Genomic DNA, 115343 nt, shown 5'->3' with positions numbered 1-115343 from the left:
TTTTTCAGACCGCCATCCACCAAATAAGAATCTCTTAAAGTGCTCGCAATCTGAATATTGGTCATTTTTACTTTATTTTTACCATCCACGGTAAAAACATACGTTTTATCCTGAATGGAGAACGTAGATTTTTGTGGAATTAAAATAGCATCCGGTTGATTTTCAGAAATAATCAATTTTCCGGACGTTCCGTGCTTTATTAAATGTTTCGGATTCGGAAAAGCTACTTTATATTGAATGGAACCGGTGGCTCTGTCGATATCTCCGTCAGCAGTTTTCAACGTTCCGTTGTACTGGTAGTGGGCGCCGTTCGGAAGAGTAAGTGTGATACTCTGCTGTTTTCCTAATTTGTCATTCGCCAACATTTCGAAATATAAGTTTTCAGGAATTGAAAAGTAAGCATACACTTCATCCAATTGAGAAAGCGTAGTTAAAAGCGAACCGTTTTCCACCAGACTTCCATCTTTAAAAGGTATAACATCGATTACTCCGTCAAAAGGGGCTACTAGATTGGTAAAACTGATCTTTTGTAAAACCGTTTTCTTCTCAGCATCTGCATAAGCGCGCTTTGCTTTTGCTGAAGAAAGTCTTGCTTTCACCATCTCAAGCTCGTTATTGGCAACAAATTTTTTCGCGTGTAAACTTTCGATCTGTTTCAATTCTACTTCTGCAATTCGAACATCGGCATCGGCCTGTTTTAGAGCTGCATTTGCCTTTAAAAGATCCATTTGAAGTTCAGAATCATTGATTTTAAATAAAGGCTGTCCTTTCTTCACAAACTGACCTTCATTCACATACATTTTTTGAATAATTCCCGCAATTCGGGAACGGATCTCTACATTTTTCTTTGCCTGAATATCAGTTACAAACTGATTGCTCACCAGCGTATCTTTCACTTTTACTTTAAGGACAGGAACATCCTTTATTTGCTTATCATTTGTTTTTTTCGCTTTACTGCATGACACAGCGAATAATATTGCCGTACAGCAAATTATTATATTTTTTAAATACATCTTAGGTATATTAAGTTATAAAATTTGGTTGAAATAAACTGATTTTTAATAACTTAACTAATAGAGCTGGAGGAGATGCAGAAAAGATTTAACCCCACAAACGATAGTCACGGAAATAACAGGAAGCGTAATCTTCTGAACAACTTTAATCGTTTTGAAAGTAGCTTCTGTGTAATATTCTTCTCTTTTTTGTGCTAGATATTTTACAACTTTTGAAGTGGCAGGCACTGCCTTGGCATTCATATCTGCCTGTTCGTAGACATCAAGAACGCAAATATTGGTGATCGGCGGTATGCAAGGAAGTTTATTTAATGATTTTTCTGCCCATCTCGAGTTGAAAAGGGTGAAAACCAACATAAAATAAAAAAATATATACGACCTCAGACTTGCCATGCCAAATCAGAACATTTCGTTTTTTTCGAATAAAAACTGTGAATAGGGCAAAAATAGGGATTTTTTGAGGAGAAGGGAGAAAGATTTATGTTAAAAAAACTTAAACTTGGTATATATTATTGGTTGATAGTTTCTAGTTAATGGATATAATTTCGTTTTGCAATCTATCAACTAAAAACCATCAACTATAATTTAGCTTAATTTTCCTTTACAGCTTTTCCATATACTTTCAGCGCCCTTTTTCTTGCGAAAGTATGTTCAACGATTGGATTAGGATTATTAATTTCATCCTGAGAGAGCCAAGTTTTGATGTATTTTAAATCTTTATCAAATTTTTTAGTTTGCTCTGAAGGATTAAAAACCCTGAAATAAGGAGCAGCATCACATCCACAACCTGCCGCCCATTGCCAGTTTCCGTTGTTTGATGACAATTCGTAATCGAGTAATTTTTCGGCAAAATAAGCTTCACCCCAACGCCAGTCGATCAAAAGATGCTTGGTTAAAAAACTGGCGACAACCATTCGTACTCTGTTGTGCATAAATCCGGTTTCGTTCAGTTGACGCATTCCGGCATCTACAATGGGATATCCCGTTTTTCCTTCACACCAGCGTTTGAATTCCTTTTCATCATTTCGCCAGGCGATATTTTCATATTTTTCTTTAAAAGAATGATAAACCACTTTCGGGAAGTGATATAAAATCTGTATGAAAAACTCTCTCCAAATCAATTCTTTCAGCCATGTTTGATTATGCTGAGCTGCAAATTCCACACATTCACGAATGGAAATTGTTCCGAATCGCAGCGCAACTCCTAAATGCGTCGTGTGATCCAATGCAGGAAAATCTCTGTATTGATCATAATCATTAATAATTTTCTTTTCTAATGTTGGCTTTTTGAATTCAATTTCAGTTTTTTCAAAGCCAATATTTTTAAGTGAGAGTAATTTTGGTGCAGAATACTGTAGAAATTGAGAAAAATCTATTGTAAAGGTTTCAATTTTATTTTGGTGAAAATTTTCAAGCCATTTTTTAGAATAAGGTGTAAAGACGGTATAAGGATTTCCGTTATTTTTTACCACCTCTTCTTTTTCAAAGATTACCTGATCTTTACAATCATTAAACTCAATATTATTTTTAATCAACAAATCTTTGATCTCCTGATCTCGATTTATTGCTTGTGGTTCATAATCTCGGTTACAGAAAACAGCTTCCACATCATACTCTTTCATCAATTTTTTAAAAACATCTAAAGGTTTTCCTTTAAAAGTTGAAAGTCCGCTTTTGTGAGATTTTAACTCATGATGGATTTTCTCCAAAGCCTGGTGAAAATAATCAACTCTCCTATCCGATTTATTTTCAAGCTGATCTAAAATTTCTGTATCAAATATAAAAATTGGCAACACTTTCAGTCCGGATTTCAACGCATGATGCAAACCTGCATTATCATTCAATCTTACATCTCTGCGAAACCAAAAAATAACAATTTTTTCCATATTAATGATTAAAACGTTCTTCTAGGATTTTGTACCGATAATTAAAAATATCTTCCAGTTTCTTTTTCACCAAAATAGTATGCGCAATTTCTCCTAAAAAGCCTAAAGGGAGTTCATAATCAACCGTATCTTTCATTAAAACGCCATTTTCATTTTCAATAAATTCATGATGATGATGCCAAAGCTTATAAGGTCCTTTTTTCTGGAAATCAATAAAACTTTTCTGAAAATCAACTTTGAGAATCTCCGTCTGCCATTTCATTTTAATTCCAAACAAAGGCGAAACAAAATAATCGATAATCATTCCTTCATAAATCTTATCGTTTTCAAACTTCGTTAAAACGATGAATTTCATATCTTTTGGAGTAATTTCTGAAAGATTATTGGCAGAAGAAAAAAATTTCCAGGCCGTTTGGATGTCGCAATTTAATTGCTGCTCGCGATACAGTTGATGCTTCATTGATAAAATATTATTTTTCTTTAACAACAAAAATAAAACCGCTTCTCACGAAACGGTTTTTAAAATTATTATTTTTTAATGAATTTAAACGTTTTGCCGTTACTCAGTTTTAAAATATAACCACCGTTATTTAATTTTTCAATATTAATAACCTCATTTTGAGAAATATTTCCTGACAACACATTCCTGCCTTCAACATTATAAATTTCAAATTTTTCTTTTGTAGAAAGTCCTGAAAGTTTTATAAAATCTTGTGAAGGATTAGTATATAATGAGATTTTTTTTGCTGCTTTACGAGTTTCTCCCGTAGAAAGTGTAGAGGTAAAAGTAATTGGAGCACTGAAATTCTGTATAGCAGCTCCGCTTCCCTGTGCTGTTCTCCAAGAAAAATTATATGTTCCGATCGTAGAAGGATTTTTGATTAACCCTGAAACAATGATCTGAATTTGTGCTCCTGCAGGAATTGCTACTCCTGAAGTTCCACCGCTTGTCGAAAGCTGGATACCGGAAGCCCACGCTCCTCCTACACTTCCAAATGAAGTATTACAAGGATATGTCACCCCATTTACCTTAAAAGTGACATACGGATTTAGGTTTGCTCCTCCGGAAACGATTTGCGATATTGACGGATAGCCAGAAGGAAGCCCTAAAAAGAATACATTTGGCGTATTGGTTCCTGTTCCGATCGCCTGAGATGTTGTATACGTAAAAGTATACACTGCCGGCTGACCCAGGTCGTTATTACTTACCGAAAGAGTTTGTGCAATAGAAAAATTAAAGTTTAATAATAATCCTAAAATTAGCAAATAAAAATGCTTGTTCATAAAGTATATTTAAATATTTTTTTTGAGACACATACCACAAAAATCCTTTATTCATAGTATTTACAAAAGATTTAAGGGTCGCAAAAGTAGTATTTAAATAACAATATTTAAACATTTAAGATTATAAAGAAATAACAAAAATCGTAACTCTCACAAACCTATAAATTTAGAGAGTATTAAATTTTCATGAAAGATTTTAAAATTTAAATTATTTATAATGTAAAAATATCCCAGAATCAGTTGGTGTCCAAAATGCTGCTTTTTGTCCGGCAGCTTTCAGAGCATCATTAGCCCAGGTATTACAAGTATTGAGAAAGCTATATTTTCCTTTGGCATCATAAAATGCGTCGTTATCGCTGTAAACCGCATTGGTAGGAATCAAAATAAAATTTCCGTTTTGATCTTTATCGAATTTATCATCCACAAACGTTACCAATTTTTTGTACTCATCACGGCTGATCATAATCTTCTTGCAATCATCACCTTCCTTCATAACTTTATAATAGGTACAATGCATCGCAGATTCGCTTAACCAGAATGCCGCTTTAAATGCTGTTGAAAATTTCAGATCTGCCCAAGTTGGTGTATCAAGATAAAAACCTTTATCGCCCCAACCGACGCCGACATAATTGTAATCTGTTCTTTTAGAAAGTGTATTAGTAAAAGGAATTTTCGTACTCCAGTCTTCCAGATCATTTTTCACGGGCATCACAATATCCGTATGAACCCCGTTGGTATAAATATAAATCGGAATTTCTTTTTTCTGTCCATCATCTTTTGCCGAAACTTCAATGAAAGGTAAAAGGTAGCCCAGAGCAACATACAGAACAACAATTCCTAAAATAATTCCTATTGTTTTTATTAAAAGGATGAACATTTTTCTCACCGTGAGATTTAATTTAAGATTAATAAAACTTAATTTGTAATTTTTAGTAAAAGTATTTGTTTTAATCGAAAAAATCACTACATTTAGTTACGAAATATTCACAAATATGCGTAAAAATACCAAATCCCAGAAAAGATTTAAAGTAAGAGTAAAAGTAGCTCCAAAAAGAGTACAAAAAAGACGTTGATTTTCAGGAGAAATACTCTCATGAAAGTCAATTTTTCTTTTTAGGAAAGGCTTTTACAGAAATTTATTTAGTTAAATCTTAACCTCCTTACAACGAAAAATGTAAGGAATGGTCGATTATCCTCTTTAACTTTGGAAAGACAAAATTCCAAACGAGGATTTATCACCAAAAATTTGAACTATTTTTTAAATGAAGATTTTTCCAGGAACTCAATATTTCTTTTCAAACCTGCAAATTTGGTTCTTTTAACTGGAGATTTTCTGAAAATCTCTGAGAAAAGTTCCTGCGTAAGTTCCTTCCATTCTCCCTTTTTGAAATTTTTCAATGATTCGTTGGGCTGAAATTTACTTTGTTTATTAGGCGCTGAAAATCGATTCCACGGGCATACATCTTGGCAAACATCACATCCAAACATCCAGTCATCCATTTTATCGTGAAAATAATCCGGAATTTCATTTTTTAGCTCAATCGTTGCGTAAGAAATACATTTGCTTCCGTCTACAATTTTTTCAGAAATAATGGCATTCGTCGGGCAAGCGTCAATACATTTCCGGCAGGAACCGCAATGATCTGTTGTTGGATGATCGGGAATAAGTTCTAAATCACAAATAATTTCTGCCAAAAAATAAAACGATCCGCTCTGTTTGGTAATCAGGTTTGCATTTTTGCCCACCCATCCGATTCCTGATTTTTTAGCCCAACTTCTTTCGAGAATGGGCGCCGAATCTACAAAAACCCGAAATCCAAATTCGCCGATTTCATTCTGCAGTTCGGAAACCATTTCGCGGAGAATATCCTTTATCACTTCATGATAATCTTCAGCATAAGCGTATTTTGAGATCTTAAAATTCTCTAAAGTGGAAATTTTCTCCTCGGGAAAGTAATTATAAGAAAGCGAAATAACAGATTTTGAACCTTCTACCAATAATCTGGGATCTAATCTTTTATCGAAATGATTTTCCATGTATTTCATTTCTCCATGAAAATTATTCTTCAGCCATTGTTCGAGTTTAGGAGCTTCTTCTTCCAAAAAATCAGCTTTTGAAATGCCGCAGTTCTGAAACCCAAAACTTTTCGCTTTGGTTTTAATAAGCTGTGAATATTTTTCGGCACTTGAATTCATAATTCGCCTTGCAAAACTAAGATTATTTTATAAATTTGTTTAGACTTTGGAATATTAAACAAAGGTATGCATCTTTGGAATACTCCATTTAATATTTTTTTTAACTCTAAATAGTAACAATTATGTCTTTAGCAGAAGTAATAAAATCAGGAAATTATGAATTAATTGATGTTCGTGAGCCAATGGAATTGGAAATGGACGGAAATATTGAAGGGGCTAAAAATATCCCGCTAGGTGAAGTAGAAGACAGACAGGAAGAAATTTTATCTATCGAAAAACCTGTTATTTTGTTCTGCAGAAGCGGAAACAGAAGCGGAAAAGCATTGGAATATCTTAATTCGCAAGGTTTAAAAGATGGCTATAACGGCGGTGGCTGGGCTGAACTTAAAGCGAATCTGGAAGCAAATCAAGGAACTTTTTAAAAGTTCCTTTTTTTATCTAAAATACTCAATGATGGAACTGAAAGAAAGATTTACACAAACCTGCTTTCCATTTACACAAGATCAAAATTTGATTGACTCTTTATGGCAGGAAATCGAAAAGAAATATTCTGGGAAAAGCAGACATTATCATAATTTGGAGCATCTGGAAAATATGTTTGCTGAGCTTGATACAGCAAAAGATCAAATTTCAAACTTCATCAATATTTCATTTTCTGTATTTTATCATGATGTTATTTATGATGCTTCATCCAAAACCAATGAAGAGAAAAGTGCCGATTTTACAAGAAAAAGGCTTCAGCAATTAAACGTAAACACGGCTGATATTTCTGAAATCCATTTTCAAATCTTAGCCACAAAATCTCATCAGAAATCGGAAAACAAAGACACGAATTATCTTTTGGATGCAGATCTTTCGATTCTTGGAAAAGATTGGGAAACCTATTTAGATTACACCAAAAAGATTCGAAAAGAATATTCTATCTATCCTGATTTATTATACAAACCTGGAAGAAAAAAAGTTTTGAAACATTTTTCAGAACTGGAGAATATTTTTAAAACGGATGTTTTTAAAGAAAAATATGAAAATAGGGCAAGAGAGAATATTTTATTTGAAATTGAGACTTTATAGATGAATTTTAAGCTTTGGCTAAAGCCAATTACTATCTGTTTTAAAAAAGTAAAGCGGACTAAAGTCCGCTCCTATTGATGCTTTAAGAATTCAAAACTGTAGTGATAAATTCTTTTGACCTTTCTAAAACTACCTCCGGCTTTTCCTTGTGCGGTGTATGCCCGATGTTTGGAATGATAAATTTTTCTGCGTTTCCACTTACTTGAGAAATTGTTTTTTCAACCTGATCCAAAGTGCCGTATTCGTCATCTTCGCCTTGAATGAATAATAAAGGAGACGTTATGTTTTTCAGCAAATATTCAATATTCCAGGTTCTGAATCGATCGCTTAACCAGATTTCAGTCCAAGCTTTGACAATCATTTCCACTTTATCACCATGGTATTTTTGTAAACGCTCAGGAAGATTAGTTGTTTTGTAAGCTTCCAACGCATCTTTTACGCCTTTTACCGTTACATCTTCCACGAAAATATGTCCGGCTTCGCAGATAGTTGCTTTTATTTTTTCAGGGTATTTTGAAGCTGTAATTAATGCGATCGTTCCACCGTCGCTGTGACCGAAGAGAATGACATCATTTATATTTAATTCCTCCAAAAGATCATTCAGTAAATCGGCTTCTGATTCCATGTAATTATTTTCTCGTTCATGAGTTGGCATCGGGGAAGATTTTCCGTAGCCTATACGATCATAAACCAAAGTATTACATTGCGTAGCTTCTGCCAATTTTGCAGGAAAATCTCTCCAAAGCTGAGTTGAACCTAAAGAATCATGTAAAAAGACAATTGTTGGTTTATTTTTAAATGAATTATTATATTCTGTATAAAGTTTTTTACCATTTACATCGATAATCCTTCCTTCCATTACTTTAAAATTTAATTATAAACTCGGATTGTTTGTTTCGTTAAATTCTTTCAATAAATTTTGGAAAACAGTTTCCACAGGGAGAACATCATCAATCAAAGCAGAAACCTGCCCTATTTCTAATTCACCATCTTCCATATCCCCTTCGAACATTCCTTTCTTGGCTCTTGCACGACCTAAAGAAGCGATCAGAGATTCTTTATTTCTTCCAACGTTATAAATTTCTTCAAGCTCGTTAAAGAAATTATTCTTGACCATTCTTACAGGCGCCAATTCTTTCAAAGTTAAATGCGTATCGCCTTCCTGAAGTTCTGTAATTTTTTGTTTCCAATTTTCATGAGCACTGGCTTCTACTGTTGCTGCAAAACGGGAACCGATCTGAACGCCGTCTGCTCCAAGAATCATTGCTGCTTTCATTTGGGAACCTAAAGCAATTCCACCAGCTGCTATCAGGGGTTTTGAAATATGTTTTCTGACGTTTGGAATCAAACAAAAAGTTGTTGTTTCGTCTCTTCCGTTGTGACCGCCTGCTTCGAAACCTTCCGCAACAATAGCATCAACTCCTGCATCTTCACATTTCACTGCAAATTTCGTCGAAGAAACTACGTGAGCTACTTTTACACCTTCCTTCTGAAGTGTTTCAGTATACGCTTTCGGGCTTCCGGCAGATGTGAAAACGATTTTCACTCCTTCTTCCAAAATAATATTAATGATTTCTTCTAAATTCGGGTAAAGCAAAGCGACATTCACCCCGAAAGGCTTATCTGTAGCTTTCTTACATTTTTGAATATTTTCACGCAAAATATCAGGATACATACTTGCTGAGCCAATCAATCCCAAACCACCACAATTGGAAACCGCCGAAGCCAGTCTCCAGCCTGAATGCCAAATCATCCCAGCCTGAATGATAGGATATTGAATATTAAACAATTGTGTAATTCTATTTTGATTCTGATGCATATCGTGAAGTTTTTTAGCTGAATTGAAATCTATAAATTGGCTCATATTGTAAAAATAATAAAAACCACGCTTCCACAAAGTGTTTCAGCACTTTTTTGCATAAAAAAACCTCCAGAACTTCTGAAGGTTTTTTGTTTATTTTTTGATGGCGTCTTTATTCCAGTTGCCTTTCAGCTGACAAGTATCGTAACGCTTGTCGATGGAAATAAAGGTAGTGGGCAGTTTTGAATTCACAAACTTTTCAACCATTTCACTTTTCTTTTTATTAAGCGCCATTTGCTTTATTCTGTCATAGTCAGTTTCAAGCTTAATCTGGTGCGCAGGAATTACGTCTTCCACTTTAATGATCTTTACCACTTTTCTTTCTCTGTCATCAACGTCATCAAAAGCTGTTGTAATATCATCTTTGTTAAGACCAGCTAATTCGTAGCTGATTGTTCCCGGAATACTTTCTCTTTCCAGTTTGTTTGAACCGTCAGATCCTGGAATTACCCCTCCGTTGAACTTCGTTCTTTTATCATCCGAGAATTTAAACGCGGCATCTTTAAAGGTAATTTTACCGTCAAGAATTAACGTTCTGATACTATCAAGTTTCTTTTTAGCCGTTGTAATTTCCTCGTCTGTAGGAGTCGCTTTTAAAAGAATATGTCTTGCATCATACTGCTTTCCTGATTTTTTTATCAACTGAATTAAATGATAACCAAATTCAGATTCTACAGGATCAGAGATTTCTCCTTCCTGAAGGTTCAAAGCAGTTGCTTCAAACGCTTTTACCATCTGCCCTTTGTTGATGTTTTTATACAAACCACCGTTAGACGCAGATCCTGTATCTTCAGAATAAATTCTTGCCTGGCTTTCAAAAGTTTCACCTCCCTGAATATCTGCTTTTACTTTCTTCAGTCTGTTGATAATCTCCTGTTTGTGAGCTTCGGTAAGCTTCGGAGCCATCTCGATCTGAGCTAAAGAAACCTCATCCTTAATCTCAGGAAGCTGGCTTTTATATAAGTTATAGAAATCTGTTACCTCGTTTGGTGTAACGTCTGCCTTTTCAGTAACTCTCTGGTATTTAGCCTGTCCGTAATATTGGTCGGTATCAATTTTTTCAATGGCATTTTTCATTTCATAGCCATTTCTGAATTTATACGCTGCCAACATTGTTTTCTCGTCCGGAAACTGAGAAAGCATCTGCTGATACTTAGCATTTGCCTGATCTTTGATAGCCGCAGAACGGTTTTCAATTAAGGTATCTTTTTTAGCTTCATATACCAAAAGCTTATTGTTAAGAAGATTTTCAAGGAAATCACACTTATCAACATTACTGGATGCCCCCTGTTGTTTTGCGTAATTTATCTGCTCGTTGATATCAGACTCCAAAACAATTTCATCACCAATTACAGCAGCAATACCATCCACTAATTCTCCTTGTTTTAACTGAGCTTTCATGGTATTTGTAGCAAATAACATGATGAAAACTCCAAAAAGAAAAGTGATTTTTAGTTTATTTATCATTTTACTATTTTAAACAAGTTGCAAATTTAGAATTCTTAATGAATTACACTAAATTTTTTATTATAAATATTTCTTAAAAAGATTTATTTATTGCAGTTCTACATCAAAAGTCGTCAATTCTTTAAATTGTCTCAATCTGCTGAACATATCTGCTTCGTTTACTTCCTGAATTCTTTCTGTTCCGAATTTTTCAACCGTGAAAGAAGCCATTGCAGAACCTACGATTAAAGCAGACTTCATGGTTTCGAAATCAATCTTTTCTTTTTTAGCTAAATACGCTGCAAAACCTCCCGCGAAAGTATCTCCCGCTCCGGTTGGATCGAATACATCTTCTAACGGCAACGCAGGAATCGCAAATACTTTGTTATCATGGAAAAGTAAAGCTCCGTGCTCTCCTTTTTTAATGATCACATATTCAGGTCCCATTGTATGGATTTTCTTCGCCGCTTTTACCAAAGAATATTCTCCTGAAAGTTGTCTTGCTTCTTCGTCATTGATTGTGATCACATCTGTTTTAGCAATCATATCCATTAAGATATCCAAAGCAGAATCCATCCAGAAATTCATAGTATCAAGAATAACCAGCTTCGGACGGGTATTCATCTTTTCAAGAACTGAAAGTTGTACTCCTGGGTGAAGGTTTCCTAATAATAAGATCTCTGCATCCTGCATAGAATCTGGGATTTTCGGGTCGAAGTTCTCTAAAACATTTACTTCTGTAGCCAACGTATCTCTCGTATTCAAATCGTTGTGGTATTTACCAGCCCAGAAGAAAGTTTTACCTTCTTTTACGATCTCAATACCTTCGATGTTTACGTCTCTGTCGGTAAACATATCAAGGTGTGCTTGTGGGAAATCTCCTCCTACTACAGAAACGATTCCGGATTTTACGCCTAAAATAGACGAAGTAATACCAATATAAGTAGCGGCACCTCCTAAAATTTTATCTGTTTTCCCAAATGGCGTTTCGATTGCGTCAAATGCAACACTTCCTACAACTAAAAGTTTCATATTTTTTTCAAAGTATATTTTAAAGACTAAATTATTTTTTCCATTCAAATGTATCGAGCAGATGTTTCATATCTTTTTTGATATAATCTACTGCCGGCGCGAGAGAATCCGGTTTCGGTCTCGTGTTAAAGTATAGATAAGCAGTTACGAAATGTTTCGTACTGTCTGTAATGTAAAATTGAAGATTAGAAGCCGTTTGCCCTTTCAATTCATAAAAATTTCCGTAGACCTTTTTTTCAGGATATTCGAAAGATTTCGTATCGATTGCACTTGCTTTAATGGTATGTTCGTACACCATTTTTTCAGCTTCTTTGATGTGTGCATCAAAATCATTTTGTATAGGATAATACGTCACAAAAACCTTCGCCTTCATTTTCGGATAGTTCAGATAATACCAGCAAGGTCTTTTGGCATCCGCAATCTTGGCAAAATCTGAATATTCAAAAGTATAAGCACAGTTGTTTTCAAATTTCTGATATTTCGGAGCCGGATATTCTAAACGAAGTTCTCCGTACGGCTTGGGAATAGGATCTTTTACACAAGACAGCAGCAGTAACGACGCGAAAATAAAAATGACTTTTTTAATCATTTTGCAAAAGTACAAATTAGATTTCAGATTTTGGGAGACAAATTTCAGCATTTCAATGCGTTTTGAATTTGAAAATTGAATTTTATTAGGATGGCTTTGTTTTTAACGCAAAGGACACTAAGATTTTTTGACTACTATTCGTTTCTAAGTTCGCAAAGGCGTTTCACTCAGCGAAGATCTTAAAGCATCTATTTTCTATAAATAACCCGACTGAACGGAGCGAAGACGAAGTGAAAAATTTATTCCCAATAAGATAAACCTTCAGCATCCATCACCCCACTTCCAGCCTCCTAAAGAATCCTGTACGCCTTATCATAACTCTGGATATAATTTTCCAACGGTTTTGGAAAAGACATTTCGTGAGAGCCTTCAACATTGGTTATTTTATATTCATTTTCAATTACAAATTTATTCCAAGCTTCTTCTGAATCTACCTCAACATTAAAGATTTCTATGCTTAAATTCTTGTGTGTAAGTTTATGATTAACCGTTTTTATGCTTTTAATAAAAGGAATTAAATCATCCGAAATCGTCGGCGGAAATTCAAACAGTTTCTTCCAGATAAAATCATCTTTTCTCTGTTGAATTAAAAACTGTCCGTTTCTATGAACGAAATAATATTTCAGATCTAAATCTTCTGCTTTTACTTTTTTCTTCTTAACAGGAAATTCTGAAATTTTATGTAATGAAAAAGCTAAACAATCATTATTTAAAGGGCATTCTCCGCAAAGAGGATTTTTAGGCTTGCAGACTTCCGAACCTAAATCCATCATTGCCTGATTAAAATCGCCAACATTTTCAGGCAAAATTAAATGGGCAAGCTCAGAAAAATAATTGAATGCTCTGGAATTGGAAATATCAAAATCATCAGCAAACAATCGACTTAAAACACGATAAAAATTACCGTCAACCGCAGGAATCTTTTCATCAAAACAAATACTGGAAACCGCAGCAGCCGTATATTTCCCTACTCCTTTCAATTTTAAAATTTCATCATATTCATCAGGAAAAACACCTCCAAATTCGTTCATAATCTGCTGAGCCGCTTTATGAACATTGATCGCTCTTGAATAATAACCCAAACCTTTCCAATACAATAAAACTTCATTTTCATCGGCTTCTGCCAACGTTTTTGCATCGGGAAATCTTTTGATGAAATTATTATAATGATTCAGCCCTTGTTGGATTCTCGTCTGCTGAAAAACAATCTCACAAATCCAGATTTTATAGGGATCTTTAGTCTGTCTGAATGGTAAATCACGGCCATTTTTTTTGTACCATATCAGAAGTTGATTTCCGATATGTTTGAAGTCTGCGTTTTCTATCTTTTCCAAAAGTTTTTGTCTTCTTCATTTTAGATGCTTCGACAAGCTCAGCATGACCACGCTACAAATTTGCTGCTATAAAACAGCTAGTATTCAAAATGTCATGCTGAAGCCTGTCGAAGCATCTATTTATTAATGCAAAGATAATTTAATTATTTTTCACAGGATAAACAGGAGCGCCCGTAACCCATTGATATTTTATTTTCTTCTCTTCCGCAATAAATTTAAAGCCTTTTAATTTTTGAAGGAAAATATAAGAAGAATCTTTTTTAAACTTTAATTTTTGCGTCGAAAGAATTTCAATCGGAAAAGTCACTATAGAATCGCGTGTGGTTTTCTTTACGCTTCCAGCATTAATTTTATAAATGAAAAAAGATTTTCCGCGTCCTGCAGAGCTGTCGATGAGTTGAGTATTTGAGCTGGAAAGCACCATGTCACTTTTGTCATAAGCTTCATCTTCACTCATAACATAAGCTTGATTTTCGGATCTTTCGTCTTTAAAAAGATCAACCTTATATTCGTCAGGTCTTTGATATTTTTTTTCACAGCTGAATAAAAAACCCATAAAAAGTACAGGCAAAAAATGATTCAGCCTTAATTTCATATTCAATTTCATAAGGTTTGGTAGAAAAAAACCGATGTTTGAAAGCATCGGTTTAGTATTTATAATTCGGTTATATTTAATCCTGAATGTATTCAGCGTCCCATTCGTTACCATCATCTCCTTTATGTCCGTCTAATTTAATAACGAAACTTTTTGTAGGGAAATAAGGCGTTAAACGAATATCCAGCCAAACTCTGTCTTTGTTCACTTTATCCTGCTCGAAACGAACAATTTTGAATTTTTCAATCAATTTATCAGCACCTTTGATACCGTCTAAGAAAGTAACAATTTGTCTTCTCAAATCGTCCTCGTTTCTCGCATTCCAGTTTTCGAAAGCTCTTCTGTTCAGGAAATCAAGCAAAACTTTGGTTACGTAATCGAATACACGAACCACGGAATAGGTCTGAAGCCCGATATTGTCTCCTGTAAACAATGTTTTTGCCGAGAAAGCCATGATCTTCCCATATTCGTTGACCATAGGAACCAGTCCCATTTTTTCCAACTGAGAAATTTCACTTTTCTTCAATTCAAATTTCACGGCATCTACTTCATTGATATTACCATGCTTTTTACCTGCCGCAACCTGAGACATCAATGTTTTATGAATCTTTCCAGCCAATGAAGTTGAAGGCGGAAGCTCTACATTTTCCTCTTCTCCTACTTCTTCAGCTTTTCCACGACCTACAAGCCAGTTACACGTCATGATGACATTACTTCTATGCAACTCACCACCAGTCAAATTAGCAGAATGGAATAAATCTACCACGTCATCCGGCTTATCAAGATTAGCAAAATCCGTAACCATCATTACTTTGTTTTCGTTACAGATTTTAGCCCATTTTTCAATGACTTTATTCGATCCTAAATACCCTGGAATTGCCAAGATAGAATAGTTATCTCGAAGATCTAGACGGTCATAATAATTTTTAAATTCTTCGGAAATCGCATCGATAAACAAAGGATTGTCTAAATCTGAAACCTGCTCTAGACTTGCATTCACAATACTTACGTTATCAACCTTATCAAGCTCGGTATTTTTGTAGAATTGCGCTACCGTTCTGTAGTTGGTTTCCAACAGACGTACGGCATCTAAAGCGTTTTTTAAGTTTGATTTTAAATTCTGATCTGCAGCCTGTGCTTTAGATTTGCAGGTATCTGCCATTTTATCAGCCGATTCATTTTTTTCCAAAAGATCTATCCAAAGGTTAATTTTTTGAAGCAATTCTTTTCTTTCGTCTGATTTATTATTATCGTTAAGGAAGATTTCTTTCCTCGCCTTTCTCGTAGGGTTCATATTGGCGATTCCGTCTACAACAGATTCCACAAAACCAAATCCTCCTATTTTATTGAGTTCGGCAAGCGGATTACCTTTCGGTTGCCCCGCATGTTGCTGCTGTTGTCCTTGTTGTTGGTTCTCAGCTGCCTGTAATTTACTATCCATGATTAATGTAAAGTCTTTAGATTATTTTTCAAGTTCTTGTGCCACTTCTTTCAATACTTCCACAAACGCAGCTCTTGTCTGATCGTTTTCCAGCATATTACGCAGAATTTTATTCGTTTTCAGCTGGCGAACAATTTTGTTGTATTGCTCCTGCTCCATGCTGAGTTGCTGTAAATAGTCAGATTTTTGCGTAAGATTTTTTGGGGTGAAGTCCGCAAGATTTTGAAAACGGAACTCCTCTTCCACCACATTACCGTCCTCCGTTTCGTGTTGTACGCTTACAGAAGGTTGGAAATGTTTGAAGACGTCGTCCACAGTTTTTAATCCTGTTACAATTTCAGGAACGTATGTCTCGTCTGTTGTAAGCTGGCTCACAATCAGCGACTTATTTTCCTGGATTTCCTGGATAGCTTCATTAGCGTCTACTTTTACTTCGTTTCCGCCAACGCCATAATTAAACATTGCCATATTATTGTTATTTTGAGATTTGCTGTTTTGGTATGAATTGGTTTTATCTGCATCAAATAACTGACCAATCCAATGTTTAAATTTAAAAAAAAACTGTAACATACAAAATATTGTTAAGATTTTTCTTGAAATATTTAATATAATTAACTAAATATCGGTTTAAAATTAATATTTTTATGGATTACTAAGCTAAGGAAAAATAAATAAAAAAACGCACCATTTCTGATGCGTTTTTCTTTTCTAACAATTTTTGGCTTGTCTTACCAAATTTTTATTCTGTCTGCCGGAGCTTTATACATTTTATCCCCAGGCTTGATATCAAATGCTTTGATGAAGGCATCCTGATTCACCAGCGGGCCGAATGCTCTGTAAATTCCCGGCGAGTGCGGATCTGTCTTCACCTGATTCGTCATATACTGATCGGTAGCTTTTGTTCTCCAAACCGTTGCCCAGCTCATGAAAAATCTCTGATCTTGTGTGAAACCACTGATTAATCCTGGATTTCCTTTATCTTTAAGATACATTTGAAGGGCATCGTAAGCAACTGCTACACCACCAAGGTCTCCGATATTTTCTCCACTTGTAAATTTACCGTTTACAAAACTTCCTTTTACCGGTTCGTAAGCGCTGTATTGAGCAGCGAGCTGACCAACTTTAGCATCAAAGTTTTTACGGTCTGCATCCGTCCACCAGTTATTCAGGTTACCGTCTCCATCGAATCTTGAACCGCTGTCGTCAAATCCGTGAGAAATTTCGTGACCGATAACTGCACCTATTCCTCCGAAATTAACTGCCGCATCTGCTTTTGGATTGTAGAAAGGAGGCTGAAGAATAGCCGCAGGGAATACAATTTCGTTGTTTGAACCGCTATAATAAGCATTTACCGTTTGCGGAGTCATTCCCCATTCTGTTTTGTCAACAGGCTTTCCAACTTTGTCTAAACTTCTCTGATACTGCCATGCAGCAACATTTTGAAGATTAGAATATAATGTAGCTCCTTCTTTTGGCGCATCCACTTTCAATTGAGTATAATCTTTCCACTTATCCGGATAAGCGATCTTCACTGTGAATTTTGATAATTTTTCCTGAGCTTTAACTTTGGTTTCAGGAGACATCCAATCCATATCATTGATATGTGTTTTGAATGATTTTAAAATATACTGAATATACATCTCCATCTGCGCTTTTGCTTCAGGTGTGAAATATTTTTCAACATATAATTTACCGAAAGCCTCACCCAAAACGCCATTCACTAAAGAAAGACCTCTTTTGTTCATCGGGCGCTGCTCTTTTTGTCCCTGAAGATATTTAGAATAGAAATCAAATCGTATTTGCTCTAATTTTTCGTCCAAATTGCTTGCGTTTCCGTTAATCAGATGATATTTAAGATAATCTTTCAACAACGGAAGATTCTTTTGAGTAATGAACTGATCCATATTCTGGTAATATTTCAGTTCACCAATAATTACTCTGTTGGTGTCTACACCCGCATCTTTAAGATATTTGGCAAGGTTTACATTTTTCACCAAACCTCCCAACTCAGATACATTTTTAGGATTATATCTTAAATTGGCATCTCTGTTTTGCTCAAGCGTCAATAAATAATTCCCTAATTGCTTTTCGAAATCAACTACATTTTTTGCAGAAGCTTCAGCATTTTTATATCCTAAAACACCAAATAGCTTTCCTACATACGATTGATATTCTGCTAAAGTTTTGGTGTTGGCTTCATTTACTTTTTGGTAATAATCTCTTCCCAATCCCAAATCTGGACCGCCAAGATATACGGCATTCATTTTAGAATCTTTCAAATCTGCACCAACTCTCCATCCGTAGAAAGAATTGTCACCTAATTTTGTAGCATCTAAAAGATATTTCTGTAAATCGTTAAGATTTTTAATGGCATCGATTTTTGCTAAATCAGCTTTGATAGGTGATAATCCGTCTGCATTTCTTTTATTAGTATCCATAAAAGAAGCGTATAAATTCTGAATTTTCTGACCTTCAGAACCAGCAGGATAAGATTCGGATAAAATTCCGCTTAAAATTTCCAATGAAGCATCGTCTACATTTTCTCTCAACGCATTGAAAGATCCCCAGCTCGCTTTATCAGAAGGAATTTGAGTAGTTTTTACCCAATTTCCGTTTACGTAGCTAAAAAAGTCATCTTGCGGACGCACGCTTTTATCCATATAAGATAAATTGATCCCCTCCTCTTTTACTTCTTCTTGTCTCACCGGTTCTACAGATATTGTTGATTCAGTTTTTTGAGCTGCATCTGCGGTTTTGGTAGTACCACATGAATTTAAAAATACCAAACCCGAAAAGGCAAGTATTCCAATATTTAGCTTTTTCATTAAAGATAATTTTTGATTTTACACAAACTTACCAAATATACGAATTAGTTTATAAATGATAAGGGATAAATAGTAATTGATGAAAAGGATAAAGTCTAATTCTTTATATGGTTTAAAATTAATGAAATAAGTTTATGCTTTCCATGCTTCAATAGGCAACTGTTTTTATAATGACAACCTCCCTAGCCCCGATTGACACGACATCCTTTTTGGTTGCGGGCGCAGCGAAGCGGAGCCCGTAACCAAAAAGATAAAGTAGAAAGCGGGAAAAAGCTTCTAAAAAAAATTAGAACATCTTCCAACAAAAAAACCGCTCATTGCTGAACGGTTTTCAATATTATTAATCTGATGATTACCAGATTTTAATTCTGTCTGCAGGAGCTTTGTATAATTTATCTCCTTGCTTCACGTCGAATGCTTTGTAGAAAGCATCAACATTGATGATAGGTCCGAAACTTCTGAAATATCCAGGAGAGTGTGGATCTGTTTTTACCTGGTTTACCATGTATTTTTCGCTAGATAAAGTTCTCCAAACGGTTGCCCAGCTTAAGAAGAATCTTTGGTCTTGTGTAAATCCACTGATTGATCCAGGATTTCCTTTATCTTTCAAATACATTTGTAATGCATCATAAGCGATATTTACACCACCAAGGTCAGCGATATTTTCGCCGTTTGTGAATGTTCCGTTTACGAAAGTTCCTTTTACAGGCTCATATTTATCATACTGAGCAGCAAGTGCTTTTGTCGCTTTTTCGAAGTTAGCTTTATCTTCTGGAGTCCACCAGTCTACCAAGTTACCATCTGCATCAAACTGAGCACCGGAATCATCAAATCCGTGGCTCATTTCGTGACCGATTACGGCACCAATTCCACCGAAATTAACGGCAGCATCAGCTTGCGGATTGAAGAATGGCGGCTGAAGAATTGCAGCAGGGAATACGATTTCGTTGTTTACCGGGTTGTAGTAGGCATTTACCGTTTGTGGAGTCATTCCCCACTCAGATTTATCAACCGGTTTTCCTATTTTTGCTAAATCTTTGTTGTATTGCCATTCTGTAATATTCTGTAGGTTTGAATATAAATTTCCACCTTTTGCCTCAGAAACGATATTTAATTTAGAATAATCTTTCCATTTATCAGGGTAAGCAACTTTTACCGTGAATTTGTTTAATTTCTCCGTTGCTTTCACTTTTGTGGTAGCAGACATCCACGCCAGGTTATTGATGTGAACGGCAAAACTTTTCTTCAAATAATCAATTAATTCAACCATCTGCGCTTTAGCTTCTGCAGGGAAATATTTTTCAACATATAACTTTCCGAAAGCTTCACCCAAAGTACCGTTGATGATCTCGTAACCTCTTTTGTTAAGCGCTCTTTGCTCCTGCTGACCTCTTAAATATTTACCGTAGAAAGCAAACTTCATATCACCCAATTTTTCGCTTAGGTAAGAAGCACTTCCGTGGATCATGTGGAATTTAAGATAATCCTTGATTACAGGAAGATTTTTAGCATTGATGAATGTATCTAGGTTTTTGTAGTATCCTAATTCCCCAATGATTACTTTATCTGTATTTACTCCTACAGCCTTAAGGAAAGCCGGAAGATTCACATTTTTAACCAAAGCTGAAAGTTCAGCCATCGTTTTAGGATTGTACTGAAGCGTGTTGTCACGGCTTTGCTCATTCGTTAAATACGTTTTAGCAATGCTTTTTTCGTAATCTACGATTCCTTTTGCAGCTGCATCAGCATTTTTATATCCTAATTCTTTCAACATAGAGGCTACATACTTTGTGTATTCTGCGATAGCTTCTGTATTTTTTTCGTTTACTTTCTGGTAATAATCTCTTCCTAAACCAAGCGATGCATTTCCTAAATAAACCGCGTTCATTTTAGAATCTTTTAGATCTGCATCTACACCCCATCCGTAGAAATTGTTCTCACCTTCTTTCGTTACAGAAGTTAAATAATTCTGAAGATCAGCAACTGTTTTAATCGCATCGATTTTGTTGATATTCTCCTGAATAGGTTTGATTCCATCAGCGTTTCTCTTCTGCATGTTCATGTAAGTTGCATACAGATCCTGAATTTTTTTACCTTCCGTTCCGTCAGCAAATTTATCCTTTAAAAGAGAGTTTAGAATCGTCATGGAATTATTGTCTGTATCCTCAGCCAATTTGTTGAAACTTCCCCAAGTCGGTTTATCAGAAGGGATTTTAGCAGTCTTCATCCAAGTACCACTTACGTAGTTATAAAAATCATCTTGCGGACGTACAGATTTGTCCATCAAGCTAAGGTCAAGACCTTTATCCGTTCCAGCTACCGCCGTTTTTGTTGCAGTTGCCTGAGCATTCACATTTTGTGAGCAAACTCCTGCCAACAAAAATAAGGAAAGCGTTAATTTTTTCATTATAATAACAATTTTTACAATATGTCTAATTTTTCTACAATTTGTTACTGGAAATTTTCATTTTTTAAAAATCACCATTAACACCTGATTTTCTTTAATTTATGAATCTAAATTTTACTCAGAAATTAAAATTCCTACCACATCCTGAATAATTTTCTGCGAAACAAAATTCATGAAATCCCCACGATCGAGATGCGGCATATATAATTTTGAAGTCACCACTTTATCATTCACTTTAATCGCATAGAAAACCGTTCCGATATCTTTTCCGTCCTCTCCTTTTCCGGGGCCGGCAACGCCTGTAGTTGATAAAGAAATATTCGTATCAAACAATTTCTGACAACCTTTCGCCATTTCAGCAGCAACCTGTTCGCTTACTACGGTAAACTCATCAACGGTTTCTTTTTTTACATTTAAAATCTGAATTTTCTTTTCTGTAGCATACGGAATAACTCCGCCAAGAAAATATTTCGAGCTTCCGGAATTAGAGGTAATTAATCTTGCCAATTCTCCGCCTGTACAGCTTTCTGCTGTTGAGATCGTCAGTTTTCTTTCATTTAAAAGTTCACCCAGAATTTTTTCAATCTTATCTTCAGACGTTGCGATTACATTCTCTTTAATTAAAGGCAACAATTTTTGAATTTCTTCTTCCAATTGCTGTTGTAAAAACGCTTCATTCTCACCACTCGCCGTGATTCTCAACTTTACACGGGTTCCCACCGGAAGGTAAGATAAAGCCATGTTTTCTGGCAACGCCAATTCCCAATCCTCAATGGTATCAGCCAAAATACTTTCAGGAGTTCCAACCACAGAAACAATTCTTGTGGAAATATAATTTAAGCTAAATTTTTCCTGCAAATAAGGAACAATCTGGTCTTTTATCAATGGTTTTGCCTCATAAGGAACGCCGGGAAGACTGAACAATAACTTTCCGTCCTGCTCCATCATCATACAAGGTGCTGTCCCGAAATGATTCTGAAAAACCGTAGATTTCGTAGGCACAAAAGCCTGTTCGCGGTTTCTTTCCAGAATTTCCAGACGACCGCGTTTTTCCATATAATTTTTAAGATGATTAAAAGTAACCTCATCCAAAGCAATTTCATCATTAAAAAATTCGGCAATGGCTTTCTTGGTTTTATCGTCTCTTGTAGGACCTAAACCGCCTGTTGTAATAATTAAATCACCAATTTCAAAAGCAGATTGAATGGTATTTTTAATGGTTTCAATTTCATCAGAAATCGTAAAAATCTGTGAAACTTTTATTCCTATATTTTTAAGTTCGGTAGCAATGAAGTTAGAGTTGGTATCAATTGTATTTCCGGACAGGATTTCGTCACCAATAGTGATCAGAACAGCATTTTCCATATTTATTTTCGAAAAAAATCTTTTTACAAATGACGGAAAATTCTGCATCACGGACAATATAAATTGATTTTTTCTATTTTTGACAGAAATTGTTTAAAACTATAATTAAAGATTATGTCTAAATATGATGATGCTTCCTGGCATTATGGCGGTGATTTTCCGGAAGGTCTTCCCGAAAAAAATGGAGCTACACACACCGGAATGTTTTTGAATTGGTGTATTGAAAAAGATTTAATTTCTGATGAACTTAAAGAGGATGGTGAAGAAGAAATTGAAAAATTAAAAAGAAGAGAAATCACCGGAGCCGAGTTTATCATGGATTCTATGGATGGTAAATTTTCCGAATATGATCTTAATGAATTGGGAAATGCCTTTGCGCAGGATTATTATAAAGATGATACAGATTTTGGCAATCGTTTCAGTTCGTTTGCGGATGATTATGTGAATATTTTTGATGCGAAAGCCGAAGAAAACGACTATGAATATGAAACATTTTACCACATCGAAGATAGCTATGATAATTATGATTTGATGAAATTAGTGATTGATCATCGGTATGAGGAATGGAAGGAATATAGAAAATTGAGCTAAATTTCTTTTGTTTTTCTGAAAAAGTCGTAGTTTATTTTCATATTAATTTTGAATCATGTTTGTCATGCTGAAAGCATCTAAACAACACTTAAATTAAAGGTTGAGATGCTTTCAGTATGACAAATTAAATGTATATTTCTTTAATGAGTTTGCTTTATTTCGGCAGACTCATTGCCATAATTTAATCATGCTTCACCCAGATAAGATCATCTACATTATAGCCGATATTTTTAGCTTTTTCTAAAAATCTTTGTTTGATACTTTCGGGAATTTCTTTTGTTCGGGATAAAATCCAAATATATTTTGTACTGTTTCCGACAACTAATGCATATTGATAATTTTCATCGATATCAATCACATTATAACCTGCCCAAATTGGCTTGAAGAATGAAACTTTCAATCGCGCCTCGGTTTCTTTATTCACAAATTTTGCTTCGCCAATAGATTCTTTCCATTCTTTTTTTATATAGTCATAACCTTTATTGTCAACGCGAATGGTTCCCTTCTCATTTTTGGAATACGTTGCGGTTACATTATCCATATTTTTCTCGAATTTATAATCGAAACGAGCAATTTCATACCATTTTCCAAGATATTTTTCAGCGTTAAAATTTTGAATGGCAGTTGCTCCCTTTGGAATTCCGACTGAGCAGGAATTGAATATTAATAATCCTAAAACACCGAGCGATACTGGAATTGCTATTTTTTGAAAGGTTGTCATAATTAGAATATTTTGTGTGATTATTAAAAAAAGGTTCAAAAATAATGCCTGATTTTTTAAACGTAGAACGTTTGACGTTGTTTCAGAAGACAAAAGCTTAACATCAATTCAAATTCTGTTAACAGTCAATGATTTAGCATTGATTATCTTTGGTAAAACAACATAGCTATGAAAAAACATTTTTACTTTTTACTCTTTCCCGCATTGTTTCTGCAAAGCTGCTCTTTCCTTGAGCAAAGTAATTTTATCGAAACAAAAATTATTTCGAGTGATCTGAACGAAAAGATCATTTATAAGTATTACCAGACCGGAAATGACAACTACAAGGTGGATTTCTACTCTATTCACCAATCTGATTCTACAAAACTGTTTGAACATTCCATTGATAAATCGCTTTTCAGTTCAAATATGTATAAAATTTCGGAAGATGAAAATGAAATTACCATCAGCACCCAATTGTTTTCCGAAGCCAGAAAATTTGTCACCCGAAATGGTAAATCTATTATTTTAACCAATCAATAAACAGTTCTTTCTGAACTGTTTATTTTATTTTGCTAAAATTATCTTCCAAATTTAAAATATTTTGAAAGCGGATGCTTTTTCCCTTTCATGAATTGGGAAGCCATTTCCATCCCTGCAACCGAAAAAGTAATACCATTTCCTCCAAAGCCCAGGACAAAATAGGAGTTTTTAAAGTTTTTGTGCTCCCCGATATAAGGCAGTCCGTCTTTTGTTTCCCCGAAAGTTCCTGCCCAGACAAAATCGGTGTAAAAATGATAATCAGGTTTTATCTTTTTGAGGACTTTCAAAATTTCTTTTTCTTTTTTATCAAGAAGGGCATCGCGCTTTTTAGCATCATAAAAATCTTCATCACCTCCACCAATAAGCAGTCTTGCATCGTCTGTGGTTCTCATATAAATATAAGGCTCGTCGGTATTCCAGACTAAAGTATCAGTGATATTTTTGAATTTATCATGATCAATCTCAGAAACAATGGCATAAGTACTTTTTAAATCAACAAAATGTTCTTTGATTAAATTTTTACTTTCATAGCCAATACAGTAAATAATCTTTTTTGCTTTAATCTGATATCCGGAATCAACAGTTATCAAATTATAACCTTTAAAATATTCAACTTTTCTCATTTCTGTTTTATCGAATATTTTTAATCCTTTTTTCGTATTCAATTCAAATAATTCATGAGAAAATTTAAAAGCATCGATGCTTGCTCCCTGCTCAGAAACAATTCCGCCAAATGTATTTTCAAATCCGAATTTTTTAAATACTTCATCAGATTCCAGCCATTTCACTTTAAATCCTGCCTTTTTTCGAGATTTATATTCCTCCTTCAGCCAATTCACATCTTTCTTTTTTGAGGCAAAATATAAAGACTGTTTTCTTTTAAAACCTGCTTTTGATTTAATTTTTAATGAAAGTTTTTCCAGCTGATCAATAGAATCTGAACACGCTTTATAGCTTTCCACAGCTCCTTTTTCACCAATCTTTTCAATCAATTCAAAAAGAGGAACATCAATTTCATACTGAAGCATAGATGTTTTTGCGGATGTGCTGCCGTTACAAATTTCACGTTTATCAATCAAAATTGTTTTATGACCGTCGGCAATCATTTGATGGGCAATTAAGCTTCCGGTAATTCCGCCGCCGATAATCAAAACATCACATTCTTCATTAGATTTTAAGGACGGATATGAAGAAACCAATCCGTTTTTTAACAGCCAAAAAGGTTCATTAGATTTAAGATTCATAGAATATTTTCCACAAAAACATTCAATAACCTTGCCTTTTATGAATTCATAATTAGATAATGGTTTAATTATTGTTATGACTTAAAAATCAAACCACATTAAAATATATACTATGATAACGATTATTCCAGAAGCTCCGGAGAATGTTGCGGCATTCAATGCGACGGGCGAGATAACGAAAGAAGATTTTGATAATTTAGTAATTCCGCGTGTAAAAAAGAAGGTCGACGAGTTTGGAGAGTTGAATTACTTGCTGTATTTGGATACCGATCTGGATAATTTTACAATGGGCGCGTGGATTAAAGATGCTCTGCTGGGTCTAAAAAATTTAGCAAATTGGAACAGAGCGGCTATCGTAACGGATAAAGAAGGCGTACAAAAATTCACTGATATTTTCAGTGTTGTGATGCCCGGAGAATTTAAATCTTTTCCGAAAGAAAATTTATACAATGCCTTGTATTGGTGTAAAAACGGCAATGAAGTAGAGGCATAAGCATTATTTATTAAAGAGGAAGGGAAGCAATTTGCTTCCCTTTTTTTATTTGTCACATGTAACAGCTTCCACAGGAATTTCCTCCTGATGAAGAACCTGCGATCCGTACAATTGTTTATATCTGAAAGCGATAATCAATCCTATTAAAGTCATCCCAACCCCTACCAGAGACGGATAATTATAAGAATATCCTTTTTCTAAAGGTAAACCTCCCAAGAAAGCTCCCATCGCATTCGCACAGTTGAAAGCAGCCTGCATAAATGCTGCGGCCATCATTTCGCTTTTGGGTGCGGCTTTCATCATCATAATGTTGATAGGTGCTGCTACCGACATCGATAAAGCCCCACAAATAAAGGTTAATGCCAATGATAAATAAGTATGTTCTGAAAGGAAAAATACGCCTGCCAAAGAAACCATCATTAATGTAAGCAGCAAAACGCAGGTTTTTTCAGGACTTAATCTGTCGGATAAATAACCCCCAACTAAATTACCAACTACCATTCCGCCGCCGGCAAGAATCATGACGTACGCCATCTGGCTTTCTTTGATACCTGACATTACCGTCATTAAAGGCGTGATATAACTGAACCAAGTGAAAAGCCCGCCAAAACCAATGGCTGTAATCATCAATACAAACCAAGCCTGTTTTCTTTTAAGGAATTTAATTTCTTCTTTAAAATGCGTGTCTTCATTGGTTTCAATTACCGGAAGCCAAAGTTTCAGGAATAATAGGGCAATCAATCCGATCACGGCAACGATTGCAAAATACCATCTCCAATGGAAAGCATGCCCGATATAGGTTACCAAAGGAACCATCGCGAGATTCGCTATGGTGAGACCTGTGAACATCAGCGATATATAAAATGCTTCTTTTCCTTTCGCCGCCATTCTTGCAGCAACCACCGTTCCTACTCCGAAAAATGCACCATGCGGCAATCCGGAAAGAAATCTTATGATAAGCATCGTTGTATAATCAGGAGCTACTGCCGATAATGCATTGAAAAGTGTGAAAATTACCATCAATGAAAGCAATACTTTTTTGGGTGGAAATTTTACGGAATAACCAATCAAAATAGGAGCTCCGATCACCACTCCCAATGCATATGCAGAAATTAAATGTCCTGCTTCGGGAATCGTAATCTGTAAGGTTTTTGCAATATCCGGAAGCAGACCCATTACGGTAAATTCTGTCGTTCCAATACCTAAACCACCGATGGCCAGCGGTATAATTCTTTTATCTATCTTCATTTTTTATGTAACCCTTTTTTTGAAACTATTGTAGAAAGAGCTAATCATGATAATTAACTCTATTTTGAAAGTGCAAAAATCGTCAGAAATTATGATTTAAACTTTAACTCAGCTAACCTAAATTTGCTCCGTATTAACCTTTTTAATTAAATTTGAATTAAATATTAATCAAAAGAGAACATAATGAAAATTCAGAAAGAAATCATTGAGTTTGAAGAAAGTAAGTCTTTTAAATTATTTTCTCCATCACTGAAGAATTGCTTTTTCTGGCATTACCATCCGGAAATCGAGCTTGTGTACGTTGAAGCATGTAACGGCATCCGTCATGTCGGAAAAAATATCTCGGATTTTGAAGGAAGTGATCTTCTATTAATTGGCTCTAATATCCCGCATCTTAATTTCGATTATAAAATACAGACCGAATGTAAACAGTTGGTTCTTCAGATGCGTGAAGATTTTCTTCAGAATATTATTATTCCCGTTCCTGAATTTGATGCTATTAAAAAATTACTGGATCGGTCTTATTTAGGTTTATCTTTTTCAGGAGAAACCAAAAGAATTGTGGTTGAAAAACTTCATCTGATGAAGGATAAAAATTCTTTTGAGTCTTTGATAGGTTTGATTGATATTTTACACATTCTCGCCCATTCCACCGAAGTGAAAGAATTAAACAATGAAGATACCCGAATCAAATGGTTTCTGAATGATAAAATCAGAATGGGAACGATCTACGATTATATTCACGAGAATTATGATAAAAATCCGAACGTGAATATTATTGCTGAAAATGTGAATCTAAGTACGCCCGCTTTTTGTCGGTATTTTAAAAAACAAACGAATATGACCTTCACCGATTTTGTGAATAATTACAGAATTAATCAGGCGAAATTACTGCTTCTTCAAAATGAAGGAATAACCGAAGTCTGTTTTCAGGTAGGCTTTGAAAGCCTCTCTTATTTCAATAAACTGTTTAAAAAATTAATGAATGAAACGCCAAGTGAGTTTAAGAAAAAGCATTTGAGCAAGGTTGTCTAATTATTTTTGAACTTAAACACGAAAAGCACTACTATTTGCACAAATAAACACAAACGTCTGCTAAATCTGTTAGAGATTGCTTTGTCGCTTCGCTCCTCGCAATGACAAAAAAATCGCTCCAAAAATTGAAGCGATGAATATTTTCTAGTGAATATGTTTCTCTGCGTGATAAGAACTTCTCACCAAAGGCGAACTTTCCACGTGTCTGAAGCCTAAACTTCTTGCAAAATCTCCGAATTCATCAAACTCTTCAGGAGTAATAAATTTCTTTACCGGAAGATGTTTTTTCGTTGGCTGCAAATACTGACCTAAAGTAATCACGTCAACATTTGCATTTCTGATGTCCTCGATTGTTTGGAAAACCTCATGTTTTTCTTCACCCAAACCAAGCATTACGCCAGTTTTCGTTCTTCTTTGTCCAGCTTCTTTTAAATATCGTAGAACCTCAAGGCTTCTTTCATATTTTGCCTGAATTCTCACCTCTCTTGTCAAACGTTTTACGGTTTCCATGTTATGAGAGATCACTTCCGGAGCCACATCTACCAATCTGTCAAGGTGTTTTGTTAAACCCTGAAAATCTGGAATTAGCGTTTCCATCGTGGTTCCCGGAGAAATTCTTCTTACCGCATTTACGGTTTCCCCCCATAGAATAGAACCCATATCTTTCAAATCATCACGGTCAACAGACGTTAAGACGGCGTGCTTAATCTTCATTAATTTGATCGAACGTGCTACTTTTTCAGGTTCATCCCAGTTTACATCAAGCGGCTTTCCGGTTTTTACCCCACAAAATCCGCAGCTTCTTGTACAGATATTTCCAAGAATCATAAAAGTGGCTGTTCCTTCTCCCCAACATTCGCCCATATTCGGACAGCTTCCGCTTTGGCAAATTGTATTTAATTTATATTTATCAACCAAAGATCTTAATTCTCTGTAATTCTTACCAGTAGGCAATTTTACACGAATCCATTTTGGTTTTTGAACGGTAGTATCTTGAACTAAATTTTCCATTTATTTCTCAAATTGAGGTTCAAAGTTAGTGAATTTTTTATCGACTTCATCTACGATATGAATTGATGAAAATGATAATTTATTTTAAATTATTTATAGCCATGAATATTAGTTCATAAAATTAATTATCCTCAAACTCGTTATTCTTCAGCAATTCGGCTAAGACTTTTTTCGCTCGCATAACCCGAACTTTCGTATTGGCAACAGAAATCCCCAATTCATCAGCAATTTCTTTGATGCTTTTTTCTTCAAAAAACCTCAGTTTGATAATATCCTGATAATTGGCATCCAGAGATTCGATGGTCTTGATGATTTTTTTTTGTTCTTCATCCGAAATCATCAACTCTTCAGGAGATTTGGCATATTGATTCTTTACTTCATCTAAATTTTCCGTCGGATCTTGGTTTTCTCTTGATTTTTTCCGCCAAAAATCGATGATGGTATTTTGAGCAATCGTTAATACCCAAGTTTTAAACTGAAAATGCGGATCGTACATCTCCAGTTTTGAAAGAACTTTTGAAAAGACATTCACCGTGATTTCATCTGCATCATTTTCATCCCTTACTTTTTTCATCACAAAAGAAAAAACATCCACCCAAAAGATGTTGATGAGCTTAGTCTGAGCTTTCTGGTCTTTTTCCTTTGCCTTACCGATGAGCTGGAATAATTGTTCGTCGTTCATTAATAACAAATATAATTGATTTTGGATAAAAATACAATGGAATTATTTCTATGAATTTTTTACTAACTTTTGTTTGGATGAACTGCTCCCTAGCCCAGATCGCAGCATTTGTTTGAGCTCATTTTGGTTGTTTTTTGGCGCGGCAGCTTCGCTGCCGCGCCAAAAAACAACCAAAATAGCGAGTGCGGAGAGCTGGAAATAGCTTCTAAAGATAGTTTACAGTTGATAGTTACTAGTTGATAGTTTTTAGAACGTTTATCTTTAATTTACATCTATTCCTTTCTTAGCTTTTTAGCATTTACTTAATATCGAATTTCTTATCTTTGCACATTAAAATTTTAAAGCAGAAAATAATGAACTCTTTTATTGAAGAACTGAAATGGCGTGGGCTTTTTGCCGACATGATGCCGGGAACGGATGAACAACTGAACAAGGAAATGACCTCAGCCTATATCGGTTTTGATCCAACCGCAGATTCTTTACATATCGGAAGTCTTATTCAGATTAAAATTTTGGCTCATTTTCAGCAGCACGGTCACAAGCCGATTGCGCTGGTTGGTGGTGCTACAGGAATGATTGGTGATCCTTCAGGGAAATCTGCAGAGAGAAATCTTCTGGATGAAGAAACGCTGCTTCATTATGTTGAGTGTTTGAAAAGTCAGCTGGCAAGATTCTTAAATTTTGACGGAAATGAAACCAATAAAGCAGAATTGGTAAACAATTACGATTGGATGAAAAATATTTCTTTCCTTGACTTTGCGAAAAATGTTGGAAAAAATATTACTGTAAACTACATGATGGCGAAAGATTCTGTGAAGAAAAGATTTTCTGGAGAATCTGGTGCAGACGGAATGAGTTTTACGGAATTTACTTATCAGTTGATTCAGGGTTACGATTTCCTACATTTATATCAAAACGAGGGCGTAAAGCTTCAGATGGGAGGTTCTGACCAATGGGGAAATATCACGACGGGTACAGAATTGATCCGAAGAAAAGCTCAGGGAGAGGCATTTGCTTTAACGGTTCCTTTGATTACCAAAGCTGACGGTTCAAAATTCGGAAAGTCTGAAAGCGGAGAAAACTATTGGCTTGACAAAAAGAAAACGTCACCTTATAAATTCTATCAATTTTGGCTGAATGCAACGGATGTTGATACTGAAAGATTCATTAAATTCTACACTTTCTTAGGAAAAGAGGAAATTGAAGCTTTAATTGAAGAACATGGAACAGCTCCTCACGAAAGAAAACTTCAGAAGAAATTAGCAGAAGAAGTGACTGTTTGGGTTCATGGAAGAGAAGAATATGAAAAAGCTCTTAAAGCTTCTGAAATTCTTTTCGGACGTTCAACTGCTGAAGATTTAGTAAGTCTTGACGAAGAAATTTTCCTTGAAATTTTTGATGGTGTTCCTCAAAAGGAAGTCGCGAAAGCTGATGTGTTGGGAGTAAATATCGTTGATCTGCTTTCTGAAAAGTCAGGATTTTTGAAATCGAAAAGTGAAGCGACAAGAGAATTGAAAGGAAACTCAATTTCTGTCAACAAAAATAAAATCAATGAGGTTTATACGGCTAACGAAGCTGACCTGATTGACGGAAAGTTCCTATTATTACAAAAAGGTAAAAAGAGTTATTTTATCGTAAAAGTAATTTAGTGAAAATAGTTTCGGCGGTTTTGTCAAAGACAAAACCGCCGAAACCTAAAAATAAAAAATAAATCGCTGCAAGAGAAATCCTGCAGCGATTTTATTAATACAACTATTTCGAAAGTTATTAATTTTAGAATGTGTAAGATGCAGACGCAGAAAGGTATTGTCCACTTGAAGTTCCTTCTTTCTTCAATTCTCCGTCTACCCAGATCTGAACTTTTAATGTAGATGAAGCACTTGCCCCTATTGCATTTACTGCTACATTAGCTCCATAAGCCCCTTTTTCAGATGTAATTTCAGGACTTGACCATGTTTCGCCGCTTAAGCTGCTTGCAGTGGTTGGATTTCCGTCGATTCCGTATACTGCAACATCAATGTTACTTCCTGAAGAAGCAATTGCCTTGAAAACAACTTTGTGTTGCTTTCCTGCTCCGTTTACAGGATTGTCGTCGTCATCGCTGCTGCAAGAAGATACAAACCCGATAAACATTGCTGCTAACAATACAACAAACGTCCCCCTCAACAAATGATTTAGTTTCATTTTTTTCATAAATTTCCTTTTTTGGTTTAAATTTTTACTACTACTTAAGTCTATAATAAGTGATTTGGTTCTGCAAATTTAGAACTACAGCTAATGGCTTTCAATCCTCAAAAAACAGTAATTTTTTCTACCTAATTTCTGGTAGATTTTTATCTGAAGAAAATTTTATCTATCTTGTAAATTATTTGATAAATAATTGAATTTGATGGTTATAATGAGGCATTTTTCTCTTTTAATATTTGTTTTATTTTCATTTAGTTTACAATCACAACAAATTGTTCCGCTCAACGAAAAAAAATATACGGATAGTTTACAGACTGTTATTGAAACCCAAAGTAACGGAAACTCTAAGGCAACAGCCTATTTTCTTCTTTCCAACTATTATCGAAATACAGATACTTTAACAAGTAAAAAATATTTAGAATTAGGCAAAGATTTAACTAAAAATTCTCCTTTTTTAGCTGCAAAATATTATTATTATAAAGGACAATATCTTCTTGAAAAAGATAAAGAAAAAGCTGCAAATGCTTATCAAAAGGCAATTCAAGAGTTATCAAAAATAAAATCTGAAGAATCAGATTATTTTCAGGCGTTATCTTGGTATAACTATGGAGTTGCCGAAAAAAATAAAGAAGGTTATCCTTTTTTGGTGAAAACAATCTTAGAAAAAGCAATTCCCTTACTTGAAAAATATCCTGAAAGTAAAAAATTAGGCTTTTTATATTCTCAGTTAGCTATTATTCTTACCTATAATGCAGAATTTGAAAAAGCCGGAAATTACAATAAAAAAGCATTAGACATTCTTGAAAAAGTAGCTCCCAATTCATCAGAACTATTTTTTGCGTATTTAAATACAGCCAGTAACTTCTGTTATCAGGCTAAAGGAGATGAAGCAAAAAAAAACCTTGATAAAGCCGAGAAAATCATTAATCAATATCCAGATTCTTCATTAAATGCTTCCTTTTATTATGGTAAAACATTGTATTTTATTACCAAGCAAAAACATGACGAAGCATTAATTTCTATTGATAAAGGTTTGATTTATGCTAAAAAATTTAATCTAAGTCTTTTGGCTCAGATGTTTTATTTTAACAAATATGATATTTTAAGAAAGCAAAAAAAATTCGGTGATGCGAAGGCTGTGCTTGAAAATATTCTGAAAGAAAAAACACTGATGGCCGACGCCAATAACAAAAAATCTGTGTATAAACAGCTTTCGAGCTTGAGTGAAGAAATGGGAAATCCTACTGAAGCTTTAACTTGGGAAAAAAATTATTCAAAACTGAGCGACAGCTTAAATTCTGAAAATGTAAAACTGGAAATCAATAAGCTTGAAACGAAGTTTAACACGGCAGAAAAAGAAAGAAAAATTGCCCAAAAAGAACTGGAAATCAATAAAAAGAATCAATATTTATGGATATTAGGCTTAGCTTCTTTATTCTTAATTATTTTAATCATTTCCATTTATCTGTATAATAAAAAATTGGCTAAGCAAAGAGAAATCAATCATCAGCAAAACCTGAAAGAGATTCAACAAAGAGAAGAATTAAATATTACAAAAGCTATTCTTGAAAGTGAAGAAAGAGAAAGAGAGCGCATCGCCAGAGACCTTCACGACGGGCTTGGCGGAATGCTCGCCGGAATTAAAATCAACTTTTCAGCATGGTCTTCTACTCATCTTGAAACAGATCAGCACGAAGGTTTTAATAAAATCTTACATCAATTAGATAATTCCGTGAATGAATTAAGGCATGTTGCAAGAAATCTGATGCCTGAATCATTATTAAATTTCGGACTGGAAACTGCTTTGAATGATCTTTGTGAATTTTATACCAGAAAAGATTTAGAAATAGAATTTCAATCGTTAAATATAAATAAAGATCTTCCGTTATCTATTCAGAAAAATATTTACAGAATCATCCAGGAATTATTAGCCAATGCTGTAAAACATTCGGAAGCGACAAATATTTTGCTTCAATGTTCACAATCTGACGAAAACTTTATGATTACCATTGAAGACAACGGAAAAGGTTTTGATGAAAATATTTACAAAACATCCAAAAGTATGGGAATCCGAAATCTGAAAAATCGCGTTGATTATTTGAAAGGAAAAATGGAAATCAATTCTGACAGCGAAGGAACCAATATTAATATCGAACTGAATACCCATGCCATCTCATAAAATAAATATAGCGATTGTAGACGACCACCCGATCGTTATAGAAGGATTGAAAATAATGCTGAATAATCAGTCAATTTTTAATGTGGTTGAAACCTTTACTTCAGGGTTAGAAATTATCAATTTTGTACAATCAAATGAAGTTGATATTATTTTACTAGACATCACTTTGCCCGATTCAAACGGAATCGAATTATGTAAAAAAATTAAAATGATTTCGCCTAATACTTCCGTGATTATGTTCAGTAACCGTTCAGAAAGGAGCATTATTATGCAATGTATTCAGAATGGTGCAAGTGGCTATTTGTTAAAGAATACTTCTATCGATGAATTGATTGATTGCATTAAAGGCGCGCTTTCGGGGAATATTGTTTTCTGTAATGAAACGAAAGAAATCATCAGTAAACCTTCTCAAAATGAATTCATTATTCCACGTCTTACCAAAAGGGAAAAAGAAATTCTTAAAATGGTTGCCCAAGGAAAAACCAGCGCTGTTATTGCAGAAGAGTTATTTTTAAGTCCGCTTACTGTAGACACACACCGAAAAAATTTACTTCAAAAATTCCGGGCAAAAAATTCTACAGAGCTTATTACCTTAGCATTACAGCAAAATTTAATTGAAGAATAAATTAAAAAGCCGACTCAAAATGAATCGGCTTTTACTATTTAAATTTTTAAGTCTTTAAATTTTATAATTCTAAGAAACTGTGTGTAACGCTAGCTACTTTGTTTGTTCCTTTTCCAACAACAGTATCTGCTTTAGCAATTTCGCTGTCGATCCACATAAGGACGATCAGCTTAGAATCTGCATAAGGAAGATCTGCACTTGCAGCAACTCTTAACTGAGACTGGCTCTCATTTACAAAAAACTCATCGCTTTTCCAAGAAATTCCTGTAGCTGTATAATTTGTTTCAGCACCAGTACCAACTTGTGTTGCAATAGCATTGAATTTACCCGTAACCGGAGGTGTTGGCGCAGGTGTAGGACCACCTGTCACTATTTTTGTTTCAAATTGTACAATATGCTGTTTATCTTCATCGTCATCATCTTTTTTACAAGAATTCATAACAGTAGTCATTGAGAATAATGCGACAAATAAAAAGGAAAGTCTTCGTAAACTTTTAGAGTTGTAAAATTGCTTCATTTTTTCCAATTAGATTTTTAATGTTTCAAATATAAGTTTTTTATCAATATAAAAATAACTTTTTTGAAAATTTTCCAACAAAGATTTCTAAACAATATCAAATCAATAAATGTTTATCATGTAATTTCTGCTTATCTCTTGGAAAGATCAAACCCAAGAATTAGCCAGATTGTCATAACATTAGAAATGGTCTCATTTTTACAATATCAAGATAAATCATTATTAATTATCTTTGCGCTATGAATTTAGATTACATCGTTCGCGAACCCGAAAATATCACCCCCAATACCACTATTCTTTTTATGCTTCACGGCTATGGCAGCAATGAGCAGGATCTTTTCAGCTTCAGAGAAACACTTCCTGAAGACTGGATTATCGTAAGCTTCAGAGCGCCGAGAGAAACGCAATTTGAAGGATTTTCTTGGTTTGACATAGATTTTAATGCTCCAGAAAACTTTATTGATGTTCCGCAGGCAAAAGAATCTTTGAATTCTGTGTTGGAAAATATTTTAAAAATTGTAAATCATTACGGGATTACAGAAGGTAAAACTCACCTTTGTGGCTTCAGCCAGGGAGGAATCTTATGCTATGCTTTGGCGTTAAAATATCCTGAAATGTTCAACTATGTAGCTTGTTTGAGCTCTTATCCGGAAGAAAAATTGCTGGATGATATTGTGAAAGATAAAAAGAAGTTGGAGCGTTTAAGATTCTTCGTTTCTCACGGAACGGATGATGCGGTAATCCCTATGGATTGGGGAAGAAAAGCTGCTGATCTTTTATATGATCTTAGTTGTTATTTCACTTTTAGAGAATATATGAGCGGCCATGGTGTGAATCAAAAGAATTATATGGATTTGATGGAATTCTTTTCTAAATAATTAGCAAATACCTATCATTTGAAACAAATTATTAACATTTATATAAACATTCTCACCCTCGAGGATGTTTTTTATTTTTATTAGAGATAATTTCAGTAAATTCAATAGATGAAACTTCGGTATTTTATCTCAGTGATAGCTCTATTTTTCAGCATTTTTTTTAATGCTCAAAATAGTTTTGAGGTAAAAGAAGGTAAAAAAACGACAATTCCGTTTAAACTTATCAATAATCTAATTTTTATTCCCATCAATATTAATGGTGTTGAACTTACCTTTCTCCTAGATACCGGAGTGGCTGAAACTTTATTATTCAGTCTTGAAAACACACAAATTCAGCTTGATAATATTGAAAAAATAAAGTTTTCTGGGTTGGGTGGCGATTTAAGTATAGACGGATACCGTTCTGATCGAAATATTGCTAAAATCGGAGATAATTTTGTGAATTATTCCATGACCGTTTTTATTATCGTAGATCAGGAGTTTAATATCTCTTCCCACGTCGGAATTCCGGTGAATGGCGTTATCGGTTATCATTTCTTTAAAAATCATAAAATTTCCATTGATTATTCGGGTAAAAAAATTACTATTTATAATGATGATACTTTCTTTAAGAAGAAAACGAAAAGATTTATCGAACTTCCAATTACCATCGAAAAAAGTAAGCCTTATATTTTGGCTGATGTTGAAATGACGAATGAAAAGAATCCTTCAAAATTATTGATTGATCTTGGAAACAGCGATCCTATCTGGCTCTTCCCTACTCTGATTAAAAATTTTGTTTATAACCGTCCGAATATTGATGATTTTCTTGGAAGAGGCTTTAATGGCGATATTTTTGGAAAGAGAAGCAGAATTCACAATTTTTATTTAGGTAATTTTAAATTTGAAAAACCGTTGACTGCAATGCCGGATGAATTCTCCATTCAGCACGTTCATTTGGTTGAAAACAGAAAAGGCTCCATTGGTGGGGAAATTATGCGACGTTTCACCGTTGTTTTCGATTATCCGAATCAAAAAGTTTATTTACGAAAAAATAAAAATTTTGATGATCCTTTTCATTTTAACATGAGCGGACTCGATTTTAAACAAGATGGCATGGAATGGGCTAGTGATATTGTAAAGGTGGAAACGAAACCGTCAAATGGTATAGAAGCCTATAACAGCAATAGTTTACAGTATAAATTTACTTTAAAACCAGTTTTCTCCATTGCCGGAGTAAGAAAAGATTCTCCTGCCGATAAGGCTGGATTAAAAAAAGATGATAAACTGATTAGCATTAATGGAAATAATACGGCCGACATGACTATGGAAAAAATTCTGGAACTCATGAAATCCTATGAAGGCAGAACCATTAATATGGTTGTTCAGAGAAAATTAGATAAATTAACCGTAAGCTTTACGCTAGAAGACCCAATACCTTATCAAGAATAATATGAATACAGAAGAAACAACATTAGATAAAATCCGTACCCGACCGAGGTTTAAAATGTTTACGCATTTAAGCAAAGAAGAATATGCCGAAAATCTAAAAAAATATTTGCTGGAACATAAAGATGAATTTTCAGGAAACATTAATAAAGAAGTGGCAACGATTTGCGTAGAAACGAAAGAAGATAATTACTGGAAACCTCAACTTGCTTTAAGAGTGGAGATTGAAGACGAACAAACCGCAATAAGAGGTGTTTTCGGACCTACTTCTGCGGTTTGGACATTTTTTATGTTTCTTTATTTTTCGTTTTCAATTCTGTGGATGACGTTTTTCACGATGTATTATGTGGAAAAACAGATTAACAGTCACGAATATCCTTGGGCGATACATGCTTCTTTTCTTATGCTAATTTTTATTGCTTTAACCTATGCAGCAGCACGATTTGGACAACATAAAGGCAAAGAAGAAATGCTGAAGCTAAGACAGTTTGCCGAAGAATCTACCTTACAGTTTGAAAAGAAAAATGAAGATTAAGGAGACTGTGTTTTAGGATTTTCCGGCATCTGCTGAATCATCGCTTTTGCCGCTTTAATGGAATCTACCACTTTTATCCTGTTATCCTGTTCTCTTATAATTTTATCAACATTAGGTTCGATCATTTTGGTCATTTCTTCCACGGAAACATTATTGGCATTAGGATCTTCCAATAAATTTCTCCAAGGTTTTCTTTTCCCCCATTTGTAGTCTCCGTACACCAAAACTGCTGTTCCTTTTGCCTTTGTAGTCGCTCCTCCAGGATTCAAAACCCAAGTATCTGCATAGCCGTACAACCATTTAGCATCTTTCATCAATAATCTTAAACACGAGTGTGATGCAGGATACCCCGGAAGATCGTACTGATGCCATCCGATACCATCAAGATTAAAGATATTGAAGTTATAAGGAAGTTTCCATTCGCTGCTTACGGTAGAAATGGCGAGTTGCTTTTTCCAATTGGCAAATGTTAAACCTGTTTTTGTTTTAGCCGTTTTTTTACCCATACTTGTCGGGCCCCATTTTACCAAAGTTCCGTCTGTATAAACTCCGTAAGCTTGAAGAGGATATGAAAAAACAACAAACTTTTTCACACCACTCAACACATCAAGCTGCATTGGGAAAGGCGAATAAGACATTAGAGTTGTATCTATTTTTGCAGGAACTACCAATGTATCAGAGTTCCATTTATTTTTAGAATCTAATCGGTTTAAAGCTAAAATTGCATAACGCTCTCTTTCATTATATTTTTTACTGAAAATTGCGTAGGCAGAATCTCTCAGTTTTTTGTCTTTCGGAAGAACAAAAGCGTTGTAGAATCCGGTTTCCTGCATTGCCGGCGGCATAGATTCTTTTTCTACCACAGGAGAATCCTGCTTTATGGTATCTTTTTCAACTTCTTCTGGAGTATCGGAGATTGAGGTTGCTGTATCTGTAATTGCATCGCTTACTTTTTCGATTTCCTTTTTACAGGAAACTACAAAAAACGCAACAATAAGCGTACATAGAAATAATTTTTTCACAAGAATGTTTTTCATAAAAATAATGAGTCAATTAGTTTTGCTACTCAATACAAATATCAGACCTAATTTTTAATCCTGAAAATTATCCAAGCAAATACCGTAAAAAAACGGTAATTTTTTAAATCTTGATTAAATCAATAGAAACTGATTTACAATAACTTATTATTTTTAGCATAAGCTAAAGCTTCCGCAATATTATTAACTCCTATTTTTTCGAACAGTTTTTTTCTGTGGAATTTTACGGTATCAGCCGTCACAAATATCTTATCTGCAATTTCAGTTATTTTCAAGCCACTTGCCGAAAGACTCAATATTTCATGTTCTCTTTGAGAAAGTTTTTTCTTTTCTTCTATGAACCATTTATCGGCATCAACATCATAATTCCAAAGATCATCACTTCTCTCTTTACTAATGACAACATTTCCTGAAGATTGTGCATTCGAAAGGGAAACCATACAGATTGCCTTCCAAATTTTCCCGTCTTCGGTAAGAAAAAACGGCGTTAGTTTATGATTAATTAAAACTTCATTTTTCCTTTCATTAATTAAACAAAAATCATAAGAAATAGTATATTTTTTTCTATCCTCAATCGAGAGCTTTTCATAAAAATCAAATCCGGCCTTATTAATTTTCACCAATAATTCCAGGTCTGCAGGTTTTACATTTTTAAAATAAAACTCGTAGCCTAAATTTTTCACTTCTTCCGAAGTCATTCCACATAAAAACAAAGGATTATCCGACACATATTCGAATGCTTTATCAAAATAATCAATAATATATAGACTTTGATACGACATTCTTGAGAACGCCTTTACGGCTTCCAGATAATCATTTCTCTGCGAATAGTCAATCTTAGCATCAGATTCTATTTCATTTTTTTCGTTAAAAAACCTGTTTATTTCTTCCATTAAGTTAAAATATGACGACTACCTGAAAGGGTAGTTTTTGCCATTACTAAACAAATCTACACAAAAGTGTAGTTCCTTGCAATACAAGCAATTGTATTTTTGTCAATATTTCAAATATGGGTGGAAATTTTTAACCATAAAACCAAAGAGGTATAAACACAAATTTTAGGTAAAAAACTAATTCTAAAAGTTAGTTCAGAAAACACAAACCATGAAAACCCTTATAAACTAATCAATAATGCCGTCATTTCAGACGGTATTTTCATTTTTAAGATATAGCAATTTTGTGTTTTTATATCGATAGTAATAAATTCCCCAAAAAAGGAACCAAGGCAAATAAATAATCAAAAAGCTTATTGATACCTCTGGATCCAGCTTTCCGTCCGACATGGAGAAAACACTCCATAAAGTGATTAAAACAGGCAAAAGAAACCAACAAAGCCAAGACTTCAATCTATCTTGAAAAGGCTTTAAAATCGACAATAAAGCCGTAAAGGAAGATAAACTCAATGCTATGTAAATTCCCAGAGAAATACCGTAAGCGAGCCCGCTCATATCACACTTCGGATGATATTCTTCAGTGATCGGTTTTCTGGTAACATAAATTAAAAGAAAAAAGAAAATCCAGGAAATTATTACTGAAAATAAAAAAGTTTTAAGAATAGAGAATAAAATAAATTTTCGTTTGGTCATTATTTGGTGTGCTTTATTCTATTAAATATAGGAAAAATTTAGACATAAAAAAAGCCTCCAATTTCTAGAAGACTTTTTGCGATCCGGACGGGACTTGTTCTTATTTGAATCACTTTTGTTTTAATCTAGCTTATAGTTTGCAACTTGTAAAATTTTAGGCAACTATATACTTAGATTTAGGGGTTATCCATTTTTATATTTGTCCTCCATTCTATTTAAAATCACTCTTCTCAGCCTCTCTTCATTTTCATCTCCCCAATACCCCAATGCAGAAATTATCGGAATTAAGGTCTTTCCAAAATCCGTAAGAGAATATTCAACTTTTGGGGGAACAACTGCGTAGATCTTCTTCGTAACAAGCTCGTGCTCTTCAAGTTCTTTTAATTGAATATTTAAAACCCTCCTTGAAGCATCCGGAATTTTACGCTGCAATTCACTAGGACGCAGATGTCCTTGATTGATAAACCATAACAGGCGGATTTTCCATTTGCCATAAAGGACTTCACCAATAAGGTCAAGACCACAGTTTAAATTTAAAGGTATTTTTCGTTCGTGCATACACAAATTTAATTCAATGTACCAAATTGTACAATAGGGGAAAAAATTATCCCTATGCAATTCGATTTTCCGTTATTGCTTGGGAAAGTGATACTTCCGAAATTTGTATCAAAGAAATCGACAATGGAAAATCAATTTAATTACAACAATGAACTTCAAGGTAAAATTGCCTTGGTAACCGGCGGGACAAAAGGAACCGGAAAAGCAATTGCAGAAAGGTTGTTGCAAGGTGGAGCAACAGTTATCATTACCGCCAGAAACGCTCCTGAAAAAGAAAACGATAATCTGCATTTTATTTCAGCTGATTTGAGTAAAACTGAAGGAACTCAGAAAGTCATCAGTGAAGTATTGTCAACTTACGGAAGACTTGATATTCTTGTGAACAACCTTGGTTCTTCATCAACACCAGCAGGCGGTTTTAATGTACTAAGTGATGAAGACTGGGAATCAACATTACAAGCTAATTTGTTGGCTCCTGTTCGATTGGATAGAGGATTTTTACCACAAATGATTGAGCGCAAAACTGGCGTTATTATTCACATTGCTTCCATTCAGGGTAAATTGCCTTTGTATGATTCTACTTTGCCGTATGCAGCTGCAAAAGCGGGATTGAGAAACTACAGCAAAAGCTTATCTAATGAAGTGACACCAAAAGGTGTTCGTGTTCTGACTGTTTCACCAGGATGGATTAGAACAGAAAATGTCAAAGTATGGCTGGAAACCATTGCTCAAAATTCAAATATTTCTATAGAAGAAGCTCAACAAGGCGTTGTGGATGCATTGGGCGGAATTCCTTTTGGAAGACCTGCTGAACCGCAAGAAGTTGCTGAATTGGTTGGATTTCTTGTTTCGCCAAGAGCCAATTATTTAACAGGAACTGAATTTGTAATCGATGGCGGTACAGTTCCGACAATTTAGTATTCAAAGAAATTAATAGTAATCCTTAAAAATTTAATAAAATGAAATTACCAAATGTTATCTCAGAATTAGTGAAAGCGCAAAACGAATTTGACAGTACAGCGTATGCCAATTGTTTTACCGAAAATGCAGAAGTATTTGACGAAGGCAAGACCCACAACGGAAAAATTGAAATTGAAAAATGGATTGACAAAGCCAACAAAGAATATGAAGCTACAATGAAGCCTTTAGACTATAACGAAACCGAAAACATCTTATCGGCGGAAACTTCAGGAAATTTTCCGGGAAGCCCGATTGTTTTAAAGTATTATTTTCAGTTGTCTGAAGGATATATCCAGTCATTGAAAATAACCGGTTAGTATTTTAACTGATAGAATTAATTAAAGCTGAAGTGAGAACCTCAGCTTTTTTGGTTTAAATTAAATTCAAATTATAAATCCTTCCAAAGGTTGAATATTTTCACCCAAATAAAGCGAAAGGCCAGCCTGACTTCAACGATCATCTCATAATTTGAGAAAAATTTAGAAATCAATTTGTCTTATCGGGATAAAGAGATTTTATAATCTGCTGGCGATTTGACAAACCAAAATCAATCAAGGTATTCAAAACTGTCCAAATTTCCTGAGCGTGATCGGTTAACGAAAGATAGGGATCCTTTCAAAATGACTAAAGATAAAAAGAAAAAAAGCTTTAAAACATATGTTTTAAAGCTTTTTATACTACTTTAATATTGTAGTTGCGATCCGGACGGGACTCGAACCCGCGACCTCCGCCGTGACAGGGCGGCATTCTAACCAGCTGAACTACCGGATCAATTTTATTTTAAAAGTAAATTGAGAAAACTTTCTGCGATCCGGACGGGACTCGAACCCGCGACCTCCGCCGTGACAGGGCGGCATTCTAACCAGCTGAACTACCGGATCAATTTTATTTTAAAAGTAAATTGAGAAAACTTTTGCGATCCGGACGGGACTCGAACCCGCGACCTCCGCCGTGACAGGGCGGCATTCTAACCAGCTGAACTACCGGATCTAATTTTGTTTTAAAAGTAAATTGATAAACTTTTGCGATCCGGACGGGACTCGAACCCGCGACCTCCGCCGTGACAGGGCGGCATTCTAACCAGCTGAACTACCGGATCATTTTCGTTTTGTTGTAAGAACTTCGTTTCTTTTTTGTGATTGCAAAAGTACAACTTTTTTCCTTACTTGCAAATTTATTTCAAAAAAAATGCCTTCCAAAAGCGGAAAGCATTCATTATCAAATTTATTATTTTTACAAGTGAGCGCTTAATTTTTCTGCGATCACCTCTTTTGGAGTTACACCCACTAATTTTTCAACAACTTCTCCGCCCTTAAAAATTAGAACTGTAGGAATATTTCTGATACCATATTGCATAGAAATATCCTGATTGTTGTCTACATCTACTTTCCCAACTACTGCTTTTCCTTCGAAATCGTTTGCAACTTCTTCGATAATTGGTCCCAATGTTCTGCACGGTCCGCACCATACAGCCCAAAAGTCTACTAATACCGGTACTTCTGATTTTAAAACCGTTTCCTGAAATGAGCTATCTGTAATTTCTAAAGCCATTTTGTTTCTTTTATTTAAATTAATATTATATTCTGTTTGTAATCCTTAATTGGATATTCAAAATTACGATTTTTGACTAATAAGACTATCTATGCTCAACATTTGTATTTTCTATAACGAAATCTTTAGAGATCTCTTTCAGAGCGTTTACAAAAGTATCGATATCTTCTTTAGTTGTTAAATGACTAAATGAAATACGAAGCGGCGTACAATGATCCATCTCATCTTCTGATAAAACCATCATCATAACCATTGATGGCTTAGAAGCTCCCGAAGAACATGCACTTCCTTGAGAAATTGCAATTCCCTTCATATCTAATTGAAGCCCGATTAAAGGGTTTTTATAAGGCAATAAAGCGCTTAAAACCGTGTAAAGACTATTTTCCTGCTCAGCACTTCTTCCGTTGAATTTAATACCCGGAATCTCGGCAGAAAGTCTTTCAGCTGTATAGTTTTTGATTTCCTGCATGTGGTTGGTATATACTTCCATATTATTTAATGAAAGTTCCAATGCTTTACCCAATCCTACAATTCCTGCCACATTTTCTGTTCCTGCTCTTAAGCTTCTTTCCTGAGGACCTCCGGTAATAATTCCTTTCAAACCGCTGGATTTTCTGATAAAAGCAAAACCAACTCCTTTTGGACCGTGGAATTTATGCGCACTGCAAGAAGCAAAATCAACCTGAATATCAGATAAATCTAAATTCATGTGAGCCATAGTCTGCACCGTATCTGAGTGGAAAAGAGCATTATTAGCCTTACACAATTCTGCGATCTTCTTAATATCAACAATATTTCCAATCTCGTTATTGGCATGCATTAAGCTCACCAATGTTTTTTTATCCGAAGCTTTCAGTAATTCTTCAAGCTTATTTAAATCAATATCTCCTTTTTCATTAGGACGGATGTAGTTTACCTCTACTCCTTTTCTCGCCTTCATATCCAAAATACTTTCAGAAACACATTTGTGCTCTAAAGGCGAACTGATAATTCTTTCTACTCCAAGGTGTTCAACGCTTGATTTTATAATCATGTTGTTCGACTCTGTTCCGCAAGACGTAAAAATAATCTCTGCGGGAGTTACATGAAGATAATCAGCAACCTGCCTTCTCACATTTTCAATAAGAATCTTCGCTTCCTGCCCAAAGCTGTGGGTGGAAGAAGGATTTCCGAAGTTCATCTTCATGGTTGCTACCATGGCATCGATAACTTCTTCTGAAAGTGGCGTAGTTGCAGCGTTATCTAAATAGATCTTATTCATTTTTATTTTGAAGATTTTAATTCTACAGAGGTGAAATTGTAATTTGATGGAACTGTAAAAATCACGTACGGATTAGAAATTACCTGTATTTCCATCCCGCCATGTTCCACATAGGGAACCTCAACATACAGCACATTATCTTTTACAGAAACACTTTTGATCTCAGTAATTCTGTGATCTCCGGATCTGAACATACCTGAATTATACAAAACCACTTTCTTATCCGTAGGAAATTTTATTGTTTTTTCAGGCGCGGGTTCACTTCCTTCAACAATTAGCTGAGAAGAGTTTCCTTTCAATGCTTTCTGAAATTCAGCATCATTTTTAATAATTTTAAAACCAGCCTCATCCGCACCACCTTGTGATTCGGAAGCGATGATTTCAGTTTTTGTCTGCATGTCTGATGACTTTTGGGATGGTGTGCTTGTACTTGTGCAACTCATTACGGCTGCAAAGCACAAAATAAGCAGTTTTTTCATTTTTACATTTTTACCACCCAAAATTAGTGAAAAAATTGATAATGACCTTCATTTGCCCATTTCAGCATTGGCTTGTCGCCGGAAGTATCCCCAAATGCTATGATTTTATCGTATTTATGGTCGTTTATTTCACTTTTTATCCTTACCAGTTTTTCCTTTCCGTTGCAGTTTCTACCAATAAAATTTCCTGTAAAAACCCCGTCTTTAAACTCGGCACGCGTAGAAACCAGCTGCATTTGGAATGCCTCAGCGAAAGGTTTGGTCCAAATATCAAGTGAAGCCGTTACCAGTAAGCTTTGTGTATTGTTTCTATCGATATTATTTATAAAATCTAATGCGTTCTCTCTTACGATTTTAGGATAATGTTCCTCAAAAAACTGTTTGGCTTTTTTCTCAATTTTTTCCTGAGACTGACCTTTAAGAATAGAACCGATAAAGCTCTTTTTCACCTTTTCTGTCTCAGCTAATTTTAATTTCAACAAAATAAAAAGTGGCACGTGTCTCAAAAATTGTACACGAAACTTAGCAGAATCGTAGAACTTAAGATACATAAACATGGTATCTTTGTAAGTAAGGGTTCCGTCAAAGTCGAAGCAATACAATTTTTTCATAGAGTTATGGCTTAGGATAAATGTTACGAGTTGTTAATTAAAGCATTTGCTCACCGAGCAATCAAAAATAAGCAATTTATTAAGAATAATTACAGATAAATTTTGAAAAGCAAATTCGGCAATAATTTATGTATTTATATCAAACGTAGATGGGCTTCGTTTTATTTTCTCATTAATTTTTTCACTTCAATAAACTCAGAATCATTTAAAGCATAAGTTTTGATTTCTTTCCCATTTTTCAGAATAATTGATGTTTCAAAAATCGTAGAAACGGTTTTCGGTTTATCAAAACCATCCGAATACTTTACAGGTTTCGGTAATTGTTTAAATTCCTTGATATCTTCAATCAAAATCTTTTTTGAAAAAGGTAAAAACTGACAGGAAATAATAAAATTATCCTGAGTTGCCTTCATAATCTCCGTTTTTAGAAAATAAAACAAAGAGCCTAATGCACCTATCAAAAATATTGAAATGAGAATATAAACTACAATTTTCGAATCGTCATCCGGATGTATTTCCAGCGAGTGATAAATATACCCTGTTATTAAACTGAAGAAAATAAATCCCAAAGAAAAAACAAAAAAATTAATTGAAAGAAGGTTAGATTTAAATAAAATTTTATCTTTCAAAATAAAATTAAAGCTTTAATTTTTTAAATATAAATTCAGGAATATTTCTAATAATCATCATGATAATTGCCCAAATAGGTAAAACATAAGCTACATTTTTTTGTTTTTTGTATGCCTTAAAAATACAGTCAGCCGCCTGTTTCGGAGTTGCTGTTAATTTTGGATTTAAAGGTAAACCTTCCGTCATTTTAGTAGCCATAAATCCAGGTTTTATGGTAAGAACATGCACTTTTTTATCGAAAAGATAATTCCTCAAACCACTTAAATAAGCAGTAAAAGCAGCTTTAGCACTTCCATAAATAAAATTACTCTGTCTTCCTCTTTCACCCGCTACCGATGATAAACCGATGATCGTTCCAGATCTTCTACTTTCAAATTTTTGAGCAAAATAATTCATTACAGGAACCAGTTTCGAGTAATTAATATCGATGATTCTCTCTGTATTTTTATTATCATACAAGCCTTCTTCCGTGCCTTCACCCAAATATCCTGTAGCACAAAACAGTAAATTGGAATTAATGTATTCCAACTGATTGTAATCAATGGGTTTCATTAAGTCTAATTCAACAACTTCAGATTGTTGCAGAAATTTTACATCAATATGTCTTGCAAACCTTTCTGTGGTTTCTTTATTTGAGGTAAATAGATAAATTTTTTCAAATTTTTCGCCTTCCTGTAGTGCTTTTTCAACAAAAGCCTGCGCCACTTCAGACGTACTTCCTAGAACTATCATTAGCTGTTATTTATGATTCTTTTGTGCTGCAAAGACACAAATTTTGAGCTTTGAACATTTTTAAGATAATTGGTAAGAGACGATCTGCTCATGCTGTCTTTCGTAAGGTAAATTTTACCGTTGTACTCCTGAACAATATCGTCTAATTTTTCGATTAATTTTTTCAATTTTGAATTCACTTTAAAATCCAATGCGAGAGAATATCCTTCAAAAGGGAAAGAGTTGTAAGCCTGAGGATTTTCTTTTCCGTAAAGTTTCAAAACTGCTAAGAAAGAGCCGTTTCCACTATTGGCAATCGTTTCCAGAATTTTTTTCATTCCTTCTTTTCCCGTTTCTTTTGGAATCATCATCTGATATTGGATGAATCCTGACTTTCCATAGATCTTATTCCAGTCATTCACGAAATCAAGAGGATAAAAAAAGGTTTCAAAATCGGTAAAGCTTTTCACCTCCTTTTTAGACTGTTTTTTATAATATAGAAAATTAAAAATTTTCACCGTTAAAGCATTCAAAACAAAACCCGGAAAATAAAAAGGAACCGTTGGTTCAAATTTTTTCTTTAATCGTAATGGATTTTTCTTGAAACTTTCTGGAAGCTCATGTTGAAAAGCATGTTCGCCTCGCATCAAAATACTTCTTCCGATATTATTTCCTTTTTGAAGACAGTCGATCCACGCCACGGTGTACGTCCAACTTTCACTTTCTTCAAATAATCTGAAAATTTCATCAAGATTTTCTGCTTTAATGCTTTCCTGACGAATATATGCCGATTCTATATTTTTAAGCTTGAATTTTGCTGAAAGAATAATTCCCGTCAATCCCATTCCACCAATGGTAGCCCAGAATTTATCTGAATTTTCGTCTCTTGAACATGTGATGATATCGCCGTTTTCAATCATCAACTTAAAGTCGATTACATATTCTGAAAAACAACCTTCAGCATGATGATTTTTACCATGTACATCAGAAGCAATTGCACCTCCGACGGAAACAAATTTAGTTCCCGGAGTTACATATAAAAAATATCCTTGTGGAACGGAAATTTCCAATACCTCAGAAAGCAAAACCCCAGATTCGCATTCAATAATTCCGTTCAGACGATCAAAACTGATAAATTTATTTAATCTTTTTGTTGAAAATATATGTTCGCCTAATGAAGAGTCTCCGTAACATCTGCCGTTTCCGCGGGCGATTACTTCATTATGATTCAGAACAAATTCTCGTATATTTTTGAAGCTGTCTTCAGACTTCATTTCTTTTTCCACAACGGGAAAATTACCCCAGTTGGTAACCTTCTGTACAAAATTCGGCTTCATTATTTTTTAAAATAGATTTGGATTAAAAATGCAGCTACCCACAGTATCAGGGTAATCTGGATGTATCTGTCTCTGTACACAATTTTGGTTGGCGATTCTGTTCGGTTGTACACCAATGTTTGCTGTAAATACCTTAAGAAGGCAAAAACAACAAAAATTACAGTATAAAAAACTCTTTCGTGAAATCTCGCCTGCACTTCCGGTGATAACGTAAACATCAAATAACAGATGATAGCCAACGTCACAGAAATAGAAAGAGCAATATCTGCAAACTGAACATTGTAACCATCCAGCGCCTTTCTTGTTTTTCCTGAAACCTGCGCGTTAATTAATTCACCTCTTCTTTTCCCGATCGCTAGAACTAATGCTAAGACAAAAGTCAGCAAAATAGCCCATTGAGAAATGTTAATTCCCGTAATATAACCTCCAGCTAAAACCCTCAGGACGAAGCCGATCGCAATGATACAAATATCAATAATCGGAACATGCTTTAACCTGAATGTATAAGCCAAATTCATCACAAAATAAGTGACAATGATTGCGGCAAACTTCCAAAGATCTTCTTCAAAATAGTTTTGAGCCAGGAATACTAAGGCAATATCAACAACGATGATTCCTATAAGGATTCCAATCGCTTTTGATTTTGAAATAGCACCACTTGCCAACGGTCTTCGTCGTTTTTCGGGATGTTGTCGATCAGCTTCAATATCATTATAATCATTTAGAATGTAAACGACACTTGCAGCTAAAGAGAAAATGATAAAAGCAAAAATACTTTTACTTAATAAGTCTATGTTCTGAATACTGCCGGAAAAAAATAGAGGGACAAATACAAACAGGTTTTTTACCCATTGCTCTACACGCAGCAGTTTTAGGTATTTCTTCATTTATGTGAAATCAGTTACAAAGGTAATAAATTCAAAATTATTGCATAAAAATACAAAAAAAACCGCCGAAGCGGTTGTTTACGAAAATATTTATATATTAAATTAATTACTGCCCTTGTTGAGCATCGTTAATCATTTTTTCATTTGCAGTAATTGCGAACTCTACTCTTCTATTTTTCGCTCTACCAGCATCTGTATCATTAGAAGCTACGGGCTTGCTTTCCCCTTCACCTAAAGCGAATAATCTGCTTGAAGCAATACCTTTTCCAGCTAAATAAGCCTTTACAGAATTTGCTCTTCTTTCAGAAAGCTTCATGTTGTAGTCGTCAGCACCTTTGCTATCTGTATGTCCATAGATATTAATGTTTGTATCAGGATTGTTAATCAAAACCTGACCTAATTTATCTAAGTTTGTTTTTGCTGTACTTGTAAGCGCAGAGGAATCAAAATCGAAGTTTACGATACTTTCATTCAACGTAATTTTAATACCATCCCCAACTCTTTCTACTTCAGCACCCGGCAAAGTTTCTTTAATTTCTCTTGCCTGCTTATCCATTTTATTACCGATAACGTTACCTGCAACACCACCGATAATACCTCCTAGAACTGCTCCTAAGGCTGCATTTTTACCTTTACCTACGTTATTTCCTAAAATACCACCAAGTACCGCTCCAGATGCAACACCTACTGCCGTACCTCTTTGTTGGTGATTAGAATTTTGCACTGCCTCACAACTTGTAAGCAATAAAGCTGATGATAAGAAAAGAGCTCCTATATATGTTTTTGTAAATTTCATTTTTTTAATCTTTTATGTTAATTATTTCATTCCTGTTCTTTCAAAGTTGTAAACAACTCTTACATTTTCTCCGTCAAAAGGAACATTTTGTTCAAGTGTGAACTGATCTGTTGTCTGATTTGTTAAAGTTAAAACATATCCAGCTGTATTTTGTTTAGCTTTGGTTCCATCAGCGATTTTCTTAAATTCGAAAGTACTTCCGTTTTTAGAATCAATTTTTATTGGCTGAGTAAATCCTGCGCCACAATTTCCACCACCAGTTACTGTAAAAGCTCCAGTCCAGTTATTAGGGATTAATCTCCAATGGCTTCCTACAAAACACTGAGCATCTATTCCTTCGTCAAAAGGCTTAATCTTAAACTTTTTATCGTAATTAATACTTACGATCTGCCAGTCTCCTTTCATTTTTAGAAATTCTGATCTCTGACTCTGGGCTGTTTTTGCATTATTAACGGCGGAACAAGACACTGCAAAAAGTGATGTTCCCAACATTCCTGCAAGTAGTAACTTTTTCATAATTGTTGTTTATTATTTTATATACCATAAAGTTATAAAAAAGCGTGCCAAAATTGAAAAATAAAAATAAAAAAAGCCCGAAAAATTCGGACTTTCTATGTTTCAACCTTAAATACAGGCAGATATATTATTTTTTAACAGTCTTTTTTACGGATTTTGCAGGCTTCTTCACGGGTGTCGATTTTCCTTTATAGAAGTTTGTGAAAGCATATTCTGCTGCTTTTTTCACATCAATAACACCGCCAGCTTGTGAAAGATCTCCAAAACCGTTTTCTTTACTTTTATTACTAGATTTCTCTAAAGACTCAATTACCTGCGCCGGAGTAAGTCCCGGCATATAAGCCAATAATACAGCCGCTGCACCAGCTACTACGGGAGAAGCCATTGAAGTTCCTTGTAAATATTCATACTTATCATGTGGAACTGTAGAATAAATTTCTTCACCCGGAGCAAAAACATTTACCATTTTCTTATTGAAATTGGAGAAACTTGCTCTTAGTTCATTATTTCTATTCGTACTTGCACCCACAACCAAAACATTGCTTACAAAAGGCTTATCATCGGTAATATTTTTGAAATTGGTAGGATATGCTAAATGTTCTGCAACATCTTCGTTTTCGTTACCTGCTGCTTTTACCAAAAGAACTCCTTTATCTTCAGCATATTTGAATGCATCCCAAACGACATTTTTTCCTGGAGAAACAGGTTTACCAAAGCTCATATTTAAAACTTTAGCACCATTATCAACAGCATAGCGAATGGCGTTAGCAACATCTTTATCTCTTTCGTCACCATTAGGAACTGTTCTTACAGACATGATTTTTGCCACTTTAGAAGCGACACCATACTGAACTTCTTTTCCTTGCGGAAGCCCCGCGATAATACCTGCAACGTGAGTTCCGTGTCTTGCATCTGGACCTTCATAATGATTGTTTCCATAAATTCTTTCAGAATAATCATCATAGTTATCACCTACGATTTCTTTTCTAGGATCAAAATTAAGGTCATATTGCTGAGCCTTAGGAGTATACTCTTCCAAAGCATCATTCATATCTTTTGTAATTTTAGCCTCGAAATCAGCACCTGACTTTCCTCTAAAACCAGGATCTTGAGTAAGTTGACTAAGAACTTGTAAAGCAATTGCATCTTTCTGCTCAGTCGGCTTCAATGTAGCAATTGTTTCAGAAGTTAGAGGTTTCCCACCTAACAATCTCATCATGTTCGGAATAGATTCCTTTATCATGGTAAACGTCTGCAATCCTTGTCTGCCTTCAACACTGTTTTTAGTAAACTTGTCTTTAGACTTCATGTACATTGCAAACTCTTCAGGCATTTTAGCTTGATTTGCTTTATTTTTTGTAGAATCGTCACCCTCGAAAATAGGTTTATATTTAGCAACAACACGAGTTACCTCCATATTATCTACATCAATATCGGCTGTTTTTCCACCAATGAAATTCCATCCGTGAACATCATCAATATATCCGTTTCCATCATCATCTTTACCGTTTCCGGGAATTTCGTTAGGGTTTGACCAGATATTCTTCACCAATCCGGGGTGATCTACCTGCACTCCACTGTCTAAAACGCCGACCACAACCGGAGTTGCTTTAAGACCTTTAGATTCTAAATATTTATAGGCATTTTCTGTATTTACACCATATACTTTAGAAGTTGAAAAATCCTTATGATACCAAGTCATCAGGTCTTTATCCTCTTTCGTGTCAGCAGTTTTACCCTGAGCATCCTGAGCGAATGCAAGGTTTAATCCCGTCAAAAAAACAGCAGCTAATAATACCTTTTTCATGTGAGTATAATTATTTAATATTTTTAATATAAGTCAAAGATTCCGGACCTTTGTTACAAACCAAGTCTAAAATCGATAAATCTTTTAAAAATCCTAATTTATCCGTAAATGTCTGATAATATTCATCCATTTCATATTCTGAAGGTAATTTCGCAGAAAATTTCTCACGAAAATTAATCTCGTCAGGATTTTTGATATATTCTACATTCAAAGAGTGTGCCTTTTCTGTTTTTAAAATCTGCTGAATGATTTCTAACCCTTTAAGATTAAAATCTAACAGGAATTTCTCCTTCAAATCGAATATTTTTCTGAATTTATCTTCATAATATTCAAAATAAGGAGAACTTTGATATGCTGTTTTGATCGATTTCCAATGGAGAGTCTGCCAATCTTCACGATGAGAGATCTCAATATCTTTGAATTCTCTTTTCCCGTTATGCTGGATGGGAATAATTAATGAAAGCTTCCCATTTGCGCCATAAATATTGGCTCTGTTTCTGTACGTCTGCTTTGGAAAATTTTCAAACTGCTCAAAAACAACTTCATTTTCAGGATTTAAAAACTCTGAAAACCATGAAATTGGCGGTAAATAAAATACCGGTAATAATATATTCTGCATATTCATCATACAAAAATGAAGTATTTTTTCAAATACTTCATTCTATTTTTAAATTTATTTTAGCTCTTAATCGTCTTCTGATTTCTTCTTTCTGAAAACTTTCATGAAGTAATCCCATCCGAAGAATAAAATCAAAATCATTGCTGCAATCCACCAGTATGAAGTTTTATTAGCTTCTCCGGTATTTGTTGCTTTAAACATTCTTTCCCAACGGATCTTCCAAGGTGCTTGATAAGAAGAACTGGCATCCTTGAACGCCCCTTGAATACTCATCCAAGTAAACATTGGTTTTCCAACGATATTCTCTTCAGGAACGAAACCAAAAAATCTGGCATCTAAAGAAGCATCTCTGTTATCCCCAACCATCATATAATAATCTTGTTGAATAGTATATTGGTTGGTTTCTTTTCCGTTGATGAAAATTTTTCCGTTTTTATTTTCTAGTTTGTTATGCTCGTATTCAGAAATAATCCACTGATATTCTGGTAAAGTTTCCTGATTAATCGTAACCACATCTCCTTTTTTAGGAATCTTTAAAGGTCCGTACCAATCCTGATTCCAAGGTTTGTTGATTGGGAAAATAGACTGAGTAGTATCAATACTTTTTGTGTAAGCAGATCTGTCAGCATTCAATTTATATGAAACTGTTGCTGAATCTTTCGGAAAAATACTTTCTTCCATACTTACCACGTTTGGTAAAGTTTTGATTTCAGCAGCCGTTTTATCTGTTAATCCCTGGAAAGCATATAAAAACCCTTTATCCGTCTGCATTTCTCTTACCGGTAAAAACCCGTAAGTATTATATAAAGCTGGAATATCTAATTGAGTTCCCGTATTCACTGTATAAGCGTGCTGAACTTCCTGATCTCCCAAAACAGTTTCAGGTTTTCCGTTTACGAAAAGTCTTCCGTTTCTCATTTCGAAAGTATCACCTGCTACAGCTACTAATCTCTTTACATAAGGATCTTTTCTGTCAATAGCTGTATGCACAGAATCACGAGGGTAATTGAAAACAACAACATCATTTTTCTGAGGCTTGCTAAACTGGAAAATTCTTTCGTAAGGAAGTTTGATTCCGTCCACATAAGATTTAGGATCATCTTTAGGATTTCCTTTTTCACCTGTATCCATGATTGTTCCCTGTAAGAAAGGAATTGCAACAGGACGCATTGGCAATCTGTAACCGTAGCTCCATTTATTTACGAAAAGGAAGTCACCAACAAGCAACGTTCTTTCCATAGATCCCGTCGGAATCCCGAAAGGCTGCGTTACAAAAACGTGGATAATGGTTGCAAAAACTACCGCGAAAGTAATAGACCCAACGAAAGTATCTTTCTTTTTTGAATTCTTCTCTTCATCTGTTAAGAAAAGATCGTTTGCATTTTCATCTTCTAACTCTACGTCTTTACCATAATTTACCGTTGCCATATAAATGAACGGAAGAATTACCGTAAGAAGCTGATCTTTAAAGAGAGTCTTCCCGAATTTTTTCATTAAATATAAATGAAAAACAGACATCATAATGGGTCCCACGATTGGCAAATACGATAAAATTGCCCACCATTTCGGATGTTTCGTCTCTTTTAAAATAATGAAATAATTGTAAAAAGGTATAAAAGCAAAAAGCGGATTATATCCTAATTTCTTGAACAGCTTCCAAGTTGAAGCCCCCATTAATACAGATAAAATGAGGACGTAGACTGTATAAGTTAAAAAATAGTTCATAAATTTTTGTGCCTAATCTATAATATGAATAATTGGTAATAAGCAATGAGTAATTTTTACTGCTTCCCATTGTTACCAATTAGTTTGCAATGTAGCGATTTTGTTACAAATTAAAGTCCCAAAACGTCTTTCATTCCGAAATTTCCTTTCTTTCCGATGATCCATTCTGCAGCAACCACAGCACCAAGTGCAAAACCGTTTCTGTTGTAGGCCGTGTGCTTGATCTCGATTTCATCTACTTCACTTCTGTAATAAACACTATGTGTACCAGGAACTTCATCTTCACGAATGGCAAAGATTCCCAATTGATTACCTTGAGTTTCGTCTAGTTTCCAAGCTTCAAATTTCGGATTATGTTTAAAAATTCCTTCTGCGATAGAAATTGCGGTTCCGCTTGGAGCATCCAGTTTATGGATGTGGTGAATTTCTTCCAACTGACAAGAATATTCATCCACATTTTTCATTAGATCAGCCAGTTTTTCGTTTAAAGCGAAAAATAAATTAACACCTAAACTAAAATTCGATCCATATAAAAATGCAGTTCCGTTATCCACTACGATTTGTTCTACTTCAGCTTTTCTTTCAAGCCAACCTGTTGTTCCACAGATCACAGGAACTTTATTTTCAAGACAAGCTTTTACATTTTCGTAAGCTACTTCCGGCAAAGAAAATTCGATGGCAACATCTGCACCGTTCAAATTTTCAGCAGTAGGAGTTTCTTTTAGTCGGGCAACCACTTCATGACCTCTCTTTGTGGCAATTTCATCAATAATTTTGCCCATTTTCCCGTATCCTACTAATGCTATTTTCATATTTTATTTATCTGCTTTTTAAACAGCTTATTTATTTAAAATTCTATTCTATTTTAACGCAAAGGTCGCGATGATTGGGAGAACAGAATTCATTATTAATTATTATTTATTAATTGTCTAGAATCTATAACTTAAACTTAAACCCGTTTTAGGAGGGTTAATCCCAAAATTATCCTGAATTACAGCAGGCGTTAGCGCAAGATCCGGATCATGACGACCTTCATAAAGATGAGCATCTACCACAGCATCCACAATATTCAGGATATAGATCAATCCTGTAATCGCAATGGCATAATCTCTTTGTCTTTTTGCTCTGTCCTGTGCATTTCCCAATGCTACTTTATCAAGATTCGGGTTACTGTCCACAAATTCATTGGGTGTACCGTTAAGCTTGGCAACGTAATATCCACGATATTTTTTATACTGATTATCATTCCAGATGGCAATTCCTGCTCCGACACCTACAGCACCCCAAACAATCGGAATTTTCCAGTATTTTTTATTATAATATTGTCCTAATCCCGGCAATACAGCAGAATATAAACCTGCTCTTGTAGGATTAAGCTTTGTGATTTTAGCTTTTTTCAGGGTTTTTGAATTCACCTTTTCAATATCCTGAACGATAGACGCTTCAGATTTTGTAGGCTTTTCCGCAGAGATACTGTCTTTCGGATGGTTTTCTACCCGAATAGTATCGTTGGGATTGACTTGTGAGTATGCCAACGCAAAAATACACAAGAAAAAAGTGAAAAGTAATTTCTTCATTTATTTAATATGAGATAAAATATATTCCAGCTCATCTTCATTTTTGAAGTCCAGAACAATTTTACCTTTTTTACCGTTTCCGGCCGTTTTGATTTCAACTTTTACATCTAAGATATCTGCAATCGTCTTCTGTGCTCTCTTATAATTGTTTGAAAGCTCAGCTTTTGCTCTTTTTGCAGCCGGTGATTTTGGATTTTTCAATGCAGTTGCCGCCTGCTCAGCCTGGCGCACATTCAGTTTTTCTTTAATGATAATATCAAATAAAACCTGCTGATGTTCTTCGCTTTCAAGGCTGATAATCGCTCTTCCGTGTCCAGCAGAAATTTCTCCGCTACGGATGGCATTCTGAATATCCGGACTTAACCTCAACAATCGAATAGAATTCGTAATGGTACTTCTGTCTTTTCCTACTCTCTGGCTAAGATTTTCCTGAGTTAAACCTACTTCATCCATCAGTCTTTGGTACGTTAATGCAATTTCTATCGCATCAAGATCCTCTCTCTGAATATTTTCAACAAGAGCCATTTCCAGCAGCTCCTGATCGTTTACCAAACGAATGTATGCCGGAATAGAAGTTAAACCTGCAATTTTTGTTGCTCTGAAACGTCTTTCCCCAGATATAATTTCGAATCTTTCTCCATCTTTTCTTAAAGTAATAGGCTGAATAACCCCTAAACTTCCGATAGATTTAGCAAGTTCGTTTAATGCTTTTTCGTCAAAATAAGTTCTTGGCTGAGCCGGATTCGGATAAATATCTTCAAGTGCAACCTCTACGATATTTCCCACAAATTTATCTGCCCCCTCATCAGTCGCTGAGTTGACAGATGCTTTGGATTCAGCACTTAAAATGGCACCCAAACCACGCCCCATAGCTCTTTTTTTGTCCTTCATAATATAATTGATAAGTGATACACTGTAAATGACTTAAAATCATTTTTCATGATACCTCTTTCTAAATTCTAATTTTTAATTCTTAACTAATTTCTCGTTCTTCAACAGCACTTCTTCTGCCAATTGGATATACTGCACAGCCCCTTTACTTTCTGCATCATAGTTCAAAATACTTTCTCCAAAACTTGGCGCTTCGCTTAATCTTACATTTCTGCTGATAATAGTTTCGAAAACCATTTCCGGGAAGTGAGAGTTTACTTCTTCTACCACTTGGTTAGACAATCTTAATCTGCTGTCGTACATCGTCAAAAGCAAACCTTCAATATCTAAATCTTTATTGTGAATCTTCTGAACGTTTTTAATCGTATTCAGCAATTTCCCAAGACCTTCCAAAGCAAAATATTCACATTGGATAGGAATAATCACAGAATCTGCCGCCGTAAGCGCATTTACAGTAATCAAACCTAAACTCGGTGCACAGTCGATAATGATATAGTCATAATCATCTCTAACGCTTTCTAATGCTTTTTTAAGCATATATTCACGGTTATCCTTATCTACAAGCTCGATCTCAGCTGCTACCAAATCAATATGAGAAGGTACAATATCCAAATTCGGAGTTGCCGTCTGCTTGATGCAGTTTCTGGTTTCTGCGCTGTGTTCCAACAAATTATAAGTGGAATACTGAACATTATCTACGCCTAGCCCAGACGTTGCATTTGCCTGAGGATCAGCATCTATAATTAGTATTTTTTTCTCCAATACTCCTAACGCCGCTGCAAGGTTTACAGCCGTTGTAGTTTTACCTACTCCTCCTTTTTGATTAGCGATACCTATAATTTTTGCCATGATTCGAACTTTAAGGCTCAAAAATACACATTTTTCCGTGCTCTTTATGAACGGATAAATCGAAATTTGAGTTAAAATATTGTTAACAAGCAATTTAAGAATAAAAAAAATTATCCACAAAAAAAATTCTTTGTGGATAACTATCAAAATTTATTTCACATTAATTATTCAAACTGCATAGAGATCGGAAATTTAAAATAGCTTCTTACCGATTCGCCTTGTTTATTTTTCCCTGGCTTCCATTTTCCTTTGTTCGAGATCGATTTAATCGTTCTCATCGCTTCACTGTTGAAATCTGCATCCGCACCATTGGCTTTGATTCCTGAAATCGTTCCGTCGATTTCTACAATAAATGTTACTGTAGTTTTCAATACATCGCCGTTTCCTTCAATTCCTGAACCATCAAAATTGTTCATTACTTTAGTTCTGAATGAATTAATACCGCCTTCAAAAGAAGCTTCAACGGCCAATTCGCTTCCGCCAACAATTGCGTTTTTATCAATTTTAGGAGGCTGCGCTACCGGAATTTGAGGAACCGCTGGTCCTGTTCCAATAGTTGGTGCTGGCGGAATGTAAATATCTTTTACAGGCTCTCCTTTGAAATTATTCGTTAAACCAGCCACCGCATCTTCAGGGATTTTTTCCACAGGTTTTTCAATCGCATCTTTAGTAGGCTCAGGAACAGAACTATCAAACTGCTTCACATTTGGAGGAGCAACAGGCTGAACCGGCTTTACTATTTCTTTTGGAGGATCTTTTTCCAAAGGAGTATCATCAATAATTACGGGACGATAAACAGGTTCTACGGTTACTCTCGCTTCCTCTTGTTCAAAAGCTGAAATTACGAATGGTGAAATTGAAATCGCTGCCAATAAACTTACTCCGATAAAAAGTGCTTTGGTTAAAATTTTGTCTGATTCGTTTCTTAAAACATAGGCACCATATTCTTTATTTCTGTGCTCAAATAAGATTTCATTAAAACGAAATTCCTGGTTTGTTTCTAGTTGTTTCATCACTATAAATATTTAAACTGTTAAAAAAAAATTGACTATTAACTCTGATAATAATCATCGATATTCGATGTTGTAAGTTCAAAATTATTGCCAATATTTTGTTAAAAACTCAATTTAAAGCACATTAACAACTGAATTTATAAATTTATGGGTAGGTTGAGAGGTAATTTTTTAAATTTATCATAATGGGAGTTTTTAAAAGATTAAATCTTTTGGTCTGGCATATAAAAAATTTTCAAATTTGATTTTCAGTAATTTTTTTAAACTCCAAGATCCTAAAGTTTTTATTTGAAATTCTTGTGAATATTTTTCATTCGAAAAAGCGTTTCACTCAAAAAGAGGAACATTGAATTTATCCTAGAAACTGGAATGACAAACGTTGAGATTATTTACGCTTTTAAATGGATGACTGCCACCCTAGCCCTGATTGAAGCATTTGTTTGAGCTCATTTTCTTTTGTTTCGGCGCGGCAGCTTCGCTGCCGCGCCGAAACAAAAGAAAATAGCGAGTGCGGAAAGCGGGAAATAGCTTCTTACTTATAGTTTGAGGGTCTGAAAGTTTGAGTGTCTGAGTAAGGGAGATTCTTCACTGCGCTATCGCTTCGTTCTGAATGACAAACTTTATGGATAATTTGAGATTGCTTTACTTCTACAAGCTCAGTACAGGTTACTATCATTCCTCGCAATCACAAAAAAAGAGACCATCAAAACTGACAGTCTCTTTTTAATTATTTAAAAATATTCCTTAGAATAATTCTTTTCTGATAATATTTTGGCTTCTTTCAGGACCAACAGATACTAAGTAAACGTTGATTCCTAAATACTTCTCGATAAACTCGATGTATTTCTGAGCGGTATCAGGAAGTTCATCGTAGCTTCTTGCTTTTGTGATGTCTTCTTTCCAACCTGGTAGATCTTGATAGATTGGTTCGTAGTTGTACAATTTCTCTGTTGAAGAAGTGAAATAATCGATGATTTTTCCGTCTTCAGTTTTGTAATGTGTAACTACTTTTAAGTTTTCAATTCCTGTAAGAACGTCTAATTTCGTAATTACTAAGTTATTGATTCCGTTAATCATACAAGCATGCTTCAAAGAAACAAGGTCTAACCAACCTGTTCTTCTTGGTCTCCCTGTCGTAGCTCCGAATTCACCACCGATTTGTCTGATGCTTTCTCCTAATTCGTTGTCTAATTCTGATGGGAAAGGTCCGTTTCCAACTCTTGTACAGTATGCTTTTGCCACACCGATCAAGTTTTGAAGTGATGTTGGAGGAACTCCTGCTCCTGAACAAACACCTCCTGTAGATGGAGAAGATGAAGTTACGTATGGATAAGTTCCGAAGTCGATATCAAGCATTAAAGCCTGTGCTCCTTCGAATAAAACGTTCTTACCGTCTCTGATGGCTTCGTTTAATTCCAGTTCCGTATCAACGATTCTGTCCTGAAGCTGTTTTCCGATTTCTAAATATTCGTTGTAAATTTCTTCAACGTCTAATGTCGGCTTTCCGTAATATTTTTCAAAAAGAGAATTCTTGATTTTTAAGTTTTTCTCGATTTTGTCTCTTAAGATTTCAGGATTCAGAAGGTCGATCATTCTGATACCAACTCTTGCAATTTTATCTTCATAGCAAGGTCCGATCCCTTTTTTCGTCGTTCCGATCTGCGTTCCTCCGTGTTCTTCTTCACGGTAAGTATCCAAAAGAATGTGGTAAGGCATGATAACATGCGCTCTTCTGCTGATGAAAATGTGATCTGTCTTCAAGCCTTTGCTTTCGATCTGATTCACCTCCTTAATGAAAGATTTAGGATTTACCACTACTCCGTTGGCAATGATACACTTCCCTTTGCACTGAAGAACTCCCGATGGAAGAAGGTGCAAAACGAATTTCTCTTCACCTACATAAACCGTGTGACCAGCGTTGTCCCCACCCTGGAAACGTACAACGTAATCCGATTTTGCCGATAAAACATCCGTGATTTTTCCTTTACCTTCATCTCCATACTGAAGACCTACAACTACGTAAGTTGACATATTTTACTTTTATTTTAGATTCATGCAAAATTACTTTTAAAAAATTGGGTGGGCAAATTTGTGGTGGATTTTATTTTTTGGGTGGGTGGAAATTATGTGGTTGGAGATTAACAATTCGTAAGAAAACTCTTAAATAATATTTATATTTGAATTGAAAAACAATAGCATGATAGAAAACTCGATTATTGGCTTTAACAGAATTTATTCTGATTATGAAAATTTAAACAAAAACATTTTACCAAAAGCTTTTGATGAAGAAGATGAAAATGAAAGAACAAATCTTTTACAATTCTATGATGATTTTATAAAGTTTGATGCAAAACTACGTTTAGGACTTGCAATTAACGAAATAAAGTTAACTAAAACATTTGTTGATGAAAAACAGGGAGATTTAAAACAATGTCATCTACTTCTTTATAAATTTTCAGATATTTGGTTTGCATATGAAGCTTTTTTTATCTTTCATCAAAAAGCACTAATGTTGGATTTATCCACTCGAAAAATTATATGGTTAAATGATTCTACCAATTCTGATTATTCAGAAACTGAAGAAATAACCAATTCATTAAGTATCACAAATCGAGAATTAAAGAATGAGTTTTATAATATTGATACAAGAACATCATTAAAAGATTATTTACAATATTGCGAGACATTAGCTAAAGGAGGACAAAAAACAAGATTAAATAATATATTAGACAAAATAATAGTTGACGAAAACATTCCAGATCTTTCTCATATTGACATATTAACTATAGCATATTCAATAAGAAATAATTTTGTTCATAATGGTGAAATTACAGTCTATCCTGAAAATTTGACATATTCTTTAAAGAAAAAATTATTATTAATATTATATAAATACCTTGTTGTAGTAACTATTAAATCAGCAACAATTACTATAGAAAAAAAGTTAAGTTAGGATTGATGTAACTTTCTTAACGACCTTCACAAAAAAAAACACTTAAAATAAAATGCAAGAAAACTCAAAAGATGAATATCTAAAAATAGCCAAAGAATATCTTTTAAATAAAATCGGAGATATTTTTGAAATAGACGATATCCATGAAACCGATGATACATTTTGCTTCCAGTATCAATCTAAAAAGTTTTTTGAAACATTAAGATTTGAAGACCAATTCGTTGGGCAAGGTCCTTTATTCATTTTAAAAAGAAGTAAAAAAATAATTTCCTATGGAAGTGCAACCGGAAGAAAGCCGGCTCTTATTTATATAATTAATCAATTGAATAAGGAAAGATTAATAAGGGTCTACTATAATAATTATGATGTGTGGGACGGAAAATATGATTTAATAATTAATAAAGTGGAAGATGAAGCATGTGGATTGGAAGATGTAATTATTGAAAACTTAGTCAGTGTTTTACTAAAACACAAAATCTGGAAAGCTAATCAATATGATAGTGATAATCCAAACGCCTATTACTATACTGAAGAAGAATTAAAGGAAACTTTAATAAAATCTCCATTAATATTAAAAAGACCTTTTTGCGAGAATTTAGAAGATCTTCTTGTGGACATTATTAATAAAGATATGTATCTTGATTGGACATTATCAGAAGCTAAATAATTATCATTCCGCAGAAACCTTTCGACAACTTAGATTCCTGCGGAATGACAAACAGTATGGATATTTTTATTATTCTTATTTCAATAAAACCTCACTCATAACCTTAATCTCCTCCAAAAACACCTCATCATGCGAAATCACCACCAAAGTTCCATGATAATCCTTAATAGAATTCGTCAGAATTTCCACGTTTTGGAGGTCTAAATTATTTGTCGGTTCATCGAGAATAATCATATCGGGCGCTTTGTTGCTGATGGAAAGTCCGCACAGAAGAAGTCGCAGGCGTTCTCCGCCACTTAGAACATCACACTTTTTGTTCCAGGCTTCCTTTCCGAATAAAAATCTTGACAATAAGGTTTTCACTTCAGATTCCAGCAACGCGTTATCGTTGAATTGTTGGGCAAAATCATAAACCGTCACATTTTTATCAATCAAAGAATATTCCTGATCAATATAAATCGTCTGAAAATCCGATCTCGAAATAGTTCCAACAGAAGGCTGCAAATCTCCCAACAAAAGCTTAATCAAAGTCGTTTTTCCCGAACCGTTCGAACCTTTAATCGAAATTCTATCACCACTTCGGATTTCAAGATTGAGGTTTTCTTTCCAAAGATTTTCTTCATCATATTTAAAATTAATTTTCTCTGCCGAAATCAAAATTTTCCCCGAATGCAGATTCGAATCATTAAAATTCACTTTCATCTGATCCGCATTTCTCACCGACGAACGCAAATCCCGCAAATCACCAGAAATATCATTAATTTTCTCGGCATGAACAGATTTTAATTTTGAAGAATTTTTCTCTGCATTATTCCGCAGGGTATTCATCATAATTCTCGCCACACCTGATTTTTCCTGTTTTCCTTTTCCCCGTGCATCGAGTTTTTGTTTTCGTTCGATCGTCTCTCTTTCCTTTTCTTTTGCCTTTTTCAGCGCCCGTTCTTTGGAATGAATATCGTTTTGTAAGGCTTCATTTTCAGTTTCTTTTTGTTCGGCATAAAAGTCATAATTTCCGCCATAGGTTGAAATTCCTTGATTGCTCAATTCAAAAATCGTATCGACCAAATTCAGTAAAGTTCGATCGTGACTGACGATCACAACAGTTGAATTCGTTTTTTCAATAAAATCATACAACAGATTCCGACCTTCCAGATCGAGATGATTTGTCGGCTCGTCCAGTAAAATAATTTCAGGCTGGTTAATTTGAATTCCGGCCAGAAAAACCTTTGTTTTTTGTCCGCCACTCAGGCTTTCCAATTTTTGATTTAAATCTAAATTTTCGAGTTTCCAATATTGTAAAGCATTTTGACAACGTTCTTCAATATCCCAATCGTCATTTAAAATTTCAAAATAGATTTCATCCACCTCCCCACTCGTAATTTTTTGGAGGGCATCCAGTTTTTTTTCGATTTTTAAACATTCTGCGACCGTCAGATCATTAAAATTTCCAAACATCTGAGGAACATAAAACAAATCACCCTGAATATTGATGCTACCTTCCAAAGGTTCAATTTCATTCGCCATGATTTTCAGCAAGGTAGATTTTCCCATGCCGTTGCTTCCGACCAAAGCCGATTTTGAGTGTGAAGGTATCGTTAAGTTGATAGAATTAAAAAGCAGATTCCCCGCAGGAAACCCAAAGGATATATTGTGTAAAAAAAACATAATTTCTTTCTATAGTTAAAGTTAAAACTGCAATAACTTCGCTCGTTATTGTCTATAAAATCTGAAAGAAATTGTATCCTACATCCTGATATTTTGGGTTTTGTGAATTGCAAAGATAGTGATTTTAAATATTTTTTTGGAGCTTTTCCCGCTTTCTTTTCAAAAAGGATTTTCACTGCAATCGGGGCTAGGAAAGCGAAACGTCTTAAATGATGATTGTCAATACTTGAATTATAAATTTTTCCAGAATAATATTAAAATTCACATTTGGCTATTCACTATTCACACTTTAACCACCCCGTCAAAAATTTCTTTGAAATTTTCGCCACACCTCCAAAGGAGGGGAATTCTTCAAGCTGTAATATCTTTGCTGAGTGAAACGCCTTTGCGAACGAAAAATATACACAATAATTTTTAACAAAACTTTATGGTCTTTGTGTTAAAAATAGATTCTTCACTGTGCTACGCTTCGTTCTGAATGACATACAGAAAAAACTTTCCAATACTAAAACTCTCAGATACTAATACTCTAAAAACCTAAAATACAAACCCAATCAAACTCATAAAAAACTTTCATCAAAAATCCTTAACTTTGCAGCCTACTAAAAATTTTTATGGAGAGTATTAAAGTTCACGACAAAACTTTTGTTCCTTATTTGGAGGACGCCGAAATTCAGGAGATTGTAAAAGCTACGGCTTTAAAAATTTATGAAGATTATAAGGATGAAGTGCCTGTTTTCATTGGGGTTTTGAACGGAGTGATCATGTTCTTCTCAGACCTTTTGAAGCATTATCCTGGAGAATGTGAGATTGCTTTCATTCAAATGAGCTCTTACGCAGGAACCGAATCTACGGGGATTGTTTACCAAAAAATGGAACTGACGAAAGACGTAAAAGACCGTCACATTATCTTGGTAGAAGATATCGTGGATACAGGAAATACTGTTGAAAGTCTTTTCAAATATTTTAACGAAACGCAACGTCCGAAATCTGTAAAAATAGCTTCATTCTTATTGAAACCTGAAGTGTATAAAAAAGATTTCCAGTTGGATTATATCGGAAAAGAAATTCCAAACAAATTTGTTCTAGGATACGGATTGGATTACGATGAGTTAGGAAGAAACCTACCAAATCTTTATCAATTAGAAGACGGACAAATCAACCATTAAACGCTGTTGGCTATTAGCTGATAGCTTTTAGCCCAAAAAGTAAAATAAAGAAATAAATTTAATAATAACTTAAAAACGCTAAAGGCTAAAAAAGCAGATCGGATAAAGGTAAAAAGCCAAAAGCCAGTTGCCAATTGCCAGAAGCAAAACAACATTATGATAAACATTGTTCTGTTCGGCCCTCCAGGAAGTGGAAAAGGAACTCAAGCGCAAAACTTAATCGAGAAATTTAATTTAAAGCAAATCTCAACAGGTGACCTTTTCAGATTCAACATGAAAAATGATACTGAGCTTGGGAAATTGGCTAAATCTTACATCGATAAAGGAGAATTGGTTCCGGATCAGGTAACGACAGATATGCTGATTGACGAAATCAGAAAACCGACCGATGCGGCAGGATTCATTTTCGACGGTTATCCAAGAACGGCTGTTCAGACAGAGGCTTTGGAGAAAATCGTAAAAGAAGAATTAAACGATGAGATCGACGTTTGCCTTTCTTTGGTAGTGGAAGATACTATTTTGGTTGAAAGACTATTAAAAAGAGGAGAAATCAGCGGAAGATCTGATGACAGCAATGTAGAAATCATTGAAAACAGAATAAAAGAATACTACGCAAAAACAGCAGAAGTTGCCGAATTGTATAAGCAACAAGGTAAATACGTAGAGATCAACGGTGTTGGAGACATCAACGAAATCTCTGAAAAACTTTTCGCTGAAGTAGAAAAAGTAAAATAGATTACAGTTGATAGTTGACAGTTGATAGTTGTCAGCAATCACAATCAACTGACAACCATTAACTGACAACTAAACTATATGTCAAATTTTGTAGATTACGTAAAGATTCATTGTAAAAGCGGTCACGGAGGTGCAGGTTCTGCCCATCTTCGCCGCGAAAAGTATATTCCTAAAGGTGGTCCTGATGGTGGAGACGGAGGTCGAGGCGGTCATATTATCATGAAAGGAAATGCTAATGAATGGACTTTACTTCCTCTTCGTTACACCCGTCACGTAAAAGCGGAACGTGGTGAAAACGGAGGAAAAAACCAGTTGACCGGAGCTTACGGAGCTGATGTTTATATTGAAGTTCCGATCGGGACTATCGCTAAAAATGAAGATGGAGAAATCATCGGCGAAATCATGGAAGACGGTCAGGAAATCATCCTGATGGAAGGAGGAATGGGCGGAAAAGGAAATGAATTCTTTAAATCTTCCACCAACCAGACTCCACGTTTTGCACAACCTGGAGGTGAAGGTCAAGAAGGTTACGTTGTTTTCGAGCTTAAAATTTTGGCTGATGTCGGTTTGGTGGGCTTCCCTAATGCCGGAAAATCTACGCTTTTAGCATCTGTTTCTGCGGCAAAACCAAAAATTGCCAACTACGCATTTACCACTTTAACTCCAAACTTAGGAATTGTTGATTACAGAAATTATAAGTCTTTTGTAATGGCAGATATTCCGGGAATTATTGAAGGTGCAGCGGAAGGTAAAGGTCTTGGTCACAGATTTTTAAGACATATTGAAAGAAATTCAATTTTATTATTTTTAATTCCGGCAGATTCTGAAGATCATTTCCAAGAGTTTAAAATTTTGGAAAATGAATTGAAAGAATATAATCCTGAATTGTTGGATAAAGATTTCATCGTTTCCGTTTCAAAATCTGATTTATTGGATGATGAATTAAAGAAAGAAATCTCCGCAGAATTCCCTGAAAATAAACAGCCTTTGTTTTTCTCAGGTGTTACAGGGGAAGGAACAATGGAATTGAAAGATGCCATCTGGAAACAGCTTCACGGATAAAATTTAGAACAATTTTTTCAAAATATAAATCCGTCTCATTATTTGAGACGGATTTTTTATTTAAATTATTTTGTACAAATTAAAACTTTTTCATTCTGAGAAAAACCATAGTAATCATCTTTCGAAAACGTTCTTACAACCACATTAAAACCAACTTCTTTTAAACGGGATTCCAAACCTTTCACAGAATAAATTCTCACATGATCTTCCTGTCCGAAATGTTTCAGTCTTTCCTCTTCCGTTGTGATTGAATAATCTTCGTAAATTTCACCATCTTTAAAAGGAGTCTGAATAAGAGCCTTTCCACCAGTTTTTAGCACTCTGTGCAATTCACTCATTGCTTTTTTATCATCAATAATATGTTCTAAAATGTGATAACAAACAATCAAGTCAAAAGTTTCTTGTTCAGCATCAATATTGGTAATGTCATATCGATAATCAGCAATAAAATCACTTCCAAAATCGGTTGCGAAATAACGAAGATCATTTTTCTTTTTCCACTTTTTATACAGCATTCGGAAAGGAGAAAAATCTAAAAAAATAGTATCTTTTTTTATAAACTCTTCGTTCAGCAATTTATACAATCGGCGAGCTCTGGAAATACTTCCGCAAATAGGACAAATTAAATCGCCATTTTCTAATTGGGCAAAACTTTTCAAATTCGTCTCACAAATATTACATTGATGATCTTTCCCTTTATAAAAAGGAATTAAAAGCTTTCTGAATCTTTCTTCATTTTCAATAAGCGCTTTTTGAGGAATGATATTTTTAGCGACAGATTTTAAAAAATTGTACATATTAGATGTGTAGAATTACAATCTTCAAAATAACAAAAATTTATCCTAAATGTCTTTTCCAATATTAAATTTATTCTGAAACTTTTATTAACAAAGGATTTGGAACAATTATTGAAAGACAAGATTCAAATTTAAACTATGAAATATTTACTAGGTCTTTGCGCTTTTATTTTTTTATTTTCATGTAATTCTCAGAATATGAAATCAAAATATTCTAAAATAGAATATGAAGCAACACCGTGTTTCGGATTTTGTCCAGTTTTTAAAATGACTATTAATCCAGACAGAACAGCCGTTTTCGAAGCAGAACATTTTAATTTTAATGATAAACCCTCAAAAGACGAATTTTCTAAACCTAGAGAAGGAACTTTTAAAGGAACCATTAAAGAAGCAGATTATAATAAATTAATCGCTTTATTGGATGGTTTAGATGTAAAAAATTTAAATGATAAATATGGTGAAAAGAATATTACTGATCTTCCGACATCTTATTTAAGAGTAAATTTTGCAGATGGAGGTTCTAAAAATGTAGAAGATTATGGGAAACGCGGAAGTGAAAAACTTTCAGCAGTTTACAAATTTTTCGAAGAATTGAGAAAAAATCAACAATGGACAAAAGTGAATTAATTCGCTTAAAAATATTTACGCTACCTTTGCAAACATAATTCCTTCATTTTGAAGGAATTTTTACTTTAATTATAAAAACAATTCATTTGAATTTTACAGATTTAAACTTAATAGAGCCTATTGCAAAAGCAATTCAGGAACAAGGATATACCAACCCAACGCCCATTCAGGAAAAATCGATCCCTGAAATTGTACAGGGTAAAGACTTTTTGGGATGCGCCCAAACAGGAACAGGAAAAACGGCGGCTTTTGCCATTCCTATTCTACAGAACCTTTCTAAAAATAAAACGTCAAACAGAAATATTAAGGCATTAATATTAACTCCAACAAGAGAATTGGCGATACAAATTGAAGAAAACATTCAGGCTTACGGAAAATATTTACCTTTAAAACATTTGGTGATTTTTGGTGGTGTAAAACCCGGAAATCAGGAAGCTGCTTTGAGAAAAGGAGTTGATATTTTGGTAGCAACGCCAGGAAGGTTATTAGATTTTATTTCACAAGGGATCATCAGCTTAAAAAATCTTGAAATTTTCGTTTTAGATGAAGCCGACAGAATGCTTGATATGGGTTTTGTACATGATGTGAAAAGAATTATCAAACTTTTACCTCAAAGAAGACAGACTTTGTTTTTCTCTGCAACAATGCCTGCTGAAATTCAAAAATTAGCGAATTCTATCTTAAATAATCCTGTAAAAGTAGAAGTTACGCCAGTGTCTTCGACCGCAGAAACGATCAATCAATCCGTTTATTTTGTACAGAGAGAAGACAAACTGAACCTTTTGGCTCATATTTTAAAAAATGATATTGCGGAATCTGTTTTGGTATTTTCAAGAACGAAACACGGCGCCGATAAAATTGCAAAAAAACTTCAGAAAGACGGAATTTCTACAGAAGCCATTCACGGAAATAAATCTCAAAATGCCCGTCAGAATGCTTTAAACAATTTTAAATCAGGCAAAACAAGAGTTCTTGTAGCGACTGATATTGCAGCAAGAGGAATTGATATTGATGAATTGAAATTCGTTATCAATTTTGAGCTTTCAGACGTTTCTGAAACCTATGTTCACCGAATCGGAAGAACGGGAAGAGCGGGCGCAGAAGGAAACTCAATCTCTTTTGTGGATGGTTTAGATTTATTAAACCTAAAAAATACAGAAAAACTGATCGGAATGAAAATTCCTATTGTGAAAGATCATCCTTTCCATACAGATAATCTTGTGGCTCAGAAAAGGGACTCTAATAATAAACCTGTTTCTGCAGGTTCTGAAAGACCAAAATCACAAAGACCGGGTTCTTCTTCAAGAGGAGGAAATAAAAAGCCCACTTCGGCAGGAGCTTCGGTTGGTTTTAAAAAGCCTAAGAATAAAAATTTCACGAGAAAGAAATAAAGAAAGCCTTCCGATTGGGAAGGCTTTTATTTTAAATTTTAACGAACATTTTCTTCGCATTTTCCGTGGTGATTCTATCAATTTCAGAGAAATCAACTTGGTAAATATCAACCAACTTTCCGGCAACCAAATCAAGATATGAACTTTCGTTTCTTTTTCCTCTGTGTGGAACTGGCGCCAAATAAGGTGAATCTGTTTCCAAGACGATTTTATCTAAAGGAATTTCATTCAAAAACTGATCGATCTTACCATTTTTAAACGTCACTACTCCACCGATTCCTAAAATGAAATTAAGATCAATGGCGCGCTTAGCCTGTTCTAAATTCCCTGAAAAGCAATGGAAAATCCCTCTTAATTTTGGATATTTTTTTCTTTCCAATACTTCAAAAGTTTCATCAAAACTTTCTCTCGTGTGGATCACGATGGGTAAATCCATTTCAATTGCCCAATCGATCTGCTGTTCAAAAGCTTTTACCTGAATATCCAACGTTGTTTTATCCCAATACAAATCGATCCCGATTTCTCCAATCGCGGGGAAAGCTCTTTGATCCAAATAATTTTTAACGATTTCCAGTTCTTTTTCCCAGCTTTCAGGTTTTACATAACAAGGATGTAAACCCATCATTGAAAAAATTTGGTTCGGATATTCTGCTTCTAACTGCAACATTTTTTCGTGAGATTCTGAATCAATAGCAGGGAGATAAAACTCTGTAATTCCTTTATCTAAAGCCCTTTGAATTGCTTCTTTCCTGTCTTCATTAAATTCTTCTGCGTATAAATGAGTATGTGTATCAATCATTTTTTTTTACATTTTTAATAGATCTTCGTAAGGATTTTCCAAACCCAGCAATATTCCAAAAGCAGGTTCTGTTTTGATTCCTTTTTTCTTTAATTCTATTATTTTTTGTTTAAAATCTTCTCCTTTTTCTTGTAATATTTTGTGCTCGGCAATCATGTGGCGATAAGCATTTTGCTCAATAGTCGGTTTATTTTGTCCGAAAATCTCGATGGGAAAATCCTCCAATATAAAATTTATTGTAATGCATTTTTCACCGTTGATAATTGGATATTCAACTTTAACGTCTGCATCATTGGGAATAAATTTGCTGAACATTAAATCATCCAAAAAATCTTCTTCAAATCTGAAATCAACTTCAAAAATAATATCCAGATCGCTTCCTTCAACATCAATTTCAATAGGAATTGTTCCTGCCAAGATTGGAGAATAAAACTTTAACTTCTCAAATAACCGATGTTTATTCAGAAGTGAATAAGCTCTTCTTTGTCTGTCATTTCCTACTTTTAAATAATCAAGTTTTGTAAAATCAATCATTCCAACTCATAACATTAAACATTGAACTTTAAACCTTAAATATCGAATGCTTTACTTTCTTTTGCTGAACTTCAATTCTTTGACTTAATTTTTCTCTAAACTCAATATATTTAGGATCTTTTTCGTCGTCAGTTCGGTGTTCTAAAGCTGTATGAATTTTAAAATTTTCCTTAATAAACTCTTTTGTTTCATCTGAAAAATAAGCTTCCCCGAATTTATCAAATATATAATTAACCGCCTGATTATTAGGATGAATCATATCTTCTTTATAAAAACGATAATCGCGAAGATCATCCATTAATATTTCATAAATCGGAAGGTAATGGCAGTAATCTAAACCATCAATCATTTCGTGGATAGAAGTAATTAATTTAGACTTACTCAACTGATTTTCAACCATTCCGTCTTTTGTATGACGAACTGGCGAAACTGTAAATAAAATCTGAACATCATCAACACAAATATCCTTCAAATTCAGAATCGTATTATAGATAGCTTCAGATATTTCCTGATAGCTCAGCAGTCTTTTTTCGAAAAATTTTTGCGGAATCTTGTGACAATTGGCCACCAATTTTTGTTTCGGAACAAATTCGTAAATAAATGAACTCCCGTATGTGATAATTACCCAATTGGTTTCCTGAAGAAACTGATTTCCTTCAACAATTTTAGTATTAATCTTTTCTAAAGTCTGGTGAAGGTATCGGGTATCAAAACTGGTATGATGATCCAAAGAAATAAATTCATCATTAAAAGTAATTAGTTCTTCTTCTTCATAAAACTCTGAATCATGAAGCCTTTTAATGGAATTATTGATCGAAAACGGGTTAAAAATAGTCCCAAATGGATTGTTTACCGACTGAAGCTGTCCCTGCAAGAACAAATCTGACATTTCTGACGCAAAACAGGAACCTATTGAAAATATTTTATCCTCAACATCTATCTTCTTCTTCGATTCTTTTATATCAACTTCTGTCCTGAATTTCATTGTATAGGTATGAGATTGCAGTTTATAGGTTGCAGGTAAACTGCGATCTGCGACCTATAAACTGCGACCTAATTTAGCTTTCTCTTCTCAATAAATAGTTTGCCAATTCTGCAAACGGTTTTTTCTTTTCTTCCGGAATATCAATTTTCTGAAGATAGCTTTGTCCGATCTCGTTGTGTTTTTCGATCAAACGCAATGCTTTCTCGTCAACTTTTGTTCTTCTGAAGATCTTTTCAACGTTATATACTTTATCGATATTATCGGTTTTTTTAGAATACCAATAATCCAGCTCTTTTAATTCTTCTTCTGTTGCATATTCTCTTGCCAAAAGGTAAAGAACCGTCTTTTTATTTTCATAAATATCTCCAGCGTGCTTTTTACCAAACTGCGACTGATCTCCGAATACATCCAAATAATCATCCATAATCTGGAATGCAATCCCGATGTGTTTTCCAAAGTTGAAAATAGCTTTAGCATCTTTGAAATCTGCTTTTGCAATCATTGCCCCGATTTCAAATGACGAAGCACTTAAAACACCAGTTTTATAAGTAATCATTCTGATATAATCATCAAAAGTTACGTTATCCTGAGTTTCAAAATTGATATCATATTGCTGACCTTCACACAGAAGTAACCCTGTATGCGTGAAAATTCTGATACATGCTTTGAAAATTTCAGGTTCAAGATCTTCGAAAAATTTGTAAGCTTTCAACATTAATCCGTCTCCTGAAAGAATACCTACATTGATGCCATGTAATGTATGAATCGTTGGCTTATTTCTTCTTAAAGGCGCTTCATCCATAATATCATCATGGATCAGTGTGAAGTTATGGAAAAATTCAATCGCCAAAGCAGGTTTGATTGCCTGTTTCAAATCGCCACCAAAAAGATCGCAAGCCATTAAAACCATAATCGGACGAAGACGCTTTCCACCATGGGAAATAATGTAGTTCATCGGATCATAAAGCTCCGTCGGTTTGTCTTTAAAAGTATATTTATTAATGGCGTCAGCAACAATCTGTTGGTATCTGTCTAAAAATTCCATAAATTCTAATAGTTTTAACAAAAATACAATTTTTAAAGTCTTAATAAAATAAAAATCATCACCGTTTTATAAAACAACGAATTGAATTTTGTCATTGACAATTCATTACTTTTAATTTATCCCACAATATTCAAGTCATAACTGAAATCATCATAGCCCCGATTGCAACGACATCCTTTTTGGTTGCGGCGAAGCGAAGCGGAGCCGTAACCAAAAAGATACAGTGAAAAGCGGGAAATTGCTCCTAAAAACAATTCGACAATGTCAAATAATCTAATATTCATTTTTCGAAACAAAAAAGCTTCACCCAAAATGAGCAAAGCTTTTATATTATTTAAAATTTATGTTTTAAGAGAAAAATGTCACCAAGAGGTAAGTAATTCCTGCAACAATAGCCGAAATAGGAATGGTAAGAACCCAAGCCCAAAGAAGACTTACTGTGATTCCCCATCTTACGGCAGAAATTCTTTTCGTAAGACCTACCCCGATGATAGAACCTGTAATGGTGTGTGTTGTAGAAACTGGGATACCAAAATGATCGGTAATGAATAGCGTGATCGCTCCCGCAGTTTCAGCACTTACCCCTTCTAATGAAGTTACTTTTGTAATTTTAGTACCCATTGTTTTGATGATCTTCCAACCCCCACTCATTGTTCCTAAACCAATCGCTAAGAACGATACCAAAGGAACCCAGATATAATGCTGTGCAAAATAATCGAAACGATCAGCAGAAGCTACGTTCAAATATTCTGCATCCTGAAGAATGCTAACATGATAATAAATCACTGCTGCCCCAATAATACCCATTACTTTCTGAGCATCGTTCAAACCGTGACCTAAACTGAACAACGCCGAAGAAGCCAACTGCAATCTCTTGAATGACTGATCTGCCTTGTGTGGGTTTGATCTTTTATAAAGATGAACAATGATTAATGTAATGATAATTGAAATAATCATCCCTATGATCGGCGCCATGAAAATGAACAGGAAAATAGGAATTACTTTATCAAACTTCACAACACTTTGCGTGGTTACCTGATGAGCAGCTTCTTTCAACGTAGCCCAAGTTCCTAACGCAGGTTGCGCCGCAGCTACATCATGATAATCCATCATAAAAGCGTGCATAAGCGCTGCTCCTAAAAATCCACCAATCAAAGTGTGAGATGAAGATGAAGGAATACCAAACCACCAAGTCAATAAATTCCATGCGATGGCCGCAACCAAACCAGAAAATATTACTTCAAGGTTGATAAAATTTTCATTAACTGTCTTGGCAATCGTATTACCAATTTTAAACTCTCCAATAATATACGCAGCGATAAAGAAAGCTGCAAAATTCCAAAGTGCTGCCCAAAGAACGGCCTGGAACGGAGTTAAAACTTTTGTAGAAACAATAGTCGCAATTGAGTTGGCTGCATCGTGAAAACCATTAATGTAATCAAAGATCAAAGCCAAAGCAATAATAACTATAAGTAAAATCGGAAATTCCATTGTTTAATTATAATTATTAAATTAAGCGTATTTAATCATGATGTTCTCAATTGTATTGGCAACATCTTCAGCCTTGTCGGTTACTACTTCAAGATAATTAAGTACAGATGAAATTTTAATAATGTTGATCGCATCGTTTGTTTCGAACAATTCTACCATAGAATTTGAAAGAAGGTCGTCTGCAATGTTTTCAATAGAATTTACTTTAATACAAGCTTCTTTTACCTGCTCCATGTTTTTAAAACCTTTAAGATTTTTCATTGCATTCTGAATTTCAAGACATGCTTTGTGGATTAGTAAAGAGAAATCTGAATACGCCTTCATTTCAGGCGACTTGTAAAGGAAGATATATTTTGTAGATGCGTAGATATAATCTGCGATATCATCTAAACCTGTTGCCAACGTGTGGATGTCTTCTCTATCGAAAGGAGTGATGAAGTTTTTCCCCAATTCTACGAAGATCTCGTGAGTGAGCTCATCATTTTTATGCTCATAATCGCTCATCTTTTTCAACATAGAATCATCATTAAGATCGAAATCTTTAATTCCGTGATTGAATTCCTCAGACATTGCTACCAGGTTTTCTGTTACTTTTTCGAAAAGCACAAAGAAGATTTTATCTTTCGGTTGAAAAGCGTGGAAAATATTACCAATTCCCATTGTAAAGTTTTTATAATTTTGACTGCAAATTTCCTAAAAAACCATCTTACCTGAAACTATATAACATTAAGTTTTGTTAACATTGGATTCACACTTCATTAGTATACAAAAAAACCGGCATTAAAGCCGGTTTATATATTTGAAAATGAGTTTAGTTAGCCTCTTCAGCCCTCATATCTTTACCTCTGAATTTCATTGATTGAATGTTGCTCAAAAGATCTCCTTTGAACGATTTTTCAACCTCGAAGAAAGAGAATTTCTCTAAAATTTCGATATCTCCGATTTCAGCTCTTTTCTTCGTCTTACCGTTTGATGTAGCTTTATTGATTATATCTAAAACATCCAGCTTCTTCAATTGATCTTTTTTACCAAGATTAAAGAAGAATCTTACCATGTTTTCATTTTTTCTTCTTGGTTTTCCACCACGCTCTCTTCTGTCTCCTCTCTCGCCTCTCTCACCTCTATCGCGGTCTCTACCTCTGTCACGATCTCTTCTGTCTCTTCTTCCGCCATCATCATCTCTGCTGCTTAGCTTCTGTTCTACAAGATCATGCCTGTCTTTATAATAAGCTGCCAAATCCTTCAATTGGAACTGAAGTAACTTGTGAACCAATTCTTCTTTTGTAAACGCTGAAAGATCAGGAATTAAAGCATCATCAAATGCAAAGAAATCTTCATGCTCTTCAAATAAGCTATCAAAAACACCACCTACCTGAGCTTTGATAACCTCTTCTCCTGTTGGGATTTTAGCTTCATTGATCTCAATTTTGGTAACTGATTTTATTTGTTTTAATTTTCTGCTTTCTTCAGGCTTAATTAAAGCAATTGAAACACCGTCTTTTCCTGCTCTACCCGTTCTACCACTTCTGTGAACGAATACTTCCGGATCATCAGGTAAAGAATAGTGAATAACGTGAGTCAGAGAGTTTACATCCAATCCTCTTGCTGCAACGTCTGTTGCTACCAAAATATCGATGTTTTTCAACCTGAACTTCTTCATTACCGTATCTCTCTGAGCCTGAGAAAGATCACCATGAAGTGCATCTGCTGCATAACCATTCTGCATCAAGAAATCAGCAACTTCCTGAGTTTCCATTCTTGTTCTACAGAAAATGATTGAATATTGATTCGGGTTAGAATCGATCAATCTCTTCAAAGCTTCTTTTTTCTGACGGTATCCTGCCACATAATATTCATGCTTAATGTTCTTTTTAACCTCGTTAATAGAACCTACAGAAATTCTGTGTGGTTTTGTCAAATAATTCTTAGAAATTCTTTCCACCTCTTTACTCATCGTAGCCGAGAATAAGAAAGTTTGTTTCGTTTCAGGAGTTTCGCTCAAAATTGTTTCCAATTCGTCTTTGAAACCCATTGAAAGCATTTCATCAGCTTCGTCTAAAACCAACCAATGAATTGCCGAAAAGTCTAGCGCTTTTCTGTTAATTAAATCAATCACTCTACCCGGAGTTCCCACAATAATTTGCGGCTTATCCTTCAAAGATCTGATTTGCTCCATAATACTGCTTCCACCATAAACTGCTGTCGTTTTGATGTCTTTCATGTATTTAGAGTAATTTTTAATGTCTTTTGTAATCTGAAGACATAATTCTCGTGTCGGACAAAGCACCAATAATTGGATTTTGCGACTCGTCTCGTCAATCATATCCAAAATCGGAAGCGAAAACGCTGCTGTTTTGCCTGTCCCTGTTTGCGCAAGTGCGATTAGATCGCGAATATCTGAAAGAATAAAAGGGATAGTCTGTTTTTGGATTTCTGTCGGGCTTTCGTAACCCAGTTCGCCAATTGCCTTTAGAATGTCAGGACTTAAATTGGTTTCCGTAAATAAATTCATTAAATATTTTAAAATTTTTGCAAAGATACAATTATTATTTGGATTTCTTTTTAACTATTATTACAGAAACAATAATTTAATATTCAAAACCCACAAGCCTTTTATAATTTCCGCAGAAAAACGATATTTTTTTTATTTTTATTTTAATAAAAGTTGAAACATCAAATTGTTATTGATTTCATCAATTTTCACATCTATTATTAGAAATAATTAAAAATATTATCGCTTAAAGTATACAGACTTTTATTTAATTTTGATGTTAAATAATAAAATATGTCCGCTACCCTATCACCAAAAACTTTTGATTTCCTAAAGAAACTTACCAAAAATAATAACAGAGAATGGTTCAACGAAAATAAAAACCTTTATCTGGAATCTCAGCAAAATGTAATCTCTTTTCTGGAAGATTTAATTAATGAAATGGCTGATTTCGATGAAGATTTAAGAAAAATAGATGCCAAGAAATCTTTGTTCAGAATTTATCGTGACACAAGATTCTCTAAAGATAAAATTCCTTACAAAACCAATTTCGGAGCTTCTTTGGGAATGGGAAAAGGAAGCCAGAAAGGCGGATATTACCTTCATTTAGAACCTGGAAAATCATTTATCGCAGGAGGAATTTACATGCCGGAATCTTCTGTATTAAAAGAATTGAGAAAAGAAATTTCTTTATACGGAGACGATTTTATTAAAATTTTAAACAATAAAGAGTTCAAAAAACATTTTCCAGAATTAGATCAGGCAGATAAATTAAAAAAAGTTCCTCAGGGATTTGAAAAAGAAGATACAATGGCAGAATATTTAAAACTGAAAAACTTTATTGTTGTTTACAATCTGAAAGATGAAGAAATTTTAAATGAAAGTTCAATTAAAAATTTAACTAAACTCTTTAAATTAATGAAACCATTTAATGATTTTCTTAACACTCCATTCTTATAACAACTATTAATACGGTAAAAATCAATTTTAAAAAAAATTCAACGATTAAGTTTTTAAACTGAAAATCAACCCATTAGATTTCGCTTCTTTTAACATTAGTTTAACATTTTTGATTATCTTTGCTGATCGTTAAAAAATCCAGGGATGTCTTTATACCAAAAAATTGCAGAAAAGCTACAGTACATCAGTCCTAGTTTTTACAAAAAAAGATATTTTAAAAGCTTAAATAATCTTACAAAGGACAATTTTTCTAAACGTAATGTAGAACCTGAATTGGTATGGATAAAGGAATTTCTGCCAAAAAATGCAGTAATTTTTGACATCGGTGCAAACGTGGGAACATTTTTGTATCAGCTGGAAAATAAATTGGTCAGTGACAATATTTACGCTTTTGAGCCTAATAAAAAGCTGTACCGAAGATTAAAAAGGCTTTTTCCGACGATGAGGGTTTTGCCTTTGGCACTTTCTGACGAAAATACGACCGCTGAGTTTAAAGTTCCCGTCATCAACGGGAAAATGATCGCTTCAAGAGGTACGCTAAACACCACCTACAAGGAAAAAGGCGAAGAAAAAAGCTACACCGAAAAGGTAAAAGTGATAAAACTGGATGAATGGGCAGCGATTGAGCATTTCACAAGACTGGATTTCATCAAAATAGATGTTGAAGGCAACGAAATGAAAACATTGAACGGCGCAAAAAAGATCATTCAACAATTTCTACCGACCTTAATGGTAGAAATGGAACAAAGACACCATGAAACTCCGATCTGGAATGAGATTTCCGAAGTAGAATCCTGGGGATATGATGCAAAATATCTCAACAGGCACACTTTTGGGCTTGAAAAGCTAACAGAAGAAATTCTTATAAAAAACACAAACGACGAAAAAAATAAAACCGAGTACATAAACAACATTATTTTTATACCTAAATAACAATTAAAACTAAAATATGAGCGTAGTTGCAAGACAAGGATTCAAATATTCCATCATCGGTTATATTGGTTTTTTGTTAGGTACCATTTCGGCGATTTTTATTTTCCCGAATGACTTTGAATTTTACGGAAAACTACGTTATATTTTGCCTACCGCAGAAATGTTGGTTCCATTTGTGGTGCTAGGTGTTTCTTATTCTAATGTGAAATTTTTTCATAAAGTAGATCAGGATGGTAAAAAGCAGAATATGCTCTCCCTTTCTTTAATGGCTATTTTAATTAATTTCATTGTTTTTACATTGGTATTTTTCGTTCTTCCTTTTTTCTTTCCAAAATTTAAAAATTTGGAAGCCTGGAAAATCAAAGAACTGATTCTACCTTTAATTTTAATTTTATCCTTCTGTGCTATTTTTAATAAATACACATCCAACTATAAAAGAATCGTTGTTTCTAATATTTTCGATAATCTTTTTCCGAAAATTGCCAATCTTGGAGCATTTTGTTTATTCTTTTACTTTGCCTTGTCGCAACAGCTGGCATTTACTTTTTTCTTCGGAATGTTTTCATTAATGCTTTTTGGATACATTTATTATACGAATAAGCTTGAAAAAATTCAGTTAGATTTCAGTACAGATTATTTTAAAAAAGATGGTTTCTGGAAAGAATTTTTCAATTATAGTTTCTTTGGGTTTTTAGGAACATTTGGAAATTATTTAGCCATCAATAGCTTTATGATTGGTGAATTCTTAGGAATGGAGGAAAACGGAATTTATGCTGTTTTATACGCTTTGATCTCTTTAATCTCAATTCCACAATTAGGATTATTCAATATTTCAGCACCAATTATTAGCAAAACGCTAGCCGACGGCGATATGGAAGAACTGGATAGATTTCATAAAAAAACGTCTTTAACTTTATATTTTTTAGGAGCAGTTCTTTTTTCATGCATCATGGTAGGATTTCCTTTTCTGACGCAGTTTATGCCTAAAAATGGTGTTATGCTGAGAGAATACGAACCTGTGGTTTGGATTTGGGGATCTGCCGTATTGATCGATCTTGCGACAGGATTCAACGGAAATATTATCTCGCTTTCAAAATATTACCGATTCAATATTCTGGTCATGCTTTTATTGGCAGGATTAACGATTGGCCTTAACTACTATTTCATTAAAAATACCGACCTTAAATTGATTGGAATTGCCTTGTCTACAGCGATTTCATTAACCACTTATAACGTCATTAAAATTGCTTTCAATTACTTTATATTTAAAGTTTCACCGTTGACGATTGAGATGATTTTCGTGTCGATTATCTGTACTTTGGCGATCACGGTGGCGATTGTACTTCCGACATTTAACAACAATTTTATTAACCTGCTTTACAAGCCATCGGTTGTTTTAATCCTTATTTACATTGGAAATTATTTCACAAAAGTATTCCCAATTGAGGATTATCTGAATATGAAATTCATTAAAAGTGTATTGAAATTTAAGTAGAAATTAGCTGATTCAGAACATTTTCTAATTTTTGTTGAACCGTATTTTTATTATAATCCGTTTGAAAATCAAAACGAGTTTGCTTCAGCGTTTGGAATTGCTCAAGAATGTCCTGTTTTTCAGGAATAATAAAATCTAATTTTGAAGAATAATTAGCAGGAAAAACAGCCGGTTTTCCATATTTAATCGTGTCTCCCAGATTACCCGTCATTTTCGTTTTTCCGTAAATTTCCTTCTGGCTAAAAAACATTGTCTCCTCTTGAATCGGACACCATAAAACATCTGCATTTTGCATCCAACTGTCAAAGTCTTCAGGCGAAACACGCTCGGAAAAATATTGAATAGAAATATATTCTACGCTACGTTCCAAATTAATAAGTTCCGTAAGTTTATTTCCGACAGCTTTTCCTAAAAAAATAAATTGAAGTAATTTAATTTTTGATTCTCCTTCTTTGATATTCTTTTCTAATTCTTTAATCTTATTAAAAACAGAATAATAATCCCTTCTTTTTTGTGAAACCCCTCCAGGAATAACAATTGTCAGAATATTACTTTCTGAGAAAGCATTGTTTTTTGAATAAAAAATAGGTAGAAATCGATATGAATCAGATGACAATTCTTCATCTAAAACTAAGAGATTTTTAGCCTTCTCATAAGCTTTGGAAGTATTAAAAAGTCCTTCTTTCCACCATAATTTTAAACGATAAATAAGATCTTCTTTGAAAATATTTTTAATTAAATCTAGCTTTGAAATTTTAGTAAAATTAATATTATGAACAATAAAAGTAGTATTATATTTTTCGGCAATAGTCTGAAAAGTATTAAAATAGCGATGAACAGTTCCTACAATAATAAGATCATATTTTTTCATCTTTAACTGTTCTAAAATCATAGAACTATCCGATAAAAATACAGATTCATCGTAATCATTAATCTGATTTTTTATCTTTTTTGAAAAATAATAATCTACCGAAAATTCCGTTGAATCTTTCATAATTTCTAAGAAACTCTGGGCAATTTCAGCATGGGTATCAATTTCTATGTAGGCTATTTTTTTCAATTCTATTTTTAAGCACTAATTACACAAATATTTTCACAAATGGCACGAATCATTATATTTTCAGCCATTTATTTTCTCGCATCTTTCATCGTTGGTTGTTGTAATGATAGGATTATCATCCTATCCTACTCTAAATCGTCCCTTCGGGACTTATAGGATATTTTCACAAATGAAATAAACAATTACATTTTCAGCCATTTCTTTTTCAGCATTTTCCAGCGTTGATCGTTGATGACTTTTCTTTCCTGTTCAGAAATTTTTAATTCTAATTTTTGAGAGCAACAATTCTCGTACGATTTTATGATTTGGAAGAAAAAAGAAACTGATTTACTTTTCATTGCCTCTTTTGCGGAAGCAACATACGCTAAGAATCTTCTTAATCCTAGAAAGTAGAAATATCTTCCGTAATAATCCGAAGCTTTTACCGTGTAATCGGCACCTTTTACTTTAATTAACTTCACGTGTAATTCAGGTAAAACAACTTCTTTCCAGCCTAAATTTTCAAGCAAAATAGAATCGATATTATCCCAGCCCAAAGTTTCCCGTAAACCGCTAATCGCTTCAAAACATTCCTTTCGATATGCCTTCATCGGACCTCTCACATGATGTTTGTTGGAATTTCCTTCATACACCCATTCGCCATTTTTTTCAATATATAACAATCCGCCAACCAAACCGTAAGTTGGATTATTTTGAAAAGCATTTTGTACAGACTGAAGATAATTTTCGGAAAGAATAATGTCAGCATCAAACTTACAAATGATGTCAAAATCATTTATATTTTGAGTTTTTAAGCCATTTTTAAAAGCATTTACCACTTTTGAACCAGGCTGGTGCGCTGATTTTTGAAGGTTAATGGTTTCAAAACGAGAATCTCTGTCGGTGAAACCTTTAATAACCTCCGCCGTTTTGTCTGTAGAACCGTCATTTACCACCACGACTTTAAAATCTTTAAAATTTTGACGTTCTAAAGATTCTAAAGTAAACGGCAGATTATCCTCCTCATTATGAGCCGGAATTATGATTAAAAATCTCACTTTTTAATTTTCAAATTAACTTCAAATAAAAATTCAGGTTCATTTAAACTCTGAAATTTTTTCGTTTTAAAATCTCCTTTCATGAAAACTGCACACAAAGAATTTTGAACGTGATACAAATTTTTATGAAAATTGTTCGGCATTCCATCTAAAATTCCCTGAAAAACTTCATATCGTATTTTTTCAGGATTAAAAGCGTAATCATGCCATACAACGATAGAATTTTCATGAATTAAATTGCCAAAAACCTTTTTGGTATCATTTTTTACCATTTCGTAAGAATGATCGCCATCGATGAAAATAAGATCGTATTTTTTATCTAAACCTTTAAAATCAAAAGCCTTTGAATTTCCTTCTAAATGAAGAATACTAGGATTTTTTCTAGAAACAATGCCGTGAAGTTCGGCATATTTTTTATCAATTCCTAAAGCAATGATCTCTTCTTTTGAAAGATTAAGCGTTGTACAGTCATCAATCACTTTTGCGACATTCCACACACTTTCTCCTCGCCAGGTTCCGATTTCGAAATAACTTTTCTTCCCTTTTGCCAAGGTTTTCAGCAGTGCCAAATCTGTCGGCAGAGAAGCTCCATCCAAAAAGCAAATGTCAATAGATTCATCAAAATCTTCGCTCAAATCTAATAGACTAATTTGAGGAAGCGTTTCTAAATGCGGATATTTTTTAAGAAATTCTTTTTTTCTGACTTCTTTGTCGTTCAGTACTAAATTCAGCAGACTAGGTTCTTGTGCTATATTTTGAAGTGCCTGAACTGTTTTTTTGATTTTACTCACAGAATATTATTTACTATGTGGTTTCAACATATTTTTCGGATCAAGGATCTCATCCAGCTTTTCCTGAGAAAGAATTCCTTTTTCCAACACTAAATTATAAACACTTGTTCCCGTTGCCAAAGCCTCTTTAGCAATAGCAGTCGACTGTTTATAACCGATGTACGGATTAAGCGCCGTAACGATCCCGATGCTGTGTTTTACCATATTTAAACAAACCTCTTTGTTAGCCGTAATTCCAACCACGCATTTATCGCGAAGGGTATCCAAGGCGTTACAAAGGAAATTGATATTTTCCATGATAGCGTGAGAAAGTACCGGCTCCATCACGTTAAGCTGTAATTGTCCGGCTTCGGCAGCGAAAGTTACCGTTAAATCATTTCCTATCACTTTAAAACATACCTGATTCACCACTTCCGGAATCACAGGATTTACTTTCCCGGGCATAATTGAAGATCCCGGCTGCATCGGAGGTAAATTGATTTCAAAAAGGCCTGCTCTAGGTCCTGACGAAAGCAATCTCAGATCATTACAAATCTTTGATAATTTCACGGCAAGACGCTTCATCGCAGAAGAATAAATAACGTAAGAACCTGTATCTGGAGTTGCTTCCACCAAATCGGGTGCAGAAACTACAGGAAAACCAGTCAGTTCCGCCAAATTTTTAGCACAAAGCGCAGCATAACCGATCGGAGCGTTTAATCCTGTCCCGATGGCAGTTGCGCCCATATTTACCTCAACAAAAAGATTGGCGTTATTATTTAATTTAGAAATATCTTCTTCCAAAGTCGCCGCATACGCTTCAAATTCCTGACCTAAAGTCATTGGAACTGCATCCTGAAGCTGCGTTCTTCCCATTTTTATAACATCATGAAACTCTCTTCCTTTTGCACGGAAAGCATCTACAATACTTTCTAATCTTTGAGCCAAACCAACATTCATGTGCAATAATCCCATCTTAATCGCGGTAGGATACGCATCGTTGGTCGACTGTGAAAGATTGATATGATCGTTTGGCGAGCAGAATTCGTACTCCCCTTTATTTTTACCTAATTTTTCTAAAACAATGTTAGCGATTACCTCATTTGCATTCATATTGATTGAAGTTCCCGCTCCTCCCTGAATCATATCAACAGGAAATTCTTCATGAAATTTACCTTCGATAATTTCATTACAAGCTTCAGCAATTTTGAAATACAAATTTTCATCAAGCAAACCTAATTCATAATTGGTTTTCGCTGCTGCTTTTTTCACAAAAGCCAATCCTTTGATAAAATCCGGATACGAAGACAAAAGCTGCCCCGAAATCTTGAAATTATTGATTGCTCTTTGTGTCTGAACTCCATAATATGCATTTAAAGGAACTTCTAATTCCCCCAGCAAGTCACTCTCTTTTCTGAAATTTTCCATTACAGATAATGTTAATTTTTTTGTGGCTTAAAGATAGCAAAAACGCATCTTATCGATGCGCTTTAAAATTATTTATTTTGTAGAATATTTTAGATTCAAAGCTTGTAATATAGACCATGTTTCAGCATCCATAATTCCGTCATAGTTTTGCGGACGGAAATGATATTGGAAGGCTTCAATGGTCTTCTTGGTCGCATCATCCCATTTTCCGCTTAAATCAAGTCCGTACCCAAATTTCTGCAATTGGGTCTGCACACTATAGATAAATGTTGGGTCGATATATTTCGTCTGAAAATCTGTGGAAGTAGCTAAATCATAATAATTCTGTTTAGCAGCCTGATCGTACCACATCCCAATTTGATATTCATCATACAATTTTTTCCAAGGAAACATTGGTCCAGGATCCTGTTTTCTCGTTGGAGCAATATCCGAATGTGCCAATACATTGGTCGCCGGAATTTGATATCTCGTAATAATATCTTTAGCTAAAGCCGCTACTTTTTTTACCTGAGCATCATCAAAAGTTGCAAAAACTTTTTTACCCGTCGCATCCGAAGTATAACCTGCATTTACAATTTCAATCCCAATCGATGTATCGTTAAGATTTTTATCAGTTCTCCAAGTGCTTACTCCTGCATGATAAGAGCGCTTGTTTTCGTCTACTAATTGATAGATTTCGTTATCTCCCGTATTATTTACAAGATAATGGGCACTTACATTTTGCTGAGTAAGAACTGTGATCGATTTATCATCCGGTAAAGCGGTATAATGAAGAATCAGATATTTTTGTCTGAAATTCTGTGCAATTGCCGGAAAATAGGTTTTCACCACCTTATATCCTGCAGGTTTTGCCGAAACGATGGAACCGTAACTTGCGGTATTATCATTTTTAGTTGGATCTGCGATATTGGTAGTAAAAAATTCTACTCCGTGGTCAGATGTAATTTGAGGTTTTGGTTTTTCAGGAGTCTGAGGTTTTACCGGAGTTTTTGCCTGTGATACTGGGGTCTTCGGCTTGTATGAACTTTTTTTTACATTTTGTTGAGAAGTACATGAAAAAACAAAAGTACTTAATCCGATGATATATAATGTCTTACGCATTGATCTATTTTTTTAATCATTTATCCCATCAAAAATACGCAAAATTTTCTTGAAAAATATTTGGTAAATAAAGAAATCTGTTCTATATTTGCACTCGCAATAACGGAACAACGATCATTAAAAAATAAGATAAACAGGAGGGTTGCCGGAGTGGTTAACGGAGCAGTTTGCTAAACTGTCGACGCGAAAGTGTCGCAAGGGTTCGAATCCCTTACCCTCCGCTTTTTCTATATATCTTTCGGGGCGTAGCGTAGTCCGGTCATCGCGCCTGGTTTGGGACCAGGAGGTCGCAGGTTCGAATCCTGCCGCCCCGACACAATAGCTTTTATTTATTATAATAACAAGCGAGAATCAAAACCCAAAATGGGTGCGTAGCTCAGCTGGATAGAGCATCTGCCTTCTAAGCAGACGGTCAAAGGTTCGAATCCTTTCGCGCTCACATAAAACTCACAATTTTTATTGTGAGTTTTTTTTGTTTTTAGATTAAAATTTTTCTTCTAAAGAAATTTCGAAATAACGTATTAAGTACAAAATTTGAGGACTATTAAGTTTTTGTCCAAAAAGATGGAGTTATTTTCTTAATTCTATGATCAAAGAATAACTGCGCTGCATTTAGCCACAAATTGCTCAAACTTTCGATTTGTATTTTTCATAATTGGTCCGTGTCCGAAACAAATAATAGAAGGGCTAAGCTTTGCTAATTTTTGGAGTGATTTGACATTTTCCTGCTGATCCGAGGTGAATATTTTTGGAGGAAGCCTCAAACCGGTTGCCGTTGTGAGCAAGTTCATATTTGTTGCCACATCACCAATGATCAGCACACCATCTCGCTCGCGGAACAAAGAAATATGACCAGTTGAATGTCCAGGAGTTTCTATTACCTGAAAGTTACCTATCATATCATTTTCAACGATTGTATGTTTAACTTTATGTCCCTGACCTGCCCAATACTTCTGTTGAAACTTTGCTACCCAATGTTCTGGAGTTGGATAGTCCTTAGTGACCATACCAGTTTCAGTTCTAAAAACTTCATCTGGATGACAAAGCAAAGGGATCGCAAATTCACCACATATCTGATCGCTACAGCCCTGGTGATCTGCATGTGCATGCGTAAGTATATGTTGATAAACAGGAATTTTCTGAAGTACTTTCTTCACCTTGGTATATGAACTGCGTATTCCAGAATCTACCAATACACCTTCGATAATATAACAGTTGATACTGTTTCGTGGCATAAGTGGGATTTGGAATACTTCGGGAGCAACTTGATGTAGCATTATTTTTTTATGCAAATCTACCTTACTAATCTGTATCACATAAGGACATTTGTCCTATAAAACTTTAGGTTTATGTATTTGGCTCTTTATTCTTGTAAGCGATCGTTGAGCAACACCAAGGTATGATGCCAAATCCTGAGTCGTTATACGCTGAATCAACATCGGTTCATTAGACAGAATATGGAGGTATTTATCCAAAGTTGATTTATTATTGTAATTCAGCAGATAGAGCTCCTTTTGACTATATTCCCATTCCATTATTGACTTTATAATTACATTCCAAGCGGGCATCTTACTTAGGAGAAGCTGATAATCCGAATGGTTTATACTGTAAATTACACAATCTTCTATAGCTTTGATGCTCCTTTTAGATTTTTCCTGTTTTACAAACTCTGGAAATGAAGTAGCAAATTCGTTTTCAAACTTGAAGCAAGTTATATTTTCTTTTCCATCTTTATCCAAAGCATACGCTTTTACAGCGCCGCTAGCAATAAACCCATGAAAACAGAGTTTATCCTCCTGAATAAAAAAATCACCTTTTTTTAAACTAATCTGTTGGAAGAATTGCATAGAAAAATCGATTTCCTCAGCCGGTAAACCTTTTGAGAACAGGAAATTTTCAAATACGTCAGCCATTTTACAATTTTTTATTCTTATATTTCTTCTTAACCGACTATTGATTACATATCAAATTCGGCATTCAAATCTAACAATTCTACGAATTAAAAGAAGTATTAAGATTCAATAAAAATTTCAAATCTTTGAACTTTAGTTTTATTGAAAAGAATTAATCTAGCATTCTATTTCTAAGCCCCCTTATTCTCTCTATATACAACTTTATTCAGGAAGAAGTAAAATACATCATTTCTTATTTTAATTACGCTGTGATTACCATTCAATTTTACTAATTCTTTTTGAAGATTTTCTCCAATATTTTCAATTCCATTTTTATTGAAATTATTATTTGAATGATGATCTAAGTTTTGATGTTTTCTGTTTTTGTTTTCGGAAAATTTTCACAGAGCTTTGTTCATGTAAAAATTAGAGATAAATGAAATCATTAGCAGCAATAACAACAAAAGAAAAATTTTCTTTTTCATTTAAATTTCATCTAAAATAATGGTTATTAATCAGGTAAAGGTAATAAAAAAGTACGTCGAAAAAATTAATCAAAATTTATTACAATTTTATTTTCATAATTCAAAAAAACGTTATACATTTGCAACCACAAAAAACAAGGTAATTCTTGTTAAAAAGATGACCTCAATCGGGGCGTAGCGTAGTCCGGTCATCGCGCCTGGTTTGGGACCAGGAGGTCGCAGGTTCGAATCCTGCCGCCCCGACAATTTTAGGGTGCGTAGCTCAGCTGGATAGAGCATCTGCCTTCTAAGCAGACGGTCAAAGGTTCGAATCCTTTCGCGCTCACATAAAACTCACAATTTTTATTGTGAGTTTTTTTGTTTTATATTAGCAAGATGTGCTATTGCTATATTCTTTATTCCAATCAGTTAGACAAATATTATATTGGTCATTCTTCTGAAAGTCTACAAGAGAGATTAAGAAAACATCTTTCAAACCATACCGGATTTACTTCAAAAACCAAAGACTGGTTTATTATTTACTTTGAAAGCTTCAACTCAAAATCCGAAGCATACAAAAGAGAACTTGAGATCAAAGGATGGAAAAGCAAAATAAGAATTCAAAAACTTATTCGCGAAGCTGACAAATAGAGCATCCCGATTTATTAATCGGGACGGTCAAAGGTTCGAATCCTTTCGCGCTCACTTAAACTCACAACTTCTGTTGTGAGTTTTTTGTTTTTTCACTTTGAATTTCTATTTCAAAAGATGTTTAAAATGGATGATGAGTTACAAAAGTTAGGGACTATCCACAAAGTTTGTCATCCCCGTAGGGATCTAAGCATAGTATAAGAAAACAAAACTAAAGCAATTGTTAATTTTCTCTTTAACGCTATCGATCGCTAAGACTTTACATCCCGTTACACCTATTTTCGGTCGCAATGGCGTTCTACTCAGCAAATGATAGCAATATTTAGCTGGTTTAACTATAAAAATTAAAAGCCTTACACTCTGAACACAAAGCCCACAAAGTTTTATGGTTATGATAAGTTTTAAGTTTCACAAAACGAAGTTTCGCCGATTCAGATTAAATCAATTTTATAATTTAGGCAAAGCCGTTCCACTTATAAAAGATAATAAAAGCTGATCTATTTTAAGTTTTGAGACTGAGGCTTTAAAATTTTATCGGTTCACTTTCAAACGCGGGAACATTTTAATTTTATTTGTCATCGCGGTAGACATCTAAGCATAATATTAGAGAATAGAAAAGAAAGATTCTTGTTTAGATCTTTACAGGATGACAAAATTGATGGTTCTTTCCAACTACTTAAATAAGTGACCTCAACCCTAGCCCCGATTGCAATGAAAATCCCGCAATGGAGCGGCGGAAAGAAGTGGAGCCGCGCAATGAGGAATTGTAATGGAAAGCGGGAAATAGCTCCAAAAAACTATAAAAAAACCACCGTAAATATACAGTGGTTTTCAGATTTAAAGTAAATATTATTTCAGCTTATATGAATTTCCGTCCCAAAGATAGATTTTCGAGGCTTTTTTCTTCTTTTCTCGGTCTTTATCATCTTTTTCTATTTCTTCCATTTTAAAGATGAATGCGTTCGGAATTCCGCCTTTATCGTTCGGAAAAACGAATTCTTCGGAGTGATAGTATACATCGGCATCTCCAACGTTCATCAGTTGCGGCAGAGCGATCAGTTTTTCATCCTTAAATAAAACATATTGATCATAGCTTGCAATTCCGCATGCTTCGCCGGAAACCATCGCTTTTAAAGTCAATTCTACATTTTGCAGTTTATGATTACTTTCGATATTAAACGTTCCATAACTCAAACTTTCCGCAGAACCAGTATCAAAAGCGACCTCATCGATCAACGTATTTCCTTCTACCACTTTTATGGCAGCGATATTTTGCGCATTAATGATTTGCGGATATTCTTTATCTTTTTTGTTGATTGTTTTCGTTAAACCAAACAGAAAATCATAGCCATTTTTATTTCGGTAGCCTACACAAAGATTTCCGCCCCAAACGTATCCTTCAGAAGTTTTATCGTCTTTTTGGTAAGAGATTTTATACCAATTGGCTCTTCTTTCACCCAATTTCAGAATCGTTTCATCTTGTTTAAGAATTAAAACCTGCTGATTGGTTTGCAGCGAATCTAAAATCTGAGCATTTATGTTGGGAAATTGTCGAATTCTCGTCCAGTCGGTGAATATTTTCTGCGTTTTATTTTCTTGAAAGTTAAAAATACCGTTTGCATATTCTATTTCTTCTTCCTGTGCAGAAAAAATCTGGACAATGAATAAAAATAAAACCGTAAATAAAGTTTTCATATTAATATTTTGCAGTGTTTTTTTATTTTTCAAGTAATAAACTTACCCATTCTTCACGTTGAAGTTTTTTGGTAAGCGTTAAATTATTCTCTTTACAAACTTCCAAAATATCATCAACATCAAAGAAGCACAATCCTGAAAGTAATAATTTTCCGCCATCATTTAATACGGAAACATACGTCGGAATATCTGAAATTAAAATATTTCTATTGATGTTCGCTAAAATAATATCGTAATTTTCTTTGCCTAAATTATCTGCAGTTCCTTGTTCGATGTCTAATTCTACATTGTTTCTTACTGCATTTTCTTTTGAGTTTTCAACCGACCATTCGTCAATATCGATCGCTTTTGTATCTCCGGCTCCGATTTGTTTTGCATAAATCGCCAATACCGACGTTCCGCAACCCATATCCAATACTTTTTTGCCATTGAAATCAATATCCATCATTTGTTGGATCATTAAATGTGTTGTCGGGTGATGCCCGGTTCCGAAAGACATTTTTGGCTGAATGATAATTTCATGCATTCCGGGAACAGATTCATGGAATTCTGCACGAATAAGAACTTTATCATCAATATTAATAGGTTCGAAATTCTTTTCCCATTCTTCGTTCCAGTTGATATTTGGCATTTCTTCGAAAGTATATTCGATTTTTACTTCTTCATTCTTAAAAAGGGGCAATGCTTTCAACGCTTCTTCATTAAATAATTGGGTCTGAATATATCCTAAAATACCATCAATTTCTTCTGTAAAACTGTCGAAACCTATTTCGATAAGTTCTGCCATTAATATTTCGTTCCACGGCTGAAGCGGAGAAATCTTGAAATTGAATTCTAAATAATTTTGCATGTGAATAATTTGTTGCAAAAATAAAGAAATAACCTCAGAATCTTATCTTAATTGAAGATGATTGATCGTAGGATCAGTCTAAAAAATGGGCTGTCTTAGATAAACTCACCACTTCCCTAGCCCAGATTGAGCGGCATGTTTGAGCTCTTTTTAGATTCGGTTTCGGCGCGGCAGCTTCGCTGCCGCGCCGAAACCGAATGGAAAAAAGCGAGTAGCGAAAGCTGGAAATAGCTCCTAAAAAAATGACGGATAATCCTTCGGCAGGCTCAGGAGGACAGCATTGAAAGTTATTTTTTTAATTAATTTTTTTTCAACCACAAAAAAGCCCCGAATTAAAATTCAGGGCTGGAATATTTTTTTTAAATGCTTTTGCGATTATCTTTCATCATCGTTGTCGTCTTCATCATCGAAAGCATCGTCGTTGTAATCATCGTCATCATCGTCATCGAAATTATCATCATCTTCATCCGAGAAATTGTTGCTTCCTCCGAAATCGTCTTCGAAGCTGAAATCATCATCCATCAAAGGCATTGCAGATTTCTTTTTAGATCCTCCTGCGCTTCCGTTTTTACTTGGCGCTTTCAACGGAACGTTTCCAAATCTGTAAACTGTGATCGGATAATTAACACCTTTTGTTTCGTCAATAACCTCCACCAATTCACAGAAAAATTCCCAAAGGTCAAGAAGCCCGTACTGGAACTGAGCCTTATCTCCCGCATTCTCAAAAGCCTCATCTATGTAAACATCCGACATAATCTCGCCATCACCATCGTCACTCATATCTTCCAACGGAACACTTTTTACTATTGTTCCATCTTCTTCCAGTAAGTTAAAAGTAGAAAGCTCGTCTCCCTGCAAGCTGAATGCACTTTTAATACCTAAATGTAAGTTCCATAGCGTCTGTTTTCCTTTAACTTCGATATCACGGAAAATATCTTCTTTCGCATCTAATATTACGCGGATTTTGTAAACCATATCAGTTTTTAAATTACTTTTTTTGCCTTTATTATTATGATAAATCTCTATTGCAAATATAAAATAAATGACATGTGACAAAAAAATATTTCAGGATTTTTTAAAATATTTTTTTTTCTTACATTTTGCAAAAATTATTTACTTTTTTCCAGCATGAAACTAAACTTGGTTCCTTCAAGGTAAACACTCTCTACGGTAATGTTTTCGTTGTGAGCCTCAAGAATATGCTTTACGATCGCCAATCCTAGTCCAGAACCGCCTTCTCTTCTGCTTCGGCTGGTTTCCACTCGGTAAAATCTTTCGAAAATTCTTGGTAAACTTTCGGATTTTATTCCCATTCCGTTGTCTATGACCTCTATCAACACTTTATTTTTCAGAACGCTTGTTTTTACCACTACTTTAGCTTCCTGACGGTTGGCGTAATGAATAGCGTTCGAAATTAAATTAATAAAAACCTGCGACATTTTTTGTTTATCGGCATCTACAAATATTTGCGGCTGCAAGGTCTGTATCTGCAACGTTGCATTGTGCTTCTCTGCTTCCAAATCGAGAAGGTCGAAGATTTCTTTGATTAACAGATTAACATCAAATCTGGAAACGGTAAGATTAATTTCGCCCGCTTCAAGCCTGTTGATCATATCTAAATCTGTAACGATAGCAATTAATCTTTCCACAGATTTATCAATTCTCTCAAGATATTTGTCGCGAATCGTAAGATTATCAACTCCGCCATCTCTCAACGTTTCAACATATCCTTGAATAGAAAATAAAGGTGTTTTCAACTCATGAGAAACGTTTCCGATGTATTCTTTTCGGTAGCTTTCCATTTCCTTCATCATGTCAATTTCGGTGACTTTTTGCTGATTTAGATCGGAAAATCTTTCTCCCAATTCTTTAATGGTAATATTTTCGTGATTATCGTTTACGATTTCCTGAGGTAAAAGCTGCGAAAGACCGCGAACCTGCTTTTTACCGTAATAATTAAACAATAATTCCAGAACAACGTAATTGATCACGAAAATCACAAGAAGGCAGATAAACAAGCCTATTTTAAAGAATGGGGTACTGTAATAGATATCTTTTAGTGAATCAAAAATAATCACTAAAAGAAACATCACCAATGTCAGAAGACAAGAGGCGATGAGGGTGAGTCTGTAAAATTTCAATTTTACAACGTTTTTTATTGGTTGATGTAAATTTAACGAAATTGAGTATTAAACAATAAGTTTATACCCAATTCCTTTTAATGTCTGAATGGTATTGATACCAAGCTTTTCTCTTAATCTTCTGATGTGAACATCTATGGTTCTTTCTCCCACGATAACATCGTTCCCCCAAACTTTTTCCAGAATTTCTTCTCTTTTGAAAACTTTTTCAGTGTTTGAAGCTAAAAGATACAACAGATCAAATTCTTTTTTGGGAAGTAAAAACTGCTGCCCCGCCTTTGATACTCTAAAGTTGTCTTTGTCAATCACTAAATCGCCGATCTCTATTAATTTAGCATTATCAGAAACCTGAGAGGTTAATTGTAACAACGCATTAACTTTAGAAATAAGAATTTTTGGTTTGATCAGTTTTACGATATAGTCATTCGCACCTGCCTGGAAACCTGCCAATTGTGAAAATTCTTCGCTTCTTGCAGAAAGGAAAACGATTAATGTTTTCTGAAGTTCTTTAATCTTACGGAGTTCCTGGCATGTTTCGATACCGTCTTTTTCCGGCATCATGACATCTAATAAAATAAGATCAGGGACAATTTCTTTGGCTTTATCTATACCTTCGTTACCGTTTGTGGCTGTATAAATGTCGTAGCCTTCTTTTTCTAAATTGTAAGACAGAATCTCTAAAATATCCAGTTCATCGTCTATTAAGAGGATTTTCTTTTGGTTCATTTTTAATTTTTACTAGGTCAAAGTTAATAATATTTTAATCACAGTTTAACAAAAGCATTATCGTTCACATAAAGTTAACAATAATATCCCTTTCTTAATATTTAGTTAAAAAAAAATTAAAATTTACTAAACCATTTACCCCGTCAATCTTTTATTCCTTTGCACCGAAAGAATCTAGTAAGATAAAGTAAAATGAAAAAACAACTCCACAAGAGCATTATGCTACTTGCCTTGTTTTCTGCCAGCTACGCATTCGCGCAAAGCCAGGTTTTAGAAGGTAGGGTATTGGATGAGAAGGATAATACTCCTATCGAAGGGGTAAAAGTAAAGGTAAATGATCAGGAAGTAACGACTGACATTTCCGGAAACTACTCTCTCAGCCTTCCTCCCGGCACCAACTATATTATCACAGTAACTTCCAACGGATACAACAGAAAAGAGATCAGCGAGGTTGTGGTAAAAAGTGATGCTAATACTCATCTTGATATCGTTTTAGACAAGCCATCTACGAAGGAAAAACAAATCGAGGGGGTTGTTATCAGATCTAATGCAAGAAAAGAAACCATCGCATCTACCATCGGTTTGCAGAGAAATGCAGGTGTAGTTTCGCAGGTTATCGGTGTTGAAGCCATCAAAAGAAGTCCGGATAGAAACACGGGAGAAGTTCTGAAAAGAGTTTCGGGGGTGAGTTTATTCGACGGAAAATATATTGTGGTAAGAGGTTTATCAGACCGTTACAATCAGGCTATGTTGAACGGTATTCAGCTATCGAGTACAGAGCCGGATAGAAAAACGTTCTCTTTCGATCTTTTCCCTGCAAACGTAATTGAAACGCTTGTTATCAACAAAACTTTTATTCCCGAGTACAGTGGAGAATGGGGAGGTGGATTGATCCAGGTAAATACAAAAGATATTCCTAATAAAAACTTTTTCAATCTTCAGGTAGGCGTTGGTGGAAACTCTATCACAATGGGACAGGAGTTCCGCATGCAGAAAGGCGGAAAATGGGATTTCTTAGGAATTGATGACGGATACAGAAAACTTCCTACAGGTATGCCTGCAAAAAATGATTTCACACTTTTGGATGATGCTGCTAAAACAGCAATCGGGCAGAAATATGTGAAAAATTTAGGCTACAATACGATAGGATTCCCTGAAAATTTAAGCTTACAATTAGACGGAGGTTTCAATACAAAGGTTTTTGGAAAAGATTTAGGCGTAATCGCTGTTTTAAACTATTCCAACAACAAAAGAAGAACAGAATCTAAAAACAGCTTTTTCACCATCAATGGAGAACAGGCAGATACCAACTTTGATTATTTTACTGAAAAATATCAAAACGATGTTATTTTAGGAGGTTTATTAAATCTTACGTTAAAACTAAATAACAACAATAAAATTTCCCTGAAAAACATCATTACCAACAATACGGTAAACCACATGTCTTTCAGAACAGGAAAAGATTTTGAATTTGATCCAATTAACGGGACAAATATCATGGCGAGAGAAATTGGATTTAAAGAAACAACTTTCTACAATTCTACGCTAAACGGAACACATAAAATAGACGCTCTTGGAGGTCTTACGGTTAACTGGTACGGAAGTTTCGGTATCCTGGATCAGTACATTCCATTATTGCAGCGCTTACAGTATAACGAATATCCGAACTTACCGGGAAGCCCTTATTTAGCACTAATTTCTAACGGTCTTTCTCAAAAATCAGGAAGTATATTCTACTCTACTCTTAGCGATTATCTATACAACGCAGGTGGAGATGTTTCTAAAACTTTCGAAATGTTTGGTCAAAAGCAGACCGTAAAAGGTGGATATTTATTCCAGGTGAAAGACAGAATTTATAACTCAAGACCCTTCTCTGTAAGATTAGCAGGATATAACCAGGGATTACTTTCTCAGCCTTTTGAATCCATCTTTAATGCTGAAAACTTTGGAACAGACGGAACTAAATTTACGTTCGACGAAATTGGAGGAAACCAGTACAGATATATTGCCAACACTATTCTAAACGCAGGATATTTACAGTTCGACAACAACTTTACACCTTGGTTCAGAGCAGTTTGGGGATTAAGAGTTGAAAACTTCGACCAATTGGTAGGAAGCGTAAGAAGAAGCGACGACCGTTTTGTAAACACTCGTGTAACCGACTTTTTACCAGCGTTGAACATGACATTTAAGCTTACCAATAACATGAACTTACGTGTTGCCGGTTCGCAAACTGTGGTAAGACCAGAATTTAGAGAAGTTTCGCCTTTAGCATATTACGATTTCGATTTAGGAGCTACTGTTATCGGTAATAAATTTATCGAAAGAACAAAGATCACAAACGCAGATTTACGTTGGGAGTGGTATCCTAGAAACGGAGAAATCCTTTCCGTGGCTGGTTTCTATAAAAACTTCAAAAACCCGATCGAATTATACTTCAACCAATCTGGGGTAGGAACAAGTAACACATTCAACTATCTGAATGTTGATAAAGCTGATGCTTACGGTTTGGAGCTTGAATTCAGAAAGAAACTTGATTTCATGAGCGCGCTTAAGAACTTCACATTGGGAGGTAACTTCGCTTTAATTAAAAATAAAGTGTCTGATAAAGAAACGAATATCGACAGACCAATGCAGGGGCAGTCTCCTTACACAATTAACCTAAGTCTTCAGTATGATACTGAAAAATCTGGATGGAGCTCTACGGTACTTTTCAACATGATCGGAAGAAGAATTCTTTATGTAGGAAACGATCAGGTTCCGCCAATCTGGGAAAACCCAAGACCACTTCTTGATTTCCAGGTGGCTAAAAAAATCTGGCAGAATAAAGGAGAAATTAAACTTAACGTTTCAGATATCCTAAACCGTCGCGCTAAGTTTTACCATGACCTGAACAACAACAAAAAATATGACAGTTCAGATGCGCTTGCTATAGACAGATTAACGGGAACAAACATCAGTTTAACGCTTGGATATAGCTTTTAATTAAAAATAAATCAAAATCTAATAAAAAAAATAAGTCTTTATAACATGAAAAAATTTGTTTTATACTCTTTAATGCTAGGTACTTTAGTAACAACAGTTACCGCATGTAGAAATATAGAAGAAGATGGACAAACTATTATAGAAAATGGTGGTTCAGGAAATGGAAGTACTGAAAACTTGATTCTTTCAGGAAAAATCACTTCAAATCTTACACTTAAAGCTAATAATATTTATAAGCTAAGAGGATTGGTATATGTAACAAACGGAGCAACTTTAACCATCGAGCCAGGAACTAAAATCGTTGGTGAGGCTGACAAAAACGGTTCTTTAATTATCACTAGAGGAAGTAAAATCATGGCAGAAGGTACTGCTACCAACCCGATTATCTTTACCTCTGAAAAACCAAGTCCGAAACGAGGTGACTGGGCAGGTTTGGTAATCTTGGGAGCTGCTCCTACTAACGCTTCTTTCAACAACCAGGCTGGTGTTGGAGAAATCGAAGGAGGTATCAACAACAGTGAAGGTTTAGGTCTTTATGGAGGTACAAATGCTGACGATAACAGCGGTATTCTTAAATATGTAAGAGTAGAATATGCAGGATATGCATTTTTACCAGACAAGGAGGTTAACGGTATTACTTTCGGAGGTGTAGGTAGAGGAACTACAGTAGATTATGTAGAAGTTGCTTATGCTAATGATGATAGCTTCGAGTGGTTCGGGGGTACAGTAAACTGTTCTCACCTTATTTCTTACAAAGGTCTTGATGATGATTTTGATACTGATAACGGTTTCTCAGGAAAAATTCAGTTCGGTATTGCCGTAAGAGATGCTCAGGTTGCTGACGTTTCTGGCTCAAACGCTTTCGAATCTGATAACGATGCTAACGGCTCTGCTCTTACACCACAAACATCGGCTACATTCTCGAACATGACGATCATCGGGCCAATCAACTCTACAAGTTCAAGCACAAACGCGGGATCAATCAATTCATTATTCCAACATGCTTTACAGATCAGAAGAAACTCTTCAATCTCTGTATTCAACTCTGTATTCACAGGATTCCCGATTGGTTTATTCATTGATGCAACTAAAGGAACGCCAACAGACAACAACATCGTAAACTCTAACTTGGCTTTCCAAAACAATATTTTAGCAGGAAATACAACGCCTATAAAATTCGGACCCTCTACAACTTCTCCAACGTCTTACACATTGGCAGATCTTACCAACTGGTACAACACAAACGGAAACACAATTCTTCAGTACACAGCTGATGTGAAGTTAACAGGTGCTTGGGCTCCTGCAGGTACTACGCCTAACTTCTCTCCTGCTTCTGGTTCTCCGTTGTTAACAGGTGGTGTATTTACGCACACAAAACTATCTAGCTGGTTTACTCCGGTTACTTACAGAGGTGCTGTAAAAGACGCTAATGATACTTGGTATGCTGGTTGGACGAACTACAACTTATAATCAATAGTAATTAGTTTCTTCATATCAAATTAAGAAAATCCCTCGGAAGTATATTTCGAGGGATTTTCATTGATAAAAACAAGAATTAAAAAAAATATATGTTGAATAGGTTTGAAGATGAAAGCAGGAAGTTTGGAGTTTAATAACTTCCCTCCCCAATTCTTCCATCTTCCAACCTTTTTTAACTTTTCCAGAAAAGATTTCCTTCATTCATCAACGCTTCAACATTTGATATTCTGGATACCGCTTCCGCAGAACAGCTTGCATCCACCAAAACAATATTCGCTGCATCTCCCGATTTTGGCCATTGCTGTTCGCCTTTATTATTTAACGGAAGAATATTCTGAGTGGCAAACTGTAATGTTCTCGAAAGATCAAACTCTGTGGCATAACCGTACAGTTCAGCAATTAAATTAGCCTTTTGCAACATATTTCCAGAGCCGAATGTACTCCAGTAATCCTGAACATTATCATTTCCGATCAACACATTCACGCCATGTTTTTTCAGCGTAGGAATCGGCATTACTTTTCCTCGGAACGGAACAGAGGAAGCAATTCCCACTTTTGCCGCAGCCAGTTTTTCTGAAATTTCATCTGCTTCTTTTTGATTTAAATATGCCAAAGCAAACGCATGACTTACAAAAGTTTTCCCTTGAAGTTGAGGATTTTCATTCGCCTTATCAATCAAATACTGAATGGTTTTAATTCCCGATTCTCCCGCTTCATGCAAATGAATATCAATTCCTTTATGATGATCCAAAGCCAACTGAACGGTAAAATCCATTACCTTTTCAATGCTTCCGTCAATACTCAAAGGATCTAAACCTCCGATAAAACCAACACTTTTTAACTGTGCCGCTTCTTTCATCAAAGGTGCAGAATCTGTATAATAAACTCCGTGTTGCGGAAAAGCCACCAATTCAGCTTTGAAAGAATCTTTTTTGTTTTCTAAAGCTTTTTCTAAATTTTCAAGAGATTGTACCCCCGAAGTCGGATCAATATTAAAATGTGTTCTTGCATAATTTGTTCCGTAACTTTGAATAAGATCGATTAGCTCTTCTGCCCTTTTCACCGAAGTTTTCAGCAATTCCGGAATGATTTCCTGCTCATAAGCAATCATATCTTTTACAGATCTTCTTTTGGGCGAAAGCGCCTGCCACGGAAGTCCGTACAACGTTTTATCCAAATGAATATGCATATCTTTAAACGCCGGAAGCATCAGTTTTCCTTCCGCATCAAAAGCTTTTGCTTTCGCATCATTTGGCTGTATAGATTTTATTTTTCCGTTTTCTATTTCGATACAGAATAAATCTGTTTTGGTATGAATGACATCTTGATTATCGTATTCAAAACCCGTTTCAAGACGAACATTTTTCAGCAAAAAATGACCTTTTGCCACAAGTTGATAGGGTGATTGCATTTTGTTAATTTAATGATACAAAGTTACATTCACCAAACTTCAGAAAGGTGTACCAATTATGTCTTGTTTTGTATAAATTATTCTTTGAATTGCGAAGGTGTCATTCCTGTTTGCGCCTTGAAGAATTTTGAAAAACTCGCATGATCATAAAATCCCAAATCGTAAACAATATCTTTCACCGTCATTTCAGAAACTTTTAATAAACGTTTTGCTTCCAGTAAAATTCTGTCCTGAATCAATGATGAAGCCGATGAATTCAGATTTTTCTTACAAACTATATTTAAATAATTCGCAGAAATGCTCAATTTATCAGCGTAAAAAGAAACCGAACGTTCCGTTTTGAAATATTCATCAATCAAATTTAAAAATTTAGAAATAATTGGATTCGAATTATAAACCTCAAAATCTTTAAAAGCTCCTTCCACCGATTTACTGATGAGTAAACCAATCAATTCACTTCTTTTTTTAATGACTTCCCAAAAAGTTTTTTCTTCGTGCAATTCTTTTTTGATCGCTTGAAATTCATGCAAAAGGAGTTGATAAATTTCCGCAGAAACCGTAAAAGCGGGATGCTGAAAATAATAAGAAGACGAAAATCTCAATGCGGGAAGAAAGTTTTCATACCATTCCCGGCTGATCATTAATTGATAGGCAACCGTTTCTTTTTCAATCGTCCATTGATGAACCTGATCCGGAAAAACCAAATGAATCTGATGGTCACCCACCTGATATTCAACAAAATCAATGATATGATTTCCCTTTCCTTTTTCGAAAAGATTGATGATAAAAAAATCGTGTTTATGAGGTTCATCGATAGATCTCGCTCCGCTCAACTCATTGAATAACAAATCACAACCTTGCGATTGTTTTTCTGCAAATTCATGAATTCCTAAAATGGGAAAATAATCTGATGGCTGGCTCATTCCACAATAATTTACACCAAAATACGTAAATTTTATGAAAATGAATGCTAATTAATAAACTACGTTTCCTTGGTGAATTAATGATTCTACATTTGAAATTCGGGAAACAGCTTCTGCAGAACAGCTTGCATTCAAGAAAGCCAAATCGGCACTGTCTCCTACTTTCGGCCATTGCTGATTTCCTTTATCATCAAGTGGTAAAACGTTTGCTGTAGCCAGTTTTAAGCTTCTTGACAATAAAAATTCTGTGGATTGTCCGTACAACTGCGCCATTAAATTCGCTTTTTGCAGTACACTTCCTGTTCCGAAAGTATTCCAATGATCAACAATGCTGTCGTTTCCGGTAAGAACTTTCACATTATGTTTGTACAAAGTAGGAATCGGCATAATTAGGCTTCCAAAAGGGATTGTAGAAACAATTCCGACCTCTGCATTACCTAATTTCTCAGCCATTTCTTCTTGTTTAGTCTTGTCTAATTTTCCTAAAACAAAACAATGGCTTAAATATGTTTTTCCTTTTAGAGAAGGATTTTCATTCACTTTTTGAATTAAATATTCCACCGTTTTCAAACCGGAATCGCCTGATTCGTGCAAGTGAATATCAATTCCTTTGTTGTTATCTAAAGCCAACTGAACAGTAAAATCTATCGTTTTTTCTATCGCTCCGTCAATCGTAAACGGATCTACTCCACCGATGAAATCGATATCCATTTTCGCCGCTTCTTTCAAATACGGAACCGAATCTGTATAATAAACGCCATGCTGCGGAAAAGCAACCAATTCTGCCCCGAAAGTTTTCTTTTTATTTTCTAATGCTTTCTGCAAATTTTTCAGAGACTGTAACTTCGAAGTCGGCTCAATATTCACGTGACTTCTGGCGAAAGATGTTCCTTTTGATTGTAATAATTCAATCATTTTTTCTGCCTTAAATGTTGAGTTTTTCAGCAATTCAGGCATCATTTTCTGCTCCAAAGCAATCATTCCTTTTACTCCGCCGGTTCTTTTTCTTACCGCCTGCCATTTGTCTCCATAAAAGGTTTTATCCAAATGAATATGCATGTCTTTAAAAGCTGGAAGCATCAAAAATCCTTTCGCATCAATCACTTTTGCATTCGGCTGATTGGGAGATATTTTGGTGATTTTTCCGTTTTCAATTTCAATATAAAACAAATCGGTTTTCGTGGCAATAACCTCACCTTCTTCATATTCAAACCCGGTTTCAAGACGAACATTTTTTAAGGCTAATTTATCTTTCGCTAAAAAATTGGTATCGCTAAAAATCGAAGTTGCCCCCATCATACTCGAACTCAGCGTAAGACCAGCCATCGCCAATGCCAAACTTTTAAGAAAATCTTTTCGTGATATATTGTTTGAAGTCTTCATTTCCAAAATCTTTCCAACAAATGTAGGAAGATTAGGGCTGAAGCGAGGTGTATGGATTATTGTATTGTTTGTATGATTCATTATTTCTTTTGCCTTGAAGCAAAAGAAACAAAAGTTCAAGACTTGGAAACTTCCGCTAAAAATTAAACTTTACTCCTAAAATCCCCAAAACTTGTGCGAATTCAATATTTGTTCTTCGGTTCAATATTTTAGTCGCACTTTAAACAGTGGGAATTTTTTAACGCTCCATTTTCCTCTGTCCTAAAATTAAAACAAAAAAGGACGAAGTAAAAACCTCATCCTTTTAAATATATTTTTAGGCATTTTAAGAAAAATCGAATTTTCTTACAGCTTCTAAAGTCATGTCAATTTCTTTATCTTTAATGGCATCACTGATGAAATATGTTTCGTAGCCACTTGGTGGAAGATAAATTCCGTTGGTAAGCATCTGATGGAAGAAATTATTAAATAATGAATGATTTGCTTCCTGAGCTTCATCAAAATTAGACACTCTATTAATATGGAAGAACACAGACATCATCGAGCCTTTTCTGTTGATTTTATGAGCAATTCCTTTTTCATTTAAAATTTTTCCGATTTCAAAATCCAACGTTTCTGTTGTTTTTGCCAATCTGTTGAAAAATTCAGGATCGTTTTTAATGAGTTGTAAGGTTTTTAATCCAGCTCTCATTGCCAAAGGATTTCCGCTTAATGTTCCGGCTTGGTAAACACCACCTTTTGGAGCCAAATGATCCATAATTTCGTTTCTTCCGGCAAAGGCACCCACTGGAAGTCCGCCCCCGATTACTTTTCCGTAAGTCACTAAATCTGCTTTTACATTGTAAAGCTCCTGAGCACCACCAAAAGCCAGTCTGAAACCTGTCATTACCTCATCAAAAATCAATAAAGTCCCGTTTTCATCACAGATTTTTCTTAATTTCTGAAGGAATTCATTTTCCGGAAGAACACAACCCATATTTCCTGCAACAGGCTCGATAATTACCGCTGCAATTTCACCCTGATTATGTCTGAACAAATCTTCAACCTGCTCAAAATCATTGTATCTTGCCAACAAAGTATCTTTTGCAGTTCCTGCGGTTACGCCGGGAGAATTTGGATTTCCGAAAGTTGCAGCACCACTTCCCGCTTTAATCAAAAATGAATCTGAGTGACCGTGATAACAACCTTCAAACTTGATAAATTTATCTCTTCCTGTAAAACCTCTCGCCAATCTGATCGCGCTCATGCAAGCTTCAGTTCCTGAAGAAACCATTCGAATTTGGTCGATATTCGGAACATTTTCTGTAATGAATTTCGCGATTTCAGTTTCCAATTCTGTCGGCGCTCCGAAAGAAAAACCCTTCTCTGCCTGAATTTTTAATTCTTCCAACACTTCTGGATGTGTGTGACCTAAAATGGCAGGTCCCCAAGAATTAATATAATCAATATACGTGTTATCATCGGCATCGGTAAGGTAAGCACCTTTTGCAGATTTCATAAAAACCGGCACTCCTCCCACAGATTTGAATGCACGAACCGGAGAATTTACGCCTCCCGGAATGTATTTGTAAGCTTCATCGAATAAAGCTGAACTTCTTTGATACTTCATATGTAGTTGTTGGTTAACAGTTGATAGTTGTCGGTCAAAATCAGCCAACATCTATCAACCATCAACAAAAATTAATTTCTAGGTTTCTTGTCAATCAAATAAATCAACTGTCCGGCAGAAGGTTTTTGTCCTTCATCCATTCTGTTTTTCGCATATAATTTGTGCAGTTTTATCCCGAATTTTTGGGCAATATCGTGCATATCTTCACCATATTCTGCTTTGTAAGTCGGTGTATTTCCTTCAGAATTTTTAGATTCAAGAAAAACAATATCATTTTTCTTTAATAAACTGTTTTCCAACTCATTCCATTTCATCAATCGGCTTTCGCTGATGTTAAATTTTTTAGCAATAAACTGAACATTAGTATCTTCAGGAACTACAATATATTTCAAACCGTCATTTGGATGACTTTTAATTAAAATTGAATTAAGAATTTCCGTCTTTGTCTTAATTCTTTCCACTCTTTTCTGTTGCTGAGCGTAAGAAGTTTGTTTGTAAGGAACTTCAACAGTAACCGGATCTTTTGCTTTTTTCGTATATTTTTCAGGTTCCAGCTGAGCCATAAACCCAGTATCATCTTTCAAATTCGGATACATTTTCAAGACCGCATACAGAACTTCCTTAGAATTGGTGTTATCAAATTCGTATAATTTATAACGTTCGATTTTACCAATCAAAATAGAAGCATAACGAGGATTGGTAGCATAACCCGCTTTTTTTAGACCATGTGCCCAAGCTCGGTAATCTTTCATATCAAGATTAAAAAGCCCTGTATAATATTTTCTTGTCGCCAAAAATATGGAATGGTCTTCGTACGATTGTCTGGGGTCATCGTACACACGAAAACACTCATTGGGAGCGTCATCTGTGTGTTTCATTGTTTTTCCCGTCCAGTCTTCCTTACATTTAATTCCGAAATGATTTTTGCCTTCCTGAGCCAATCGGCTTTGTCCGCCGCCCGTTTCCAAAAGCCCTTGCGCAAGAGTGATAGAAGCCGGAATTTTATACTTTTCCATTTCTTCTACCGCATATTTTGCAAATTTTTGGATGTATTGGTCTTCAGTTGCCCAAGATTGAGCTGAGAATTTTGATAAAACTAAAAGGCTTACGAATATGAAAAGTCTTTTCATCTTATAATTTTTATTGTTTTAAAATGAAAGATGGAACACTTAGTGTTTCACGTTTTCAATTTTTACTTATATAATTAAATTTCTATTTTGTTTCTCTAAAAGCAAATTGGCTCCTTCAATACCTTGTAAACCTCCAGTATGAAAGCATAAAATTTTGCTGTTCTCAGGAAAATAACCATCATCTATCAGTTTGAAAACCTTCTGCATCATCTTTCCCGTATAAATCGGTTCAAGCGGAATTCCATAATTTTCTTTAAAATCATTGATAAAACGGATATTCTCATCTTTTATTTTGCCGTAACCTCCAAACGTTGAATCTATTAGATTAAAGTTTTTCTTCGAAGTTAACTCCAATATTTTATTTTCAAGAGAATCGTCATCAACAGCCTTAAATCCTATAACTTTCTGATTTTCTTCACAAAATTTTGAAATTCCGGCAATTGTTCCTCCGGTTCCAACGGCGGTGCAAAGATAATCAAAATCTTTTGTTTCGTCATTCAACATCATTTTCACGCCCTCTATGGCATCTTCATTGGTTCCTCCTTCCGGAACAATCAAGGCATCGGGAAATTCTTTCTGTAAAAATTCAGTTAGTTTTTCTTTATGGCGATATTCTTCACGGGTTACGAATTGCAAATTCATTCCGTTTCTTTTAGAAAAAAGTAAAGTAGGATTATCTCGCCATTTATTTTTTAACTCTTCCCCACGAATAATTCCCAAAGTCGAAATTTTAGCTAAATTTCCCACTGCTGAAACTGCAGAAATATGATTTGAAAACGCTCCGCCAAAAGTTATAATATAAGGCTTCTTAGGATTTTTTGCTAAATAATTATTAATGTTGAAAAACAGCTTCCAATATTTATTTCCAGAAATTTGAGGATGAATTACATCTTCTCTCTTGATGAAAAGTTTTACATTTTTATTGATGGAAATTTCCTGAATCGGGATTTTTTCTGCTGGAAGTGGTAATAGCATATTTGCTTAAATCATATTTAAACAAAATTACTATTTTTTGTTCGTTTTGTCTTGAAACAAAAGAACCAAAAATTCAAGACTTGGAAACTTCTACTAAAAATTGATTCTGTTCTCTAAAAATTCTAAAACTTGCGCGAATTCAAAAATTATATTTTCATTCGATATTTGTCTCGCGCTTCAAACAGTAGAATTTTTTTAACGTTCACAGAATAAATTTTCTTAACGTTCCATTTTCCTATGTCAGTTTACCACTGTTGAAATATTAGAAATCAAATTCATTTACAAATACTTTCTAAAACTCCAGAACTTTCGCTTTTTAAGATAATTCAAATTAGATTCATTATCATAGGCTTCTCTTTCAAAAGAAATTCTTCGGTACGCCAAATCGTTATCCTTTAATTTAAAAACCCAATAATAATACTCAATCACATAAAAAATGTAAAAGAAAATGATGAGCATTTCCCACTGTTGTCTTAAATGGATTTTTTCATGATTAATCAAAACATTATTTTCCTTATCTTCGGGTTTCCTAATGAAGATAAAGGGAAAAAGAGCAATGCCGTTGATTTTTAGTTTTTTTAAAGATTTTTGGCATACAATTATCATAATAACAAATATAAAGTTTTTTGACTTAGAGATTTAACCTATGGCACTTTTTGACATCAAAGAAGGAGAAGACTTTTACTACAACGAGCAGGGGTACAAGGTTTTTACAGAAAAATTTCATCTGAAAAGAGGGCATTGCTGTAAAAGTGGCTGTAGGCATTGTCCTTACGGATACGATAAAAAGACCGATACATTCATTAAAAACGATAAAAAAATTAAATAAAATGAAAAAATATATTTTTATTTTGTTAGCCGCGGCTACTTTGGGATTAACATCTTGTAGTCCGTTCAACGTACGTTCTGATTATGCTGATACGGCAAATTTCACTTCATATAAAACTTATAAACTAAGGATTGATGATTTGAAACTGAATGATATTGATAAAGACAGAGTTTTGAATGAATTGTCGAGACAGCTTCAAAGCAAAGGTCTTCAGTCGGGAGAAAATCCGGATTTGATTGTAAATGTAAAAGCCAATCATAAAAAAGTAACCGATATTAACAGCAGTTCACCTTACGGAATGTGGGGCTGGGGCGGACCTTTCGGCTGGGGAGTTGGTATGAACAGAACCTGGACGAGCAATTATAACGAAGGTGCAATAATCGTAGATCTGATTGATGCTAAAACAAATAAATTGGTTTGGCAGGGTATCGGAAGCGGAGTCTCTGTAGATTCGCCAAAAGCAAAACAGAGACAAATTCCTGAGATTATGGGAGAGATCATGAAAAATTATCCTCCTCAGAGAAAATAAGATTTAAATCAATCAAATATATTTAAGAAAGTCAATGCAAGTTTTTGTGTTGACTTTTTTTGTGTCTAAAAATAAAAGCTGCCTCACATACGTTCGGCAGCCTTCTCTCAGTTAAAATATAAAAAACCCCTTTTTTATTGTTTTATGGTTTTAAAAGATGACTTTGTTCCGTTTTTATAATGTAACGTCACAAAATAAATTCCTTTTTCTAAATGATTAGTTTCTATAGTGGTTGAAAGTTTTTCAATCGTTTGCACAACTCTTCCAACAGCATCTGAAATGGTAATAGCTTTCAGATCTTTAATTTCCGAAATATGAATACTTTCATTAAACGGATTTGGATAAATTTTCACATCATTAGAACCTTTTGATTCATTCGTTCCTAAATTTGGAATCGCTTCCCAAGACGCATCATCCCAATAATATCCGGCGAAAGTAGAACCATCATTACGAATCGCCAGTCTTGCATTCGCAGGCACCGTTGTCGAAACTGCAATTGTTCTTTCCGCAGTAGCATCATAAGAGCTGTTAGTAATCGGAACCTGTTTCAAAATAACAAAAGTAGAAGCATCCGTAGTATCAGTAATATATCCAAAATCAAGAAAACCACCACCGGAATTAGCTTTTGCTTTAAATTTAAACTGATGAGTTCCCGCATTGATATTAGATATTTTCGGCATGATAACAATCGTAATCTTACCCGCGCCATAACCGTTTTGATAAATTTGCCCAGTACCTGAAGCCGGTTGAGTACTAGAAATAATTTGATTGGCTCCATTCAAAGCAATGCGATCCCAACATGTGGGTACAATACTTTCCGGAGCAGTGTAGCTATCAAAATTCTCTGAAAAACTATCCACAACACTGCACTGAGCGTTAGCAAAAGAAGTTCCGGCAAGAAGTCCTAAAAAAGGAAAGCAAATTTTAAAAGATAAATTTTTAATCATTCTAAATAAAAATAATAAAGCGAAAATAATTCTTTTTTTCATTAGTTTTATTTCAAAATTTCATGATTTATATCAATTAAATGAAAATTAATTTTCAATTTAAAAGAAATTAATACATTAAAAAGTAAATATGATTTAAAATCTCATCAAAATAGAAGAAATAATAATTGTTATCTTCAATTAAAATTCAAATTAACAATTCACCGCATTAAGATTTAACAAAATCGTAATTTTTTATTCATAAAATTGTAGTAATCTTACCTGAAATTTAATTAATATGAAAAAAATTATCTTATTTGTAACTTTTGCAGGATTAATGCACGCTCAGGCACCAGCGGGTTATTACAGTTCGGCAAACGGGCTTTCAGGAGCTTCTTTGAAAACGGCTTTAAGCTCGATCATCACCAACGGACACCAAGACAAAGGCTATGGCGGACTTTGGACGGGCTACAAAACGACAGACATTGATAAGACCTACGAAAATGACGGGTCTATCATGGATATTTATTCTGAAAAGCCAAACGGCGCAGACCCTTACAAATACACGCCTGGAACCAACCAGTGTGGGACTTATTCGGTGGAAGGAAACTGCTATAATCGTGAACATATTGTTCCGCAAAGTTTGTTTAATGAGTCTTCGCCGATGGTTTCGGATATTCATTTCATTCGGGCAACAGACGGAAAAGTGAACGGCATGCGCTCTAATTATCCTTTCGGAAAGGTGGGAACAGCAACATTTACTTCTAAAAATGGTTCAAAGCTTGGAAATTCAACCTCATCAGGATATTCGGGAACTGTTTTTGAGCCCATTGATGAGTTTAAAGGAGATGTGGCCAGAATGATCTTTTATTTTGTAACCCGTTACCAAAGCAGACTTTCGTCATTTTCTTCAGGAAATATGTTGGGAAGTTCTACATTTCCAGGATTGCAAACTTGGGAGTTAAATGTTTTACTGGCTTGGCATAATCAGGATCCGGTTTCTCAGGCTGAAATTCTTAGAAATAATGCGTCTTACACGTATCAGGGAAACAGAAATCCGTTCATTGATAATCCTAATTATGTGAATTTAATTTGGGGCGGTGGCTCTAGTTCAGGCGGTGGCGGAACAACGACTCCTGAAACTCCTTCAGGAACCAATTGTGTAAATGAAACATTCGAAACCATCCCTACAGCAAGTACAGCATCTTATTTAACAAGAACATGGACGAACGGCGGAATTTCATGGACTGCAACTGATGCAAGAACAGACCAAACCATCTCCAGCAAAGCAATTACTGTAAGAAGCGGTGCTTTAACATCAAGCAGCTCGGCGAACGGAATTGGTTCGTTAACCGTTACAACCCAATTGAAATTCTCAGGAAGCAACGGAACTTTTACGGTAAAAGTGAATGGAAATACGGTGGGAACAATTCCTTATAGCACAACTTCTACAACAACCACGATTAACAATATCAATATTTCCGGAAATGTGACGGTAAGCTTGGTAAATAATTCATCAAGTAACCGAGTTGCGATCGATAATCTAAACTGGACTTGTTATTCTTCGACAGGAAAACAAAATAAAAATCTTTCTAGAGAAATCAATAATGAAGTTAAAAATTTACAGATTTATCCAAATCCAATTTCTAATCAGGAGATTTTTGTGAAAGGAGAAACTTCAAATATCCAAAAAGCCGAAATTTATAACCTTCAGGGTAAAGTGATGCAAACCATGGATCAACCTTTTAAGAACTCAAGAAATTCAATTAAAATTAAAAACATTCCTCAGGGAATTTATTTATTGAAATTGGATGAATCTACGTTGAAATTTATTGTAAAGTAGTAAATTGGAAGCGAGATGACAAGGCTGGAAGTTTTTTACCTGATGTTATTTTTATTTCAAATACGATAAAAATCCTTCTTTCGTTTGAGAGAAGGATTTTCATTTATATAATAAAATCTATAATTAAGGTACTAAAACTGCTCTTCCTTTTATTTTTCCCTGGCGCATTCTTTCATAGACTTCATTGGCATCATCAAGGCTATGTTTTTCAATTTCGATATGAATTTTCTTCTGTCTTGCCAAACCCACGACTTCCATCAATTCTGTTCTGGAACCCCAATAAGGATTCGTCATGCTCACTCCGAAAGGAAGCCCGTTCATGCTGTATTGATAATGTCCGCCGCCAAGCCCGACAATCGTTAGATCGCCATCCAAACTTACAATTTTAGTTCCGAGATCAATTGTAGAAGTCGCTCCCACAAAATCAAGAACTACTTTTGCTTTTTTAATCCCAGTAATTTTCTGGATTTGTTCGGCAGCATCGGCATCTTTAGAATTAATTGTAAACGCTGCGCCGAGTTCTTTAGCGAAAGCTAATTTATCGTCCGTAACATCGCAGGCAATAATGGTTGCTCCGCTAATTTCTCTTAAAATCTGCAACGCAACGTGACCTAAACCTCCAACACCAATAACGACCACAAATTCATCGGCCATTAATTTATGTAAAGAACGTTTTATAGCTGAATATGGAGTTAAAGCTGCATCCGTTAAAGGTGCGGCAATCACCGGATCGAGATCATAAATAGGAACCAACAATCGCGATGAAGGAACCAGCATATAATCTGCCATGCCCCCGTTTAAGCCTAAGCCTCCACCATAAGCCATTTCCGACTGATGATCACAATAATTTTCCTTTGATTGCTGACAAGGCTTGCAATGCCCGCATCCCCACGGCCCATACACCAAAACAGCATCTCCTTTTTTGTAACCTGTAACGCTCTCTCCCACTTCTTCTATCCAACCCGCATTTTCGTGTCCGAGTGTAAAAACAGTTCCTCCCACGGTACCTTCATCAATGATATGCAAATCTGAGTGACAAACTCCTGCCCCACCAATCTTCAGCAAAACTTCTTCACCTTTTGGCGTTGGTTTTTCCATATCATTTACAACGCGGACATCTTTGTGCCCGAAAAAACGTACTGCTTTCATAAAATATTTTTTTGAAAATTTACCCTTCAATTTACTCCTTAAATCCCAACCTACGATATTTATTTATGTTAAATCTCTCTTAAAAGATTCACTTTGAAGCAATAAAAAAGACCGCTTTACGCGGCCTCTTTTATTTTACTGTCTTCCCATTCTAGAAAGTTCGTTGATTTGTTCCATATATCCATCCCAACCAACTGTTGCCAAGATAAAGATGAAATAAAGTACTTGTAAACATCCTAATCCTAGACCAATCATACATAAGATTCTACCTGTGTTTAGATTTCCAAAATCAGAATATTCTGTAGGGCTTTTATCATAAAGTATCTTATCAGATTTGTACTTATTAAGACCGATTAATCCACAGATGATACCGATCAAACCTGTACAACAACAAGTTCCTACTACAGAAATAATTCCTAAAATAAGCACAGTTTGTGCATTTGGCAATTTTTGATTCATAGTTATAATTTTAATGTTTGTTAATGGCTAAAATAATGTTTGTAAAAATAAGAAGTTACCATAATTACAGCATTTATAATGGCTAAACCCACTAATAAATTTCCGTAATTCCTTTTCTTATCTATAAAATTTAATCCGACTGTTGCGAAGAAAAGCAGCAAAGTATACACTGCCGGAAACATATGAAAAGCATCTGCAAATCTGCCTTCAAAAACCATTACGATGGCTCTTTGAGTTCCGCAGCCGAAACACTCTATTCCTAAGTATTTTTTGCTGGGGCAGGAAAGCATATAGTCTTCAATATTCATAGTTTAGCGTTTGGGGATTCAAATATATAAAATTTATGTAGAAATTTTAGCTCTCAGATATTGATGAGGGAAAAAGGCTTCTTCATTCATTTCAAATGAGCCCTGAACCGCCAGATACGGATTTCTCAGAATTGCTCTTGCCACAAAAATAAGATCAGCATCTCCATTCTGAAGTATTTCTTCTGCCTGCTCTGCCGTTTTTATCAAACCTACAGCGCCCGTTTTTACCTCAGCTTCATTTCTTAGTTGAGAAGATAAAGGAACCTGATAACCATCAAAAACAGAAATTTTAGCTCCGTGAATATTTCCACCGCTAGAAACATCCACCAAATCAACCCCATGATTTTTCAGAATCTTAGCTAATGCCGTGCTGCTTTCGATATCCCAGCCGTTTTCAGCATATTCGGTTCCTGAAATTCTTACCAATAAAGCTATATTTTCGTTTAATTCTTCGTTCACTGCATCCACAATTTCCAGTAAAAAACGGATTCTGTTTTCAAAACTTCCGCCATATTCATCGGTTCTTATATTTGAAAGCGGCGATAAAAACTGATGAACCAAATATCCATGAGCTCCGTGGATTTCAATAACATCAAATCCCGCCTTAACAGCCCTTTTTGCCGCCGCTTTGAAATTCTGAACCTGTTCTTTGATTTCTTCAACTGTTAAAACATGCGGAATTCTTTCTGTCGGATGATAAGGAATCGGGCTTGGAGCCACCGTTTCCCATCCTTCCTCTAATGGAATTTGAATATTGTTCCATGTTGAACCTTTTCGCCCCGCATGAGCCAACTGTATTCCTATTTTACTTTCTGAGTTTTTATGAACAAATTCTACGATCTTTTGTAATTTTTCGGCTTGCTCATTGTTCCAGATTCCCATACAATGGTTGGTAATTCTTCCGCGCGGTTCTACGCCTGTTGCTTCTACCATCAATAAACCAGTCCCACCCTGAGCTCTGCTTCCGTAATGCACGAAATGGAAATCATTTGCCAAACCATTTTCACAAGAATACATACACATTGGAGACATGACCCAACGGTTTTTAAGCGTTACATTTCTGAACGTAATTGGAGTATATAACATTTTAAATTGAATATTTAGTTAAAATTATAGAAGATAAATACTGCTTGCCCACGTTGGTAAAAAGAACTAATTTTATCCCCCTTTTTTTAATTCTACCTATAAATATATGAAAAAAGAAACTCAGATAAGTTACGAGTATTTTAAAAATAGCGAAGAGCTAAACGATATAGAGAAAAAATTGTTTGAAAAAGCTAAGGAAGCACGTGAAAATGCCTATGCTCCCTACTCTCAATTTTTAGTGGGATGTTCCGTTTTGTTGGAAAACGGTGAAATTTACTCCGGAAACAATCAGGAAAACGCAGCCTATCCTTCAGGACTTTGCGCGGAAAGAACAGCCCTTTTCTGGATTGCTGCCAATTTTCCGAATGTAAAAATTAAAAAGATATTCGTTGTAGGAGGCCCTAAAGAATTTCATGCGAAAAATCCGCCAATTCCCCCATGTGGAGCTTGCAGGCAAAGTTTGATGGAATATGAAACGAAGCAGAATGAAAATATAGATCTTTATTTTTCAAGCATGAATGAAGAGGTGGTGAAAGTGAATGCGATTAAAGATTTGCTTCCTTTTTATTTTGATGCTACTTTTTTGTAAAAGGGATTTTTTAGGTCATTGCGAGGAGTAAAACGACGAAGCAATCTCAAAAAAAATTATGATACCAAATACTTTAATTAGATTGCTTCGTCACTTCGTTTCTCGCAATGACGATTAAACGGTATTCCTATTTCTGTAGAAATACAAGCATTGTATTTATGTAAACCATTCAATGAAATGACCACTACCCTAGCCCAGATGTTCTATGTTAAATTGCAAATTATTTAGGTTAAAATTTTAAAGTTTTTTTGATAATCCGGTTGATATTTCATCTTATTCTTCACCACTCCAAAACAGATTCTCAAAAGTTTGTTACAAACCGCTATCAAAGCTAATTTCTTTGCCTTTCCTTGAGAAAGAAGTCTTTCGTAAAATTCTTTGCACTGCTTGTTATGCTTTATTGCAGACCACGAACACACATAGATCAAGCCTCGGATATGAGTCTTTGATGTCCTACATTTTCCAGGTGAGTAC

Annotated in this window: 113 protein-coding genes, 9 tRNA genes and 1 pseudogene (1 of these 123 running past the window's edge); 36 read left to right on the top strand and 87 right to left on the bottom strand. The window is 34.8% G+C overall.

Annotation, left to right across the window (positions count from 1 at the left end; all coding sequences use genetic code 11):
• From OXQ85_RS13500 to queG, 7 genes are all read right to left on the bottom strand, one after another.
• Window positions 1-965, bottom strand: the 5' portion of a protein-coding gene (locus tag OXQ85_RS13500) for an efflux RND transporter periplasmic adaptor subunit (RefSeq protein ID WP_267405197.1). 76 nt of this gene lie to the left of the window's left edge; only the first 965 of its 1041 coding nucleotides appear in the window; its start codon is at window positions 963-965; its stop codon lies off the left edge, out of view.
• 105 nt (window positions 966-1070) lie between these two features.
• On the bottom strand, window positions 1071-1370 hold the full coding sequence (locus OXQ85_RS13495; protein ID WP_267405196.1) for a hypothetical protein: 300 nt from the start codon (window positions 1368-1370) through the stop codon (window positions 1071-1073).
• A gap of 233 nt (window positions 1371-1603) precedes the next feature.
• Window positions 1604-2899: a deoxyribodipyrimidine photo-lyase gene (locus OXQ85_RS13490; protein WP_267405195.1), complete on the bottom strand. Its 1296-nt coding sequence runs from the start codon at window positions 2897-2899 to the stop codon at window positions 1604-1606.
• A gap of 1 nt (window position 2900) precedes the next feature.
• Entirely contained in the window at window positions 2901-3359 is a 459-nt protein-coding gene (locus OXQ85_RS13485) for an SRPBCC family protein (protein WP_267405194.1), read from the bottom strand.
• A gap of 68 nt (window positions 3360-3427) precedes the next feature.
• Window positions 3428-4183, bottom strand: a complete 756-nt coding sequence (locus OXQ85_RS13480) for a T9SS type A sorting domain-containing protein (protein WP_267405193.1) — start codon at window positions 4181-4183, stop codon at window positions 3428-3430.
• A 208-nt stretch (window positions 4184-4391) separates the two neighbouring features.
• Window positions 4392-5069 carry a TIGR02117 family protein gene (locus OXQ85_RS13475; protein ID WP_267405192.1) on the bottom strand — a complete coding sequence of 226 codons (678 nt, stop codon included), beginning with the start codon at window positions 5067-5069 and terminating at the stop codon, window positions 4392-4394.
• Window positions 5070-5434: 365 nt separating this feature from the next.
• The gene (gene queG, locus OXQ85_RS13470) at window positions 5435-6379 is read right to left on the bottom strand and encodes a tRNA epoxyqueuosine(34) reductase QueG (protein WP_267405191.1); all 945 of its coding nucleotides are present in this window, start codon (window positions 6377-6379) and stop codon (window positions 5435-5437) included.
• Between the two features lie 122 nt (window positions 6380-6501).
• On the opposite strand from queG, the gene OXQ85_RS13465 reads away from it, so the two are divergent.
• Both OXQ85_RS13465 and OXQ85_RS13460 read left to right on the top strand, forming a co-directional pair.
• Window positions 6502-6801 (top strand): rhodanese-like domain-containing protein, encoded by a 300-nt coding sequence (locus OXQ85_RS13465; protein ID WP_267405190.1) that lies wholly within the window; start codon window positions 6502-6504, stop codon window positions 6799-6801.
• 28 nt (window positions 6802-6829) lie between these two features.
• A complete protein-coding gene (locus tag OXQ85_RS13460) occupies window positions 6830-7450 on the top strand; it encodes a hypothetical protein (RefSeq protein WP_267405189.1) in 621 nt (206 codons plus the stop codon).
• A gap of 82 nt (window positions 7451-7532) precedes the next feature.
• Here OXQ85_RS13460 and OXQ85_RS13455 read toward each other — a convergent pair whose 3' ends face one another.
• The 12 genes from OXQ85_RS13455 to OXQ85_RS13400 all read right to left on the bottom strand — a co-directional run bounded on the left by OXQ85_RS13455 (window position 7533) and on the right by OXQ85_RS13400 (window position 22345).
• The gene (locus OXQ85_RS13455; RefSeq protein ID WP_267405188.1) at window positions 7533-8309 is read right to left on the bottom strand and encodes an alpha/beta hydrolase; all 777 of its coding nucleotides are present in this window, start codon (window positions 8307-8309) and stop codon (window positions 7533-7535) included.
• A 15-nt stretch (window positions 8310-8324) separates the two neighbouring features.
• Window positions 8325-9314, bottom strand: coding sequence for a nitronate monooxygenase (locus OXQ85_RS13450; protein WP_267405187.1), 990 nt, complete (start codon window positions 9312-9314; stop codon window positions 8325-8327).
• A 90-nt stretch (window positions 9315-9404) separates the two neighbouring features.
• Complete coding sequence (locus OXQ85_RS13445; protein WP_267405186.1) at window positions 9405-10778, bottom strand: peptidylprolyl isomerase; 1374 nt, start codon at window positions 10776-10778, stop codon at window positions 9405-9407.
• 87 nt (window positions 10779-10865) lie between these two features.
• Window positions 10866-11789 (bottom strand): PfkB family carbohydrate kinase, encoded by a 924-nt coding sequence (locus OXQ85_RS13440; protein WP_267405185.1) that lies wholly within the window; start codon window positions 11787-11789, stop codon window positions 10866-10868.
• Window positions 11790-11820: 31 nt separating this feature from the next.
• The gene (gldD, locus tag OXQ85_RS13435; RefSeq protein WP_267405184.1) at window positions 11821-12378 is read right to left on the bottom strand and encodes a gliding motility lipoprotein GldD; all 558 of its coding nucleotides are present in this window, start codon (window positions 12376-12378) and stop codon (window positions 11821-11823) included.
• A 290-nt stretch (window positions 12379-12668) separates the two neighbouring features.
• Window positions 12669-13712, bottom strand: a complete 1044-nt coding sequence (gene mutY / locus OXQ85_RS13430) for an A/G-specific adenine glycosylase (RefSeq protein WP_267405183.1) — start codon at window positions 13710-13712, stop codon at window positions 12669-12671.
• A gap of 139 nt (window positions 13713-13851) precedes the next feature.
• Complete coding sequence (locus OXQ85_RS13425) at window positions 13852-14307, bottom strand: hypothetical protein (RefSeq protein ID WP_267405182.1); 456 nt, start codon at window positions 14305-14307, stop codon at window positions 13852-13854.
• Window positions 14308-14383: 76 nt separating this feature from the next.
• Entirely contained in the window at window positions 14384-15748 is a 1365-nt protein-coding gene (locus OXQ85_RS13420) for a DUF5458 family protein (protein WP_267405181.1), read from the bottom strand.
• A gap of 21 nt (window positions 15749-15769) precedes the next feature.
• Window positions 15770-16318 (bottom strand): type VI secretion system contractile sheath small subunit, encoded by a 549-nt coding sequence (locus OXQ85_RS13415; protein WP_267405180.1) that lies wholly within the window; start codon window positions 16316-16318, stop codon window positions 15770-15772.
• Window positions 16319-16476: 158 nt separating this feature from the next.
• On the bottom strand, window positions 16477-18573 hold the full coding sequence (locus OXQ85_RS13410; protein ID WP_267405179.1) for a M13 family metallopeptidase: 2097 nt from the start codon (window positions 18571-18573) through the stop codon (window positions 16477-16479).
• 352 nt (window positions 18574-18925) lie between these two features.
• Window positions 18926-20980 (bottom strand): M13 family metallopeptidase, encoded by a 2055-nt coding sequence (locus OXQ85_RS13405; RefSeq protein WP_267405178.1) that lies wholly within the window; start codon window positions 20978-20980, stop codon window positions 18926-18928.
• Window positions 20981-21094: 114 nt separating this feature from the next.
• Window positions 21095-22345 carry a CinA family nicotinamide mononucleotide deamidase-related protein gene (locus tag OXQ85_RS13400; RefSeq protein ID WP_267405177.1) on the bottom strand — a complete coding sequence of 417 codons (1251 nt, stop codon included), beginning with the start codon at window positions 22343-22345 and terminating at the stop codon, window positions 21095-21097.
• Window positions 22346-22459: 114 nt separating this feature from the next.
• Between OXQ85_RS13400 and OXQ85_RS13395 the strand changes: the two genes are divergently transcribed.
• A complete protein-coding gene (locus OXQ85_RS13395; RefSeq protein ID WP_267405176.1) occupies window positions 22460-22936 on the top strand; it encodes a hypothetical protein in 477 nt (158 codons plus the stop codon).
• A gap of 181 nt (window positions 22937-23117) precedes the next feature.
• Here OXQ85_RS13395 and OXQ85_RS13390 read toward each other — a convergent pair whose 3' ends face one another.
• A complete protein-coding gene (locus OXQ85_RS13390) occupies window positions 23118-23657 on the bottom strand; it encodes a lipocalin family protein (RefSeq protein WP_267405175.1) in 540 nt (179 codons plus the stop codon).
• A 168-nt stretch (window positions 23658-23825) separates the two neighbouring features.
• Between OXQ85_RS13390 and OXQ85_RS13385 the strand changes: the two genes are divergently transcribed.
• Window positions 23826-24179, top strand: coding sequence for a hypothetical protein (locus OXQ85_RS13385; protein WP_267405174.1), 354 nt, complete (start codon window positions 23826-23828; stop codon window positions 24177-24179).
• 38 nt (window positions 24180-24217) lie between these two features.
• Here OXQ85_RS13385 and OXQ85_RS13380 read toward each other — a convergent pair whose 3' ends face one another.
• Window positions 24218-25423: an FAD-binding oxidoreductase gene (locus OXQ85_RS13380; RefSeq protein ID WP_267405173.1), complete on the bottom strand. Its 1206-nt coding sequence runs from the start codon at window positions 25421-25423 to the stop codon at window positions 24218-24220.
• A gap of 112 nt (window positions 25424-25535) precedes the next feature.
• Here OXQ85_RS13380 and OXQ85_RS13375 point away from each other — a divergent pair, with 112 nt between their 5' ends.
• The gene (locus OXQ85_RS13375; RefSeq protein WP_267405172.1) at window positions 25536-25916 is read left to right on the top strand and encodes an STAS/SEC14 domain-containing protein; all 381 of its coding nucleotides are present in this window, start codon (window positions 25536-25538) and stop codon (window positions 25914-25916) included.
• A gap of 45 nt (window positions 25917-25961) precedes the next feature.
• Here OXQ85_RS13375 and OXQ85_RS13370 read toward each other — a convergent pair whose 3' ends face one another.
• Window positions 25962-27164 carry an MFS transporter gene (locus OXQ85_RS13370; RefSeq protein ID WP_267405171.1) on the bottom strand — a complete coding sequence of 401 codons (1203 nt, stop codon included), beginning with the start codon at window positions 27162-27164 and terminating at the stop codon, window positions 25962-25964.
• A 183-nt stretch (window positions 27165-27347) separates the two neighbouring features.
• On the opposite strand from OXQ85_RS13370, the gene OXQ85_RS13365 reads away from it, so the two are divergent.
• Window positions 27348-28199 (top strand): AraC family transcriptional regulator, encoded by an 852-nt coding sequence (locus OXQ85_RS13365; RefSeq protein ID WP_267405170.1) that lies wholly within the window; start codon window positions 27348-27350, stop codon window positions 28197-28199.
• 144 nt (window positions 28200-28343) lie between these two features.
• On the opposite strand, the gene lipA is transcribed toward OXQ85_RS13365, so the two are convergent.
• The gene (gene lipA / locus OXQ85_RS13360; protein ID WP_267405169.1) at window positions 28344-29210 is read right to left on the bottom strand and encodes a lipoyl synthase; all 867 of its coding nucleotides are present in this window, start codon (window positions 29208-29210) and stop codon (window positions 28344-28346) included.
• Between the two features lie 121 nt (window positions 29211-29331).
• Window positions 29332-29892, bottom strand: a complete 561-nt coding sequence (locus tag OXQ85_RS13355; RefSeq protein WP_267405168.1) for an RNA polymerase sigma factor — start codon at window positions 29890-29892, stop codon at window positions 29332-29334.
• Between the two features lie 353 nt (window positions 29893-30245).
• On the opposite strand from OXQ85_RS13355, the gene tyrS reads away from it, so the two are divergent.
• A complete protein-coding gene (gene tyrS, locus OXQ85_RS13350; protein WP_267405167.1) occupies window positions 30246-31541 on the top strand; it encodes a tyrosine--tRNA ligase in 1296 nt (431 codons plus the stop codon).
• A gap of 124 nt (window positions 31542-31665) precedes the next feature.
• Here the strand turns inward: tyrS and OXQ85_RS13345 are convergent, their stop codons facing one another.
• A complete protein-coding gene (locus OXQ85_RS13345) occupies window positions 31666-32085 on the bottom strand; it encodes a hypothetical protein (protein WP_267405166.1) in 420 nt (139 codons plus the stop codon).
• Window positions 32086-32290: 205 nt separating this feature from the next.
• Here OXQ85_RS13345 and OXQ85_RS13340 point away from each other — a divergent pair, with 205 nt between their 5' ends.
• Window positions 32291-34258 (top strand): histidine kinase, encoded by a 1968-nt coding sequence (locus OXQ85_RS13340; protein ID WP_267405165.1) that lies wholly within the window; start codon window positions 32291-32293, stop codon window positions 34256-34258.
• On the top strand, window positions 34245-34883 hold the full coding sequence (locus OXQ85_RS13335; protein ID WP_267405164.1) for a response regulator transcription factor: 639 nt from the start codon (window positions 34245-34247) through the stop codon (window positions 34881-34883). Before OXQ85_RS13340 ends, OXQ85_RS13335 begins: the two co-directional genes overlap by 14 nt.
• A gap of 61 nt (window positions 34884-34944) precedes the next feature.
• Here OXQ85_RS13335 and OXQ85_RS13330 read toward each other — a convergent pair whose 3' ends face one another.
• Complete coding sequence (locus OXQ85_RS13330) at window positions 34945-35400, bottom strand: hypothetical protein (RefSeq protein WP_267405163.1); 456 nt, start codon at window positions 35398-35400, stop codon at window positions 34945-34947.
• 239 nt (window positions 35401-35639) lie between these two features.
• On the opposite strand from OXQ85_RS13330, the gene OXQ85_RS13325 reads away from it, so the two are divergent.
• The 3 genes from OXQ85_RS13325 to OXQ85_RS13315 all read left to right on the top strand — a co-directional run bounded on the left by OXQ85_RS13325 (window position 35640) and on the right by OXQ85_RS13315 (window position 38241).
• Window positions 35640-36278 carry an alpha/beta hydrolase-fold protein gene (locus tag OXQ85_RS13325; RefSeq protein WP_267405162.1) on the top strand — a complete coding sequence of 213 codons (639 nt, stop codon included), beginning with the start codon at window positions 35640-35642 and terminating at the stop codon, window positions 36276-36278.
• 108 nt (window positions 36279-36386) lie between these two features.
• Window positions 36387-37709: a PDZ domain-containing protein gene (locus OXQ85_RS13320; RefSeq protein ID WP_267405161.1), complete on the top strand. Its 1323-nt coding sequence runs from the start codon at window positions 36387-36389 to the stop codon at window positions 37707-37709.
• A gap of 1 nt (window position 37710) precedes the next feature.
• Window positions 37711-38241: a hypothetical protein gene (locus OXQ85_RS13315; protein WP_267405160.1), complete on the top strand. Its 531-nt coding sequence runs from the start codon at window positions 37711-37713 to the stop codon at window positions 38239-38241.
• Here the strand turns inward: OXQ85_RS13315 and OXQ85_RS13310 are convergent.
• The 4 genes from OXQ85_RS13310 to OXQ85_RS13295 all read right to left on the bottom strand — a co-directional run bounded on the left by OXQ85_RS13310 (window position 38238) and on the right by OXQ85_RS13295 (window position 41422).
• The gene (locus OXQ85_RS13310) at window positions 38238-39278 is read right to left on the bottom strand and encodes a L,D-transpeptidase (protein ID WP_267405159.1); all 1041 of its coding nucleotides are present in this window, start codon (window positions 39276-39278) and stop codon (window positions 38238-38240) included. The genes OXQ85_RS13315 and OXQ85_RS13310 overlap by 4 nt on opposite strands.
• A 134-nt stretch (window positions 39279-39412) precedes the next feature.
• A complete protein-coding gene (locus tag OXQ85_RS13305; protein WP_267405157.1) occupies window positions 39413-40171 on the bottom strand; it encodes a helix-turn-helix transcriptional regulator in 759 nt (252 codons plus the stop codon).
• Window positions 40172-40420: 249 nt separating this feature from the next.
• Window positions 40421-40864, bottom strand: a complete 444-nt coding sequence (locus tag OXQ85_RS13300; protein ID WP_267405156.1) for a hypothetical protein — start codon at window positions 40862-40864, stop codon at window positions 40421-40423.
• Window positions 40865-41047: 183 nt separating this feature from the next.
• A complete protein-coding gene (locus OXQ85_RS13295) occupies window positions 41048-41422 on the bottom strand; it encodes a helix-turn-helix domain-containing protein (protein ID WP_267405154.1) in 375 nt (124 codons plus the stop codon).
• A gap of 54 nt (window positions 41423-41476) precedes the next feature.
• Between OXQ85_RS13295 and OXQ85_RS13290 the strand changes: the two genes are divergently transcribed.
• Together OXQ85_RS13290 and OXQ85_RS13285 are read left to right on the top strand one after the other, a co-directional pair.
• Window positions 41477-42340 carry an SDR family oxidoreductase gene (locus OXQ85_RS13290; RefSeq protein WP_267405153.1) on the top strand — a complete coding sequence of 288 codons (864 nt, stop codon included), beginning with the start codon at window positions 41477-41479 and terminating at the stop codon, window positions 42338-42340.
• Between the two features lie 41 nt (window positions 42341-42381).
• Window positions 42382-42699, top strand: coding sequence for a nuclear transport factor 2 family protein (locus tag OXQ85_RS13285; protein ID WP_267405152.1), 318 nt, complete (start codon window positions 42382-42384; stop codon window positions 42697-42699).
• Window positions 42700-43079: 380 nt separating this feature from the next.
• On the opposite strand, the gene OXQ85_RS13280 is transcribed toward OXQ85_RS13285, so the two are convergent.
• The 23 genes from OXQ85_RS13280 to OXQ85_RS13170 form a co-directional block, all read right to left on the bottom strand.
• Window positions 43080-43153, bottom strand: a tRNA-Asp gene (locus OXQ85_RS13280).
• Window positions 43154-43189: 36 nt separating this feature from the next.
• Window positions 43190-43263, bottom strand: a tRNA-Asp gene (locus OXQ85_RS13275).
• A gap of 35 nt (window positions 43264-43298) precedes the next feature.
• Window positions 43299-43372 (bottom strand) — tRNA-Asp (locus OXQ85_RS13270).
• A gap of 35 nt (window positions 43373-43407) precedes the next feature.
• Window positions 43408-43481, bottom strand: a tRNA-Asp gene (locus OXQ85_RS13265).
• A 134-nt stretch (window positions 43482-43615) separates the two neighbouring features.
• Entirely contained in the window at window positions 43616-43933 is a 318-nt protein-coding gene (trxA, locus tag OXQ85_RS13260) for a thioredoxin (protein ID WP_267405151.1), read from the bottom strand.
• Window positions 43934-44018: 85 nt separating this feature from the next.
• Window positions 44019-45194: a cysteine desulfurase family protein gene (locus OXQ85_RS13255; protein WP_267405150.1), complete on the bottom strand. Its 1176-nt coding sequence runs from the start codon at window positions 45192-45194 to the stop codon at window positions 44019-44021.
• 2 nt (window positions 45195-45196) lie between these two features.
• Window positions 45197-45673 (bottom strand): hypothetical protein, encoded by a 477-nt coding sequence (locus OXQ85_RS13250; protein WP_267405148.1) that lies wholly within the window; start codon window positions 45671-45673, stop codon window positions 45197-45199.
• A gap of 23 nt (window positions 45674-45696) precedes the next feature.
• Window positions 45697-46284, bottom strand: coding sequence for an HAD family hydrolase (locus tag OXQ85_RS13245; RefSeq protein WP_267405146.1), 588 nt, complete (start codon window positions 46282-46284; stop codon window positions 45697-45699).
• A 161-nt stretch (window positions 46285-46445) separates the two neighbouring features.
• Window positions 46446-46697, bottom strand: coding sequence for a hypothetical protein (locus OXQ85_RS13240; RefSeq protein WP_267405145.1), 252 nt, complete (start codon window positions 46695-46697; stop codon window positions 46446-46448).
• Window positions 46698-46920: 223 nt separating this feature from the next.
• The gene (locus tag OXQ85_RS13235; RefSeq protein WP_267405144.1) at window positions 46921-47646 is read right to left on the bottom strand and encodes an SDR family NAD(P)-dependent oxidoreductase; all 726 of its coding nucleotides are present in this window, start codon (window positions 47644-47646) and stop codon (window positions 46921-46923) included.
• Complete coding sequence (locus tag OXQ85_RS13230) at window positions 47646-48962, bottom strand: FAD-binding oxidoreductase (protein WP_267405143.1); 1317 nt, start codon at window positions 48960-48962, stop codon at window positions 47646-47648. Before OXQ85_RS13230 ends, OXQ85_RS13235 begins: the two co-directional genes overlap by 1 nt.
• The gene (locus tag OXQ85_RS13225; RefSeq protein WP_267405142.1) at window positions 48962-49849 is read right to left on the bottom strand and encodes a decaprenyl-phosphate phosphoribosyltransferase; all 888 of its coding nucleotides are present in this window, start codon (window positions 49847-49849) and stop codon (window positions 48962-48964) included. Before OXQ85_RS13225 ends, OXQ85_RS13230 begins: the two co-directional genes overlap by 1 nt.
• Before the next feature lie 106 nt (window positions 49850-49955).
• Window positions 49956-50645: an OmpA family protein gene (locus OXQ85_RS13220; protein WP_267405141.1), complete on the bottom strand. Its 690-nt coding sequence runs from the start codon at window positions 50643-50645 to the stop codon at window positions 49956-49958.
• A 21-nt stretch (window positions 50646-50666) separates the two neighbouring features.
• Entirely contained in the window at window positions 50667-51161 is a 495-nt protein-coding gene (locus OXQ85_RS13215; protein ID WP_267405140.1) for a lipocalin family protein, read from the bottom strand.
• A gap of 127 nt (window positions 51162-51288) precedes the next feature.
• Window positions 51289-52968: a S8 family serine peptidase gene (locus OXQ85_RS13210; protein ID WP_267405139.1), complete on the bottom strand. Its 1680-nt coding sequence runs from the start codon at window positions 52966-52968 to the stop codon at window positions 51289-51291.
• A gap of 10 nt (window positions 52969-52978) precedes the next feature.
• Entirely contained in the window at window positions 52979-53593 is a 615-nt protein-coding gene (locus tag OXQ85_RS13205) for a WbqC family protein (RefSeq protein WP_267405301.1), read from the bottom strand.
• A gap of 60 nt (window positions 53594-53653) precedes the next feature.
• Window positions 53654-55312 carry a signal peptidase I gene (lepB, locus tag OXQ85_RS13200; protein WP_267405138.1) on the bottom strand — a complete coding sequence of 553 codons (1659 nt, stop codon included), beginning with the start codon at window positions 55310-55312 and terminating at the stop codon, window positions 53654-53656.
• Window positions 55313-55422: 110 nt separating this feature from the next.
• On the bottom strand, window positions 55423-56124 hold the full coding sequence (dapB, locus tag OXQ85_RS13195; protein ID WP_267405137.1) for a 4-hydroxy-tetrahydrodipicolinate reductase: 702 nt from the start codon (window positions 56122-56124) through the stop codon (window positions 55423-55425).
• A gap of 117 nt (window positions 56125-56241) precedes the next feature.
• Window positions 56242-56889 (bottom strand): DUF5683 domain-containing protein, encoded by a 648-nt coding sequence (locus OXQ85_RS13190; protein ID WP_267405136.1) that lies wholly within the window; start codon window positions 56887-56889, stop codon window positions 56242-56244.
• Complete coding sequence (locus OXQ85_RS13185; RefSeq protein WP_267405135.1) at window positions 56890-57780, bottom strand: ParB/RepB/Spo0J family partition protein; 891 nt, start codon at window positions 57778-57780, stop codon at window positions 56890-56892.
• 75 nt (window positions 57781-57855) lie between these two features.
• Complete coding sequence (locus tag OXQ85_RS13180) at window positions 57856-58629, bottom strand: AAA family ATPase (protein WP_267405134.1); 774 nt, start codon at window positions 58627-58629, stop codon at window positions 57856-57858.
• Between the two features lie 164 nt (window positions 58630-58793).
• Window positions 58794-59642: an energy transducer TonB gene (locus tag OXQ85_RS13175; protein WP_267405133.1), complete on the bottom strand. Its 849-nt coding sequence runs from the start codon at window positions 59640-59642 to the stop codon at window positions 58794-58796.
• A gap of 744 nt (window positions 59643-60386) precedes the next feature.
• Window positions 60387-61673, bottom strand: coding sequence for an adenylosuccinate synthase (locus OXQ85_RS13170; RefSeq protein ID WP_267405132.1), 1287 nt, complete (start codon window positions 61671-61673; stop codon window positions 60387-60389).
• Between the two features lie 166 nt (window positions 61674-61839).
• Between OXQ85_RS13170 and OXQ85_RS13165 the strand changes: the two genes are divergently transcribed.
• Window positions 61840-62595: a hypothetical protein gene (locus tag OXQ85_RS13165; RefSeq protein ID WP_267405131.1), complete on the top strand. Its 756-nt coding sequence runs from the start codon at window positions 61840-61842 to the stop codon at window positions 62593-62595.
• A 52-nt stretch (window positions 62596-62647) separates the two neighbouring features.
• On the top strand, window positions 62648-63262 hold the full coding sequence (locus OXQ85_RS13160; protein WP_267405130.1) for a hypothetical protein: 615 nt from the start codon (window positions 62648-62650) through the stop codon (window positions 63260-63262).
• 75 nt (window positions 63263-63337) lie between these two features.
• Here OXQ85_RS13160 and abc-f read toward each other — a convergent pair whose 3' ends face one another.
• Window positions 63338-64927, bottom strand: coding sequence for a ribosomal protection-like ABC-F family protein (abc-f, locus tag OXQ85_RS13155; RefSeq protein WP_267405129.1), 1590 nt, complete (start codon window positions 64925-64927; stop codon window positions 63338-63340).
• 614 nt (window positions 64928-65541) lie between these two features.
• Here abc-f and OXQ85_RS13150 point away from each other — a divergent pair.
• From OXQ85_RS13150 to obgE, 3 genes are all read left to right on the top strand, one after another.
• Window positions 65542-66096, top strand: a complete 555-nt coding sequence (locus OXQ85_RS13150) for a phosphoribosyltransferase family protein (protein WP_267405128.1) — start codon at window positions 65542-65544, stop codon at window positions 66094-66096.
• Between the two features lie 156 nt (window positions 66097-66252).
• Complete coding sequence (locus tag OXQ85_RS13145) at window positions 66253-66831, top strand: adenylate kinase (protein ID WP_039364831.1); 579 nt, start codon at window positions 66253-66255, stop codon at window positions 66829-66831.
• 78 nt (window positions 66832-66909) lie between these two features.
• Entirely contained in the window at window positions 66910-67893 is a 984-nt protein-coding gene (gene obgE, locus OXQ85_RS13140) for a GTPase ObgE (protein ID WP_267405127.1), read from the top strand.
• A gap of 65 nt (window positions 67894-67958) precedes the next feature.
• On the opposite strand, the gene OXQ85_RS13135 is transcribed toward obgE, so the two are convergent.
• On the bottom strand, window positions 67959-68690 hold the full coding sequence (locus OXQ85_RS13135) for a methyltransferase domain-containing protein (protein WP_267405126.1): 732 nt from the start codon (window positions 68688-68690) through the stop codon (window positions 67959-67961).
• A gap of 138 nt (window positions 68691-68828) precedes the next feature.
• Here OXQ85_RS13135 and OXQ85_RS13130 point away from each other — a divergent pair, with 138 nt between their 5' ends.
• Entirely contained in the window at window positions 68829-69317 is a 489-nt protein-coding gene (locus tag OXQ85_RS13130) for a DUF6438 domain-containing protein (RefSeq protein WP_267405125.1), read from the top strand.
• Between the two features lie 86 nt (window positions 69318-69403).
• The gene (locus OXQ85_RS13125; RefSeq protein WP_267405124.1) at window positions 69404-70708 is read left to right on the top strand and encodes a DEAD/DEAH box helicase; all 1305 of its coding nucleotides are present in this window, start codon (window positions 69404-69406) and stop codon (window positions 70706-70708) included.
• A 31-nt stretch (window positions 70709-70739) separates the two neighbouring features.
• On the opposite strand, the gene OXQ85_RS13120 is transcribed toward OXQ85_RS13125, so the two are convergent.
• From OXQ85_RS13120 to OXQ85_RS13090, 7 genes are all read right to left on the bottom strand, one after another.
• The gene (locus tag OXQ85_RS13120) at window positions 70740-71507 is read right to left on the bottom strand and encodes a TatD family hydrolase (protein ID WP_267405123.1); all 768 of its coding nucleotides are present in this window, start codon (window positions 71505-71507) and stop codon (window positions 70740-70742) included.
• Between the two features lie 6 nt (window positions 71508-71513).
• On the bottom strand, window positions 71514-72041 hold the full coding sequence (locus OXQ85_RS13115) for a DUF4269 domain-containing protein (protein WP_267405122.1): 528 nt from the start codon (window positions 72039-72041) through the stop codon (window positions 71514-71516).
• Window positions 72042-72069: 28 nt separating this feature from the next.
• Complete coding sequence (locus OXQ85_RS13110) at window positions 72070-73026, bottom strand: GSCFA domain-containing protein (protein ID WP_267405121.1); 957 nt, start codon at window positions 73024-73026, stop codon at window positions 72070-72072.
• A gap of 73 nt (window positions 73027-73099) precedes the next feature.
• Window positions 73100-74071: a polyprenyl synthetase family protein gene (locus tag OXQ85_RS13105; RefSeq protein ID WP_267405300.1), complete on the bottom strand. Its 972-nt coding sequence runs from the start codon at window positions 74069-74071 to the stop codon at window positions 73100-73102.
• Window positions 74072-74419: 348 nt separating this feature from the next.
• Window positions 74420-75562, bottom strand: coding sequence for an inorganic phosphate transporter (locus tag OXQ85_RS13100; protein ID WP_267405119.1), 1143 nt, complete (start codon window positions 75560-75562; stop codon window positions 74420-74422).
• A 21-nt stretch (window positions 75563-75583) separates the two neighbouring features.
• Window positions 75584-76222 (bottom strand): DUF47 family protein, encoded by a 639-nt coding sequence (locus OXQ85_RS13095; RefSeq protein ID WP_267405118.1) that lies wholly within the window; start codon window positions 76220-76222, stop codon window positions 75584-75586.
• A gap of 151 nt (window positions 76223-76373) precedes the next feature.
• Window positions 76374-78074, bottom strand: coding sequence for a DEAD/DEAH box helicase (locus tag OXQ85_RS13090; RefSeq protein ID WP_267405117.1), 1701 nt, complete (start codon window positions 78072-78074; stop codon window positions 76374-76376).
• Window positions 78075-78347: 273 nt separating this feature from the next.
• Between OXQ85_RS13090 and OXQ85_RS13085 the strand changes: the two genes are divergently transcribed.
• From OXQ85_RS13085 to OXQ85_RS13075, 3 genes are all read left to right on the top strand, one after another.
• A complete protein-coding gene (locus tag OXQ85_RS13085) occupies window positions 78348-79013 on the top strand; it encodes a DUF2461 domain-containing protein (protein ID WP_267405116.1) in 666 nt (221 codons plus the stop codon).
• Window positions 79014-79157: 144 nt separating this feature from the next.
• Window positions 79158-79946, top strand: coding sequence for an FkbM family methyltransferase (locus tag OXQ85_RS13080; protein ID WP_267405115.1), 789 nt, complete (start codon window positions 79158-79160; stop codon window positions 79944-79946).
• Window positions 79947-79962: 16 nt separating this feature from the next.
• Window positions 79963-81441, top strand: coding sequence for an oligosaccharide flippase family protein (locus OXQ85_RS13075; RefSeq protein ID WP_267405114.1), 1479 nt, complete (start codon window positions 79963-79965; stop codon window positions 81439-81441).
• Here the strand turns inward: OXQ85_RS13075 and OXQ85_RS13070 are convergent.
• From OXQ85_RS13070 to OXQ85_RS13050, 5 genes are all read right to left on the bottom strand, one after another.
• Window positions 81434-82501 carry a hypothetical protein gene (locus OXQ85_RS13070; protein WP_267405113.1) on the bottom strand — a complete coding sequence of 356 codons (1068 nt, stop codon included), beginning with the start codon at window positions 82499-82501 and terminating at the stop codon, window positions 81434-81436. The two genes, OXQ85_RS13075 and OXQ85_RS13070, sit on opposite strands and share 8 nt — an antisense overlap.
• A 182-nt stretch (window positions 82502-82683) precedes the next feature.
• Entirely contained in the window at window positions 82684-83538 is an 855-nt protein-coding gene (locus OXQ85_RS13065) for a glycosyltransferase family 2 protein (RefSeq protein ID WP_267405112.1), read from the bottom strand.
• Window positions 83535-84329, bottom strand: coding sequence for a class I SAM-dependent methyltransferase (locus OXQ85_RS13060; protein ID WP_267405111.1), 795 nt, complete (start codon window positions 84327-84329; stop codon window positions 83535-83537). The genes OXQ85_RS13065 and OXQ85_RS13060 overlap by 4 nt, the downstream gene beginning before the upstream one ends.
• Before the next feature lie 6 nt (window positions 84330-84335).
• Window positions 84336-85736 carry an aspartate ammonia-lyase gene (gene aspA / locus OXQ85_RS13055; protein WP_267405110.1) on the bottom strand — a complete coding sequence of 467 codons (1401 nt, stop codon included), beginning with the start codon at window positions 85734-85736 and terminating at the stop codon, window positions 84336-84338.
• A gap of 72 nt (window positions 85737-85808) precedes the next feature.
• Window positions 85809-86837, bottom strand: a complete 1029-nt coding sequence (locus tag OXQ85_RS13050; RefSeq protein ID WP_267405109.1) for an N-acetylmuramoyl-L-alanine amidase — start codon at window positions 86835-86837, stop codon at window positions 85809-85811.
• A 136-nt stretch (window positions 86838-86973) separates the two neighbouring features.
• On the opposite strand from OXQ85_RS13050, the gene OXQ85_RS13045 reads away from it, so the two are divergent.
• From OXQ85_RS13045 to OXQ85_RS13035, 3 genes are all read left to right on the top strand, one after another.
• Window positions 86974-87058: transfer RNA gene (locus tag OXQ85_RS13045), tRNA-Ser, on the top strand.
• An 18-nt stretch (window positions 87059-87076) separates the two neighbouring features.
• Window positions 87077-87151 (top strand) — tRNA-Pro (locus OXQ85_RS13040).
• Between the two features lie 51 nt (window positions 87152-87202).
• Window positions 87203-87276 (top strand) — tRNA-Arg (locus tag OXQ85_RS13035).
• Window positions 87277-87427: 151 nt separating this feature from the next.
• On the opposite strand, the gene OXQ85_RS13030 is transcribed toward OXQ85_RS13035, so the two are convergent.
• Together OXQ85_RS13030 and OXQ85_RS13025 are read right to left on the bottom strand one after the other, a co-directional pair.
• A complete protein-coding gene (locus OXQ85_RS13030) occupies window positions 87428-88114 on the bottom strand; it encodes an MBL fold metallo-hydrolase (protein WP_267405108.1) in 687 nt (228 codons plus the stop codon).
• Between the two features lie 54 nt (window positions 88115-88168).
• The gene (locus OXQ85_RS13025; RefSeq protein WP_267405107.1) at window positions 88169-88750 is read right to left on the bottom strand and encodes a Crp/Fnr family transcriptional regulator; all 582 of its coding nucleotides are present in this window, start codon (window positions 88748-88750) and stop codon (window positions 88169-88171) included.
• Window positions 88751-89382: 632 nt separating this feature from the next.
• On the opposite strand from OXQ85_RS13025, the gene OXQ85_RS13020 reads away from it, so the two are divergent.
• The 3 genes from OXQ85_RS13020 (at window position 89383) to OXQ85_RS13010 (ending at window position 89844) form a co-directional block, all read left to right on the top strand.
• Window positions 89383-89457, top strand: a tRNA-Pro gene (locus OXQ85_RS13020).
• An 8-nt stretch (window positions 89458-89465) separates the two neighbouring features.
• Window positions 89466-89539: transfer RNA gene (locus tag OXQ85_RS13015), tRNA-Arg, on the top strand.
• 50 nt (window positions 89540-89589) lie between these two features.
• Complete coding sequence (locus OXQ85_RS13010; RefSeq protein WP_267405106.1) at window positions 89590-89844, top strand: GIY-YIG nuclease family protein; 255 nt, start codon at window positions 89590-89592, stop codon at window positions 89842-89844.
• An 849-nt stretch (window positions 89845-90693) separates the two neighbouring features.
• Here the strand turns inward: OXQ85_RS13010 and OXQ85_RS13005 are convergent.
• The 5 genes from OXQ85_RS13005 to OXQ85_RS12985 all read right to left on the bottom strand — a co-directional run bounded on the left by OXQ85_RS13005 (window position 90694) and on the right by OXQ85_RS12985 (window position 95256).
• The gene (locus OXQ85_RS13005; RefSeq protein ID WP_267405105.1) at window positions 90694-91539 is read right to left on the bottom strand and encodes an SH3 domain-containing protein; all 846 of its coding nucleotides are present in this window, start codon (window positions 91537-91539) and stop codon (window positions 90694-90696) included.
• A gap of 22 nt (window positions 91540-91561) precedes the next feature.
• Window positions 91562-92389, bottom strand: coding sequence for a 50S ribosomal protein L11 methyltransferase (gene prmA / locus OXQ85_RS13000; RefSeq protein ID WP_267405104.1), 828 nt, complete (start codon window positions 92387-92389; stop codon window positions 91562-91564).
• A 375-nt stretch (window positions 92390-92764) separates the two neighbouring features.
• Window positions 92765-93364 (bottom strand): hypothetical protein, encoded by a 600-nt coding sequence (locus tag OXQ85_RS12995; RefSeq protein WP_267405103.1) that lies wholly within the window; start codon window positions 93362-93364, stop codon window positions 92765-92767.
• 134 nt (window positions 93365-93498) lie between these two features.
• Entirely contained in the window at window positions 93499-94530 is a 1032-nt protein-coding gene (locus tag OXQ85_RS12990) for an ATP-binding protein (protein WP_267405102.1), read from the bottom strand.
• Window positions 94531-94578: 48 nt separating this feature from the next.
• Complete coding sequence (locus tag OXQ85_RS12985) at window positions 94579-95256, bottom strand: response regulator transcription factor (protein WP_047397759.1); 678 nt, start codon at window positions 95254-95256, stop codon at window positions 94579-94581.
• 192 nt (window positions 95257-95448) lie between these two features.
• Here OXQ85_RS12985 and OXQ85_RS12980 point away from each other — a divergent pair, with 192 nt between their 5' ends.
• Window positions 95449-98241 (top strand): TonB-dependent receptor, encoded by a 2793-nt coding sequence (locus OXQ85_RS12980; RefSeq protein ID WP_267405101.1) that lies wholly within the window; start codon window positions 95449-95451, stop codon window positions 98239-98241.
• Between the two features lie 45 nt (window positions 98242-98286).
• The gene (locus OXQ85_RS12975; RefSeq protein ID WP_267405100.1) at window positions 98287-99711 is read left to right on the top strand and encodes a hypothetical protein; all 1425 of its coding nucleotides are present in this window, start codon (window positions 98287-98289) and stop codon (window positions 99709-99711) included.
• Window positions 99712-99892: 181 nt separating this feature from the next.
• Here the strand turns inward: OXQ85_RS12975 and OXQ85_RS12970 are convergent, their stop codons facing one another.
• The 7 genes from OXQ85_RS12970 to OXQ85_RS12940 form a co-directional block, all read right to left on the bottom strand.
• On the bottom strand, window positions 99893-101131 hold the full coding sequence (locus OXQ85_RS12970; protein WP_267405099.1) for an amidohydrolase: 1239 nt from the start codon (window positions 101129-101131) through the stop codon (window positions 99893-99895).
• A gap of 77 nt (window positions 101132-101208) precedes the next feature.
• Window positions 101209-102054, bottom strand: a complete 846-nt coding sequence (locus tag OXQ85_RS12965) for a helix-turn-helix transcriptional regulator (RefSeq protein ID WP_267405098.1) — start codon at window positions 102052-102054, stop codon at window positions 101209-101211.
• A 51-nt stretch (window positions 102055-102105) separates the two neighbouring features.
• A complete protein-coding gene (locus OXQ85_RS12960) occupies window positions 102106-103437 on the bottom strand; it encodes an amidohydrolase (RefSeq protein WP_267405299.1) in 1332 nt (443 codons plus the stop codon).
• 325 nt (window positions 103438-103762) lie between these two features.
• Window positions 103763-105046 carry a glutamate-1-semialdehyde 2,1-aminomutase gene (gene hemL / locus OXQ85_RS12955; protein WP_267405097.1) on the bottom strand — a complete coding sequence of 428 codons (1284 nt, stop codon included), beginning with the start codon at window positions 105044-105046 and terminating at the stop codon, window positions 103763-103765.
• A 71-nt stretch (window positions 105047-105117) separates the two neighbouring features.
• A complete protein-coding gene (locus tag OXQ85_RS12950; RefSeq protein WP_267405096.1) occupies window positions 105118-106176 on the bottom strand; it encodes a glucosaminidase domain-containing protein in 1059 nt (352 codons plus the stop codon).
• A gap of 66 nt (window positions 106177-106242) precedes the next feature.
• A complete protein-coding gene (locus tag OXQ85_RS12945; RefSeq protein ID WP_267405095.1) occupies window positions 106243-107151 on the bottom strand; it encodes a pyridoxal-phosphate dependent enzyme in 909 nt (302 codons plus the stop codon).
• A 279-nt stretch (window positions 107152-107430) separates the two neighbouring features.
• Window positions 107431-107757: a hypothetical protein gene (locus OXQ85_RS12940; protein WP_267405094.1), complete on the bottom strand. Its 327-nt coding sequence runs from the start codon at window positions 107755-107757 to the stop codon at window positions 107431-107433.
• A gap of 40 nt (window positions 107758-107797) precedes the next feature.
• Between OXQ85_RS12940 and OXQ85_RS12935 the strand changes: the two genes are divergently transcribed.
• Together OXQ85_RS12935 and OXQ85_RS12930 are read left to right on the top strand one after the other, a co-directional pair.
• Entirely contained in the window at window positions 107798-107980 is a 183-nt protein-coding gene (locus OXQ85_RS12935) for a DUF5522 domain-containing protein (protein ID WP_082384278.1), read from the top strand.
• 1 nt (window position 107981) lies between these two features.
• Entirely contained in the window at window positions 107982-108509 is a 528-nt protein-coding gene (locus OXQ85_RS12930) for a DUF4136 domain-containing protein (protein ID WP_267405093.1), read from the top strand.
• 134 nt (window positions 108510-108643) lie between these two features.
• On the opposite strand, the gene OXQ85_RS12925 is transcribed toward OXQ85_RS12930, so the two are convergent.
• Window positions 108644-109498, bottom strand: coding sequence for a T9SS type A sorting domain-containing protein (locus OXQ85_RS12925; RefSeq protein ID WP_267405092.1), 855 nt, complete (start codon window positions 109496-109498; stop codon window positions 108644-108646).
• A 235-nt stretch (window positions 109499-109733) separates the two neighbouring features.
• On the opposite strand from OXQ85_RS12925, the gene OXQ85_RS12920 reads away from it, so the two are divergent.
• Window positions 109734-111278 (top strand): endonuclease, encoded by a 1545-nt coding sequence (locus tag OXQ85_RS12920; RefSeq protein ID WP_267405091.1) that lies wholly within the window; start codon window positions 109734-109736, stop codon window positions 111276-111278.
• A gap of 123 nt (window positions 111279-111401) precedes the next feature.
• On the opposite strand, the gene OXQ85_RS12915 is transcribed toward OXQ85_RS12920, so the two are convergent.
• From OXQ85_RS12915 to namA, 4 genes are all read right to left on the bottom strand, one after another.
• Complete coding sequence (locus OXQ85_RS12915; protein ID WP_267405090.1) at window positions 111402-112427, bottom strand: NAD(P)-dependent alcohol dehydrogenase; 1026 nt, start codon at window positions 112425-112427, stop codon at window positions 111402-111404.
• 135 nt (window positions 112428-112562) lie between these two features.
• Window positions 112563-112886 carry a CCC motif membrane protein gene (locus OXQ85_RS12910; RefSeq protein ID WP_267405089.1) on the bottom strand — a complete coding sequence of 108 codons (324 nt, stop codon included), beginning with the start codon at window positions 112884-112886 and terminating at the stop codon, window positions 112563-112565.
• Between the two features lie 20 nt (window positions 112887-112906).
• Window positions 112907-113194, bottom strand: a complete 288-nt coding sequence (locus OXQ85_RS12905) for a DUF2752 domain-containing protein (protein WP_267405088.1) — start codon at window positions 113192-113194, stop codon at window positions 112907-112909.
• 33 nt (window positions 113195-113227) lie between these two features.
• On the bottom strand, window positions 113228-114280 hold the full coding sequence (gene namA / locus OXQ85_RS12900) for an NADPH dehydrogenase NamA (RefSeq protein ID WP_267405087.1): 1053 nt from the start codon (window positions 114278-114280) through the stop codon (window positions 113228-113230).
• A gap of 106 nt (window positions 114281-114386) precedes the next feature.
• On the opposite strand from namA, the gene cdd reads away from it, so the two are divergent.
• Entirely contained in the window at window positions 114387-114869 is a 483-nt protein-coding gene (cdd, locus tag OXQ85_RS12895) for a cytidine deaminase (protein ID WP_267405086.1), read from the top strand.
• Between the two features lie 224 nt (window positions 114870-115093).
• On the opposite strand, the pseudogene OXQ85_RS12890 reads toward cdd, so the two are convergent.
• Window positions 115094-115343, bottom strand: a pseudogene (locus tag OXQ85_RS12890) (IS110 family transposase); the annotation flags it as partial.

Source organism: Chryseobacterium sp. GM_Chr_2 (assembly GCF_026540445.1).
GTDB lineage: Bacteria > Bacteroidota > Bacteroidia > Flavobacteriales > Weeksellaceae > Chryseobacterium.
The sequence above is the reverse complement of the archived record's forward strand: the minus strand, read 5'-3'. Positions and strand labels throughout refer to the sequence as shown.

Bases quoted from the DNA above. Each gene is read 5' to 3' on its own strand.
- OXQ85_RS12915 (WP_267405090.1), bottom strand. From the start codon at position 112,427: ATGAAAGCAGTACGTTTTTTCGGGCACAAAGATGTCCGCGTTGTAAAT.
- OXQ85_RS13120 (WP_267405123.1), bottom strand. From the start codon at position 71,507: ATGATTGATACACATACTCATTTATACGCAGAAGAATTTAATGAAGAC.
- OXQ85_RS13030 (WP_267405108.1), bottom strand. From the start codon at position 88,114: ATGCTACATCAAGTTGCTCCCGAAGTATTCCAAATCCCACTTATGCCA.
- OXQ85_RS13420 (WP_267405181.1), bottom strand. From the start codon at position 15,748: ATGGATAGTAAATTACAGGCAGCTGAGAACCAACAACAAGGACAACAG.
- OXQ85_RS13145 (WP_039364831.1), top strand. From the start codon at position 66,253: ATGATAAACATTGTTCTGTTCGGCCCTCCAGGAAGTGGAAAAGGAACT.
- OXQ85_RS13375 (WP_267405172.1), top strand. From the start codon at position 25,536: ATGATAACGATTATTCCAGAAGCTCCGGAGAATGTTGCGGCATTCAAT.
- OXQ85_RS13425 (WP_267405182.1), bottom strand. From the start codon at position 14,307: ATGAAATTAAGGCTGAATCATTTTTTGCCTGTACTTTTTATGGGTTTT.
- OXQ85_RS12995 (WP_267405103.1), bottom strand. From the start codon at position 93,364: ATGGTTTACAAAATCCGCGTAATATTAGATGCGAAAGAAGATATTTTC.
- OXQ85_RS13365 (WP_267405170.1), top strand. From the start codon at position 27,348: ATGAAAATTCAGAAAGAAATCATTGAGTTTGAAGAAAGTAAGTCTTTT.
- obgE (WP_267405127.1), top strand. From the start codon at position 66,910: ATGTCAAATTTTGTAGATTACGTAAAGATTCATTGTAAAAGCGGTCAC.
- OXQ85_RS13395 (WP_267405176.1), top strand. From the start codon at position 22,460: ATGTCTAAATATGATGATGCTTCCTGGCATTATGGCGGTGATTTTCCG.
- OXQ85_RS12940 (WP_267405094.1), bottom strand. From the start codon at position 107,757: ATGATAATTGTATGCCAAAAATCTTTAAAAAAACTAAAAATCAACGGC.
- OXQ85_RS13290 (WP_267405153.1), top strand. From the start codon at position 41,477: ATGCAATTCGATTTTCCGTTATTGCTTGGGAAAGTGATACTTCCGAAA.
- OXQ85_RS13450 (WP_267405187.1), bottom strand. From the start codon at position 9,314: ATGAGCCAATTTATAGATTTCAATTCAGCTAAAAAACTTCACGATATG.
- OXQ85_RS12985 (WP_047397759.1), bottom strand. From the start codon at position 95,256: ATGAACCAAAAGAAAATCCTCTTAATAGACGATGAACTGGATATTTTA.
- OXQ85_RS13400 (WP_267405177.1), bottom strand. From the start codon at position 22,345: ATGGAAAATGCTGTTCTGATCACTATTGGTGACGAAATCCTGTCCGGA.
- gldD (WP_267405184.1), bottom strand. From the start codon at position 12,378: ATGATTAAAAAAGTCATTTTTATTTTCGCGTCGTTACTGCTGCTGTCT.
- OXQ85_RS13090 (WP_267405117.1), bottom strand. From the start codon at position 78,074: ATGAATTTATTTACGGAAACCAATTTAAGTCCTGACATTCTAAAGGCA.
- OXQ85_RS12965 (WP_267405098.1), bottom strand. From the start codon at position 102,054: ATGAGCCAGCCATCAGATTATTTTCCCATTTTAGGAATTCATGAATTT.
- OXQ85_RS13255 (WP_267405150.1), bottom strand. From the start codon at position 45,194: ATGAATAAGATCTATTTAGATAACGCTGCAACTACGCCACTTTCAGAA.
- OXQ85_RS13170 (WP_267405132.1), bottom strand. From the start codon at position 61,673: ATGTCAACTTACGTAGTTGTAGGTCTTCAGTATGGAGATGAAGGTAAA.
- OXQ85_RS13345 (WP_267405166.1), bottom strand. From the start codon at position 32,085: ATGAAAAAAATGAAACTAAATCATTTGTTGAGGGGGACGTTTGTTGTA.
- lipA (WP_267405169.1), bottom strand. From the start codon at position 29,210: ATGGAAAATTTAGTTCAAGATACTACCGTTCAAAAACCAAAATGGATT.
- OXQ85_RS12920 (WP_267405091.1), top strand. From the start codon at position 109,734: ATGAAAAAAATTATCTTATTTGTAACTTTTGCAGGATTAATGCACGCT.
- OXQ85_RS13305 (WP_267405157.1), bottom strand. From the start codon at position 40,171: ATGGAAGAAATAAACAGGTTTTTTAACGAAAAAAATGAAATAGAATCT.
- OXQ85_RS13175 (WP_267405133.1), bottom strand. From the start codon at position 59,642: ATGAAACAACTAGAAACAAACCAGGAATTTCGTTTTAATGAAATCTTA.
- OXQ85_RS13210 (WP_267405139.1), bottom strand. From the start codon at position 52,968: ATGAAAAAGGTATTATTAGCTGCTGTTTTTTTGACGGGATTAAACCTT.
- OXQ85_RS13190 (WP_267405136.1), bottom strand. From the start codon at position 56,889: ATGAAGAAATTACTTTTCACTTTTTTCTTGTGTATTTTTGCGTTGGCA.
- OXQ85_RS13010 (WP_267405106.1), top strand. From the start codon at position 89,590: ATGTGCTATTGCTATATTCTTTATTCCAATCAGTTAGACAAATATTAT.
- OXQ85_RS13300 (WP_267405156.1), bottom strand. From the start codon at position 40,864: ATGACCAAACGAAAATTTATTTTATTCTCTATTCTTAAAACTTTTTTA.
- OXQ85_RS13335 (WP_267405164.1), top strand. From the start codon at position 34,245: ATGCCATCTCATAAAATAAATATAGCGATTGTAGACGACCACCCGATC.
- OXQ85_RS13085 (WP_267405116.1), top strand. From the start codon at position 78,348: ATGTCCGCTACCCTATCACCAAAAACTTTTGATTTCCTAAAGAAACTT.
- OXQ85_RS13415 (WP_267405180.1), bottom strand. From the start codon at position 16,318: ATGTTACAGTTTTTTTTTAAATTTAAACATTGGATTGGTCAGTTATTT.
- OXQ85_RS13215 (WP_267405140.1), bottom strand. From the start codon at position 51,161: ATGAAAAAGTTACTACTTGCAGGAATGTTGGGAACATCACTTTTTGCA.
- OXQ85_RS12970 (WP_267405099.1), bottom strand. From the start codon at position 101,131: ATGCAATCACCCTATCAACTTGTGGCAAAAGGTCATTTTTTGCTGAAA.
- OXQ85_RS13485 (WP_267405194.1), bottom strand. From the start codon at position 3,359: ATGAAGCATCAACTGTATCGCGAGCAGCAATTAAATTGCGACATCCAA.
- OXQ85_RS13150 (WP_267405128.1), top strand. From the start codon at position 65,542: ATGGAGAGTATTAAAGTTCACGACAAAACTTTTGTTCCTTATTTGGAG.
- OXQ85_RS13205 (WP_267405301.1), bottom strand. From the start codon at position 53,593: ATGAATATGCAGAATATATTATTACCGGTATTTTATTTACCGCCAATT.
- OXQ85_RS13100 (WP_267405119.1), bottom strand. From the start codon at position 75,562: ATGGAATTTCCGATTTTACTTATAGTTATTATTGCTTTGGCTTTGATC.
- OXQ85_RS13050 (WP_267405109.1), bottom strand. From the start codon at position 86,837: ATGCGTAAGACATTATATATCATCGGATTAAGTACTTTTGTTTTTTCA.
- OXQ85_RS13325 (WP_267405162.1), top strand. From the start codon at position 35,640: ATGAATTTAGATTACATCGTTCGCGAACCCGAAAATATCACCCCCAAT.
- prmA (WP_267405104.1), bottom strand. From the start codon at position 92,389: ATGCAAAATTATTTAGAATTCAATTTCAAGATTTCTCCGCTTCAGCCG.
- OXQ85_RS13455 (WP_267405188.1), bottom strand. From the start codon at position 8,309: ATGGAAGGAAGGATTATCGATGTAAATGGTAAAAAACTTTATACAGAA.
- OXQ85_RS13110 (WP_267405121.1), bottom strand. From the start codon at position 73,026: ATGAAATTCAGGACAGAAGTTGATATAAAAGAATCGAAGAAGAAGATA.
- abc-f (WP_267405129.1), bottom strand. From the start codon at position 64,927: ATGTTTTTTTTACACAATATATCCTTTGGGTTTCCTGCGGGGAATCTG.
- OXQ85_RS13310 (WP_267405159.1), bottom strand. From the start codon at position 39,278: ATGAAAAACATTCTTGTGAAAAAATTATTTCTATGTACGCTTATTGTT.
- OXQ85_RS13220 (WP_267405141.1), bottom strand. From the start codon at position 50,645: ATGAAATTTACAAAAACATATATAGGAGCTCTTTTCTTATCATCAGCT.
- OXQ85_RS13480 (WP_267405193.1), bottom strand. From the start codon at position 4,183: ATGAACAAGCATTTTTATTTGCTAATTTTAGGATTATTATTAAACTTT.
- OXQ85_RS13165 (WP_267405131.1), top strand. From the start codon at position 61,840: ATGATAGAAAACTCGATTATTGGCTTTAACAGAATTTATTCTGATTAT.
- OXQ85_RS12960 (WP_267405299.1), bottom strand. From the start codon at position 103,437: ATGAAGACTTCAAACAATATATCACGAAAAGATTTTCTTAAAAGTTTG.
- OXQ85_RS13490 (WP_267405195.1), bottom strand. From the start codon at position 2,899: ATGGAAAAAATTGTTATTTTTTGGTTTCGCAGAGATGTAAGATTGAAT.
- OXQ85_RS13495 (WP_267405196.1), bottom strand. From the start codon at position 1,370: ATGTTGGTTTTCACCCTTTTCAACTCGAGATGGGCAGAAAAATCATTA.
- OXQ85_RS13405 (WP_267405178.1), bottom strand. From the start codon at position 20,980: ATGAAAAAATTAACGCTTTCCTTATTTTTGTTGGCAGGAGTTTGCTCA.
- OXQ85_RS12925 (WP_267405092.1), bottom strand. From the start codon at position 109,498: ATGAAAAAAAGAATTATTTTCGCTTTATTATTTTTATTTAGAATGATT.
- OXQ85_RS13445 (WP_267405186.1), bottom strand. From the start codon at position 10,778: ATGATAAATAAACTAAAAATCACTTTTCTTTTTGGAGTTTTCATCATG.
- OXQ85_RS13025 (WP_267405107.1), bottom strand. From the start codon at position 88,750: ATGGCTGACGTATTTGAAAATTTCCTGTTCTCAAAAGGTTTACCGGCT.
- OXQ85_RS13385 (WP_267405174.1), top strand. From the start codon at position 23,826: ATGAAAAAACATTTTTACTTTTTACTCTTTCCCGCATTGTTTCTGCAA.
- OXQ85_RS13320 (WP_267405161.1), top strand. From the start codon at position 36,387: ATGAAACTTCGGTATTTTATCTCAGTGATAGCTCTATTTTTCAGCATT.
- OXQ85_RS13115 (WP_267405122.1), bottom strand. From the start codon at position 72,041: ATGATTGATTTTACAAAACTTGATTATTTAAAAGTAGGAAATGACAGA.
- queG (WP_267405191.1), bottom strand. From the start codon at position 6,379: ATGAATTCAAGTGCCGAAAAATATTCACAGCTTATTAAAACCAAAGCG.
- OXQ85_RS13315 (WP_267405160.1), top strand. From the start codon at position 37,711: ATGAATACAGAAGAAACAACATTAGATAAAATCCGTACCCGACCGAGG.
- OXQ85_RS13160 (WP_267405130.1), top strand. From the start codon at position 62,648: ATGCAAGAAAACTCAAAAGATGAATATCTAAAAATAGCCAAAGAATAT.
- OXQ85_RS13130 (WP_267405125.1), top strand. From the start codon at position 68,829: ATGAAATATTTACTAGGTCTTTGCGCTTTTATTTTTTTATTTTCATGT.
- OXQ85_RS13340 (WP_267405165.1), top strand. From the start codon at position 32,291: ATGAGGCATTTTTCTCTTTTAATATTTGTTTTATTTTCATTTAGTTTA.
- namA (WP_267405087.1), bottom strand. From the start codon at position 114,280: ATGTTATATACTCCAATTACGTTCAGAAATGTAACGCTTAAAAACCGT.
- OXQ85_RS13390 (WP_267405175.1), bottom strand. From the start codon at position 23,657: ATGACAACCTTTCAAAAAATAGCAATTCCAGTATCGCTCGGTGTTTTA.
- OXQ85_RS13245 (WP_267405146.1), bottom strand. From the start codon at position 46,284: ATGAAAAAATTGTATTGCTTCGACTTTGACGGAACCCTTACTTACAAA.
- OXQ85_RS13225 (WP_267405142.1), bottom strand. From the start codon at position 49,849: ATGAAGAAATACCTAAAACTGCTGCGTGTAGAGCAATGGGTAAAAAAC.
- OXQ85_RS12935 (WP_082384278.1), top strand. From the start codon at position 107,798: ATGGCACTTTTTGACATCAAAGAAGGAGAAGACTTTTACTACAACGAG.
- OXQ85_RS13465 (WP_267405190.1), top strand. From the start codon at position 6,502: ATGTCTTTAGCAGAAGTAATAAAATCAGGAAATTATGAATTAATTGAT.
- OXQ85_RS13370 (WP_267405171.1), bottom strand. From the start codon at position 27,164: ATGAAGATAGATAAAAGAATTATACCGCTGGCCATCGGTGGTTTAGGT.
- OXQ85_RS13250 (WP_267405148.1), bottom strand. From the start codon at position 45,673: ATGAAAAAACTGCTTATTTTGTGCTTTGCAGCCGTAATGAGTTGCACA.
- cdd (WP_267405086.1), top strand. From the start codon at position 114,387: ATGAAAAAAGAAACTCAGATAAGTTACGAGTATTTTAAAAATAGCGAA.
- OXQ85_RS13230 (WP_267405143.1), bottom strand. From the start codon at position 48,962: ATGAAGCCGAATTTTGTACAGAAGGTTACCAACTGGGGTAATTTTCCC.
- OXQ85_RS13440 (WP_267405185.1), bottom strand. From the start codon at position 11,789: ATGAAACTTTTAGTTGTAGGAAGTGTTGCATTTGACGCAATCGAAACG.
- OXQ85_RS13330 (WP_267405163.1), bottom strand. From the start codon at position 35,400: ATGAAGCAATTTTACAACTCTAAAAGTTTACGAAGACTTTCCTTTTTA.
- OXQ85_RS12910 (WP_267405089.1), bottom strand. From the start codon at position 112,886: ATGAATCAAAAATTGCCAAATGCACAAACTGTGCTTATTTTAGGAATT.
- OXQ85_RS13285 (WP_267405152.1), top strand. From the start codon at position 42,382: ATGAAATTACCAAATGTTATCTCAGAATTAGTGAAAGCGCAAAACGAA.
- OXQ85_RS12975 (WP_267405100.1), top strand. From the start codon at position 98,287: ATGAAAAAATTTGTTTTATACTCTTTAATGCTAGGTACTTTAGTAACA.
- aspA (WP_267405110.1), bottom strand. From the start codon at position 85,736: ATGGAAAATTTCAGAAAAGAGAGTGACTTGCTGGGGGAATTAGAAGTT.
- OXQ85_RS13135 (WP_267405126.1), bottom strand. From the start codon at position 68,690: ATGTACAATTTTTTAAAATCTGTCGCTAAAAATATCATTCCTCAAAAA.
- OXQ85_RS13180 (WP_267405134.1), bottom strand. From the start codon at position 58,629: ATGGCAAAAATTATAGGTATCGCTAATCAAAAAGGAGGAGTAGGTAAA.
- OXQ85_RS12905 (WP_267405088.1), bottom strand. From the start codon at position 113,194: ATGAATATTGAAGACTATATGCTTTCCTGCCCCAGCAAAAAATACTTA.
- trxA (WP_267405151.1), bottom strand. From the start codon at position 43,933: ATGGCTTTAGAAATTACAGATAGCTCATTTCAGGAAACGGTTTTAAAA.
- hemL (WP_267405097.1), bottom strand. From the start codon at position 105,046: ATGAAGTATCAAAGAAGTTCAGCTTTATTCGATGAAGCTTACAAATAC.
- OXQ85_RS13185 (WP_267405135.1), bottom strand. From the start codon at position 57,780: ATGAAGGACAAAAAAAGAGCTATGGGGCGTGGTTTGGGTGCCATTTTA.
- OXQ85_RS13080 (WP_267405115.1), top strand. From the start codon at position 79,158: ATGTCTTTATACCAAAAAATTGCAGAAAAGCTACAGTACATCAGTCCT.
- OXQ85_RS13105 (WP_267405300.1), bottom strand. From the start codon at position 74,071: ATGGAATTTTTAGACAGATACCAACAGATTGTTGCTGACGCCATTAAT.
- OXQ85_RS13355 (WP_267405168.1), bottom strand. From the start codon at position 29,892: ATGAACGACGAACAATTATTCCAGCTCATCGGTAAGGCAAAGGAAAAA.
- OXQ85_RS13235 (WP_267405144.1), bottom strand. From the start codon at position 47,646: ATGATAGTTCTAGGAAGTACGTCTGAAGTGGCGCAGGCTTTTGTTGAA.
- OXQ85_RS12980 (WP_267405101.1), top strand. From the start codon at position 95,449: ATGAAAAAACAACTCCACAAGAGCATTATGCTACTTGCCTTGTTTTCT.
- OXQ85_RS13005 (WP_267405105.1), bottom strand. From the start codon at position 91,539: ATGAAAACTTTATTTACGGTTTTATTTTTATTCATTGTCCAGATTTTT.
- lepB (WP_267405138.1), bottom strand. From the start codon at position 55,312: ATGAACTATTTTTTAACTTATACAGTCTACGTCCTCATTTTATCTGTA.
- OXQ85_RS13295 (WP_267405154.1), bottom strand. From the start codon at position 41,422: ATGCACGAACGAAAAATACCTTTAAATTTAAACTGTGGTCTTGACCTT.
- OXQ85_RS13075 (WP_267405114.1), top strand. From the start codon at position 79,963: ATGAGCGTAGTTGCAAGACAAGGATTCAAATATTCCATCATCGGTTAT.
- dapB (WP_267405137.1), bottom strand. From the start codon at position 56,124: ATGAAAATAGCATTAGTAGGATACGGGAAAATGGGCAAAATTATTGAT.
- OXQ85_RS13095 (WP_267405118.1), bottom strand. From the start codon at position 76,222: ATGGGAATTGGTAATATTTTCCACGCTTTTCAACCGAAAGATAAAATC.
- OXQ85_RS13410 (WP_267405179.1), bottom strand. From the start codon at position 18,573: ATGAAAAAGCTAAATATTGGAATACTTGCCTTTTCGGGTTTGGTATTT.
- OXQ85_RS12945 (WP_267405095.1), bottom strand. From the start codon at position 107,151: ATGCTATTACCACTTCCAGCAGAAAAAATCCCGATTCAGGAAATTTCC.
- tyrS (WP_267405167.1), top strand. From the start codon at position 30,246: ATGAACTCTTTTATTGAAGAACTGAAATGGCGTGGGCTTTTTGCCGAC.
- OXQ85_RS13380 (WP_267405173.1), bottom strand. From the start codon at position 25,423: ATGAATCTTAAATCTAATGAACCTTTTTGGCTGTTAAAAAACGGATTG.
- OXQ85_RS13460 (WP_267405189.1), top strand. From the start codon at position 6,830: ATGATGGAACTGAAAGAAAGATTTACACAAACCTGCTTTCCATTTACA.
- OXQ85_RS13240 (WP_267405145.1), bottom strand. From the start codon at position 46,697: ATGAAGGCAACTCAGGATAATTTTATTATTTCCTGTCAGTTTTTACCT.
- OXQ85_RS12930 (WP_267405093.1), top strand. From the start codon at position 107,982: ATGAAAAAATATATTTTTATTTTGTTAGCCGCGGCTACTTTGGGATTA.
- OXQ85_RS12950 (WP_267405096.1), bottom strand. From the start codon at position 106,176: ATGAAAAGACTTTTCATATTCGTAAGCCTTTTAGTTTTATCAAAATTC.